The 99,730-nt window shown below is 71.7% G+C and carries 78 protein-coding genes; 25 read left to right on the top strand and 53 right to left on the bottom strand.

The window, feature by feature from the left end:
* Positions 1 to 421 precede the first annotated feature (421 nt).
* From AC0682_RS24915 to thyX, 3 genes are all read right to left on the bottom strand, one after another.
* On the bottom strand, positions 422 to 2,107 hold the full coding sequence (locus AC0682_RS24915; RefSeq protein ID WP_478535178.1) for a ribonuclease J: 1,686 nt from the start codon (positions 2,105 to 2,107) through the stop codon (positions 422 to 424).
* Between the two features lie 139 nt (positions 2,108 to 2,246).
* Positions 2,247 to 3,146, bottom strand: a complete 900-nt coding sequence (dapA, locus tag AC0682_RS24910) for a 4-hydroxy-tetrahydrodipicolinate synthase (RefSeq protein WP_478535177.1) — start codon at positions 3,144 to 3,146, stop codon at positions 2,247 to 2,249.
* A gap of 152 nt (positions 3,147 to 3,298) precedes the next feature.
* Positions 3,299 to 4,036 carry an FAD-dependent thymidylate synthase gene (gene thyX / locus AC0682_RS24905; RefSeq protein WP_127466520.1) on the bottom strand — a complete coding sequence of 246 codons (738 nt, stop codon included), beginning with the start codon at positions 4,034 to 4,036 and terminating at the stop codon, positions 3,299 to 3,301.
* Positions 4,037 to 4,252: 216 nt separating this feature from the next.
* Here thyX and AC0682_RS24900 point away from each other — a divergent pair, with 216 nt between their 5' ends.
* Together AC0682_RS24900 and AC0682_RS24895 are read left to right on the top strand one after the other, a co-directional pair.
* Positions 4,253 to 4,492, top strand: a complete 240-nt coding sequence (locus AC0682_RS24900) for a hypothetical protein (protein WP_254811534.1) — start codon at positions 4,253 to 4,255, stop codon at positions 4,490 to 4,492.
* A gap of 99 nt (positions 4,493 to 4,591) precedes the next feature.
* Positions 4,592 to 5,143: a hypothetical protein gene (locus AC0682_RS24895; RefSeq protein ID WP_478535176.1), complete on the top strand. Its 552-nt coding sequence runs from the start codon at positions 4,592 to 4,594 to the stop codon at positions 5,141 to 5,143.
* Positions 5,144 to 5,227: 84 nt separating this feature from the next.
* Here the strand turns inward: AC0682_RS24895 and AC0682_RS24890 are convergent, their stop codons facing one another.
* From AC0682_RS24890 to eccD, 6 genes are all read right to left on the bottom strand, one after another.
* A complete protein-coding gene (locus AC0682_RS24890; RefSeq protein ID WP_478535175.1) occupies positions 5,228 to 5,743 on the bottom strand; it encodes a hypothetical protein in 516 nt (171 codons plus the stop codon).
* A gap of 9 nt (positions 5,744 to 5,752) precedes the next feature.
* Positions 5,753 to 6,505, bottom strand: coding sequence for a 4-hydroxy-tetrahydrodipicolinate reductase (gene dapB / locus AC0682_RS24885; protein ID WP_478535174.1), 753 nt, complete (start codon positions 6,503 to 6,505; stop codon positions 5,753 to 5,755).
* Between the two features lie 34 nt (positions 6,506 to 6,539).
* On the bottom strand, positions 6,540 to 7,919 hold the full coding sequence (locus AC0682_RS24880; protein ID WP_254811537.1) for a M16 family metallopeptidase: 1,380 nt from the start codon (positions 7,917 to 7,919) through the stop codon (positions 6,540 to 6,542).
* The gene (locus AC0682_RS24875) at positions 7,916 to 10,129 is read right to left on the bottom strand and encodes a polyribonucleotide nucleotidyltransferase (RefSeq protein WP_478535181.1); all 2,214 of its coding nucleotides are present in this window, start codon (positions 10,127 to 10,129) and stop codon (positions 7,916 to 7,918) included. Before AC0682_RS24875 ends, AC0682_RS24880 begins: the two co-directional genes overlap by 4 nt.
* A 299-nt stretch (positions 10,130 to 10,428) precedes the next feature.
* Positions 10,429 to 10,719, bottom strand: a complete 291-nt coding sequence (gene rpsO / locus AC0682_RS24870) for a 30S ribosomal protein S15 (protein WP_014048684.1) — start codon at positions 10,717 to 10,719, stop codon at positions 10,429 to 10,431.
* Between the two features lie 221 nt (positions 10,720 to 10,940).
* Positions 10,941 to 12,443, bottom strand: coding sequence for a type VII secretion integral membrane protein EccD (eccD, locus tag AC0682_RS24865; RefSeq protein WP_254811538.1), 1,503 nt, complete (start codon positions 12,441 to 12,443; stop codon positions 10,941 to 10,943).
* Positions 12,444 to 12,719: 276 nt separating this feature from the next.
* Between eccD and eccCa the strand changes: the two genes are divergently transcribed.
* Entirely contained in the window at positions 12,720 to 16,694 is a 3,975-nt protein-coding gene (eccCa, locus tag AC0682_RS24860; protein WP_478535173.1) for a type VII secretion protein EccCa, read from the top strand.
* A 192-nt stretch (positions 16,695 to 16,886) separates the two neighbouring features.
* On the opposite strand, the gene AC0682_RS24855 is transcribed toward eccCa, so the two are convergent.
* The 7 genes from AC0682_RS24855 to eccB all read right to left on the bottom strand — a co-directional run bounded on the left by AC0682_RS24855 (position 16,887) and on the right by eccB (position 23,907).
* Positions 16,887 to 17,186, bottom strand: coding sequence for a WXG100 family type VII secretion target (locus AC0682_RS24855; protein WP_103421454.1), 300 nt, complete (start codon positions 17,184 to 17,186; stop codon positions 16,887 to 16,889).
* 34 nt (positions 17,187 to 17,220) lie between these two features.
* Positions 17,221 to 17,583 carry a WXG100 family type VII secretion target gene (locus AC0682_RS24850; RefSeq protein WP_018488792.1) on the bottom strand — a complete coding sequence of 121 codons (363 nt, stop codon included), beginning with the start codon at positions 17,581 to 17,583 and terminating at the stop codon, positions 17,221 to 17,223.
* Between the two features lie 75 nt (positions 17,584 to 17,658).
* Positions 17,659 to 18,894: a S8 family serine peptidase gene (locus AC0682_RS24845; RefSeq protein WP_478535172.1), complete on the bottom strand. Its 1,236-nt coding sequence runs from the start codon at positions 18,892 to 18,894 to the stop codon at positions 17,659 to 17,661.
* Between the two features lie 29 nt (positions 18,895 to 18,923).
* Positions 18,924 to 20,543, bottom strand: a complete 1,620-nt coding sequence (locus AC0682_RS24840) for a WXG100 family type VII secretion target (RefSeq protein WP_478535171.1) — start codon at positions 20,541 to 20,543, stop codon at positions 18,924 to 18,926.
* Positions 20,540 to 20,992 (bottom strand): hypothetical protein, encoded by a 453-nt coding sequence (locus AC0682_RS24835; protein ID WP_478535170.1) that lies wholly within the window; start codon positions 20,990 to 20,992, stop codon positions 20,540 to 20,542. Before AC0682_RS24835 ends, AC0682_RS24840 begins: the two co-directional genes overlap by 4 nt.
* A 129-nt stretch (positions 20,993 to 21,121) precedes the next feature.
* Positions 21,122 to 22,351 (bottom strand): type VII secretion-associated serine protease mycosin, encoded by a 1,230-nt coding sequence (gene mycP, locus AC0682_RS24830; protein WP_478535180.1) that lies wholly within the window; start codon positions 22,349 to 22,351, stop codon positions 21,122 to 21,124.
* Positions 22,352 to 22,374: 23 nt separating this feature from the next.
* The gene (gene eccB / locus AC0682_RS24825) at positions 22,375 to 23,907 is read right to left on the bottom strand and encodes a type VII secretion protein EccB (RefSeq protein ID WP_478535169.1); all 1,533 of its coding nucleotides are present in this window, start codon (positions 23,905 to 23,907) and stop codon (positions 22,375 to 22,377) included.
* A 183-nt stretch (positions 23,908 to 24,090) separates the two neighbouring features.
* On the opposite strand from eccB, the gene eccE reads away from it, so the two are divergent.
* From eccE to AC0682_RS24780, 9 genes are all read left to right on the top strand, one after another.
* The gene (gene eccE, locus AC0682_RS24820; RefSeq protein ID WP_478535168.1) at positions 24,091 to 25,440 is read left to right on the top strand and encodes a type VII secretion protein EccE; all 1,350 of its coding nucleotides are present in this window, start codon (positions 24,091 to 24,093) and stop codon (positions 25,438 to 25,440) included.
* Positions 25,441 to 25,499: 59 nt separating this feature from the next.
* Positions 25,500 to 26,210: a hypothetical protein gene (locus tag AC0682_RS24815; protein ID WP_478535167.1), complete on the top strand. Its 711-nt coding sequence runs from the start codon at positions 25,500 to 25,502 to the stop codon at positions 26,208 to 26,210.
* 99 nt (positions 26,211 to 26,309) lie between these two features.
* Positions 26,310 to 26,543: a DUF397 domain-containing protein gene (locus AC0682_RS24810; RefSeq protein WP_478535166.1), complete on the top strand. Its 234-nt coding sequence runs from the start codon at positions 26,310 to 26,312 to the stop codon at positions 26,541 to 26,543.
* Between the two features lie 408 nt (positions 26,544 to 26,951).
* Positions 26,952 to 30,176, top strand: coding sequence for an SCO5717 family growth-regulating ATPase (locus tag AC0682_RS24805; protein WP_478535165.1), 3,225 nt, complete (start codon positions 26,952 to 26,954; stop codon positions 30,174 to 30,176).
* A 196-nt stretch (positions 30,177 to 30,372) separates the two neighbouring features.
* On the top strand, positions 30,373 to 32,250 hold the full coding sequence (locus tag AC0682_RS24800) for an ABC transporter substrate-binding protein (protein ID WP_478535164.1): 1,878 nt from the start codon (positions 30,373 to 30,375) through the stop codon (positions 32,248 to 32,250).
* Between the two features lie 3 nt (positions 32,251 to 32,253).
* A complete protein-coding gene (locus tag AC0682_RS24795; RefSeq protein ID WP_478535163.1) occupies positions 32,254 to 33,345 on the top strand; it encodes an ABC transporter permease in 1,092 nt (363 codons plus the stop codon).
* Entirely contained in the window at positions 33,342 to 34,271 is a 930-nt protein-coding gene (locus AC0682_RS24790; RefSeq protein WP_478535162.1) for an ABC transporter permease, read from the top strand. Before AC0682_RS24795 ends, AC0682_RS24790 begins: the two co-directional genes overlap by 4 nt.
* Positions 34,268 to 35,320 carry an ABC transporter ATP-binding protein gene (locus AC0682_RS24785; protein ID WP_478535161.1) on the top strand — a complete coding sequence of 351 codons (1,053 nt, stop codon included), beginning with the start codon at positions 34,268 to 34,270 and terminating at the stop codon, positions 35,318 to 35,320. The genes AC0682_RS24790 and AC0682_RS24785 overlap by 4 nt, the downstream gene beginning before the upstream one ends.
* Positions 35,317 to 36,306, top strand: coding sequence for an oligopeptide/dipeptide ABC transporter ATP-binding protein (locus AC0682_RS24780; RefSeq protein WP_478535160.1), 990 nt, complete (start codon positions 35,317 to 35,319; stop codon positions 36,304 to 36,306). The genes AC0682_RS24785 and AC0682_RS24780 overlap by 4 nt, the downstream gene beginning before the upstream one ends.
* A gap of 18 nt (positions 36,307 to 36,324) precedes the next feature.
* On the opposite strand, the gene AC0682_RS24775 is transcribed toward AC0682_RS24780, so the two are convergent.
* The 10 genes from AC0682_RS24775 to rimP form a co-directional block, all read right to left on the bottom strand.
* Complete coding sequence (locus tag AC0682_RS24775; protein ID WP_478535159.1) at positions 36,325 to 37,434, bottom strand: XdhC family protein; 1,110 nt, start codon at positions 37,432 to 37,434, stop codon at positions 36,325 to 36,327.
* A gap of 49 nt (positions 37,435 to 37,483) precedes the next feature.
* The gene (locus tag AC0682_RS24770; RefSeq protein WP_478535158.1) at positions 37,484 to 38,440 is read right to left on the bottom strand and encodes a bifunctional riboflavin kinase/FAD synthetase; all 957 of its coding nucleotides are present in this window, start codon (positions 38,438 to 38,440) and stop codon (positions 37,484 to 37,486) included.
* A gap of 46 nt (positions 38,441 to 38,486) precedes the next feature.
* Complete coding sequence (locus AC0682_RS24765; protein ID WP_478535157.1) at positions 38,487 to 42,269, bottom strand: serine protease; 3,783 nt, start codon at positions 42,267 to 42,269, stop codon at positions 38,487 to 38,489.
* Positions 42,270 to 42,511: 242 nt separating this feature from the next.
* A complete protein-coding gene (gene truB, locus AC0682_RS24760) occupies positions 42,512 to 43,411 on the bottom strand; it encodes a tRNA pseudouridine(55) synthase TruB (protein ID WP_254811550.1) in 900 nt (299 codons plus the stop codon).
* Positions 43,408 to 43,881: a 30S ribosome-binding factor RbfA gene (rbfA, locus tag AC0682_RS24755; RefSeq protein WP_019761866.1), complete on the bottom strand. Its 474-nt coding sequence runs from the start codon at positions 43,879 to 43,881 to the stop codon at positions 43,408 to 43,410. The genes truB and rbfA overlap by 4 nt, the downstream gene beginning before the upstream one ends.
* 37 nt (positions 43,882 to 43,918) lie before the next feature.
* Positions 43,919 to 44,212 carry a DUF503 domain-containing protein gene (locus AC0682_RS24750; RefSeq protein WP_015611818.1) on the bottom strand — a complete coding sequence of 98 codons (294 nt, stop codon included), beginning with the start codon at positions 44,210 to 44,212 and terminating at the stop codon, positions 43,919 to 43,921.
* Between the two features lie 177 nt (positions 44,213 to 44,389).
* Positions 44,390 to 47,488, bottom strand: a complete 3,099-nt coding sequence (gene infB / locus AC0682_RS24745) for a translation initiation factor IF-2 (protein WP_254811551.1) — start codon at positions 47,486 to 47,488, stop codon at positions 44,390 to 44,392.
* Between the two features lie 148 nt (positions 47,489 to 47,636).
* On the bottom strand, positions 47,637 to 47,915 hold the full coding sequence (locus tag AC0682_RS24740) for a YlxR family protein (protein ID WP_254811552.1): 279 nt from the start codon (positions 47,913 to 47,915) through the stop codon (positions 47,637 to 47,639).
* A 113-nt stretch (positions 47,916 to 48,028) separates the two neighbouring features.
* Positions 48,029 to 49,069 carry a transcription termination factor NusA gene (gene nusA, locus AC0682_RS24735; RefSeq protein ID WP_254811553.1) on the bottom strand — a complete coding sequence of 347 codons (1,041 nt, stop codon included), beginning with the start codon at positions 49,067 to 49,069 and terminating at the stop codon, positions 48,029 to 48,031.
* Positions 49,070 to 49,071: 2 nt separating this feature from the next.
* The gene (gene rimP, locus AC0682_RS24730; RefSeq protein WP_254811554.1) at positions 49,072 to 49,575 is read right to left on the bottom strand and encodes a ribosome maturation factor RimP; all 504 of its coding nucleotides are present in this window, start codon (positions 49,573 to 49,575) and stop codon (positions 49,072 to 49,074) included.
* A 176-nt stretch (positions 49,576 to 49,751) separates the two neighbouring features.
* Between rimP and AC0682_RS24725 the strand changes: the two genes are divergently transcribed.
* Genes AC0682_RS24725 through AC0682_RS24715 form a run of 3 tightly spaced genes read left to right on the top strand, consistent with a single transcriptional unit; the run spans position 49,752 to position 51,730 of the window.
* Positions 49,752 to 50,267, top strand: coding sequence for a hypothetical protein (locus tag AC0682_RS24725; protein ID WP_478535156.1), 516 nt, complete (start codon positions 49,752 to 49,754; stop codon positions 50,265 to 50,267).
* Positions 50,264 to 50,779: a ferritin-like domain-containing protein gene (locus AC0682_RS24720; RefSeq protein WP_254811556.1), complete on the top strand. Its 516-nt coding sequence runs from the start codon at positions 50,264 to 50,266 to the stop codon at positions 50,777 to 50,779. The genes AC0682_RS24725 and AC0682_RS24720 overlap by 4 nt, the downstream gene beginning before the upstream one ends.
* 30 nt (positions 50,780 to 50,809) lie before the next feature.
* Positions 50,810 to 51,730, top strand: a complete 921-nt coding sequence (locus tag AC0682_RS24715; protein ID WP_478535155.1) for an aminoglycoside phosphotransferase family protein — start codon at positions 50,810 to 50,812, stop codon at positions 51,728 to 51,730.
* A 240-nt stretch (positions 51,731 to 51,970) separates the two neighbouring features.
* On the opposite strand, the gene AC0682_RS24710 is transcribed toward AC0682_RS24715, so the two are convergent.
* The 11 genes from AC0682_RS24710 to AC0682_RS24660 form a co-directional block, all read right to left on the bottom strand.
* On the bottom strand, positions 51,971 to 53,674 hold the full coding sequence (locus AC0682_RS24710; protein ID WP_478535154.1) for a proline--tRNA ligase: 1,704 nt from the start codon (positions 53,672 to 53,674) through the stop codon (positions 51,971 to 51,973).
* A gap of 36 nt (positions 53,675 to 53,710) precedes the next feature.
* The gene (locus AC0682_RS24705; RefSeq protein WP_254811559.1) at positions 53,711 to 54,316 is read right to left on the bottom strand and encodes a GNAT family N-acetyltransferase; all 606 of its coding nucleotides are present in this window, start codon (positions 54,314 to 54,316) and stop codon (positions 53,711 to 53,713) included.
* A gap of 89 nt (positions 54,317 to 54,405) precedes the next feature.
* Positions 54,406 to 55,248 carry a GNAT family N-acetyltransferase gene (locus tag AC0682_RS24700; protein WP_018488764.1) on the bottom strand — a complete coding sequence of 281 codons (843 nt, stop codon included), beginning with the start codon at positions 55,246 to 55,248 and terminating at the stop codon, positions 54,406 to 54,408.
* Between the two features lie 167 nt (positions 55,249 to 55,415).
* Positions 55,416 to 56,573 carry a flavodoxin-dependent (E)-4-hydroxy-3-methylbut-2-enyl-diphosphate synthase gene (ispG, locus tag AC0682_RS24695; RefSeq protein WP_029395236.1) on the bottom strand — a complete coding sequence of 386 codons (1,158 nt, stop codon included), beginning with the start codon at positions 56,571 to 56,573 and terminating at the stop codon, positions 55,416 to 55,418.
* A gap of 225 nt (positions 56,574 to 56,798) precedes the next feature.
* Positions 56,799 to 58,109, bottom strand: a complete 1,311-nt coding sequence (locus AC0682_RS24690; protein ID WP_478535153.1) for a M50 family metallopeptidase — start codon at positions 58,107 to 58,109, stop codon at positions 56,799 to 56,801.
* A complete protein-coding gene (dxr, locus tag AC0682_RS24685) occupies positions 58,106 to 59,359 on the bottom strand; it encodes a 1-deoxy-D-xylulose-5-phosphate reductoisomerase (protein WP_254811561.1) in 1,254 nt (417 codons plus the stop codon). Before dxr ends, AC0682_RS24690 begins: the two co-directional genes overlap by 4 nt.
* Before the next feature lie 191 nt (positions 59,360 to 59,550).
* Entirely contained in the window at positions 59,551 to 61,506 is a 1,956-nt protein-coding gene (locus tag AC0682_RS24680; protein WP_478535152.1) for an acyl-CoA dehydrogenase family protein, read from the bottom strand.
* 384 nt (positions 61,507 to 61,890) lie between these two features.
* Complete coding sequence (locus tag AC0682_RS24675; RefSeq protein WP_478535151.1) at positions 61,891 to 62,958, bottom strand: hypothetical protein; 1,068 nt, start codon at positions 62,956 to 62,958, stop codon at positions 61,891 to 61,893.
* 192 nt (positions 62,959 to 63,150) lie between these two features.
* Positions 63,151 to 64,596, bottom strand: a complete 1,446-nt coding sequence (locus AC0682_RS24670) for an aldehyde dehydrogenase family protein (protein WP_478535150.1) — start codon at positions 64,594 to 64,596, stop codon at positions 63,151 to 63,153.
* A gap of 175 nt (positions 64,597 to 64,771) precedes the next feature.
* The gene (locus AC0682_RS24665; protein WP_478535149.1) at positions 64,772 to 66,346 is read right to left on the bottom strand and encodes a PucR family transcriptional regulator; all 1,575 of its coding nucleotides are present in this window, start codon (positions 66,344 to 66,346) and stop codon (positions 64,772 to 64,774) included.
* 240 nt (positions 66,347 to 66,586) lie between these two features.
* A complete protein-coding gene (locus AC0682_RS24660) occupies positions 66,587 to 69,109 on the bottom strand; it encodes an ATP/GTP-binding protein (protein WP_478535148.1) in 2,523 nt (840 codons plus the stop codon).
* Between the two features lie 281 nt (positions 69,110 to 69,390).
* Between AC0682_RS24660 and gabT the strand changes: the two genes are divergently transcribed.
* Together gabT and AC0682_RS24650 are read left to right on the top strand one after the other, a co-directional pair.
* A complete protein-coding gene (gene gabT / locus AC0682_RS24655; protein WP_478535147.1) occupies positions 69,391 to 70,731 on the top strand; it encodes a 4-aminobutyrate--2-oxoglutarate transaminase in 1,341 nt (446 codons plus the stop codon).
* Between the two features lie 148 nt (positions 70,732 to 70,879).
* Entirely contained in the window at positions 70,880 to 71,686 is an 807-nt protein-coding gene (locus AC0682_RS24650; RefSeq protein ID WP_478535146.1) for a phosphatase PAP2 family protein, read from the top strand.
* 104 nt (positions 71,687 to 71,790) lie between these two features.
* Here the strand turns inward: AC0682_RS24650 and AC0682_RS24645 are convergent, their stop codons facing one another.
* From AC0682_RS24645 to AC0682_RS24610, 8 genes are all read right to left on the bottom strand, one after another.
* Positions 71,791 to 73,608, bottom strand: coding sequence for a chitinase (locus AC0682_RS24645; protein WP_478535145.1), 1,818 nt, complete (start codon positions 73,606 to 73,608; stop codon positions 71,791 to 71,793).
* Between the two features lie 87 nt (positions 73,609 to 73,695).
* On the bottom strand, positions 73,696 to 74,199 hold the full coding sequence (locus AC0682_RS24640) for a hypothetical protein (RefSeq protein WP_478535144.1): 504 nt from the start codon (positions 74,197 to 74,199) through the stop codon (positions 73,696 to 73,698).
* 137 nt (positions 74,200 to 74,336) lie between these two features.
* Positions 74,337 to 75,752 (bottom strand): NAD(P)/FAD-dependent oxidoreductase, encoded by a 1,416-nt coding sequence (locus AC0682_RS24635; RefSeq protein ID WP_478535143.1) that lies wholly within the window; start codon positions 75,750 to 75,752, stop codon positions 74,337 to 74,339.
* Between the two features lie 24 nt (positions 75,753 to 75,776).
* Positions 75,777 to 76,580 (bottom strand): ABC transporter permease, encoded by an 804-nt coding sequence (locus tag AC0682_RS24630; protein ID WP_018488750.1) that lies wholly within the window; start codon positions 76,578 to 76,580, stop codon positions 75,777 to 75,779.
* Positions 76,580 to 77,515, bottom strand: coding sequence for an ABC transporter permease (locus tag AC0682_RS24625; RefSeq protein ID WP_478535142.1), 936 nt, complete (start codon positions 77,513 to 77,515; stop codon positions 76,580 to 76,582). Before AC0682_RS24625 ends, AC0682_RS24630 begins: the two co-directional genes overlap by 1 nt.
* On the bottom strand, positions 77,512 to 78,663 hold the full coding sequence (locus AC0682_RS24620; RefSeq protein ID WP_254811567.1) for an ABC transporter ATP-binding protein: 1,152 nt from the start codon (positions 78,661 to 78,663) through the stop codon (positions 77,512 to 77,514). Before AC0682_RS24620 ends, AC0682_RS24625 begins: the two co-directional genes overlap by 4 nt.
* 96 nt (positions 78,664 to 78,759) lie before the next feature.
* Entirely contained in the window at positions 78,760 to 80,007 is a 1,248-nt protein-coding gene (locus tag AC0682_RS24615) for an ABC transporter substrate-binding protein (RefSeq protein ID WP_254811568.1), read from the bottom strand.
* A 73-nt stretch (positions 80,008 to 80,080) separates the two neighbouring features.
* Positions 80,081 to 81,595, bottom strand: coding sequence for a gamma-aminobutyraldehyde dehydrogenase (locus tag AC0682_RS24610; protein WP_478535141.1), 1,515 nt, complete (start codon positions 81,593 to 81,595; stop codon positions 80,081 to 80,083).
* A 207-nt stretch (positions 81,596 to 81,802) separates the two neighbouring features.
* On the opposite strand from AC0682_RS24610, the gene AC0682_RS24605 reads away from it, so the two are divergent.
* Positions 81,803 to 82,351: an NADAR family protein gene (locus tag AC0682_RS24605; RefSeq protein ID WP_478535140.1), complete on the top strand. Its 549-nt coding sequence runs from the start codon at positions 81,803 to 81,805 to the stop codon at positions 82,349 to 82,351.
* A 291-nt stretch (positions 82,352 to 82,642) separates the two neighbouring features.
* Here the strand turns inward: AC0682_RS24605 and AC0682_RS24600 are convergent, their stop codons facing one another.
* A complete protein-coding gene (locus AC0682_RS24600; protein ID WP_478535139.1) occupies positions 82,643 to 83,335 on the bottom strand; it encodes a DUF4190 domain-containing protein in 693 nt (230 codons plus the stop codon).
* A 134-nt stretch (positions 83,336 to 83,469) separates the two neighbouring features.
* Between AC0682_RS24600 and AC0682_RS24595 the strand changes: the two genes are divergently transcribed.
* Positions 83,470 to 84,504, top strand: coding sequence for an adenosine deaminase (locus tag AC0682_RS24595; RefSeq protein ID WP_254811571.1), 1,035 nt, complete (start codon positions 83,470 to 83,472; stop codon positions 84,502 to 84,504).
* A gap of 22 nt (positions 84,505 to 84,526) precedes the next feature.
* Positions 84,527 to 85,279: a glycerophosphodiester phosphodiesterase gene (locus AC0682_RS24590; RefSeq protein WP_478535138.1), complete on the top strand. Its 753-nt coding sequence runs from the start codon at positions 84,527 to 84,529 to the stop codon at positions 85,277 to 85,279.
* On the opposite strand, the gene AC0682_RS24585 is transcribed toward AC0682_RS24590, so the two are convergent.
* Together AC0682_RS24585 and AC0682_RS24580 are read right to left on the bottom strand one after the other, a co-directional pair.
* Positions 85,245 to 86,408 carry an ABC transporter substrate-binding protein gene (locus tag AC0682_RS24585; protein ID WP_478535137.1) on the bottom strand — a complete coding sequence of 388 codons (1,164 nt, stop codon included), beginning with the start codon at positions 86,406 to 86,408 and terminating at the stop codon, positions 85,245 to 85,247. The two genes, AC0682_RS24590 and AC0682_RS24585, sit on opposite strands and share 35 nt — an antisense overlap.
* 169 nt (positions 86,409 to 86,577) lie before the next feature.
* On the bottom strand, positions 86,578 to 88,017 hold the full coding sequence (locus AC0682_RS24580; RefSeq protein WP_254811574.1) for a gamma-aminobutyraldehyde dehydrogenase: 1,440 nt from the start codon (positions 88,015 to 88,017) through the stop codon (positions 86,578 to 86,580).
* A 175-nt stretch (positions 88,018 to 88,192) separates the two neighbouring features.
* Between AC0682_RS24580 and AC0682_RS24575 the strand changes: the two genes are divergently transcribed.
* From AC0682_RS24575 to AC0682_RS24560, 4 genes are all read left to right on the top strand, one after another.
* Positions 88,193 to 88,684: an Lrp/AsnC family transcriptional regulator gene (locus AC0682_RS24575; protein WP_254811575.1), complete on the top strand. Its 492-nt coding sequence runs from the start codon at positions 88,193 to 88,195 to the stop codon at positions 88,682 to 88,684.
* Positions 88,669 to 90,048 carry an aspartate aminotransferase family protein gene (locus tag AC0682_RS24570; RefSeq protein ID WP_254811576.1) on the top strand — a complete coding sequence of 460 codons (1,380 nt, stop codon included), beginning with the start codon at positions 88,669 to 88,671 and terminating at the stop codon, positions 90,046 to 90,048. The genes AC0682_RS24575 and AC0682_RS24570 overlap by 16 nt, the downstream gene beginning before the upstream one ends.
* A gap of 217 nt (positions 90,049 to 90,265) precedes the next feature.
* Positions 90,266 to 91,003, top strand: coding sequence for an ABC transporter ATP-binding protein (locus tag AC0682_RS24565; RefSeq protein ID WP_254811577.1), 738 nt, complete (start codon positions 90,266 to 90,268; stop codon positions 91,001 to 91,003).
* Positions 90,985 to 92,145, top strand: coding sequence for a hypothetical protein (locus AC0682_RS24560; protein ID WP_478535136.1), 1,161 nt, complete (start codon positions 90,985 to 90,987; stop codon positions 92,143 to 92,145). The genes AC0682_RS24565 and AC0682_RS24560 overlap by 19 nt, the downstream gene beginning before the upstream one ends.
* A gap of 162 nt (positions 92,146 to 92,307) precedes the next feature.
* On the opposite strand, the gene AC0682_RS24555 is transcribed toward AC0682_RS24560, so the two are convergent.
* The 5 genes from AC0682_RS24555 to AC0682_RS24535 form a co-directional block, all read right to left on the bottom strand.
* Positions 92,308 to 93,330 (bottom strand): ABC transporter ATP-binding protein, encoded by a 1,023-nt coding sequence (locus tag AC0682_RS24555; protein ID WP_478535135.1) that lies wholly within the window; start codon positions 93,328 to 93,330, stop codon positions 92,308 to 92,310.
* A gap of 5 nt (positions 93,331 to 93,335) precedes the next feature.
* A complete protein-coding gene (locus AC0682_RS24550) occupies positions 93,336 to 94,949 on the bottom strand; it encodes an ABC transporter permease (RefSeq protein ID WP_478535179.1) in 1,614 nt (537 codons plus the stop codon).
* Between the two features lie 104 nt (positions 94,950 to 95,053).
* Positions 95,054 to 96,157 carry a thiamine ABC transporter substrate-binding protein gene (locus AC0682_RS24545; RefSeq protein WP_478535134.1) on the bottom strand — a complete coding sequence of 368 codons (1,104 nt, stop codon included), beginning with the start codon at positions 96,155 to 96,157 and terminating at the stop codon, positions 95,054 to 95,056.
* A 267-nt stretch (positions 96,158 to 96,424) separates the two neighbouring features.
* Positions 96,425 to 97,531: a dual-specificity RNA methyltransferase RlmN gene (gene rlmN / locus AC0682_RS24540; RefSeq protein ID WP_254811579.1), complete on the bottom strand. Its 1,107-nt coding sequence runs from the start codon at positions 97,529 to 97,531 to the stop codon at positions 96,425 to 96,427.
* Between the two features lie 162 nt (positions 97,532 to 97,693).
* Positions 97,694 to 98,182, bottom strand: coding sequence for an NUDIX hydrolase (locus tag AC0682_RS24535; RefSeq protein WP_478535133.1), 489 nt, complete (start codon positions 98,180 to 98,182; stop codon positions 97,694 to 97,696).
* Between the two features lie 16 nt (positions 98,183 to 98,198).
* Between AC0682_RS24535 and AC0682_RS24530 the strand changes: the two genes are divergently transcribed.
* The gene (locus AC0682_RS24530) at positions 98,199 to 98,978 is read left to right on the top strand and encodes a GntR family transcriptional regulator (protein ID WP_381148662.1); all 780 of its coding nucleotides are present in this window, start codon (positions 98,199 to 98,201) and stop codon (positions 98,976 to 98,978) included.
* Positions 98,979 to 99,730: the final 752 nt, after the last annotated feature.

The following is a 99,730-nucleotide window of genomic DNA, read 5'->3' as shown; positions in this document are numbered from 1 at the left end:
CGGACGCTTCCTTCGGTCCCGTATCACCGGGGCCCTCCGGGCGCTTCCCTTCGTTTTTCTTTCTTGTCTTGCGTTTCCGACTCTATCAGACTCTTCCGTGTCCGATTCCCGGTCGAAGCGGGGTGCTTTCGAGGTTTTTCGCTTTCGCGCTTTTCCCTTTCGGCGGTTCCAACTTTACCAGATTCTTTTTCGTTCCGTTTCCGGTCCGAATTCGATTTCCGGCGGCCAGTGGAGCGGCCTTGCCTTTCGGCGGATCCGACTTTATCAGAGATTCTGAGTCGGAATTTCCGCCCCGTGCGGGGCGCTCCGGGCACACGAGTGCGCGCGGTGCTTCCCGTTCAGGCGGAGACGTCAACGTACTGGAGCGGGGCTCCCCGATGCAAATCGAGGGCCCCGCTCCAGGTCAGGCGGTCGTGAGGGGTCAGACCTCGACGACGACCGGAAGGATCATCGGGCGTCGGCGGTAGGTGTCGGACACCCACTTGCCGACAACCCGGCGGACCATCTGCTGGAGCTGGTGGGGCTCCAGCACGCCGTCCTGGGCGGACTTGTCCAGGGCTTCCTGGATCTTCGGCGTGACGCCGGTGAAGGCGCTGTCGTCGATACCGGAGCCCCGGGCCTGGATGTGGGGGCCGCCCACGATCTTGCCGGTGGTGCTGTCGACCACGATGAAGACCGAGATGATGCCCTCGTCACCGAGGATGCGGCGGTCCTTGAGCGAGGTCTCGGTGACGTCGCCGACGGAGAGGCCGTCGACGTAGACGTAACCGGCCTGGACCTTGCCGACGATCTTGGCCTTGCCGTCGATGAGGTCGACGACCACGCCGTCCTCGGCGATGACGATGTGGTCCTTGGGCACGCCGGTGAGGGCGCCCAGCTCGGCGTTGGCCCGCAGGTGGCGCCATTCGCCGTGGACGGGCATCAGGTTCTTCGGCTTGCAGATGTTGTAGAAGTACAGCAGCTCGCCTGCGGAGGCGTGGCCCGAGACGTGGACCTTGGCGTTGCCCTTGTGGACGACGTTGGCGCCCCAGCGGGTCAGGCCGTTGATCACGCGGTAGACCGCGTTCTCGTTGCCCGGGATCAGGGAGGACGCGAGGATCACGGTGTCGCCGGGGACGATCCGGATCTGGTGGTCGCGGTTGGCCATGCGGGAGAGGGCCGCCATCGGCTCGCCCTGCGATCCCGTGCAGACCAGCACGACCTCGTCGTCCGGGAGGTCGTCGAGGGTCTTCACGTCGACGACCAGGCCCGCGGGGACCCGCAGATAGCCGAGGTCGCGGGCGATGCCCATGTTGCGGACCATCGAGCGGCCGACGAAGGCGACCCGGCGGCCGTACTCGTGGGCGGCGTCCAGGATCTGCTGGATGCGGTGGACGTGGCTGGCGAAGCTCGCCACGATGATGCGCTTCTGGGCGTTGGCGAAGACGGTCCGCAGGACGTTGGAGATGTCCCGCTCCGGCGGCACGAAGCCGGGGACCTCGGCGTTCGTGGAGTCGGAGAGGAGGAGGTCGATGCCCTCCTCGCTGAGGCGCGCGAACGCGTGCAGGTCGGTGAGCCGACCGTCCAGCGGGAGCTGGTCCATCTTGAAGTCACCCGTGGCCACGGCCAGGCCCGCGGGGGTACGGATGGCGACGGCGAGGGCGTCCGGGATGGAGTGGTTGACCGCGATGAACTCGCAGTCGAAGACGCCGAGGCGCTCGCGCTGCCCTTCCTGCACCTCAAGGGTGTAGGGGCGGATGCGGTGCTCCTGGAGCTTCGCCTCGATGAGCGCCAGTGTCAGCTTGGAGCCGATGAGAGGGATGTCCGGCTTCAGGCGCAGCAGGTACGGGACGCCGCCGATGTGGTCCTCGTGGCCGTGCGTGAGGACGATGCCCTCGATGTCGTCCAGGCGGTCCCGGATCGTGGTGAAGTCCGGCAGGATCAGGTCGATGCCGGGCTGCTCGTCCTCGGGGAAGAGGACACCGCAGTCGACGATGAGCAGGCGGCCGCCGTACTCGAAGACCGTCATGTTGCGGCCGATCTCACCGAGGCCGCCGAGGGGGGTGACCCGCAGGGCGCCCTTCGGGAGCTTCGGCGGGGTACCGAGTTCAGGGTGCGGATGGCTCAAAAGACTCTCCTTAACCACGCGCGCCACGTACCGCTGAGGCACGTGGCGCGCGTGTCATTCGTGCACTTGCTGTTGTCTTGGGTCGTGCTCTTCGCGAGGTGCCTCGCTCGTCTTCTTCATTCAGTTGTGAAGTCTGTGGTTACAGCTGTACCCCGCCGGCGGCCAGGTCGATCTTGAGCTGGGCCGTCTCCTGTGCGGTGAGCTCCACCAGGGGCAGGCGCAGCGGTCCGGCCGGGAGGCCCTGGAGCGTCAGCGCGGCCTTGGTGGTGATCACGCCCTGGGTGCGGAACATGCCGGTGAAGACCGGGAGCAGCTTCTGGTGGATCTCGGTGGCCTTCTGGACGTCGCCGCTCAGATGGGCCTCGATCAGCGCCCGCAGGTCCGGGGTGACCACATGGCCGACGACGGAGACGAAACCGACCGCGCCGACCGAGAGGAGCGGCAGGTTCAGCATGTCGTCGCCGGAGTACCAGGCGAGGCCGGACTGGGCGATGGCCCAGCTGGCGCGGCCCAGGTCTCCCTTGGCGTCCTTGTTGGCCACGATCCGGGGGTGGTCGGCGAGCCGGACGAGGGTCTCGGTGTCGATCGGGACGCCGCTGCGGCCGGGGATGTCGTACAGCATGACGGGCAGGCCGGTGGAGTCGGCGATGGCCGTGAAATGGCGCAGGAGGCCTTCCTGCGGCGGCTTGTTGTAGTACGGCGTGACGGCGAGGAGGCCGTGGGCGCCGGAGCGCTCGGCGGTGCGGGCGAGGTCGACGCTGTGCCGGGTGTCGTTGGTGCCGATGCCGGCGACGACGTGCGCCCGGTCTCCTACCGCTTCGAGCACCGCCCGTACGAGCTGGTCCTTCTCCGCGTCACTGGTGGTCGGGGACTCGCCGGTGGTGCCGTTGACGATCAGCCCGTCGTTGCCTGCGTCCACGAGGTGGGCGGCGAGCCGCTGGGCGCCGTCGAGGTCGAGAGCGCCGTCCGCCGTGAAGGGCGTGACCATAGCGGTGAGGACCCGCCCGAAGGGGGTCTGCGGAGTGGAGATCGGAGCCATGGGTAACACGCTACTCGCTGCTCAGCGCGTGGTCCCCTCTAGGGGGACCGGGAAAGAGGAGCCCGGCACTGCCTGCTCGGGGGTTCAAGCAGTGCCGGGTCCGTTTGATCAGCCTAGATGAACTTCTCGAAACGCCGCAATACGGACACCGCCTACGGGGCGACTCGTCCATTTTTGTTGAAGGCCGCATGAGTGAGCGGCATGAGCCGCGCCCAGTGGGCCTCCATCTGCTCGCCGACCATCTCGATCTCGCGCTGCGGGAAGGACGGGACCTTCGCCAGCTCGTGCTGGGTGCGCAGGCCGAGGAAGTGCATCAGGGAGCGCGCGTTGCAGGTGGCGTACATCGAGGAGAAGAGGCCGACGGGCAGGACCGCGCGGGCGACCTCCCGGGCCACACCCTTGGCCAGCATCTCCTGGTAGGCCTCGTAGGAGGCCCGGTAGGACTCCTCCATGGCGCGGGTGGTGACGTCGTACTGCTCCTCGGTGCCCTCGACGAACTCGTACTTGCCGGGGCGGCCCTGCTGGACGAGCTTGCGGGAGGTTCCGGGGACGTAGAAGACCGGCTCCAGCTCCCGGTAGCGGCCCGACTCCTCGTTGTACGACCAGCCCACGCGGTGCCGCATGAACTCGCGGAAGACGAAGATCGGGGCACTGACGAAGAAGGTCATCGAGTTGTGCTCGAACGGGCTGCCGTGCCGGTCCCGCATGAGGAAGTTGATGAGCCCCTTGGAGCGTTCGGGGTCCTTGGTGACCTCTTCGAGCGACTGCTCGCCGGCGGTGGAGACCCGGGCGGCGAACAGCACGTCCGCGTCGCCCGCAGCGCTCTTCACCAGCTCGACGGTGACATCGCTGCGGAAATGGGGCTTTGCGGGTTCGGGGGTGTCGGTCACCGACAGGGGTCCTTCCAGGGGCGGCGCGGGGGCCCGGCGGCGTGGCTCGGGCGGCGACCACTCTACGGGCCGGGTGGAGAGGGCATGCACGCGGCCGTGTCGGGCAGCCGTTCGTGGAGTTCCCCGAACAAGTACGGCGATTCGGGCACCGATCCGGCCGTTCGTACGTCTGACTCATTAGCAGCACCCGCCAGAGAGATCAAGGAGAGCTTCCTCATGTTCCGCCGGCGTGAATCCGTCCCGTTCTCGTTCGTCGCCGAGGCCGACCGGTTCCGCAGTAATGTCACTCCCCCTCCCGCACCCCGCGCCAGCGTTCCCGAGCTGCTGGGGCGCTCACTCGTCGGACTGACCGTCGTCGCCGGGCTCGTCGGGTCCCTGCTGCTGGGGCTCCCGGCGCTCGAATCCGGGCAGCCCGCCTCGCACGGCAAGCAGTCCGAGGCATCCCAGGGCCGTTGACGCGCACTCGTACGGCCCCCTGGGGTGGTCGGGCCGAGGGCGGCCTCGGTAGCCTCACCGGGCACAGCAATCGAGCGTGCTTGTGAGTGAGGATGAGTCGTGCCCCTGCCCTTTCTGACGGCCGACCGCGCATTCGATGCGAGCGCGGACGACGTCGCGCTGCCGTTCGACGACCACGACCGTTGGCGGCGGCCCTATCGCCCCGGCCCGTGGCGGGTCGCGGCGGCGGCCACCCTGTTGTTGCTGGCCTCGTTCGTGCTGCTCGCGGCGATGATCATCGGGTTCGCCGGAGCGCCTTCCGGGGCCACGGTCTGTCTGCTGCTGGCCGGCGCGCTGATCGGTGCGGCGCTGCGGCTGCTCCGGGTCGGGGCGTGGGTCAGCCGGCACGGTGTGCGGCGTGTGGGGTTCTTCCGGACCGTCACGGTGCCGTGGGCCTCGACCGCCTCGGTCCGTACGGTCCAGCAGCCGGTGAAGTGGCTCGGTCTGCCCCGTACGGTGCAGGGCCAGGCGCTGGTGGTGGCCCGGCAGAGCGGTGAGGCCCTGCCGCCGCTGGTCTCCGACCACAACGCGGACTTCCTCGGGCGCGAGGAGGCGTTCGAGCGGGCCACGGACGCGGTGGAGGCCTGGGCGGACGAGTACCGGCTCGGGTGAGCCGGTGGCCGTCGGCCGTACGTGAGTGAGCCCGGGACCCCACAAGGGTCCCGGGCTCACTCACGTACGGGCGGAAAGACGCCGTCAAGCGCCGGACCGGCTGGATGGGGCGGGGGCGTCCGGCCCGCTGGACGGTGCCGGCTGAGCAGGAGAAGGGCGCGCGCTGGATCTGTGCAGGGCAATGGCCCTCTGCATGGCCTTGCGGGCCCTCGGGGTGTCCCTCGCGTCCTGGTACGCCACCGCCAGTCTGAACCACGCGCGCCAGTCGTCCGGTGCGTCCTCCGTCTCCTCGCGGCGTTTGACGAAGGCGGCGTCGGCGGAGTCGCGGTCGATGCGGCCGGACGGGGTGCGCAGCAGGTCGTCGACCGGGAGGCCGCCCTCCGCGTCCAGTTCGGCGGCGAGCACGTTGGCCCGGCGGACGAACTGGGTGTTCTTCCAGAGGAACCAGACGCCGATCGCCGGCAGGACCAGCACGGCGATGCCGAACGTGACCGTGAGCAGGGTGCCGTGCCGGATGAGCATCAGGCCCCGGCTGCCGACCAGGACGAAGTAGAAGACCAGGACGGCGGCCGTGATGAAGTAGGTGATCTTCGCGCGCATGGGGGCCCGTCAGTTCAGGTCGAGGAAGTGTTCCAGGCCGAACGTGAGGCCGGGAGTGGTCACCACGCGGCGGACGCCGAGCAGGATGCCCGGCATGAAGCTGCTGTGGTGGAGGGAGTCGTGGCGGATGGTGAGGGTCTCGCCCTCGCCGCCGAGCAGCACCTCCTGATGGGCCAGCAGGCCGCGCAGCCGGATCGCGTGGACCGGGACGCCGTCGACGTCAGCGCCGCGGGCGCCGTCCAGGGCGGTGGTGGTGGCGTCCGGCTGGGGGGCGCTGCCGGCCTGCGCGCGGGCCGCCGCGATGAGCTGGGCGGTGCGGGTCGCGGTGCCGGAGGGGGCGTCGACCTTGCCCGGGTGGTGGAGTTCGACGACCTCGACGGATTCGAAGTAGCGGGCGGCCTGCTCCGCGAACTTCATGGTCAGGACCGCGCCGATGGAGAAGTTCGGGGCGATGAGGACGCCGGTCTCCGGGGAGTTGTCCAGCCAGCTGTTCAGCTGCGCGAGCCGTTCGTCGGTCCAGCCCGTGGTGCCGACGACGGCGTGGATGCCGTGCCGGAGGCAGAAGTCGAGGTTGCCCATGACCGACGCGGGGGTGGTCAGCTCGACGGCGACCTGGGCGCCCGCCTCGGCGAGGGCCTCCAGTCTGTCGCCCCGGCCCAGGGCCGCCACCAGCTCCAGGTCCTCGGCGGCCTCGACAGCCCGTACGGCCTCGGAGCCGATCCGGCCCTGGGCACCGAGAACGGCTACGCGCAGCTTGCTCATCTTGATTCCTTAGGGGGTGCGAGCGCTTGAGAGGTCAGGAGACCGCTTCGTGGAGGCGGTCCGCCTGCTTGTCCTTGAGCGGGCCGATGACCGAGAGCGAGGGGCGGTGGGTGAGGAGTTCGCCCGCCACCTCCCGTACGTCGTCGGGGGTGACTCCCGCGATACGGGCCAGCATGTCGTCCACCGACATCTGCTCGCCCCAGCACAGCTCGCTCTTGCCGATACGGTTCATCAGCGCGCCGGTGTCCTCCAGGCCGAGGACGGTGGAGCCGGAGAGCTGGCCGATGGCGCGGGCGATCTCGTCGTCGGCCAGGCCGTGGGTGGCGACCCGGTCCAGCTCGTCGCGGCAGAGCTTCAGGACGTCGTGGACCTGGCTGGGCCGGCAGCCCGCGTAGACGCCGAAGAGTCCGCAGTCCGCGAAGCCCGAGGTGTACGAATACACGCTGTAGGCCAGGCCGCGCTTCTCCCGTACCTCCTGGAAGAGGCGGGAGCTCATACCGCCGCCGAGGGCCGTGTTGAGGACCCCGAGGGCCCAGCGGCGGTCGTCGGTGCGGGCGAGGCCGGGCATGCCGAGAACCACGTGGGCCTGCTCGGTCCTGCGGCCGAGCAGCTCGACCTTGCCGGCGGTGCGCAGGGTGCGGGAGCCCTGGCGGGGGGCCAGGGGCACCGCGTCGTGACGGGAGAGGGCGCCGGCCTTCTCGAAGGCGCGGCGGACCTGGCGCACGACCGTGGCGTGGTCGACGTTGCCCGCGGCGGCGACGACCAGGTGCGTGGGGTCGTAGTGCTTCTTGTAGAAGCGGGCGATCTGGCCGCGGTTCAGGGCGTTGATCGTGTCGACGGTGCCGAGGACGGGACGGCCGAGGGGGGTGTCGCCGAGCATGGTGTGCGCGAACAGGTCGTGCACGCAGTCGCCCGGGTCGTCCTCGGTCATCGCGATCTCTTCGAGGATGACGCCGCGCTCGGCGTCGACGTCCTCGGGGGCGATCAGCGAGCCGGTCAGCATGTCGCAGACGACGTCGATGGCGAGCGGCAGGTCGGTGTCGAGGACCCGCGCGTAGTAGCAGGTGTACTCCTTCGCCGTGAAGGCGTTCATCTCGCCGCCGACCGCGTCGATGGCGGAGGAGATGTCGAGGGCGGTGCGCTTGGCGGTGCCCTTGAAGAGGAGGTGTTCGAGGTAGTGGGTCGCGCCGTTGAGGGTGGGCGTCTCGTCGCGGGAGCCGACGTTCGCCCAGATGCCGAAGGTGGCGGACCGGACGGAGGGCAGGGTCTCGGTGACGATCCGCAGACCGCCGGGGAGGACGGTGCGGCGGACCGTTCCGATGCCGTTGCTGCCTTTGAGAAGCGTTTGGGTACGGGCGACGGCCCGCCCCTCGGAGGAGGGGCGGGCCGTCGTCGCGGAACTACGGGACGTCACTTGTCGGTGTCGTCCTTCGTCTCGTCTTCTTCACCCTCGATGACGGGGATGAGGGAGAGCTTGCCGCGGGAGTCGATCTCGGCGATCTCGACCTGGACCTTGGCGCCGACGCCGAGCACGTCCTCGACGTTCTCCACGCGCTTGCCACCGGCGAGCTTGCGGATCTGCGAGATGTGCAGCAGGCCGTCCTTGCCCGGCATGAGCGACACGAACGCACCGAAGGTGGTGGTCTTGACGACCGTGCCCAGGTAGCGCTCGCCGACCTCCGGCATGGTCGGGTTCGCGATGGCGTTGATCGTGGCGCGGGCGGCCTCGGCCTGCGAGCCGACCTGCGCACCGATGTAGATGGTGCCGTCGTCCTCGATCGTGATGTCGGCGCCGGTGTCCTCCTGGATCTGGTTGATCATCTTGCCCTTGGGGCCGATGACCTCACCGATCTTGTCCACCGGGATCTTGACGGTGATGATCCGCGGGGCGTTCGGGGACATCTCGTCCGGGACGTCGATGGCCTCGTTCATGACGTCCAGGATGTGCAGACGGGCGTCACGGGCCTGCTTCAGCGCGGCGGCCAGGACCGAGGCGGGGATGCCGTCGAGCTTGGTGTCGAGCTGGAGCGCGGTCACGAACTGCTTCGTACCGGCGACCTTGAAGTCCATGTCACCGAAGGCGTCCTCCGCACCGAGGATGTCGGTGAGGGCGACGTAGTGGGTCTTGCCGTCGATCTCCTGCGAGATCAGACCCATGGCGATACCGGCGACGGCGGCCTTGAGGGGCACACCGGCGTTCAGCAGGGACATGGTGGAGGCGCAGACCGAGCCCATGGACGTCGAGCCGTTGGAGCCCAGCGCCTCGGAGACCTGGCGGATCGCGTAGGGGAACTCCTCGCGGGTCGGGAGGACCGGCACGATGGCGCGCTCGGCGAGCGCACCGTGGCCGATCTCGCGGCGCTTGGGCGAGCCCACGCGGCCGGTCTCACCGACGGAGTACGGCGGGAAGTTGTAGTTGTGCATGTAGCGCTTGCGGGTCACCGGGGAGAGGGTGTCCAGCTGCTGCTCCATACGGAGCATGTTGAGGGTGGTGACGCCCAGGATCTGGGTCTCGCCCCGCTCGAAGAGCGCCGAGCCGTGCACGCGCGGGATGGCCTCGACCTCGGCGGCGAGCGTACGGATGTCCGTGACGCCACGGCCGTCGATGCGGACCTTGTCCTTGATGACGCGCTCGCGGACCAGCTGCTTGGTCAGCGAGCGGTAGGCGGCGGAGATCTCCTTCTCGCGGCCCTCGAAGGCCGGGAGGAGCTTCTCGGCGGCGATCTCCTTGACGCGGTCCAGCTCGGCCTCGCGCTCCTGCTTGCCGGCGATGGTGAGCGCCTGCTTCAGCTCGGGCGTGACGGCCTTGGCGAGGGCGTCCAGGACGTCGTCCTGGTAGTCCAGGAAGACCGGGAAGTCGCCGACGGGCTTGGCGGCCTTGGACGCCAGGTCGGACTGGGCCTTGCAGAGCGCCTTGATGAAGGGCTTCGCGGCTTCCAGACCGGCGGCGACGATCTCCTCGGTGGGCGCCTCGGCGCCGTCCTTGACGAGCTGGATGGTCTTCTCGGTGGCCTCGGCCTCGACCATCATGATCGCGACGTCGCCGTCGTCCAGGACACGGCCGGCGACGACCATGTCGAAGACGGCGTCCTCCAGCTCGGTGTGGGTCGGGAAGGCGACCCACTGCCCCTTGATCAGGGCGACGCGCGTGGCGCCGATCGGACCGGAGAAGGGCAGGCCCGCGAGCTGGGTGGAGCAGGAGGCGGCGTTGATCGCGACCACGTCGTACAGGTGGTCGGGGTTGAGCGCCATGATCGTCTCGACGATCTGGATCTCGTTGCGCAGGCCCTTCTTGAAGGAGGGGCGCAGCGGGCGGTCGATCAGGCGGCAGGTGAGGATCGCGTCCTCGGAGGGGCGGCCCTCGCGGCGGAAGAAGGAGCCGGGGATCTTGCCCGCGGCGTACTGCCGCTCCTCGACGTCCACCGTGAGGGGGAAGAAGTCCAGGTTGTCCTTGGGCCGCTTGGAGGCGGTGGTGGCCGACAGCACCATGGTGTCGTCGTCCAGGTACGCGACGGCGGAGCCGGCGGCCTGCTTGGCCAGGCGGCCCGTCTCGAAGCGGATGGTGCGGGTGCCGAAGGTGCCGTTGTCGATGACGGCCTCGGCGTAGTGGGTCTCGTTCTCCACTAGTGATTTCTCCATACTCGTCGTCTTTCGTCCTCCCGCCCGTGTGGCGGAGGACGGTGCGGGAGAAGCGCACCGTGTGTGCGGGCCGGTCTTCGATCGAAGCTCCCGGGCATGTTCCCGGGGGCCACTACCGAGGACCGGCGGCGGCGTCGCTGCGCCTCTCCCTGGTACTGCGTGGGTGTTGCGGGGTGTTACAGGTGTTCCGGTGTCCAGGTTACTGAGCTTGACACCGGTCGCGCACGTACGGCAAAGGGAGCGATCCCCTCAGACTCGGGAACCGCTCCCTCTCCACGGCGTACTTACTTGGCGCCGCCGGCCGCACCACGGCGGATGCCGAGGCGGTCGACCAGCGCGCGGAAGCGCTGGATGTCCTTCTTGGCGAGGTACTGCAGGAGGCGGCGACGCTGGCCGACCAGGATCAGCAGACCACGACGGGAGTGGTGGTCGTGCTTGTGCGTCTTGAGGTGCTCGGTCAGGTCCGAGATCCGGCGGGAGAGCATGGCGACCTGGACCTCGGGGGATCCGGTGTCACCCTCCTTCTGGGCGAACTCGGCCATGATCTGCTTCTTCGTAGCGGCGTCGAGCGGCACGCGTACTCCTCTTGATGTTCGAAGCGCCCACGAGTGCCCCTGGTCTTGTTCTCAGGGGAGCTTCCGTGACTCGGAGGCGAAGGTCCGATGAGCGCAGTCCCCAGGATGATCCGGAGAGGCGTACACAAACGGCCACTGGTCAGAGTACCAGCCATTCGGGGCACACCCGGACGGCCCAGTCCGGCGGTCAGCCGGCGAGGGCCGGGCCGGGCGTACGGCGGTCAGCTGGTCAGCGCGCGGATCGAACGGTAGACGTCGAAGACCGCGAGGCAGAGCGGGAGCAGTGTGAGCAGGACGACCGTCTCCGCGATCTCCAGGAAGCGGCCCCAGAACGGGGTGACCCCCTTGCGCGGCACGATCAGCCCGATGGCGGTGATCAGGGCGGCGACGCCCGCGACGGCGGCGGCGAGCCACACCGTACGGATGTCGAGTGCGGCACCGTCCCCGCGCAGCGCGTCGCGCACCAGGGTGAGCGGCGGGTTGAGGGAGAGGCCGAGGCCGAGCAGGACGAGGGAGCCGAGGCCGGCGGCGAGGGCGCAGCCGACCTGGGCGGTGTAGCGGAACAGGTGGGCGCGCATCAGCATGGCGATGCCGGTGGCCAGGGCGAGGAGCTGGCCCCAGACGTTGTCGGAGAAGCCCAGCACCGCGGCCGCCGCCACGGCCACCAGGGCGCAGCCGCCGACCAGGCCGAGCAGCAGTTCGTGGCCGCGGCGGGCCTGGGCGGCGATCCGGGCGGCGTCGACCGCGCCCGGGGGTGTCTGGTCGCCGGTGCCGTAGTCGCCGACGGCGGACCGGGGCGGTTCGAAGCCGATGGGAAGGCGGGCGAAGCGGGTGGAGAGACCGGGCAGGAAGGCCAGGGCGCCGACGGCGAAGGGGGCGCAGACGGCGGCGGCCTCGGTGGGCTTCAGCTCGGCGCTGATCGCGATGAAGGTGACGACGAGGCCGGTGGCGCTCGCGAAGACGGCCGCGACGAACGGGCCGTCGCCGCCGGGTGCGGTGATCATGAGGATGACCGACACCACCAGGACGGCGGCGCAGGCGAGCAGGAACTGCAGCCGCCCCACGCCCTGGCCCGCGGAGAGGGTGAGCAGCCCGGAACCGGCCACGGCCGCGTTCACCACGGCCCCGGTGCCGAGCGCGATGGCCGAGCCCCGGTCGTCGTAGACGCGGGCGCGGACGCAGGCGAGGGCGAGCAGGAGTACGGCGGCGGTGGCGGCCAGGACGCCGGGGAGCCCGTGCATGTCGTGGCGGGGGTCGGCGGTCCACAGCACGAAGCCGAGCAGGCAGAGCAGGACGGCGCCGCCGAAGAGGCCGGCGCCGCGCATGAGGGAGTCGCCCCAGAGGGTGCGGTCCTTGGTGACGGCGGTGGCGACCGCGTCGGAGACGTCGTCGAAGACGGCGGGCGGCAGCGATTCGGAGAAGGGGCGCAGGGCGAGCAGCTCGCCGTCGAGGATGCGGTGGCCGGCCAGCGTACGGGCGCTGTCCAGGACGGTGCCGTCGCGGCGTACGAGGTGGTAGCCGACGGGGGCGCCGGGGGCGGGGCTCTGCCCTGAGAGGCGGAGGATCTCGGGGTAGAGGTCGGCGACGGGCACGTCCTCGGGCAGGGCCACGTCGACCCGGCTGTCGGGGGCGACGACCGTGACCCGGCAGAAGCCGGTGCCGTCGGCGGACGCGGCGCCGTGGCTGGGCCGGCCGCTCGTGGTGGCTGCCGTCCGGTCCGTCATCGTCACCTTGCTGCTCCCCCTGTTGTGCTTCGGCGCTCTGCTGCGTGCTGCTCGGTTTCCGGCGCTTCCGCCGGAAACGCCCTTCAGAACCGCGGATTCAGCCCCGCGTCCCGAATGGCCGCCTTCTTGCGGTAGTTAGCGGATGCGTATACGCATCGCGACACCCTACCGCCATGGGGTCCCCGCTCCGCCAGTAGGATCCAACGCGCGGATGGAGCCCGTCGCCACGGGGGCGCCGATAGGAACACTTCCGTCCGGCAAGGGAATTGGTGAGCTGTGAGCCAGATCGTCGTCAAGCGCCCACCGCGGGCCCTGCCCTCCGAAGTGCCGGTCGAGCAGGTGCAGTTGCAACCTCCGCCGGAGTTGCCCCGCGGTCAGCAGGAGGGCGCGCTGATGCAGCTCCTGCCGATGCTGGGCATGGGCGGCTCGGTCGTCTTCTTCTTCATGACACCGAATCCGATCATGCGGATCATGGGCGTGATCATGATCGCCTCGACGGTCGCCATGGCCATCGCGATGCTGGTGCGCTTCCGGCGGGGTACGCAGGGCCAGCTCGCGGACATGCGGCGGGACTACCTGAAGTATCTGACGCAGACCCGGCGGACGGTGCTGAAGACCGCGCGCAAGCAGCGTGACGCGCAGTTCTACCTGCACCCCTCCCCCGATCAGCTGTGGGCGCTGGTCGCCGAGGGCAGCCGGGTGTGGGAGCGGCGGGTCGGTGACGGGGATTTCGCGCAGGTACGGATCGGGCTCGGCAGCCAGGAGCTGGCGACACCCCTGGTCGCGCCCGAGACGGCGCCGGTCGATGAGCTGGAGCCGCTGACGGCCGGGGCGATGCAGCAGTTCCTGACGACGCACTCCACCCTGGACGGGCTGCCGATGGCGGTGTCGCTGCGGGCGTTCTACCACCTGACGGTGAGCGGCCACGCGGACTCCGCCCGCGCCTCGGCACGGGCGATGGTCGGCGCACTGGCCTCGCTGCACTCCCCCGAGGACCTGGTGATCGGGGTCGCGGCGGGCGCCGAGGCGGCCCCGCACTGGGAGTGGGCCAAGTGGCTCCCCCACGTACAGGACAGGTCCTCGACCGACGGGGCGGGCAGCCGCCGTCTGATCACCGGCGGTGTCCTGGAGCTGGAGCAGCAGCTGGCTGCCCGGCTCGACGGCCGCCCCCGTTTCCAGCCCGGCGGCCCGCCGCTCCTGGAGCAGCCGCACATCGTGGTCGTCCTGGACGGCGACTCGGTGCCCCCGATGTCGGTGCTGGCCTCGGCGGAGGGGCTGCAGGGTGTGACGGTCATCGAGGTGGTGCCGGGCGAGGTGCAGGGGGCGCGCGGCGGCCTCTCCGTCGTGGTGCAGCCGCAGTCGCTCCGGCTGGAGTCGGGGCACGGGCTCGTCTACGACGGGGTGCCCGACCTGCTGAGTCCCGAGGCGGCGGAGGCGCTCGCCCGTCAGCTGGCGCCGCTGCACATGGCGACGGGCGGGGACGACGACGAACCGCTGCTGGCCAACCTGGAGTTCACCGATCTGCTGAACCTGGGGGACGCGGCCTCCGTCGACGTGAGCCGGACCTGGCGGCCGCGCTCCCAGGCGGAGCGGCTGCGGGTGCCGATCGGGGTCGGCGAGGGCGGCGCTCCGGTGATGCTGGACCTCAAGGAGGCGGCGCAGGAGGGGATGGGGCCGCACGGGCTCTGCGTGGGGGCGACGGGTTCCGGCAAGTCGGAGCTGCTGCGCACGCTGGTGCTCGGCCTGGCGGTGACGCACACCTCGGAGACGCTGAACTTCGTCCTCGCGGACTTCAAGGGCGGGGCGACGTTCGCCGGTATGGCGCAGATGCCGCACGTGGCGGCGGTGATCACCAACCTGGCGGACGACCTGACGCTGGTGGACCGCATGGGCGACTCCATCCGCGGTGAGCTGAACCGGCGCCAGGAGATGCTGCGCGACGCGGGCAACTACGCCAACATCCACGACTACGAGAAGGCGCGTTCGGCCGGTGCGCCGCTCCAGCCGATCCCCTCGCTGGTCCTGGTCATCGACGAGTTCAGCGAGCTGCTGACGGCGAAGCCCGACTTCATCGACATGTTCGTGCAGATCGGGCGCATCGGCCGGTCGCTGGGCGTGCATCTGCTGCTGGCGTCGCAGCGGCTGGAGGAGGGTCGGCTGCGCGGGCTGGAGACGTACCTCTCGTACCGCATCGGTCTGCGGACCTTCTCGGCGGCCGAGTCCCGGGCGGCCATCGGTGTACCGGACGCGTACCACCTGCCCAATGTCCCCGGTTCCGGGCTGCTCAAGTTCGGTACGGAGGAGATGGTGCGGTTCAAGGCCGCGTACGTCTCCGGGGTGTACCGGACGGGTGACCGGCAGGCGGCGCTGGCCGGCGGGCCGCTGCCGGTGGACCGGAGGCCGGTCGCGTTCACGGCGGCTCCGGTGCCGGTGCGGTACGTGCAGCCGGACCCGCAGGCCGGGGGCGGGGTGCCGGAGCAGCGGTCGGCGGACGACGACGCGCTGGCGGACACGGTGCTGGACGTGATCGTGCGGCGGCTGGAGGGCCGGGGCGCCTCGGCCCACCAGGTGTGGCTGCCGCCGCTGGACAACCCGCCGACGCTGGACGAGATCCTGCCGGGGCTCTCGGCCGTACCGGGGCGCGGGCTGACGCAGCCCGGGTTCGAGGGGGCGGGGCGTCTCGTCGTACCCCTGGGCGTGATCGACAAGCCGTTCGAGCAGCGGCGCGACACGTTGTACCGGGACTTCTCCGGCGCGGCGGGCCATATGCAGATCACCGGCGGTCCGCAGTCGGGCAAGTCGACCCTGCTGCGGACGCTCATCGCGGGCTTCGCGCTGACCCACACCCCGGAGGAGGTCCAGTTCTACGGGCTCGACTTCGGTGGTGGCGGCCTGTCGTCCATCGCGGGCCTCCCGCACGTCGGCGGGGTCGCCTCGCGCCTGGACCCCGAGCGGGTGCGCCGTACGGTCGCCGAGGTGTACGGGATCCTCTCGCGGCGCGAGGAGTACTTCCGCAGCGCCGGCATCGACTCCATCGCCACTTTCCGGCGGATGCGGGCGCGCGGCGAGATCTCGGTGACGGACCAGCCGTGGGGCGATGTCTTCCTGGTCATCGACGGGTGGGGCAACTTCCGTGCGGACTACGAGGCGCTGGAGAACGCCGCCGTGGACATCGCGGCGCGGGGCCTCGGTTACGGCATCCACCTGATCGTCACGGCATCCCGGTCCCTGGAGGTCCGGGCCAGCCTGAAGGACCACCTGATGAACCGGCTGGAGCTGCGGCTCGGTGACGTCATGGACTCCGAGCTGGACCGCAAGGTCGCGGCCAATGTCCCGGCCGGGGTGCCGGGGCGCGGTCTCATCCCGGAGAAGCTGCACTTCATGGCGGCGGTGCCGCGGATCGACGGCATCAACTCCGACAGCGATCTGTCCGAGGCGACGGCCGCCATGAGCCAGGAGGTCTCCCGCCACTGGACGGCGGCCCCGGCACCGCAGGTCCGTCTCCTCCCGCGCCGGCTCCCGGCCGCCGAGCTCCCGGCGGGCCATGCGGTTCCGGAGCGCGGCATCGCCTTCGGTATCGACGAGAACAACCTGGCGCCGGTCTTCCTCGACTTCGACCACGACCCGTTCTTCCTGATCTTCGGCGAGAGCGAGTCCGGCAAGTCCAACCTGCTGCGGCTGCTGATCAAGCAGCTGACGGAGCGGTACGAGGGCGACGCCTGCAAGTTCTTCGTCGTCGACAACCGGCGCTCGCTGCTGGACGTGACCCCGGCGTCGCATCTGGCGGAGTACATCCCCATGTCCAACAACATGGACCACCACATGGTGGCGCTCCACGACCTGATGAAGCGCCGCACTCCGTCGGCCGACGTCACGGCCCAGGAGCTGCGGGACCGCAGTTGGTGGCGGGGCCCGGCGGTCTACGTGGTCATCGACGACTTCGACCTGGTCTCCACGTCGAGCGGCAACCCGCTGTCGTCCCTCACGGAGCTGCTCCCGTTCGCCCGTGACGTGGGCGTCCGCTTCATCATCGCCCGCAACACGGCGGGGGCGAGCCGGGCTCTGTACGACCCGTTCCTCCAGCGCATGACGGAGCTGGGCGCGCAGGGGGTGCTGCTGTCGGGCGACCCGATGGAGGGGGACATCCTGGGCGGCGTCCGCCCGCGGCCGATGCCGGCGGGGCGGGGGGTCTTCATCACCCGGCGGCGGGGGAACCCGTTGGTGCAGACGGGGTTGGTGGAGGGTCAGTAGGGCGTACCCGTGCAGCACATCAGGGTGGACACCTCCCGCGCGTGTCCACCCTGATGTGTTGTTTGCTGTTCGCTCTTTGCGGTCTGTTTCCCGCCGGATCGGCTGCCAGCTGCTGCCTGATCGGCTGCGGGTCGGGTTGCCGGTCAGCCCCCTGATCGGCTGCTGGATCGACTACCAGTCAGCTCTGATCGGCTACTGGAAGTTCGCCGCGGCCCGCTTGTCACCGCTGCGGTAGGCGGTCTCCGCCTCGCGCACAGCGCGGGAGATCTGCGAGAGGTTCTCCCGGATGCCCGTCGCCTGCGTGTCCCACCGCGTCTGCGCGGAGCGGTAGGCCGACTTGGCCTCGCCCTCCCACAGCTCGGAGACCGAGGCGATCATCGCCTTGATCGCCTTGAGGTCCTGGTCGAGCTGCTTGGCCTGGCGGTCGATGGACGCGGCCGCGAGGTCGAGGCTGGCATAAGTGACGACCGTCGTACCGTCGTTGGCGGCCATGTGGTCCTCCTTCAGTCGAGTTGGGGAATGCCGGTCAGAGGTTGTTCAGGTTCGAGGTCCGGGCCGTGGCCGCGGCGTCGCCCGAGTAGCCGTCGACGACGTCGACGCCCATGAGGGCGGCCTTGATCTCGTCCTCGGTGTTGCCCGAGATCGTACGGGCGGCCTTGATGGCCTCCTGGAAGCGGAGCAGCTCGTTGCCGATGCCGACCATCGCGTTGTTGATCTGGGTCTGCTTCTGGTTGAAGTGACCTGCCCCGATGCCCTTCCAGGCGCCTTCGAGGCTGTCGATCGTCGCGTGCAGCTGTCGGAGCTGGCCCTTCACCGAGTCGAACCTCTCGGTGAGGGCGTTCTCGAGCCTGAGAAGGGCTTCGGCTGAGACCTTCTGATCTGCGGACATGACTTTCCTTTCCTGCCAGTTGATGGTGCGAGGCCGGCATGGCTCGCCAGCCGGTACATGTGAGGAACCCTGCGGTCAGGCCGCGCCGCGTCTGCGGACGAGGGCGAAGACCACTCCCCCGAGGACGGCCACGCCTGCGATCCCGCCGAGGATCAGGCCGAGGGGGGCGCCGTCGTCACCCGGCGCCTGCGCCTTGCTGTCGCCTGCGGCGACGGTTTCGTCGGCCTCGCTGCCCTTGCCGCTCTGGGCGGGCTGGCCTGAGGGGGGCGGTGAGGCCGGGGAGCCGGTGGTGCGCTCGTTGGTGAGCGGGCTGATGTCGGGGTCGCCGGGGTCGCCCTTGCCCTTGAGGATGTTCATCGCGGGGCGGATGAGGCCGTGGCCGAGGTAGGAGCTGCGGTCGCCCTTCTTCCAGTCGCGACTGGCGGTATCGAAGAGCACGTTGAGAACTTGATTCGCGGTCCAGTCGGGGTTGGCAGACCAGACGAGGGCAGCGGAGGCGGAAGCAATAGCGGTTGCGGCGCTGGTTCCGCCGTCTCCGTCGCAGTAACGCTGAAAGGACTTATCACACCAGTGGGGAATTTCTTGCCCGGGAGCAGCAATATTGACCGTATTCCCGTGCTGCGAATATTTCGCCACCTTTCCGTCCCGGTCAGCAGCAGCGACCCCCACCACCTGAGGATACCCAGCCGGATACTCCTCCTGATTGCGCCCTGAACCGTCATTACCAACGGCTGCAAAGAATAGCTTTCCCTTGCTCTCAGCGTACTCGACTGCTTCTCGCTCTTCGGGCGAGGAATACGGGCTACTGACGGACATGCTGATGATCTTTGCATCGCTGTCAGCCGCAGCCCTGATGGCGTCTTCGACGTCACGGGCGTTGACGGAATTCCTGTTCTGAAATTCTGTATCGCTGACGCGCATAGGGATGATCTTCGCTCCGGGGGCAAGTCCCTTCAGACCGCCTCCAGCCCCCGTCCCGGCAATCAGCTCGGCCATATTCGTGCCGTGCCCGTCGTAGTCGTCGTTCTCATCGCCAGCAGCCCCTGTGGCATCAAGCCCTTTGAGGACCTGGCCCTTCAGAGACGGAGTGTTCGGGTTGACGCCGGAGTCGATGACAGCGACTTTGATGCCTTCGCCTGTCGTGATCTTCCACATCTCCTCAGCCTGCAAGGCCTTGAGGTACCACTGCTTGGACTGCACGTCCGCAGCTGCTGCAGGCTGCGCCAAACCGGCGAAGACCACACTCCACGAAGCGACCGCGGCCAGTGCGCCGAGCACACGCCCCTGGGGCCGGCCCATTCCTGCTGTCATTCCGACTTCCGAACCTTCCCTGAGTGCTGCTACTCGACCACCGGTGGCACGGCTCCGCGTCGCCGGGCCGCCCATGTCTCTTCGTCTTCCGTCAGGTAGTCCGGACGCGTCGACCCGGTGTTCTCCTCATCCTTCCGGTCAGTCTTCCGGCGGCTGGCAGGGCCACGGACCAGACCTGTGCCGCCTGCGGTGAAGCCCTTGGCCCCGGAGCCTGACGCCCCTCTGGAGGCATTACCAGTCGCGCCGGGGGCGCCGATCACAGTTCCTCGCGGCACGCCACGTGCTCCGCCACTTCCGGCTGTACCGGAGACAGCCCGCTGCGGAGTGCCGCCCACGATGCCGTTGCCTTGTCCCGTACGGGTGCTTCCGGGCGCAGCCGTACCACCGTGGGCCGCGATGGGACGGCCGCCTGTGATCCCGGGCTGACCAGCCATCGGAAGCTGCGTAGCTCCACCGAAGCGCCCCGTCGCTGATGGCCCGCTGGCCATCGGACTCGGTCGGCCGACGGGCGTGCCAGTGCCACCCCCTGATGTGGGACCGGCGCCGGTGGAAGTGGGCTTACCCGGGCCTACTGCGGACTGGCTCGCGAACCGGGGCGCACCCACCGGTCCCGTAGCCCTCGAGGGGCCTGGCGGCACCGAGTTCCCGAGACTGGGCGCCATAGGCGGCGTTGGTGTACTGCTCGGACCCGGACTGTTGGTGATCGAGGGCGCGGGTGTGGTGCCGATGGCGGTATTCGGCGCGGTAGGCGTTGTGACGCTGTTGATCTCCGTGGACGTGTTCTTGTCCAACACGGGCGCAGGCCCCAGATACTCGGCCGAAGGCCGACTGACGGAGCTGCCTGGACCGTCGGGCCCTCCTGTGCTCGCACGCACCGCAGAGCCCGGTACCGGAGCGTCACCCAAACGCTCCCCGCCCGTAGGCGCGCCACCCTCTGCGGAAGAATTCTTCCGCAGAGTGCGTGGCTTCGGCACGTCGATACCCAGCCGCTGATCGAACCGCGGCGGCTCCTGCGCAGCCAGCACCTCTTCCGACACCGCGTAGTACGACGCCAGCCGGTTGATCTGGTTGATGGCCTCCTGGCGGTTCTTCTCCACCGCCATGGCCTCCGCGTACACCGGGTTGGTCTCGGTCCGGGCCGGGAACAGGATGTCGTCCACGTCCGTCTGGATCATCCGGCGGTCGCGCGGCGGCATGGAGTTGCGTACCGACGCCAGGCCCGTGCCCGCCACCGTGATCTGCGTGCCCGCCGCGTCCGCGAAGTCGCTGAGCTTCGTGGCGTGGCCGACCAGGCCCTTGCCCCACTTGCGGAACGCCTCGCCGGACTCGCCCTGCCAGTCGACCTTGTCGATGTGGTCGCCCAACTCCTTCGCCGCACTCCGGATCGCGTCCCTGGCCTTCCAGAGCGCCTCGCCCGCGCTCTCCAGGTCCGCCGGGTTGGAGTTCTCCACCAGGTCGATGATGGCGTTGAGGTCGTGTCCCTCGAAGGAGGTACGGCCTCCGGTGCCGCCACCGCCGGGGGCGAAGAGGTTCAGGACCTTCCTGCCCAGCTCCGTCGCGTCGGTGACGACCAGTTGGGTCCTGACGCGGCCCTCGTCCTGCTTCTGCTGTTGGGCAGGGGTCAGCTCGGGCTGCTTCTCGTCGCTCACTTCGACTCCCACCCGAGATCGGACTGCCCTCGATCGTTCTCCGTTTCAGGCTTGACAGCGCCCTTGCGCTCCAAGTCGATCCGCGTCTGGATCTCGTGGAACCGCCGCCTCGTGTCGTCGTCCACGTTGTCGAAGCCCACCGCCGCCGCGTGCACGCCCAGGCTCAGGTACTCGATCTGGTCGCCGAGCGACTTGGAGAGCGAGACCAGGGACTGGTGGACGCGGTTGTACTGGGTGTAGAGGCCGTCCGCCTCGGCGAAGCGGGCGTTGGGGCCGCTCAAGGAGGCGCGGGACACCGTCTGTGCCGCCACCTTCGACTTGCCGGCCGCCGAGCCCTCGAGGTCCGCGAGTACGGCGTCCACCCGCTTCTTGAAGGTCTCCAGCGCGCCTACACCACGCCTGAGATCACCGCCTGGACCGGTCACAGTGCCGTCCTCCCCGTTGTGCATCCCCGTTTGCTCGGACCGTTCGGCGTTGCTATCGCATCGACACGGTCGGAGCCCATCTCATCCGGCAACTCTAGTCACTGCGTGGCGCCGGGCCAATCGGGTTGGCTGCCACGTGACTTGTCTCATGCGTCAGCCGCCGCCCGCCACCCGCCTCATCCGGCGGTTCCTGTCCCGTACGGCTACTGCCGCACCGGCGATCGCGGCCACCAGGACGCCGCCGCCCACGACGACGTACGTCGCCAGGCGGGCGTTGCGTTCGTCGGCCGTCTCGCCCAGGTGGAACTCGGCCGGGGTGGGGGCTTCGCCTTTGCTCATGCCCTCGCGGGCGACCGGGCGGTCGATGGGCTTGTCGTCCTCGGTCAGGGCGCGCACCGGGTCGACGACGCCCCAGCCGACGTGGCGGTCGTGGCCCGCCACCGAGCGTTCCGCCGTCTGCTGGATCTGGGCGACGATCTGGCGCTGCGTCCACTCGGGGTGCTTGGCCTTGATGAGGGCGGCGACCCCGGCGACGTACGGGGCGGAGAAGCTGGTGCCGTTGTCGGCGCAGTGGCCGCCGCCGGGGACGGTGGAGATCATGTCCACGCCGGGGGCGGCGATGCCGACGAACCCGCCGCCCTGGGAGAAGTAGGCGCGTTCGTTGTTCCGGTCCGAGGAGGCGACGGCCAGGACGCCTTCGTACGAGGCCGGGTAGGTCGGCTTCACCTTGCCGTCCACCCCGTCGTTGCCCGCCGAGGCGACGACCACGATCTCCTTGGACAGGGCGTGGTCCACCGCCTGCTTCAGGAGCGGGGTCGGCGCCACGGCGTCGGCGGTGTCCTGGGAGATGTTGATGATGTCGGCCTCCGCCTTGTCGGCGGCGTAGCGGATGGCCTCGGCCAGGGTCTCCGCCGTGCCGTTGCCGTCGGCGTCGTTCTGCTGGATCGGGATGATCGTGGCATCGGGGGCGAGACCGGTGAAGCCCGTGCCCTTCGCCTCGCGTGCGGCGATGATGCCGGCGACCTTGGTGCCGTGCCCCACCGTGTCCGTGGTGCCGTCCTCCTTGCCGCGCTCCAGCTCTCTGCCGTCCTTCGTCTTGAGGCCCTTCCGCATCATGTTGCGGCCCGCCTTGACGTCCACGGCGCTCTTCAGCTGAGGGTTCCTCACGTCGACGCCGGTATCGATGACGGCCACCCGTACCCCCTTACCGGTGGACTGCTTCCACAGCTCGTCCATCAGCACGCGCTGCAACGACCAGGGGCGGCCCGCGTACATCTTCGAGGGGAACGTGCACTGCGTCGTGTCGTCCGCCGTGGCGGTGGGGAACGGCAGGGCTACCAGGAGGAGGCCTGTCGCCGTCGCCACCTTGAGGAGGCGGCCCATACCCGGGCCCGGACCCGCCGTACTCATGAGCCCTGCGGCTGGCTCGCCGCGCCCGTCGAGAGCCTGGGGCCCGTCGGCAGGAACGTGGACCAGACGGCCGGTACCGGGGTGGGGTCGACGTCCTTGTAGCCGAGCAGGTTCTGTGCCTGCTGTGCCTCCTGGCGGCGCGCCTGCTGCTCCTTCTCCGAGCCGGAGGCGCCGATGCCGGAGTCGTCCTGGCCGCTGTCGCTGTTGGACTGCATCGCGTAGCGCAGGCCGGTGTCGGTGACCAGGAAGAGGAAGCCCACATCGGTCTTCGAGCCCTTGAACTGGCGGAAGAACTCACCTGATCCGGGCGTCACGTAGGCGCTGGAGGAGCCGGTGGGCAGCGTCGCCGGGAATCCCGTACCGGCCCAGGTCGAGAGGGTGGTGGCGCCGTTGTCGGCGTCGACGTCGCGCAGGACGTTGCACACGGTGTTCCGACTTCCCTTCCCGACGTCCGGTGAGTTGACGGGCTTCGGCTCGTGGGCGGGCCAGTCGAGCTCCGCGCCGAAGGCCTGGCCCGGCGAGAAGTCGGCGGCGCTCACCGGCTTCTCCCGGCCGGCCTGGCCGAGCGTCGACAGGTCCCGGCTGCTGAGCAGGAGCTTGGCGATGAAGTCCGAGACCGGGGCGACCCTGCCGGGCAGGACGACATAGCTCTGGGTCCTGGTTCCGGCGGTGGCGGCCAGGACCATGCCGACCTTGTTGGTGGCGGCGTCCAGGGTGCCCGGGGCGTTCGCCGGGTCGCCCGGCTTGCCGTCCAGGGTGGGGAAGGTGATCCGGTCACCGCGGTGCAGCGTGGCCAGCCAGGCGGCGGAGACGCGCTGGGGCTTGGCGTTCTGGCCGACCAGGGTGCGCAGCAGCAGTTCGTCGTCGGGGAGCGGGTAGGCCTTGCCTACGGCGTCGACGAGATAGCGGGTCCGGTCGGGGGCGGGCCCCTCGACGTACATGACCTCGCCGCCGCGCAGCCGTGAGGCGCCCTCGGTCTTGTTCTTCTCGCGCTCGGCGAGGACGAAGGCCGCCTTCTGGATGGCCTGGCCGCCCTCGCCGGGCCGCTCGCAGACCGCCCACCGCTTGGCGGCCCCGGCGTCCTTGGGGTCGGGCAGCCGGTCGGGGGCGTACGGGATGCCGAGGGTCGCGCCGTGCGGGATCGTGCCGTTGTCCAGCACCGATTCGTCGACGTTGACGACCGTGCCCTTGTCCTGGGCGAGCAGGAGCTTGGCCGAGGACATGTTCAGGACGGGGTGGAGCTGCTTCTTGCCGTTGGTCGTCAACACCACATAACGGGTGGTGGACTTGCTGGCGATGATGACGTTCTCGTGCGGGGTGTCCCAGCCCTTGGGGGCCACCGGCTTGAACATGCCCCAGGCGCCGAAGCCGGCGAGGACGACGACGCCGATGATCGCTCCCGGCAGGACCGCGCGCAGGGGGCGCGGCGCGCCTTCCTCGGAGCCGGTCGGGTTGGGTTGCAGGAACTGTGCGATCAGCCTTCGCTTCGCAAAGGTGTAGGCGTTGAGCTCGTCCCGCCGTGATGCCATGTTCCGCTGCCCCTTCTCCCCGATGGTCGACCAGGGTGCCATACGCACCGTCGGCCCCCGCTGTCGCACCGGGCCCCTACTATGCCCCCAGGGGTTCGGCCCCCACTGCTCAGGTAGGGTGACCAACCGATCAACACCCGTACGGAAAACGGCGAATACGGGACACGAGGGGGCAACGCGGCAATGGGTGCAGCCACGCGCGAGCGTACTGGGCGGTCCGGCCGCCGGGCCTCCGGTCCTTCCCGACGGCAACGCAGCAACGGTGGCGGCGGGTCTGCCGCCACTCCCCCCGCCGCCACGTCGGGCGCCCCCGCGGCCACCACCCTGCGCGCCATGGCACGCACCGACCGGGTGAGGCCCCTGCGCCGGCAGCTGGTGATCATCGAGGCGGCGCTCTCGGTGGCCGTGGTGGGTGTCGTGCTGGGTGGTGCGTGGCTGGTGCCCGCCGGGGTGCTGACCGCACTTCTGGTGCTGCTCGCGGTGGTACGCCGCCGGGGCCGCGCGCTCCAGGACTGGCTGTCGGGCGCCCTCAGGCTGAAGGCGCGGCGGCGGGCGGCCTCGGCGGCGGGCCCCGACGCGGAGCCGATGCTCGCCCCGGTCGCGGAGAACGTCCCCGGCTTCGCTCCCTACATCTATGTCGACCGGGACCACCGCACGGTCGGCATGCTCGGTGACGGCACCTTCCTGACCGCCGCGGTCCGGGTGGAGGCGAGCGGTGAGGCGCTGCGGCCCGCGTTCGGCGCCCGCTCGCTCCCGCTGTCGCTGCTCGGTGACGTCCTCCGGGTCGACGACGTCGTGCTGGAGTCGGCCCAGTTGGTGCAGCAGGTGCGGGCCGCTCCCGCGCCCCATCTGCCGCAGCAGTCGGTGGCCCGCCTCTCCTACGGGCCGCTCCAGGACCGGACCGGGGCGCCCGCGCTCCGGATGACCTGGGTGGCGGTGAAGCTGGACCCGGAGCTGTGCCGGGAGGCCATCGAGGCGCGCGGCGGCGGGATCGAGGGGGCCCAGCGCGCCCTGGTGCGGGCCGCGGACCATGTGGCGAGCCGGATCACGGGGGCCGGGTTCCGGGCGGTGGTGCTGGACCAGGACGAGCTGAACTCGGCCGTCGCCACGTCCGCCTGCGCCAATCCCCTGCTGTCGGGCCGCGCCGGACGTCCGGACTCCGCACCGCAGCGGCGCACGATGGAGACCTCGCGGGTCTGGCGGTGCGACGACCGGTGGCACACCACGTATGCCGTGGACCGCTGGCCCCAGTTGGGCCGGGGGGCGACACCGCTCCCGCAGCTGGTCGCCCTGCTGACGTCGGTCCCCGCGTACGCCACGACCTTCAGCCTGACCGTACGGCGCGGAGCGCGGCAGGGTGAGACGAGCGTCAGCGGCCATGTCCGGGTGACCGGCGGGTCGGACACCGAACTCGTCGGCGTACGCAGGACGTTGGAGCAGGCCGCCCGGCACGCCAAGGTCGGGCTGGCGCGGCTGGACCGCGAACAGCTGCCGGGTGTGCTGGCGACGCTTCCGCTGGGAGGGGCCCGGTGAGGGGCGGATCGAGGGCGGACGGTTCCAGGAGAGGCGGGGCAGCGGCTGTGGGGCGCGGAATGGCGGGGCGGATCGGGGCCAGGCGCGGGCTGCTCGGCCCCCGCCACGCGGGCCACACCGTGCCCACCGACCATCTGGGCGCCCTGTCGCTCCCGGTCGGTGACGACGGCGTGATCATCGGCGACGACGCCGAGGGGCGCCCGCAGTTGATCGGGTTCCACCGCCCGGCCCCGTACGACGTCACGCTCATCGGCGGCCTGTGGACGGCGCAGGTGCTGGCGCTGCGGGCCGCGGGCACCGGCGCCCGGGTGGCGGTCGAGACCGGCCGGGTGCAGGCCTGGACCACGCTGGCCCAGGCAGCGGGCGCCGGGCTGGAGTGCGTCTCCCTGTACGACGTGGGGCGGGTTCCGCCGACGGGCGCCACGGTCGGCAGCCCCGTGGTGGTGATCCGGGACTGCGGCATGCGGCCACCGCGCGGCCGGGTCATCTCCTCCCCCTGGCAGTCCGTGCTGACGCTGCTCCCCTATCTCAGCCCCGTGGCGCCCCGGTTGATGCGCTCGTCGGCGCTCGTGGGCATCCAGCGGGTCTCGCCCGACGAGGCCGAGCAGATCGGCCGCATCCTGGGGCTCGCCCGGGCCGAGAGCGAGGCGCTGCCGACACTGGCGGACGGGGTGACGCTCTGGGTGGCGGGGCGCGAGCACCACTGGGTGATGACGAGCGCGACGGACGCGGAGACAGGTCTGCTGGGTACCGCTCGCCGGATGGACTGATTCCTCTCCCGTTCGCCTCTCATGGACCCCTCCCGCCGGGGAGCATGGACCACGCAGTACCACAGGCAGTTCGACAGTTCGATGGGAAGGAACGCCGACATGGGCACCCAGCAGGAAAAGGACGAGCTCTACGCTCTGGACATCTCGGGCGTGGAGTGGCTGTGCGCTCCCGGCACCGAGCAGGAGGAGGAGCGGGTCGAGATCGCGCATCTGCCCGGTGGCGCGGTCGCCATGCGCTCCTCTCTGGACCCCGACACCGTGCTGCGGTACACGGAGGCGGAGTGGCGGGCGTTCGTCCTGGGTGCGCGCGACGGCGAGTTCGACCTCACGTAGGCGCCGTCGGCGGTACGGGGGTGGGGGGGGGGGGGGGGGGGGGGGGGGGGGGGGGGGGGGGGGGGGGGGGGGGGGGGGGGGGGGTTGTTGGTTGGGGGGGGGGGGGAGGGGGGGGGAGACCAGGGGGGGGCGCTGGGGGGGGGGGGGGGGTGGCGCCCGCCCCCCCCCGCCACCCTTCGCCGTTCTCTGCCGCTCTTGCCGCTCTTGCCGTTCTTCGCCGTTCTTTGCCGGGCGGTACGGCCTGCCGGAGTGCCCCCGATGGCGATTAGGGTGGGTGGGGCGCGGCAGAAGAAACCTGCGAGCGGGTTGTGCGCGTCGCAAGGGGGAGAGCCGGGCGTACCGGGCCCATGAGACCGGTCGCCCCCACCCACCACGGCACAAGGGTGCTCGACCACACCAGGAGGCACAGTGAACAGCGATCGGGACGAGATCCGCGGCGGATGGAACACGCCCGTCGACGAGTCGTCCGACGCGGATCCCGCCGAGATGACGGGTGAGTTCACCATCGACTACACCCCTCCCGCCTGGTACACGCAGAACGCGGCGGGGGATTCGTCGGGCGGCGCGGGCTCCCATCTGGCCCCGCCTCCGCCGCCGCACGGGGCTCCCGTGTCCGTACCGGCACAGCCGTCCCCGGGCGGCTTCGACCCCGACTGGGCGCCTGCTCCCCCGGCCCCGCCGACCTCGTCGGCTCCGGATGTCCCGTCCGTCCCTCCTGCGGCTCCGGCCTCGCCTGTGGTGGACGCGCCCGCCGATCCGGTCGGGCCCGTTGTTCCCGGTGCGCCCACGCCTCCTGCCACCCCGGCCGCACCCGCCGCACCCGCCGCCTCTGCCGAGGGGGCCGGTGACGACCCGGGCACGTTCGGGGGTGGCGACGTGGAGAGCGGTGCCACGATGCGGTTCTCCCCGGCCGCCCTGAAGCGGGAGATCGCTGAGCGCGAGGCGGCGGCGGAGGCTTCCCGTACGGAGGGGGGTGCGGACTCCTCCCGTACGGAGGCGAGTTCCACGGCCGCCGACGGTACGGGCTCCGATCCGGCCCCCGCCGACCACGCGGTGACCGGGGACTCCGACACGGACACCGACGCCGGCACCAAGGTGTCGGCCGAAGCGGACGAGCCGAAGTCGGCGGACGCCACCGACGTGGCCGCATCCGACGACAAGGCGGACGCCACGGCGGACAGCGGCGACGCCCCCGCCGACGCCGTACCGCAGGACGCGGCTCCCGGAAACGCGACTCCCGAAGACGCCGCTCTCGAAGACGCCCCGCCCGCAGAGTCGCCCACCGCACCGTCCGCCGCACCGCCCGCGCCGCAGGCCTCCGCCGCGCCGGTGCCGTGGTCCGCACCCGTCGAGGGGAACGCGCTGCCGCCGCTGCCGCCCGCCTTCCAGCCGGCCGCGCCCCAGCCCACCGCACCGCAGCCCGCGGCCCAGTGGCCCGCGCCCGTGCCGCCCGCCGACGCCCCCGGGGGCTACGGCTTCCCGCAGGCGCCCCAGCAGCAGCCACCCCAGCCGCCCCATCAGCTCCCCGGCCAGGGCCCGCACGGCACACCGGCCGTTCCGGGCGGCGCCCCCCTGCCACCGCAGGCCCACCCCCAGGCACCTCAGGCACCTCAGGCTCCCCAGGGCGCGGGCGGCTACGGCTTCCCGCAGCAACAGCAGCCGCACCAGCTCCCGCCGCAGGGCACCCCAGGCGGTTACGGCTTCCCGCAAGGCACCCCGGGGTCGGGAGGTTACGGCTTCCCGCAGCCCCAGCCGCCCCAGGCCCCGGCCGCCGACACACCCCAGCAACAGCAGCACCAGCAGTCGGCCCCCCTCCCGGCGCAGGCGGCCCCCCACGTGCCCGCGCCCGCCGCCCCCGCCTCCCCGCAGCAGCCGGAGCCGTACCAGCAGCACGGCCAGCAGCAGGGACAGCACCAGGGGCAGCCGCCCGCCGACCCGCGTACCGGTGGCGCCTGGCCCACCCCGGTCACGCACGACCAGCGCGAGCGTTCGGTGCCGGGCGCGCCACTGGGCTACACCGCCGCCGTCGAGCTGTCCTCCGACCGGCTCGTGCGGGGCAAGCAGAAGGCGAAGAGCAGCCGCACCCCCTCCGCCGCCTCCCGGTTCAAGCTGGGCGGCAAGAAGGAGGAGGCCGAGCGGCTGCGCAAGCTGGAGCTGATCCGTACGCCCGTGCTCTCCTGCTACCGCATCGCCGTCATCAGCCTCAAGGGGGGCGTCGGCAAGACCACCACCACGACCGCCCTGGGCTCCACTCTGGCCACCGAGCGGCAGGACAAGATCCTGGCGATCGATGCCAACCCGGACGCGGGCACGCTGGGGCGCCGGGTGCGCCGCGAGACCGGCGCGACCATCCGCGACCTGGTCCAGGCGATCCCGTACCTCAACTCGTACATGGACATCCGGCGGTTCACCTCGCAGGCGCCCTCCGGCCTGGAGATCATCGCCAACGACGTGGACCCGGCCGTCTCCACGACGTTCAACGACGAGGACTACCGGCGCGCGATCGACGTACTCGGCAAGCAGTACCCGATCATCCTCACCGACTCGGGCACCGGCCTCCTCTACAGCGCGATGCGCGGGGTGCTGGACCTGGCCGATCAGCTGATCATCATCTCGACGCCCTCGGTCGACGGTGCCTCCAGCGCCTCCACCACGCTGGACTGGCTCTCCGCGCACGGGTACGCGGAGCTGGTGCAGCGGTCGCTCACCGTCATCTCGGGGGTCCGCGAGACCGGCAAGATGATCAAGGTCGACGACATCGTGCAGCACTTCGAGACGCGCTGCCGGGGTGTCGTGGTCGTTCCGTTCGACGAGCACCTGGCGGCGGGCGCCGAGGTCGACCTCGACATGATGCGGCCGAAGACCCGGGAGGCGTACTTCAACCTCTCGGCCCTCGTCGCGGAGGACTTCGCCCGCGCTCAGCAGCAGCAGGGACTGTGGACCTCGGACGGCCAGAACCCGCCCCCGCAGTACGCCCCGCCGCTGCCGGGCCGGCAGGGCTACCCGGCCCCTGGCCGGCCGATGCCGGGACAGGGACCGGGCGCGCCGATGCCCGGCCAGCAGGGCCACACCCCGCAGCAGCCCTACCCGCCCCAGCAGCAGCCGGGCCCCGGCGGACAGCAGCCGTACGCCCCCCAGCAGCCCGGCCCCGGCCAGCCCTACCACCAGCCTCACCCCGGCCAGCCGGGCCACCCCGGTCAGCCGATGCCCGGGCAGCCCCCGTACCCCGGCCGGCCGCAACCGCCCTACGGGGAGCACCAGGCGGCCGGGCAGCCGGGCGTACCGCAGCCCCCGCAGCAGCCCTACTCCCCGCAGCCCGGACCGCAGAGCGGCTGGCAGCCGCTCCCCCCGCAGACCCAGCCGGGAACACCCCAGCACGCCCAGCAGGCGGCACCGGACCAGCCCGGCGCGCCCCAGCCCGCACCCGGCGCACCGGGCCACCCCGGCGCGTCGGCCCAGGCCCGATCAGGTGACCCGCGGGCCCAATCGGGTGGACCCGCCCCCGTCACCCCGCCGCAGGAGCAGCCGAGCGGCCGGGACAACCCGGAGGGCCGGCCCGATCCGCAGGGTCCGGTGCCGCCCGCGGGCTGGCAGCAGACGCCTCCGCAGCCGCCGCAGGCTCCTCACCAGTGAGGCGTTAGAGGTGTAGACCAATAAGGGCCCGTACCGTGCGCACGGTACGGGCCCTTCGGGTTGTTTCCGCAGCCCACACGCGGTTTGACGGACCGTTGACGAGCCTCCCGACCGCTGATAGACCTTCGCTTCACCAACTGGCGAACCAGAGATCAACCCGCCTGCTCAAGCGAGTGATGACGCGAGGTCACCGTCCATGGTCACAAGAGTCCCCTCCCGCACCCCCCGGCCCGGCAGGCGTCTGCGTACGCTGCTGGCCTCGGGCGCGGCCGCCCTGGCGCTCACCGCCGGGGCCGTCGTCCCGGGAAACCCGCTCGCACCCGCACCCTCCGAGGCCCGCGCCGACGACGGGAAGACGACGCTCACGGTCGCCGTCGCGCAGAGCGTCGACTCGCTGAGCCCGTTCCTCGCCCAGCGGCTGCTGAGCACGAGCATCCACCGGCTCATGTACGACTACCTGACCAACTACGACGCCAAGGACAGCCGGGCGATCCCCGGGCTCGCCACCGCCTGGGAGCCGTCAGCGGACAAGCTGACGTGGACGTACACGATCCGCTCGGACTCGAAGTGGTCCGACGGGCAGCAGGCCACCGCCGAGGACGCGGCCTGGACCTTCAACAAGATGATGACCGACGAGGGGGCGGCCACCTCCAACGGCAGCTTCGTCGGCAACTTCGAGGAGGTGACCGCGCCCGGCAAGGACAAGCTGGTCATCAGGCTCAAGGAGCCGCAGGCCACCATGGCCGCGCTGGACGTGCCGATCGTCCCGAAGCACGTCTGGGAGAAGGTCGAGGACTTCTCCAGGTTCAACAACGACAAGGACTTCCCCGTCGTCGGGAACGGCCCGTTCATCCTGACGGACTACAAGGTCGACAGCTATGTGAAGCTCAAGGCCAACAAGGACTTCTGGCGCGGCGCGCCCAAGTTCGACGAGCTGGTCTTCCGCTACTACAAGGACCAGGACGCGGCCGTCGCCGCCCTGCGCAAGGGTGAGGTGTCCTTCGTCGCGGGCAGCCCCAGCCTGACCCCGGCCCAGGCCGCCTCGCTGGAGAACGCCCCGGACATCAAGGTGAACGACGCCCCGGGCCGCCGCTTCTTCGCACTGGCCGTCAACCCCGGAGCCCGTACCAGGGACGGCCAGAAGTTCGGTGACGGGCATCCGGCGCTCCTGGACCAGAAGGTGCGGCACGCGCTGTTCAAGGCCGTCGACCGGAAGACCATCGTCGACAGGGTCTTCCAGGGCCGCGCCGTGGAGGGCGAGGGGTACATCCCGCCGCGCTTCGCGGACTACTTCTGGAAGCCGTCGGCCGAGCAGAAGCTCAGCTACGACCCCGCGGCGGCCGCCGCCCTGCTGGACGAGGCCGGGTACCGGAAGAACAGCGCGGGCAAGCGCGTCGGCCAGGACGGCAGGCCGCTGGACTTCCGTATCCTCTGCCACGCCACCGACCCCAACGACAAGGCGATCGGCAAGTACCTCCAGGAGTGGTGGGGCGATCTGGGCATCGGGCTGAAGGTCGACTGCCTCGACAACGTCTCCGACCCCTGGTACGCGGGTGAGTACGACCTCGCCTTCGACGGCTGGTCCGTCAACCCCGACCCCGACTTCGTCCTCTCCATCCACACCTGCGCCGCGCTGCCCACCAAGGCGAAGGAGTCGGCGGCGACCGACAACTTCATCTGCGACCGGCAGTACGACGAGCTGTACAAGAAGCAACTGGCCGAGTACGACACCGCCAAGCGGGCGGATCTGGTCCGGCGACTGGAGTCGCGGCTGTACGACACCGGGTACATGAACGTCATGGCGTACCCGAATGCCGTCGAGGCCTACCGCACCGACCACATCGCGTCCATCACCACCATGCCGTCGGACGGGGGCAACATCTACGGCCAGGACGGCTACTGGAGCTGGTGGTCGGCGGTCCCGGCCGCAGGCGCCTCCTCGTCGGCCTCCTCCGACTCCGGTGGCTCCTCCACCGGGGTGCTCGTCGGGGTCGGGATCGCCGTCGTCGTCCTCGTCGGTGGCGGACTGCTGTTCGCCATGCGCCGCCGCTCCACCGCGGAAGACCGTGAGTAGTCCATGAGCTCAGAATCCACCCCCGCGCTGGTCGAAGGCGCGGCGGGCGTGGAGAGCACCGCATCCGGCGGCCCGGCTCCGGCCGGGCCGCCGGCCCGCTCCCCGCGCTCCCGCACCACGGCCGCCTACCTCCGCTACGCGGCGGGGAAGCTGGCCGGGGCGGCCGTCTCCCTCTTCGCCGTCCTCGTCACCAGCTTCTTCCTCTTCCGGCTGATCCCGGGGGACCCGGTCAAGCAGATGACCGGCGGCCGTCAGGTGTCGACCGAACAGATCGCGGCGATGCGCCGTGAGTTCGGGCTCGACCTGCCGCTGTGGCAGCAGTTCACGCAGTACTGCGGCAAGGCCCTGACCGGCGACTTCGGTACGTCGTACCAGTTCCGGGCCCCCGTCATGGACAAGATCACCGAGGCGCTGCCCGCGACCCTGCTGCTCACCGGCACCGCGTTCGTGATCTACACCCTGCTCGGCATCTGGCTCGGCGCCCGCTCGGCCTGGCGCAACGGCTCCGCCGGGGACCGGGCCAACACGGCGTTCGCGCTGACGCTGTACTCGGTGCCCTCGTTCTGGCTCGGCCTCCTCCTCATCATCACGCTGTCGGTCGGCATCGGCCCGGTCCCGGGGCTCTTCCCGACCGGAGGAATGGAGTCCGGCTCGACCACCGGCTTCGACCGCGTCCTCGACATCGCCCACCACATGGTGCTCCCGGTCATCACACTGGTGGCGGTGGAGTACGCGCGGACCCTGCTGGTGATGCGCTCCTCGCTGCTGGACGAGATGGGCGGCGACTACCTGACCACGGCCCGCGCCAAAGGGCTGCGGGACGACCTCGTGCGCCGGAAGCACGCCGTGCCGAACGCGATGCTGCCGACGGTGACGCTGCTCTTCGTGAACCTCGGCACGACGGTGGCGGGGGCGATCCTGGTGGAGACGGTCTTCTCGTGGCCGGGGCTCGGCGGCCTCTTCTACCAGGCACTGAGCGTGCCGGACCTGCCGTTGGTGCAGGCGCTGTTCTTCGTCTTCGCCTCCGCGGTGATCCTGATGAACACGCTGGCCGATGTGATCTATCCGCTGCTCGATCCCCGGGTGGGCCGATGACTCCCTCGACCGACACAGACCAAGCCGTACGGCCGGACAGCCCCCGCGCACTCACCCGGGCCCGGCGCCGCCAGGCCGCACTCCGCTTCTGGCAGCGGTACCGCACCCACCGCGCCGGCCTCGTCGGCCTCGCCGTGCTCGTGGTCATCGCCCTGCTGGCGCTGACCGCCCCGCTCCTGGTGGGGGCCGACTCCAAGAGCGTGACCGGCGCGCCCGGCGCCCCGATGGAGGCGCCGAGCGGTGCCTTCCCGCTCGGGACCGACCAGTTCGGCCGCAGCCTGCTCGCCCTGATGCTCTGGGGAACGCGGGTGTCGCTGACGGTCGGTCTGCTGGCCGCCTTCCTCTCCGTGGCGATCGGGACCCTGATCGGCATCACGGCGGGCCACTTCAAGGGCTGGTACGCCACGGTCGTCATGCGCATCACCGACTGGTTCCTGGTGATGCCGACGCTCGTCCTGGCCATCGCCCTGGCCACGGTCCTCTCCCGGTCGATCTGGACGACGATCCTCGCGATCGGCGTGACGACCTGGCCCACCACCGCCCGACTGGTCCGGGCGCAGACGCTCGCCGTCGAGTCCCGCCCGTACATCGAACGCTCGCGGGCGCTCGGCGGCGGGCACGGGCACATCATGTCCCGCCATGTCCTGCCGAACGTCATGCCGCTGGTGCTCGCCCAGACCACGCTGGTGATCTCCACCGCCATCCTCACCGAGGCGACCCTCGCCTTCCTCGGGCTGAGCGACCCGACGATCGTCTCCTGGGGCGGGCTGCTCCAGGACGCCCGGGAGGCGGGTGCGGTCAGCTCGGGCAACTGGTGGTACCTCGCCCCGCCCGGACTCGCCATCGCCGTGGTCGCGCTCGCCTTCACGCTCTGCGGCCGGGCCATCGAGTCCGTGCTCAACCCGAAGCTGGGGGTGTCCCGTTGACCGCCACGACCACCACGACCGGCCCGGAGCCGTCCGCATCACCCGGCCTCTCGAAGCCCGTCGGTGACCCGCCGCTGCTGGAGGTGCGGGACCTGACCGTCACCTACGGCGGCACCGTCCCCGCCGTGCGCGGCGTCGATCTGCGGGTGGAGTCCGGGCAGAAGCTCGGCATCGCCGGGGAGTCCGGCTGCGGCAAGTCCACGCTGGCTCTGGCCCTGCTCCGCCTCCTGCCCACGACGGCGAAGCTCAGCGGGGAGATCCTGCTCGACGGCGAGGACGTCCTCACCATGAAGTGGGGGCGGCTGCGGGCGGTCCGCTGGGCGGGGGCGTCGATCGTCTTCCAGGGCGCGATGCACTCGCTGAACGCGGTCCACCGGGTCGGCGACCAGATCACGGAGCCGATCCTGCTGCACGGCAAGGCCACCCCGGCCGCCGCCCGCAAGCGCGCCGGGGAGCTGCTGGAGCAGGTGGGGCTGCCCGCTGCCCGGGCCCGGGCGTACCCGCACGAGCTGTCCGGCGGTCAGCGGCAGCGCGTGATGATCGCGATGGCGCTGGCCTGCGACCCGCGCCTGATCGTCGCGGACGAGCCGACGACGGCCCTGGACGTGATGATCCAGGCCCAGATCCTGCGCCTGATCGAGCAGTTGGTGGCCGACCAGGATGTCGGTCTGATCATGATCAGCCACGACCTGGCGGTGCTGGCGGACACCTGCGACCGGCTCTCGGTGATGTACGCGGGCCGGGTCGTCGAGGAGGGCCCGGCCCGGCAGGTGTACGCGCAGGCGCGCCACCCGTACGGCCGGGCGCTCTCCGCCGCCTTCCCGAGGATCGGCGACCTGGCCTCCCGGCGCGCCCCGCGCGGTCTGCCGGGCGACCCGCCGGACCCGGCGGCGCTGCCGGGCGGCTGTACGTTCCACCCGCGCTGCCCGGTGGCGCTGGACTCCTGCGCCACGGAGGACCAGGAGCTGCGGGAGGCCGGGGGCGAGCGGCGGGCGGCGTGCGTGCTGGTGGACACTCCCGCGACCGACGATTCGAGGAACACCGCATGAGCACAGTCCCTCTCCTCAGCGCCGAAGCCCTGAAGGTCTCCTTCCCCGGCCGGCGCGGGGCCGCCACCGCCCGCGCGGTCGACGGCGTCGATCTCGATATCCGGCCCGGCGAGATCGTGGCGCTGGTCGGTGAGTCGGGGTGCGGCAAGACGACGCTCGCCCGCTCGCTGCTCGGCCTGGTCCCGCCCACCGCCGGCCGGGTCACCTTCGCCGGAGCCCCGATGGACTACGCGGGCCGGGCTCTCAAGGCGTACCGGAAGCGCGTGCAGCTGGTGCTCCAGGACCCCAGCGGCTCACTCAACCCCCGGCACACGGTGTACGAGGCGGTGGCGGAGGGGCTGCGCATCCACGGGTACGCGGGCGACGAGCGGGCGGCCGTCTCGGAAGCCCTCTCCCGGGCCGGGCTGCGACCGCCCGAGCGGTTCTTCCTGCGCTACCCGCACGAGCTGTCGGGCGGCCAGCGCCAGCGCGTGGTGATCGCCGGGGCCCTGGTCCTGGAGCCGGAGCTGATCGTGGCCGACGAACCGGTGGCGTCGCTGGACGCGTCGGTACGGGGCGAGATCCTGGCCCTCCTCCTGCGCCTCCGTGACGAACTGGGCCTCTCGGCGCTCGTCGTCACCCATGACCTGGGGCTCGCGTGGAACATCGCTGACCGGGTGGCGGTGATGTACCTCGGCCGGATCGTCGAGACGGGCCCGGTCGAGCAGTTGCTCACGGCCCCTCAACACCCGTACACCCAGGCCCTGTTGTCCGTCCTCCCGGAGGCGGATGGCGAACCGGTCGTCCTGACCGGCGAACCCCCGGACCCCTCGAAGGTGCCCTCCGGCTGCCGCTTCCACGTCCGCTGCCAGGTGCTCGCCTCCGGCGAGGCGGAGCGGGCGGGGGTGGCGGAGGCGTGCCGCACGGTGGAGCTGTCGGTGCTGAACGGCGGGGCGGACACCCAGGTGGCGTGCCACTGGGCGGCGGCGTGCGGCGCCCGGTCCTGACGCTCGTGCGGAGATGCTCTACGCCCTGCCCCCGTGGTGGATCGCCCCCGTCAGTTCACCCAGCGGGCGCCCCGTGCCGCCCCAGCGGTGCTGGATGATCTCGGCGGCGATGGAGACGGCCGTCTCCTCCGGCGTACGGGCTCCGAGGTCGAGGCCCACGGGTGAGGCGAGGCGGGACAGGTGTGCCTCGTCCACGCCGGTCTCGCGGAGCCGGGCGAGGCGGTCGTCGTGGGTGCGGCGGCTGCCCATGACGCCGATGTACGCGGCGGGGGTGCGCAGGGCGGCGACCAGCAGCGGCACGTCGAACTTCGGGTCGTGGGTGAGGACGCAGATCACCGTACGGGCGTCGACCTCGGTCGCCTCCAGGTAGTCGTGCGGCCAGGCGCACACCACCTCGTCGGCGGTCGGGAAGCGTTCTGGGGTGGCGAAGGCGGGGCGGGCGTCGCAGACGGTGACCCGGTAGCCGAGGAAGGAGCCGATGCGGGCGGTGGCCGCCGCGTGGTCGATGGCGCCGAAGACGAGCATGCGGGGCGGCGGGGTGTGGGACCGGACGAAGACCGCGACCTCGGCCATCCGGCGCTGGCCGTGCGCCCCGTACCAGTGGATGCCCGTGAGGCCCTGCTCCAGCAGTCCCCGGGCGTCGTCCGTGACAGCCGCGTCGAGCCCCTCGGATCCCAGCGTGCCGTGCACGGCGTCGGCGCGGACGGTCAGGCGGGCGCCGGTCTCCGCGGCGCCGGAGAGGACCGTGGCCTCCGCGACCGGCACGTCGGCGGCGATCAGGTCAAGGAGGGCGGCGAGATGGGCCAGCTCGGCGTCCGAGGCGTACGCGCGCACCAGCACCTCGATCGTGCCGCCGCACGTCAGCCCGACGCCGAACGCCTCGTCGTCGCTGATCCCGTACGCGACCACGCGCGACGGGGCCCCGGCCAGCACCCCGCGGGCGGCCTCGTACACATCGGCCTCGACGCAGCCCCCGGAGACGCTGCCGAGCACGGTGCCCGCCGCGTCGACGGCCATGACCGCGCCCGGCTCGCGGGGCGCGCTGCCGTGCACGGCGACGACGGTCGCCAGGGCGAGGGGCGTACCGGCGGCGCAGCGGGAGCGGAGGCCGGGCAGGATGTCACGCACCCTGCCAGCATCCGCCGTCCCCGGCCCGGGTGCACGGGGAAGGGGTGCGTCAGTGGGTGCGGTCGTAGGCGGCGACCAGCTCGCTGCACCGCTTCACATCGGCGGACATCGCCACCAGGAGGTCGTCGATCGTGTCGAACTTCAGCATCCCGCGGACGTAGGCGAGGAAGTCGACGGCCACGTGCAGCCCGTACAGGTCGAGGCCGACGCGGTCGATCGCGTACGCCTCCACCGTGCGCTCGGTGCCGTCGAACTGCGGGTTGGTGCCGACCGAGATGGCCGCGGGCATCGACTCGCCGTCGACCTCCAGCCATCCCGCGTAGACGCCGTCGGCGGGGATCGCCGTATGCGGAAGGGTCTCCACGTTGGCCGTGGGGAAGCCCAGCTCACGGCCGCGCTGGGCGCCGCGCACCACGATGCCCTCCACCCGGTGCGGGCGGCCGAGGATCTCGGCGGCGCCCGTGACGTCGCCCTCGGCGACCAGGCTGCGGGTGAGGGTGGAGGAGAACGGCCGGCCGTCACCGGCCGCACCGGTCACGAACAGGTCGATGACCTCGACGGTGTAGTCGTAGGTGGCGCCCAGCTCGGTGAGCAGGGCCACGTTCCCGGCGGCCTTGTGGCCGAAGCGGAAGTTGGGGCCCTCGATGACGGCCTTCGCGTGGAGCTTGTCGACGAGGACCTTCACGATGAAGTCGGCGGGCGCCAGCTTCGAGAACTCCGCGGTGAACGGCAGGATCAGCACCGCGTCCACGCCCAGCTCCGCCATGAGTTCGGCGCGGCGGTGGTGCGGGGCGAGCAGCGGCGGGTGGCTGCCTGGACGGACGACCTCGCTGGGGTGCGGGTCGAAGGTGACCACGACGGACGGGACTCCCAGCTCACGGGCGCGCTCGACGGCCCGGCCGATGATCAGCTGGTGTCCGCGGTGCACGCCGTCGTAGGAGCCGATGGTGACGACGCTGCGCCCCCAGTCCTGGGGGATGTCCTCCAAGCCACGCCAGCGCTGCACTGTGACCGCTCCTCGCCCGAACCTGTGTACGTGTGTAGGTGTGCCGTTACGCAGGTCTAAGACTGCCATGCTCACGCCCCGCCGCCTGCATCGGCATCGGCATCGCCTGACGTGATGTCTCCAACGCCTCCACCGTGCGCCGGGCGCTGGGGCCGACCACCACGGCCCACTCCTGCGGGGCTTCGGTGAGCCAGCGGAGGACGAGGGCGGCGAATCCGGGCACGTCACGGGCGAGTTCGACCAGGCTGCGGTCGAAGCGGGCTGCGCCTTGGGGGGTGCGGACGAGGAGCATGCCGGTGCGGTGGACGAGCGCGCGCGTACGGAACTCGGGGCGGCTGTGGAGCCCGTCGGCGGCGGCCCGGAGGAGGGCGTCCAGTACGTGCGGGTCGCGTCCGGTGGTCTGCTCGAACTCCAGCAGGACCTCCAGCAGCTCGGCCCGCAGCGGCCGGGAGGCGGTGGACCCGGCCCCGGCGAGGACCCGGGCGAGGGCGGCGCGTACGGGGGGCGGGGCGGGGCGGTCCCGGAGCAGGCCGGTGACCAGGGGCAGGAGCAGGGCACGGGCGGCGGGGCCGTGTTCGAGGCGGAGGTCCACGTACTCGGCGGCGTGGGTGCCGTCCTCGGGGTGGGCGTCGACGTATTCGCGTACGAGCCCGGCGACGTGCAGCGCGAGCGCGGGGGTGTCGAGCCCGGCGAGGGCCCGCAGCACCGCCGCCGCGCCCTCGCCCGGATGGGCCAGGCGGGCGCGGAGGGCGGCCAGGACCGGCTCGGGGTGGGCCGGGAAGATCTCCGCGAGCAGCTCCACGGTGAGGCCGGGGGCACCGTGGGCGAAGAGGCGGAGGGCCTGCGGGAGGTGGTGGCCCCGCGACGTCGGGTCCCGGACGAGGAGGGTCAGGGCGGCCGGATGCAGCTCCCGGTCCTCCGGGCGCCCCACCAGGATCTCGGCGGCGGAGCGGAGCAGGGCCCGGTCGCCCTCGGCGGTGATCCGGGGCTGGAGGAGTCCGGCGTACCGGGCGGCGGCGGAGCGTCGGGCCGGGCGGTCCTCGTCCCCGGCCCACCGCTCGACGGCCCGGCAGAGCGCGGTGGGTTCGTCCTCCGCGAGGGCGGCGAGCAGCTCACCGGCCCGGGCGTGCGGAGTGGCGATCAAGGCGTCGACGAGGTCGTCGACGGCCAGGGCCCGGCGGGCGTGGAGCAGGGCCTGCGCGGCGTCGGCCACGGTGGGGCGCAGGCCCCCCTCCTTCGGTGCTCCGGGGCCGCCGCCGGCGAACAGCAGCGGCCGCTCGTCGGTGAACCAGCGGCAGAGCAGCGGCTGCACGGTGGAGGGGTCGTAGCCCAGGCGGCGGGCCACCGCGTCGAGATACCGCTCGTCGCCGTCGGTTCGGGGCACCCCGTCGGCGGGCACCAGGCGGCGGAGGAGGTCGATCCGGTCCTCCTCGGGCAGCCGGAGCCGCCGCCAGAACCAGGGGCCGAACTCGCCGTACGCCCCCGGGACCGCCGGTCCCCCGGCGGCTCCCGCCGTGGCGGCCGAGCAGCGGGTGATGCGGCCGGCGAGGACCCGCAGGACGCCCAGGTACGGGCGTGCGTCGGGCACCCGGAGCAGGCTGCCGCCGAGCAGGTGCGCCGCCCACCAGGCGGCGTCCTCGTCCCGGGGGCCGCGGTGGGCCGGGGGGCCCTCGCCGCGCTGTCCCTCGTACGTCCACAGCCGGTCCAGCGCCTCGATCAGGTCGGCCATCCGGTGCGCGAGGGCGGCGGTGCCCTGGCGGCGGCCGAGAAGCACCATCGCCTGGATCACCGGCCCGATCCGGTGCCGGGGCACGGGGAGGGAGCGGGGCTCCTCGTCGGCCGCGTGGGGCCCGTCGCCGAAGCGGGGCTCCCCGGCCGGGCCGAGCGCCCCGCCGGCACCGGGCCGAGCGACGACACCGGTCTCGCGGACAGCACCGTTCCCCTGGACACCACCGGCACCACCAGCACGCCGCCCGCCCGGCCCATCGGCATCCTGGCGCCCATCAGCGGCACGCCTCCCACCCGCACCACCGGGCCCACGCCCCCCGCTCCCCCGGTGCCAGCGGTGCACCAGGGAGCGCAGGGCCGCGTCCAGGTCCAGGTGAGCGCCCTGGACCCAGTCGCCCAGTTCCTCGTGGGCGAAGCGGTAGCCGGCCCCCGCCGGGACGAGGAGTCCCTCCGTGAGCACGGCCGAGGCCCACCCGGTGCGCCAGGGGAAGATCTCCTCGAACGCCTCCCGGTCCAGCTCCCCCTGTCCCGGGCCCAGACAGCGCCGGGCCGCCTCGTGGACCTGGCCCGCGACCCGGGCGGCCAGCCTGCGTACGGCGGTGCCCCGGGGCTGCTCACCGGCGGCGGCCGCGATCCGGACCGCGATGCGCACGCACATGAGGTCCAGGTGGGCGCCGAAGACGTCCTCCGTGTCGGGGCGGCCCTGGACGCCGGGCGGCAGGGCCTCGCGGACCTCCGCGAACAGCCGCAGGGTGAGCGGGTGCCGGTCGTGGCCCGGGGCGAGGGCGTGCGGCGGGATGTCGAACCGCTCCCTGGCCTGTTCGGCCTGGGCCCGGGTGAGGTCGGCCAGACGCAGGGAGGGCGGGAGGCCGCGGGCGGGGCGGCGGGGGTGGTGCAGGGCGTCCGGCGGGTGGAGGGCCCCGGCGGTCTCCCAGTGCTCGGGGCGGCAGGCGACGACGAGCCGGACGCGGTGCTCGCGCAGCCAGCGCGCGGTCCCCGCCGTCCACTCGGGCAGCCGGTGGGCCAGCAGCGGCGGCATCTCCTCGGGGCCGTCCAGGACCACCAGAAGGGGGTGGCCCGCGTCGGCGGCGAGGCGGGCGACGCGCTCGGCCGTGGCCGTGGCCATGTCACCGAGGGCCCCGGCCGCGGCGACGATCCGGGCCGAGCGGGTCAGCGTACGGTCGGCCGCGTCCGCCACGGAGGTGTCGTCGGCGAGCAGATCGGCGCCGCGCAGCCAGAGGGTGGGGGCGGGCGTCCCCCGGTCGGCCCGGCGGGCGGCGAGGGCGGCCAGCTCGGTGGTACGGCCGGTGCCGGGCCCGCCGACGAGGCCCAGGACCGTGCCCGTACCGGCTTCGAAGGCGGCGAACTCCGCGTGGATGTCCGCGCGCTCGACCGGGGCGGTGCGCGGGTCGGGCCCGTCGGCCGAGCCGACGGAGGTGGCGGTGAGCTGGAGGACCCCGGCGAGGTTGAGGTCGGGGCCGTAGGCGGGGGCGGCGGTGGCGTTGCGCGCGAGGAGGGCGTCGAGGGTGGCGTCGGCGCCGCGCGGGAGGGGCAGGGCGAGCCCGGCGGACTCGTACGGGGTGGTGAGGGCGGTGGACAGCAGGCCTAGGACCGCGCCCGTGGCCGGGTCCGTGACCGGTCCACCGATGGCCGCGCCGCCCGAACGCAGGGCGTCGCGCCCGTCGGTGCCGAGGGCCAGCTCCAGGGCGGCGGGGACCGGATGGGTGCCGTCCGGGGCGGTGTAGGTGGCGGGGGCCGTGCCGAGGACGCGGGCCTCGCGGCGGCCGTGGGCGGCGATCCCGACATAGCTTCCGGGCTCGATCCGCTCCCGTACGGCGATGGGCAGCGGCTCCACGTCGAGCGTGCCGGGGCCGCCCGTACGCAGGAGGGCGAGGCCGAGGGCGGGGAGCGGAGTGATGTCGTCGGGGCCGACGGAGCAGGTGCGGCCGCCGGTGCCGTGCAGGAGGTACGGGCCGGCGGCGGCGGTGGCCTGGTGGGCGGTGACGATCGTGCCGCGGTCGTCCGCGACGAAGCCCGTCCCCCGCGGCCGGCCGGCCTGATCACAGATTCTCACCAGCGTCGACCGGTCCCCACTGCCCATGGATCCGACGGTAGGCCGCCGGTGATCGTACGGAGTAGCGCGCTGGGCGAAAGCGCCCCCCGCGCCCCCGACATTCACTCCGAGCGCCCGTCCAATGGGGTGAATAGCCGTGACCTGGGCGGAGCAGGGATGGTCCGGGGGTGGGGGAGGTGGAGCGGGCACCGGTGGGGGGTGGGTGCCCGCTCCACATGCATCCGGCGATCCGTCCCCGGGGTCCGGGGACCAATCCCGTGGTCCGGGGATCAGGCGAAGACGGCGAGGCTCTTGGCCCTGCCCTTCTCCTCCTCCACCAGCACGAGGAACGCCCCGTCCGGTCCGAAGACCGCGACCGGGCCCGGCGGGTAGGAGGGCATGTCCAGCCGTACGCCGTTGAGGAGCAGCCGGGCGCGCTTCTCGTCGACGTCCCAGCGCGGGAAGGCGGACGCGGCGGCCTCGGCGACCGGCATGACCGTCAGCTCCTCCTGGTGCTGGTCGAGCGTGCGGGCCGTGTCCAGTCCGTACGGGCCGACGCGGGTGCGGCGCAGCGCGGTGAGGTGGCCTCCCACGCCGAGTCCGGCGCCGAGGTCCCGGGCGAGGGCGCGGATGTACGTCCCCGAGGAGCAGACGACGGAGACGACCAGGTCCAGGACGGGGGTGCCGTCCTCGGCGACGGCCTCGCGGACGTCGTACACGCGGAAGGAGGAGATGGTCACCGGGCGGGCCGGGATCTCGAACTCCTCGCCGCCGCGCACCCGCGCGTAGGACCGCTTGCCGTCGATCTTGATGGCGCTGACCTTGGACGGGACCTGCATGATCGCGCCGGTCAGGGCCGCCACCCCGGCGTCGATCCCCTCACGGGTCACGCCGGAGGCGTCGGTGGAGGAGGTGATCTCGCCCTCGGCGTCGTCGGTGACGGTGTCCTGGCCGAGCCGGATCGTGCCCAGGTACTCCTTCTCGGTCAGCGCGAGGTGGCCGAGCAGCTTGGTGGCCCGCTGGACGCCGAGCACCAGGACTCCGGTCGCCATCGGGTCCAGCGTTCCGGCGTGGCCGACGCGGCGGGTGCGGGCGATGCCCCGCATCTTGGCCACGACGTCGTGCGAAGTGAAGCCGGACGGCTTGTCGACGATGACAAGGCCGTCCGGCGTCGGGTTCTGGTCGGTCATGCGGAGGCCGGGCCCTCGTTCTTCTCGGAGGGGCCGTCGGACTCGTCCTCGTCCTCCGGCTTGCGGTACGGGTCGGCGTCACCGGCGTACGTCGCGCCCGTGGACACCTGGCGCACCTCCGCGTCCTTGGCGCGCGCCTTGTCGAGGAGGTCCTCGATGGTGCGGGCGTTGTCCGGGAGGGCGTCGGGGACGAAGGCCAGGGTCGGCGTGAACCGGACTCCGGTCTGCCGGCCGACCTCGGAGCGCAGGACGCCCTTGGCGCTCTCCAGCGCCGCGGCGGAGGCCGCGCGCTCCTCGTCGTCGCCGTAGACCGTGTAGAAGACCGTGGCCTCCCGCAGGTCGCCGGTGACCCGGGCGTCCGTGATCGTCACGAAGCCCAGCCGCGGATCCTTGATTCGCCGGTCCAGGGTCTCCGCGACCACGACCTGGATGCGATCGGCCAGCTTGCGGGCCCGCGCGTTGTCGGTCACCGGTCCGTCACTCTTCCTTCTGGTGTTCGCTTGCGTGTCAGTCTTCGTCACTGTGCAGCCGCCGTCTCACCGACAGCAGCTCCACCTCGGGGCGGGCGGCCACCAGCCGCTCGCACCGGTCCAGCACGTCCGTCAGGTGTCCGGTATCACCGGAGACCACGGCGAGGCCGATCTCGGCCCTGCGGTGGAGATCCTGCCCGCCGGTCTCCGCCGCACTCACCGCGTACTTGCGCTGGAGTTCGGCGACGATCGGACGGACGACGGAGCGTTTCTCCTTCAACGACCGTACGTCGCCGAGGAGCAGATCGAAGGACAGGGTCCCCACATACATGTGTGTCCGGATGTCCCGCCGGTTCGGGTTCGTGCCCCGCCAGAGCTTGGCGGGGACATCAGAACCGTACCGGAACGGCCGGGGCCGATCGACGGAAATTCGACCCGTCGACCGGCCCCGACCGTGGTGGGAGCGGACCGGGGGCGGACCCCCGGAACACTCCTCGATCCCTGCGGATCAGCCTCGCGGCTTCTCGCGCATCTCGTACGTCGCGATGACGTCGTCGATCTTGATGTCGTTGAAGTTCCCGAGGTTGATACCGCCCTCGAAGCCTTCGCGGATCTCGGTGACGTCGTCCTTGAAGCGGCGCAGACCGGAGATGTTGAGGTTCTCCGCGATGACCTTGCCATCGCGCAGCAGGCGCGCCTTGGTGTTGCGCTTGACCTCGCCGGAGCGGACCAGCACACCGGCGATGTTGCCCAGCTTGGACGAGCGGAAGATCTCGCGGATCTCCGCCGTACCGAGCTCGACCTCTTCGTACTCCGGCTTGAGCATGCCCTTGAGGGCCGCTTCGATCTCTTCGATCGCCTGGTAGATGACCGAGTAGTACCGGACGTCCACGCCTTCGCGCTCGGCCATCTGCTGCGCACGCCCGGCGGCGCGCACGTTGAAGCCGATGACGATGGCGTCGGAGCCGGTCGCCAGGTCGATGTCCGACTCGGTGACCGCACCCACACCGCGGTGCAGGACCCGGATGTCGACCTCTTCACCGACGTCGAGCTGGAGCAGCGAGGACTCCAGGGCCTCCACCGAACCGGACGCGTCGCCCTTGATGATGAGGTTGAGTTCCTGGACCAGACCGGCCTTGAGCGCCTCGTCCAGGTTCTCCAGGGAGAACCTGACGCCCTTGCGGGCGAAGTTGGCGTTGCGCTCGCGGGCGGCGCGCTTCTCGGCGATCTGACGGGCCGTACGGTCCTCGTCGACGACCAGGAAGTTGTCGCCGGCGCCCGGGACGTTGGTGAGGCCGAGGACGAGGACCGGGGTCGAGGGACCCGCCTCCTCCACGTTCTGACCGTTGTCGTCGAGCATGGCGCGCACGCGGCCGTAGGCGTCGCCCACGACCATCGTGTCGCCGATGCGCAGCGTTCCGCGCTGGACCAGGACGGTCGAGACGGCACCGCGACCGCGGTCGAGGTGGGACTCGATGGCGATGCCCTGCGCGTCCTGGTCGGGGTTGGCCCGCAGGTCGAGCGAGGCGTCGGCGGTGAGGACGACGGCCTCCAGCAGCGCCTCGATGTTGAGGCCCTGCTTGGCGGAGATGTCGACGAACATGGTGTCGCCGCCGTACTCCTCGGCCACCAGACCGAACTCGGTGAGCTGACCGCGCACCTTGGTCGGGTCGGCGCCCTCGACGTCGATCTTGTTGACCGCGACCACGATCGGCACCTCGGCCGCCTTGGCGTGGTTCAGCGCCTCGATCGTCTGCGGCATCACACCGTCGTTGGCCGCCACCACGAGGATCGCGATGTCGGTCGACTTCGCACCACGGGCACGCATGGCGGTGAACGCCTCGTGACCCGGGGTGTCGATGAAGGTGATCTTGCGGTCCTCGCCGTTGACCTCGGAGGAGACCTGGTAGGCACCGATGTGCTGGGTGATGCCACCGGCCTCGCCCGCGACCACGTTGGTCTTGCGGATCGCGTCCAGGAGTCGGGTCTTACCGTGGTCGACGTGACCCATGACGGTCACCACCGGCGGACGGGAGACCAGGGCCTCTTCGCCGCCCTCGTCCTCGCCGAACTCGATGTCGAAGGACTCGAGCAGCTCGCGGTCCTCCTCCTCCGGGCTGACGATCTCCAGGACGTAGTTCATCTCCTCGGCGAGGAGACGCAGCGTGTCGTCGGAGACGGACTGCGTGGCCGTCACCATCTCGCCGAGGTTCATCATCACGGCGACGAGCGACGCCGGGTTGGCGTTGATCTTCTCCGCGAAGTCGGTGAGCGAGGCACCGCGCGACAGCCGGACGGCCTGTCCGTTGCCGCGGGGCAGCATGACGCCGCCGACCGACGGGGCCTGCATGGCCTCGTACTCCTGGCGCCTCTGCCGCTTCGACTTGCGGCCACGCCGCGCGGGACCGCCGGGACGGCCGAACGCACCCTGCGTGCCACCACGGCCACCGGGACCACCCGGACGACCGCCGAAGCCGGGACGACCGCCGAAGCCGCCGCCACCACCGGGACGACCGGCACCGCCGCCGCCACCACCGGGACCGGCCGGACGGCCGGCGAAGCCGCCGCCGCCACCACCGGGACGACCGGCGAAGCCGCCGCCACCGGGACGACCGCCACCGGCACCGCCGGGACGACCGCCGCCGCCGGGACCACGGCCGCCGCCACCGGGACCGGGGCGCGGGCCGGCAGCGGGACGCTGCGGCATCATGCCCGGGTTGGGGCGGTTACCGGCGGGACCGGCACCGGGACGCGGGGCCTGCGGACGGGGCATGCCGCCCGGAGTGGGACGGGCACCGCCCTGGGCCTGGCCGCCCTGGGGGCGCGGGGCGCCGCCGGGGCCGCCCTGCGGACGCGGGGCGCCGGGGCGCTCCTGGCCGCCGCCGGGGCGCGGGGCGCCGCCGGGACGGGGCGCCGAGGGGCGCGCCATGCCGGTGGAGCCGCCGGAGGTGAAGGGGTTGTTGCCCGGACGGGGACCGGCCGGACGGCCGCCGCCGGGGCGCGGGGCACCCTGGCCCGCGGGACGCGCGGGGCGGTCGCCGCCGCGCTCGCCACCGCGGCCGCCGTCACGCTGGCCGCCGTCGCGCTGACCGCCGGCCGGGGCCGGACGGGCGGGGGCGGGACGCGGGCCCGGGGTGGCGCCCGTGGGCCGCGGGGCGGCCGGACGCTCGGGGGCCGGGGCCGGAGCCGAGAACTCGGCGGCCGGGACCGGGGTCACCGGGGCCGCCTTCGGCGCGGGCTTCGGGCCCGGACGCGGGGCGGGGGACGGCGCGGAGGGCGCCGCCGGAGAGCTGCTGGGGGCCTCGGCGGCGGCCGGCTTGGGAGCCGGTGCGCCGGGCTTGGGGGCAGCGGGACGTGCCGCAGCGGCCGGGGAGGGCGCTGCGGGCTTCGCGGGCGTCGCCTTGCGGGGCGCACCCGGCTTCGCAGCGGACTTGCCGGCGTTGCCGCCGGGCCCCTGCAGTGCGTCGGTCAACTTACGTACAACCGGCGCCTCGATCGTCGAGGACGCCGAACGGACGAATTCACCGAGTTCTTGGAGCTTGGCCATGACGACCTTGCTCTCGACGCCGAACTCCTTGGCGAGTTCGTATACCCGGACCTTAGCCACTTCGCTCCTTTTAGGTCCGGGTTACCGCCGGACCGTCGCTACTTCATGGGCGTACTCATCGCGTACTCATCGAGTGCTCATCGCAATCTCGACCTACTTCCAACTCGCGAGGTACCTGACCGCACGGGGTCCCGTGCCGTTCACTTTCTTACGATGTCGCCCGCTCGACGAACCGCGTGAGTTCCGCGGTGTCGAACGGCCCCTTGGCCTTGAAGGCCCGGGGGAATGCCCGGCGGCGAACCGCCAGGTCGAGACAGACAGAGGTGGGGTGCACGTAAGCACCCCGGCCGGGCAGCGTACCGCGTGGATCGGGGGCGCAGGCGCCCTCGTCCACCACGATCCGCAGCAGCTCGCTCTTGGCCGCTCGCTCCCGGCATCCCACACAGGTCCGCTCGGGGCAAGCGCCGGCTTGCGTCCGGCCAGACACGATTAAGTCTACCTCCCCGCACCGACCTCACCCCGCGGGGGCGAAAATCGAACGGATGTTGTCGTGATCTCAGCGTCGTACGGCCAAGATCTATTCCCTGGAGCGACTCCGGGTCAACGCCTTTCCGAGCGCTCCCGGGCCCGCTCGGCCCGCTCGCGGTCGGCGTTCTCCCGCTCCTCGTCGGTCTCGGTGTCCGGCCGGATGTCGATGCGCCAGCCGGTGAGGCGGGCGGCGAGGCGGGCGTTCTGGCCCTCCTTGCCGATCGCCAGCGACAGCTGGTAGTCCGGCACGGTGACCCGGGCGGAGCGGGCGCCGAGGTCGACGATCTCGACCTTGCTCACCCGGGCGGGCGAGAGCGCGTTGGCGACCATCTCGGCCGGGTCGTCCGACCAGTCCACGATGTCGATCTTCTCGCCGTGCAGCTCGGCCATGACGTTGCGCACCCGGCCGCCCATGGGGCCGATGCAGGCCCCCTTGGCGTTGAGGCCCGAACGGGTGGAGCGAACCGCGATCTTGGTGCGGTGGCCGGCCTCGCGGGCGATCGCGGAGATCTCGACGGAACCGTCGGCGATCTCCGGGACCTCCAGCGCGAAGAGCTTCTTCACCAGGTTGGGGTGGGTGCGCGAGAGCGTCACGGAGGGGCCGCGGACGCCCTTGACGACCCGGACGACGTACGTACGCAGGCGCAGGCCGTGCGTGTACTCCTCGCCCGGCACCTGCTCCTGGACCGGAAGGATGGCTTCCAGCTTGCCGATGTCGACCAGGACGTTCCTGGGGTCCTTGCCCTGCTGGACGACGCCGGTGACGACATCGCCCTCGTGGCCCGCGTACTCCCCGAAGGTCTTGTCGTCCTCGGCGTCGCGCAGCCGCTGCAGGATGACCTGCTTGGCGGTGGACGCGGCGATCCGGCCGAAGCCGGAGGGGGTGTCGTCGAACTCCTTGGGCTCCTGGCCCTCTTCGAGGTCGGCCGGGTCCTCGGTGGCCCAGACCGTCACATGGCCGCGCTCGTCGATCTTCACGCGGGCCCGGCGGTAGCTGCCGTCGGTGCGGTGGTACGCGATGAGGAGGGCCGACTCGATCGCCCCGACGAGCACGTCGAACGGGATCTCCTTGTCCTGCGCCAAGCCCTTCAGAAGCTTCACATCGATGTCCACGGCTACGCCTCCTCTTCCTTCTTGTCCTTGCGGTTGAATTCGATCTCCACGCGCGCCTTGGCGATCTCGTCGAAGGCGAGGCGGCGGGCGGTGGGCTTGCGACCCTTGACACCGGGCACTTCCAGGTCGAGCCCGTCCTCGTCGACGGCGAGGATACGGGCGACCAGCTCACCGGAGCCCTCGGCGGCGAGGTGGAAGCGGGCCAGTCGGCCGGTGGCGCGGACGTAGTGGCGGGGCTCGGAGAGCGGGCGCTCGGCGCCGGGGGAGCTGACTTCGAGGACGTACTCGCCCTCGCCCATCACATCGCTCTCGTCCAGCTTCTGGGAGATCGCGCGGCTCAGCTCCGCGCAGGTGTCCAGCTCCACGCCCTCGTCCGAGTCGACGATGATCCGCAGCACTCCGCGGCGGCCGGCCCGGGACACCTCGATCTCCTCGAGGTCCAGCTGCTGTGCGCTGACGAGCGGTTCCAGCAGCCCGCGCAGCCTCTCGCTCTGGGTGGTGCTCATCCGGGTGACTCCTCGGCCGCGTGTGCTGTTGTGGGGATCGTGCTGTGTCAGGTCAAAGGGTATCCGGTCGCCAGGGGTGTTGCCGTCCGCCTGCCCTGTTGCCGCGGGTACGCTCGCCTGCGGTGATCAGTTCAGGACAGATCCTGTCAGGATCGGTCCCGGCCCGAAGGAGAAACGTGCGGCGCACGGGGACGACCCGCAGGGGGGCGCTCACCGCGACGGGGGCTCTCGCACTGGGTGCGGTGCTGACCGGCTGCGGGGAGGACGACAAGGGCACGGACGCGGGCAGCCCCGTGCTCACCGAGACCGAGGCGGTCCGGGCCGACCGGGCGCTGCGCCGGGGCGCGGCCCGCACCGGCGCCCTGGCGCTCGCCCACTACGACCTGGTCACCGAGGCCCACCCGGGCACCGCGGCAGGCCTGGCGCCCCTGCGGACGGCCGTGCGGCAGCACATCGGGGCCGTGTCGGCGGGGCGCCCGCAGCCGCCCGCCGCCGCACCGGGCCCGGTCTCCACCGACCCCCGTACGGCCCTGAAGGAGCTGGCCGCCGCCGAGCGCCGCCGGGCCGACGCCCACGCCGAGGCGCTGCTCACCGCGGAACCGGAGCTGGCCCGGCTGCTGGCCTCCGTGGCGGCGGGCGCCGCGGCACACGCCTATCTGCTGACGGAGCTGGCCAAGGAGACCGCGTCATGACCCTACCCTCCGAGGACGAGGCCCCCTCCCCCGCGCTCATCGCCGCCCAGGCCGCGCTGGCCGCCGAACACGCGGCGGTCTACGGGTACGGGGTGCTCGGCGGCCGGGTCGAGGCGGAGCGGCGCACCGAGGCGCGCGCGGCGTACGACGGGCACCGCGCACGCCGGGACACGCTCGTGCGCACCGTGCGTGACCTGGGCGGTGCGCCGGTCGCCGCCGACGCCGCGTACGCTCTGCCCTTCGCGGTTGCCGACACCGCGTCGGCCCTGCGTCTCGCCGCCGTCCTGGAGGACCGGGTGGCGGGCGTCTGCGCCGATCTCGTACGGGCCACCGAAGGGCCCGCGCGCGCCGAGGCGGCGGGCGCCCTCCGGGAGGCCGCCGTACGGGCGGCCCGCTGGCGGGGCGGCAACGTAGCCTTTCCGGGGCTCGCCGAGCGGGCTCCGGACACCGATCCGGCGGAGACGGGCCCGGTGGAGGCCGCGGGGGCACAGGCCCCCCGGGGCCGGGGCTGACCGAAGGACCGGAAAGGGAACAAAGGACGTATGGGTTGCGAACCGCCGCAGCGCCTGGTGCGCGCGCTCGGCGAGATGTACGGGGACGCCACGGCCGCCGACTGGCTGGACCGGCTCCCCGCGCTCACCGAACGGGCCGTCGGCGCCGCCGGGCCGGACCTCGCCGTGGAGCGGGTGGCCGCCCCCGGCGGGCGCAGCGGCCTGGTGCTCCTGGTGCGGCGGGCCGACGGGACCCCGGCGGCGCTGAAGATCGCCCCGCCGCCCGCCGAACCGGAGCGGGAGAGGGCGGCACTGGCGCACTGGAACGGCTGGGGCGCGGTGAAGCTGCTGGAGCCGGACGAGGAGCTGTCGAGCTCCGGGGCGCTGCTGCTGGAGCGGCTGCGCCACGAGGTGTCGCTGCGTTCGCTGCCCGAGGCCAAAGCGCTCCTGGAGGCGGCGGGCACGCTCCGGCGGCTCTGGGTGGAGCCGCCGGCCGGCCATCCCTTCGAGACCGTGACCGAGCGGACCGGGCGGCAGACCGAGGGCATGCGGGCGGCGGCCGAGACGGACCCGGCGCTCGCACCCCTGGTGGAAGCGGCCCTCGCGGCCCGTACGGAACTGGTGTCGGCCTCCCCTGAACTCCTCCTCCTGCACGGCAACTTCCGGCAGAGCAAGGTACTCGCGGGCGAGCGCGCCCCCTGGCTGACGGTGGGTCCGGAGCCGCTGGTGGGCGAGCGGGCCTACGACCTGGCGCGGCTGGTACGGGACCGGGCGGAGGACCTGGTCGCCTCCCCGGGCGGCGGGGCGAGCGCCCGGCGCCGGGTGAAGAAGCTGGCGGAGTCCCTGGAGGTGGACCAGGCGCGGTTGCACGGCTGGACGCTGTTCCGGGCGGTCGAGTCGGGCACCCGCGCGCTGGCGGAGGGCCGGCGGCAGATGGGCGAGGTCAACCTGGAGTTCGCGGGCTGGCTGTAGGCGGTGAGGACATAGGTGGGGGCCCCGGGCCGGCGGTGTGCCGGGAGCCCTCGCCGTGCGGGGGGGTCCGGGCGCCCCAGGACGCTGCCGGTGTCCCTGCACGGGGCCCCTCTTGCGCGTTTCCGTACGTTTCCGTACGGCGGGGACTTCCGGCACCCCTCACCCGTCCCCGTACGGCGAAGGCCCCCGCGCGACCGCTTGAACCCAAGCCGTGCGCGGGGGCCTTCGTCCCCGTACGGGTCAGGCCAGGTCGGCCGCCAGGCGGGCGATCGCCTCGTCGACGGTCAGCTCCTCGCGCTCGCCGGTGCGGCGGTCCTTCAGCTCCAGGACACCGTCGGCGGAGCGGCGCCCGGCGACCAGGATCTTGGGCACGCCGATCAGCTCGGAGTCGGTGAACTTCACGCCGGGCGAGACGCCGGGGCGGTCGTCGACCAGGACGCGCAGGCCCGCCGCGCTCAGCTTCTCCGAGACCTCCAGGGCCAGCTCCGTCTGGAGGGCCTTGCCCGCGGCGACGACGTGGACGTCGGCCGGGGCGACCTCGCGGGGCCAGCACAGGCCCTTGTCGTCGGCGGTCTGCTCGGTGAGCGCGGCCACGGCGCGGGAGACGCCGATGCCGTACGAGCCCATCGTGACGCGGACGGGCTTGCCCTGCTGGCCGAGCACGTCGAGCTGGAAGGTGTCGGCGTACTTGCGGCCGAGCTGGAAGATGTGGCCGATCTCGATGGCGCGGTCCAGGGTGAGGCCGGTGCCGCAGTCGGGGCAGGGGTCGCCCTCCTCGACCACGACGACGTCCAGGTACTCGTCGACCTCGAAGTCACGGCCCGCGACGACGTTCTTCGCGTGCTTGCCCTCCTTGTTGGCGCCGGTGATCCAGGCGGTGCCGGGGGCGACGCGGGGGTCGGCCAGGTAGCGGACCTTCTCCAGGCCCTGGGGGCCGACGTAGCCGCGTACGAGGTCGTCACGGCCGACGAAGTCCTCGGCGGTGACCAGCTCGACGACGGCGGGTGCCAGGTGCTCTCCCAGCTTGCCGAGGTCGACCTCGCGGTGGCCGGGGACACCGACGGCCACGATCTCGCCGTCCACCTTGACCAGCAGGTTCTTCAGGGTGGCCGAGGCGGGCACGCCCAGGTGCTCGGCCAGGGTCTCGATGGTCGGGGTGTCGGGGGTGTCCAACTCCTCGACCGCGCCGTGCTCCGAGCCGTCGACCGGGGCGAGCGCGAAGGTCACGGCCTCGGTGTTGGCGGCGTAGTCGCAGTTCGGGCAGTCCGCGAAGGTGTCCTCACCGGCGGCGGCGGGCGCCAGGAACTCCTCGGAGGCCGAGCCGCCCATCGCGCCGGAGACGGCGGAGACGATGCGGTGGTCCAGGCCCAGGCGCTCGAAGATCTTGATGTACGCGGCCCGGTGCAGGGCGTAGGAGTGCGCCAGGCCCTCGTCGGTGGTGTCGAAGCTGTACGAGTCCTTCATCTGGAACTCGCGGCCGCGGAGCACACCGGAGCGGGGGCGGGCCTCGTCGCGGTACTTCGTCTGGATCTGGTAGAGCATCACCGGCAGGTCCTTGTAGGACGTGCACTGGTCCTTGACGGTCTGGGTGAAGATCTCCTCGTGGGTGGGGCCGAGGAGGTAGTCGCCGCCCTTGCGGTCCTTGAGGCGGAAGAGCAGGTCGCCGTACTCGTCCCAGCGGCCGGACGCCTCGTAGGGCTCCTTGGGCAGCAGGGCGGGCAGCAGGACTTCCTGGGCGCCGATGGCGTCCATCTCCTCGCGGACCACGGTGGAGATGTTGTCCAGGACCTTCTTGCCGAGCGGCAGCCAGGTCCAGATGCCGGCCGCGTTGCGGCGGACGTAACCGGCCCGGACCAGCAGCTTGTGGCTGAGCGTCTCGGCGTCCGCCGGGTCGTCGCGCAGTGTCTTGATCATCAATCGGGACATGCGCTGGACCTGGGCCATGGTGAACTCCTGCTCGCGAAAGTGGTGAGCCCGAGGTTAACCGGGCGGTGCGGGCGGGCGGAAATCCATTCGGCCCGGGGGGCGCAGCAGCGGCAGGGGCGCGCCCATGACCGCGTATGGGAGCGGGGCGCTGGGGAAGACCACGCGGCGGGCCAGGTCCCGGTAGCCGAGGGCGTGGTAGAGCACGCGGGCCGGGCTGTCCCTGTCGATCGCGGAGAGGATCGAGCGGGGCTGCGGGACGGCGTCGGTGATGGTGGTGATCAGGGCGCGGCCGAGACCGCGCTGCTGGTGGTCGGGGTGGACGTGCAGCTCCGTGATGACGAAGGAGTCGTCGAGCCAGCCGTCGGAGCCGGTGGCCCGGAGGTAGGGCTCGACGACGGTGGACCACCAGTGGGCCCGGTCGTTGGGCAGCCCGTAGACGAAGCCGACGAGCCGCCCGTCGGGGGTGAGGGCGCCGAGTGCGCGGGCCTGGGGGTGGTCCAGGTGGCGCAGGACGATGTGGCGGCGTACGTCGATCTCGTCCTGGCTCAGCCCGAAGGCGACGGCCTGGACGTGGAGGGCTTCGTCGACGCGTGCGGCCAGGTCGATCGGCCCGACCTCGATGCCGGGGTCCGCGGGGCCCTGCGCGGTGACTGGTGCCATGCGCGAACCCTACTGGCCGGGGCGGGCGGGCCGGTACGCGCTGCGGCCGGGAACGGTGGGCGCGTGACCGGAAGGCGCGGACGCCGGGATCAGAACAGCACGCTCATGAACGTGCCCGTCTCGCGGAAGCCGACGCGGTGGTAGGCCTTGCGGGCGGGGGTGTTGTAGTCGTTCACGTACAGGCTGACGACGGGGGCGACATCGGCCAGGGCGTAGCGCAGGACGGCCGCCATGCCGGTCTCGGAGAGGCCCTTGCCGCGGTGTTCGGGGGCCACCCAGACGCCCTGGATCTGGCAGGCCTGGGGGGTGGCGGCGCCGATCTCCGCCTTGAAGACGACCTTGCCGTCGTCGATCCGGGCGAAGGAGCGTCCGGCGCCGATGAGTTCGGCGACCCGCGCCTGGTAGAGGAGGCCGCCGTCGCCGGCCAGCGGGGAGATGCCGACCTCCTCGGTGAACATCGCGACGCAGGCCGGCATCAGGACCTCCATCTCGTCCTTGCGGATGCGGCGGACGAGCGGGTCGGGGGTGATGTCGGCGGAGGGGCTCTCGGTGACCATGAGGGGCTGGTTGGCGCGGACCTCGCGGGCGGGGCCCCAGCCCGGCTCCAGGAGCCGCCAGAGCAGGGCGGTGGGTTCGGCGGGGCCGACGATGGAGGAGCAGCGGCGGCCGGCCCGGCGGGCCCGGTCGGCGAAGGCGCGTACGGCCTCGGGCCCGGCGCAGATGGGGACCAGGTTGGCACCGGCGTAACAGAGCGAGCGGAGCCTGCCGTCGGCGTACCAGCCCCACATCTCGCCGCCCAGGCGCCAGGGGTCGAGCCCCGCGACCTGGACCCGGGACGTGACGAAGGCGTTGGCCACGGGCTCGCTCTCCAGGATGGCGAGCGCTGCGCCGAGGTCGCTGGGTTCGAGGACCCGGGTGGTGGTCTGCGTCAACACGAGGGGGCCTCACCATGCGGTCTGCTGATTTCCGCACTGTACCCAACAAGCCTCTTGAACGCTGCCCGGGTCCGTATCCGGGGATCTCACGGACGTCCTGGACATGCCGCCGCCCCGCCGGGCACCGGGCCGGGCGGGGCGGTGAAGGGCTGGGCTGCGGCAGGTCAGGCGCCGATGGAGACCTGGGGCTCGCCGGAGGGGATGCCGTCCTTCTCCATCTGCTCAGCGATCTTGAGGGCTTCCTCGATGAGGGTCTCGACGATCTTCGACTCGGGCACGGTCTTGATGACCTCGCCCTTGACGAAGATCTGGCCCTTGCCGTTGCCGGAGGCGACGCCGAGGTCGGCCTCGCGGGCCTCGCCGGGGCCGTTGACGACACAGCCCATGACGGCGACGCGCAGCGGGACCTCCATGCCCTCCAGACCGGCGCTGACCTGGTCGGCGAGCTTGTAGACGTCGACCTGGGCGCGGCCGCAGGAGGGGCAGGAGACGATCTCCAGGCGGCGCTGCTTGAGGTTGAGCGCCTCCAGGATCTGCAAACCGACCTTGACCTCCTCGGCGGGCGGGGCCGAGAGGGAGACGCGGATGGTGTCGCCGATGCCCTCGGAGAGCAGCGCGCCGAACGCCACGGCCGACTTGATGGTCCCCTGGAAGGCCGGTCCGGCCTCGGTGACGCCGAGGTGGAGCGGGTAGTCGCTCTGAGCGGCGAGCTGGCGGTAGGCGTTGACCATGACGACCGGGTCGTTGTGCTTGACCGAGATCTTGATGTCGCCGAAGCCGTGCTCCTCGAAGAGGGACGCCTCCCACAGGGCCGACTCGACGAGGGCCTCGGGGGTGGCCTTGCCGTACTTCTTCAGGAGCCGCGCGTCCAGGGAGCCGGCGTTGACGCCGATCCGGATCGGGGTGCCCGTCTCGCCGGCCGCCTTGGCGATCTCCTTGACCTTGTCGTCGAACTGCTTGATGTTGCCGGGGTTCACGCGGACCGCGGCGCAGCCGGCGTCGATGGCGGCGAAGACGTACTTCGGCTGGAAGTGGATGTCCGCGATCACCGGGATCTGCGACTTCTTCGCGATGGTGGCGAGCGCGTCGGCGTCGTCCTGGGTCGGGCAGGCGACCCGGACGATCTGGCAGCCGGAGGCCGTCAGCTCGGCGATCTGCTGGAGCGTGGCACCGATGTCCGACGTACGCGTCGTCGTCATCGACTGCACGGAAACGGGCGCGTCACCGCCGACCGCGACCGAGCCGACCTGGATCTGTCGGCTGACCCTTCGGTCGGCGAGCTTGGTCGGAACGGCCGGCATTCCGAGAGAAATCGCAGTCATGCGCTGTGCATCCCCAAGGTGTGGATCAAGGTCCCGATGTCGGCGGGCTCCAGGCTTCGAGGTTACGGCACCGGAGCCAGGACGCACGCACCGTCTGGACAAGTCAACCAGATGGTGACCGACCGGACACGACGCGTGTGCCCGGTGGCCACGGGTGGTGCGGAAGGGGCGCCCCCCTCCGCACCGCACGGGGCGACCCCCTGGGCACCCCCATGTGTCGGACCGTCAAGTGATCTTGACCGGATTCACGATGTCGGCCACCAGGACCAGCAGCGTGAAGCAGATGAAGAGCCCCGCGACCACATAGGCGACCGGCATCAGCTTGGCCACGTCGAACGGGCCCGGGTCCGGGCGCCGGAAGACCTTGGCCACGTTGCGCCGCAGCGACTCCCAGAGCGCCCCCGCGATGTGCCCGCCGTCCAGGGGCAGCAGCGGCAGCATGTTGAAGAGGAACAGCGACAGGTTGAACCCCGCTAGCAGGAACAGCATCATCGCGACCTGGTTCTGGGCCGGGATGTCGAGGTTCATCACCTCGCCGCCGATCCGGGCCGCGCCGACCACGCCGACCGGCGAGTCGTCGGCGCGCTGGCCGTCGCTGAAGGCCGCGTTCCACAGGTCGGGGATCTTGGAGGGCAGCGCGATGATCGCGTCGACGCCGTTCTCGATCATGTCGCCCATGCGGACGACGGAGTCGCCGAAGGAGAGCGGCACGATCTCGGTCTGGGCGGCGAAGCCGAGGTAGCCGGCCTTGATGTACTGGTCGGGGATGACCTCGCCCCTGCCGTCCTTCTTCGCGACGGCGTTCTCGCGCAGGACGGCGTTGAGGGTCAGCTCCTGGCCGCCGCGCTCGACGGTGAGGGTGGCGGGGCCGATGGTCTTGCGGATGCGGTCCGAGAGGGTGGTCCAGTCGTCGACCTTCTCCCCGTCGAAGGCGACGATCCTGTCGCCCTCCTTCAGCCCCGCGGCCTTGGCCGGGGAGACCGGGTCGGTGTCCTTGCAGGTGTCGCGCTTCTCGCTCTGCGAGATCACGCACTGCTGGACGCCGGCGACCTCGGTGGTCTGCGTCTGGAAGCCGAAGGTCATCGCGACGCCCATGAAGATCGCGACGGCGAGGACGAGGTTCATGAACGGGCCGGCGAACATCACGATGACGCGCTTCCACGGCTTGCGCGTGTAGAAGAGCCGCTTCTCGTCGCCGGGCTCCAGCTCCTCGTACGCGGCGGTGCGGGCGTCCTCGATCATGCCGCGCCACGGTGAGGTCGAGCGGGCTTCGAGGCGGCCGTCGGCGCCGGGCGGGAACATCCCGATCATGCGGATGTAGCCGCCGGCCGGGATGGCCTTGATCCCGTACTCGGTGTCGCCCTTCTGCTTCGACCAGAGCGTGGGCCCGAATCCGACCATGTACTGCGGGACCCGGATGCCGAACATCTTGGCCGTGGAGAGGTGGCCCAGCTCGTGCCAGGCGATGGAGAACAGCAGGCCCACGACGAAGACGGCGATCCCCAGGACCGTCAGCAGGATCGAGGTCAGACTCATGCGCGCGCCTCCGCTGTCGCTTTCGCCGAGAGTTCCCGGGCCCGTGCGCGGGCCCAGGCTTCCGCTTCCAGGACGTCCGCGAGGCTGAGCGGGGTTCCCGGGGCGGGGGTGCCGTGTTCGGTCACCACAGCGGTGACCGTGTCCATGATTCCGTTGAAGGGCAGCTGTCCGGCGAGGAAGGCGTCGACGCACTCCTCGTTGGCCGCGTTGAAGACCGCGGGGGCGGTGGAGCCGAGCGTGCCGACGTGCCGGGCGAGGCCGACGGACGGGAAGGCCTCGGTGTCCAGCGGGAAGAACTCCCAGGTGGAGGCCTTCGTCCAGTCGAAGGCGGGGGCGGCGTCCGGGACGCGCTCGGGCCAGCCGAGGCCGATGGCGATGGGGCCGCCCATGTCGGGCGGGGTGGCCTGGGCGAGGGTCGAGCCGTCGGTGAACTCGACCATGGAGTGCACGTAGGACTGCGGGTGGACCACGACCTCGATGCGGTCGAAGGGGATGTCGTAGAGGAGGTGCGCCTCGATGACCTCGAGACCCTTGTTGACCAGCGTCGCGGAGTTGACCGTGATGACCGGCCCCATCGCCCAGGTGGGGTGGGTCAGGGCCTGCTCGCGGGTGACGTCGGCCAGCTCCTCACGCGTACGGCCCCGGAAGGGCCCGCCGGAGGCGGTGACGACGAGTTTGCGGACGTCGGCGCGCTTGCCGGCCGCCAGCGCCTGGAAGAGCGCGGCGTGCTCGGAGTCGACCGGGATGATCTGGCCGGGGGCGGCGAGCGCCTTCACCAGCGGGCCGCCGACGATCAGCGACTCCTTGTTGGCGAGGGCGAGCGTGCGGCCCGCCTCCAGCGCGGCCAGTGTCGGGGCGAGCCCGATGGAGCCGGTGATGCCGTTGAGCACGGTGTGGCAGTCGCTCGCGGCGAGCGTGGCCGCGGCGTCGGACCCGGCGAGGATCCCGGGCAGCGGTTCCCCGGCCCCGTACCGCTCGCGCAGCGCCTCGCGCAGGGCGGGGACGGCACCCGGGTCGGCGACGGCGACCGTGTTCACCCGCAGGAGGTGCGCCTGCTCGGCGAGGAGGGCGGTCCGGCCTCCGGCGGCGGAGAGCGCGGTGACCCGGAAGCGGTCGGGGTTGCGCAGGACCAGGTCGATGGCCTGGGTGCCGATGGACCCGGTGGAGCCGAGGATCACCAGATCCCGGCGGCCGTCCGCGGTGTCGAAAAGAAGATGCGGATCGGCGAGGGGGGCGGGGCTGTCGCTCATGCCCCCCATTGTTGCCGCTCCGACTGTGTGCGTGGACAGCGCGTCCCGGTGGGGCGCGGATCGGGTACGGAGGGGGCGTGCACCGGCCTACGGGCACGCCCCCCTCTCACGGTCCCGGGTCGGCCCGGGAGCTGCCGTCGGCTACGGCTCCGGGCTCAGCGCGCGGACTGCCGTGAGGCGCGGCCCCGGGCTCAGCGGACGGGCCGGTGCTGGTTGTCGCGGGCGGAGGGGCCGGGGGCGGCGTCCGCGATCCAGGGGCCCTCGCCGCTGGGGTCGATGACGCCTTCCTCCAGCCAGGCGTACGTTCCGGACAGGACCCCGTCCACCACGCGTCGGTCCAGATCGTCGGTGTTGGACCAGAGCCGGCCGAACAGCTCCTCCACCCGGATGCGGGCCTGCTCGCAGAAGGCGTCCGCGAGCTGGTACGCCTCCCGGCCGTGCTCCCCCGCGCCGCGCAGATGCTCCGCGCGGACGCAGGCGGCGCTCATGGCGAAGAGTTCGGCGCCGATGTCGACGACCCGGCCGAGGAACCCCTGCTTGGTCTCCATCCGCCCCTGCCAGCGGGACATGGCGTAGAAGGTGGACCGGGCGAGCTTGCGCGAGGAGCGCTCGACGTACCGCAGGTGTCCGGAGAGGTCGCGGTGGCCGGGCGGATGGAACTCCCCGTACGTACGCGGCAGCTGCCCGGCCCCGGTCACCAGCTGGGGCAGCCAACGGGCGTAGAACGCGGCGGCGTTGGCACCGGCCTTGGCCTTGTCGGCGAGCGGTTTGTCGGGGTCGATGATGTCACCGGCGACCTTGAGGTGGGCGTCGACGGCCTCGCGGGCGATCAGCAGGTGCATGATCTCGGTGGAGCCCTCGAAGATCCGGTTGATGCGCATGTCGCGGAGCATCTGTTCGGCCGGGACGGCCCGCTCGCCTCGTGCGGCCAGCGACTCGGCGGTCTCGAAGCCGCGCCCGCCGCGGATCTGGACCAGTTCGTCGGCGATGAGCCAGCCCATCTCGGAGCCGTACAGCTTGGCGAGGGCGGCCTCGATACGGATGTCGTTGCGGTCCTCGTCGGCCATCTGCGAGGAGAGGTCGACGATCGCCTCCAGGGCGAAGGTGGTGGCCGCGATGAAGGAGATCTTCGCGCCGACCGCCTCGTGCTTGGCGACGGGCCGCCCCCACTGCTCCCGGACGGCGGACCATTCACGGGCGATCTTCAGAGACCACTTGCCCACGCCCACACACATGGCGGGCAGCGAGAGGCGCCCGGTGTTGAGGGTGGTCAGGGCGATCTTCAGCCCGGCGCCCTCGGGCCCGATCCGATGCGCGGCGGGGACCCTGACCTGGTGGAAGCGGGTGACGCCGTTCTCGATGCCGCGGAGCCCCATGAAGGCGTTGCGGTGCTCCACGGTGACGCCGGGGGCATCGGCGTCGACGACGAAGGCGGTGATGCCGCCGGGGTGCCCCTCGGACGCGGGAACCCGGGCCATGACGACGAGCAGATCGGCAACGACCCCGTTCGTGGTCCAGAGCTTCACCCCGTCCAGGAGGTAGTCGTTCCCGTCGGGTACGGCGGTGGTGGCGAGGCGGGCGGGGTCGGAGCCCACGTCGGGCTCGGTGAGCAGGAACGCGGAGATGTCGGTGGTGGCGAGCCGGGGCAGGAAGGCGTCCCTCTGCTCCTGGGTACCGAAGATCTTGAGTGGCTGCGGTACGCCGATCGACTGATGCGCCGAGAGCAGCGCCCCGACGGCGGGGCTCGCCGAGCCGACCAGGGCGAGCGCCTTGTTGTAGTACACCTGGGTGAGCCCGAGACCGCCGTACCTGGTCTCGATCTTCATCCCGAGGGCGCCGAGCCGCTTGAGCCCGACCACCACCTCGTCGGGGATCTTCGCCTCGCGCTCGATCCGGGCGCCGTCGACATGCGCCTCGCAGAAGGCCCGCAGCCGCGCCAGGAACTCCTCGCCGCGCCGGATGTCGTCGGGCGGCGGCAGGGGGTGCGGGTGGATCAGGTCGAGCCGGAACCGCCCCAGGAACAGCTCCTTGGCGAAACTGGGCTTACGCCAGTCCTGCTCCCGGGCGGCCTCCGCGACCCGGCGCGCCTCACGCTCGGTGACCTTGGGGGCCTTGGGGGCCTTGGGGGTGTTGTGTGGTGCGGACATGGGGCCTCACCTCGCTGGGCGTCACCAGGACGGACGGGCCCTTGGACGCGCGGACTCCGTAGGGGCTGAGCTGCTCTCTGGTCCGTATGTAACCCGTTTACCCGCACTTCGGCACCCGCACCAGCCCTCGCGCAGGCGGTGGGGACGGAGGGGGATCGCATCCTGTTCGCGCCGCACGAGCCCTGGAGGCCGCAGGCCGCCGACACCCTGCCATCGGGCTTCGCGTCCCGGCGGACGGTGCCCGCTTCCCGGTACGCGGCTGAGTTCGCGCCCTGGACGGACACCGGCCGCGTCAGCCGAGGCGACCGGGTGACGGGAGCATCGGAGCCGTCGCCGCTTCGAACCCGCCTCCAGGCCCCCGGCGGCCCCGGACGGCGCGGGGGGTCACCGCCGGGACTCCAGAGCGCCCAGCACGTAGGCCATGTGCCGACGACCGGCCGCGATCAGGACCGGCACCCCGTCGCTCTCGCACTCGAGAACCAGTGTGCCCGCCCCGAGGTGCGAGGCCTCGGGGTCGCTCCAGTACCGCGGGCGCAGCCGTACCGGGACCAGGTCCGGGCACAGTTCCTGGCGCTCCTCCGTGGTGAACTCGTCCTCCGCCGACGCCAGATATCCGGGACCCACCACGAGTGCGGCCGCGTCCGCATGGCCGCGAAGAGCATCGCCCCACACCGAACCGAGGAAGGCCCGCTCCTCTTCGGGTATGCGTGGGGGCAGGGTGAGAGCGCCGTCACCACGCTGACGCCGGGACAGCACCCGAGCGGCCGCCGCGCAGAGCACGGCCACCGAAATCGCCGCGATCCCGGCCAGGCCGAAGACCTCACGAGGTCCCGCGGCGAACAACGTAGCCGACGCGCAGATGAGGCCGAGTGCGGCAAGGCCTCCCACCGGCACGGTGACCTGCCAGGGGAAGGCCCTCCGCGACACCGTGGAGTGCCGACCCCACCAGTAGGTCCGCCACAGGGCGCCCAGAGCCCAACCGGCGGAAAGGGTGCCCAGGACCCAGGGCTCCTCGTAGTCGTCGCGCACATCCGCCGTCGTGTACCGGTGCCCGGGCTCGGCCGGCACGTCGACATACCGGATCTGCCCCCGCCAGTAGGTGGCCTCGATCGTGGTTCCGGCACGTACCGCGTCGGCGTCCGAGGGCCTGCCTTCCAGACGGGTGCGCGTGGTCCTCCCGTCCGCCTCGGAGAGGTGGAGCCAGTAGGTGCGCGTCTTCTTCCAGTCCTTCCGGGGCTCGGTCCGTTCGACGCGTGCCCCCACCGTCCACAGGCAGCCGTCCTCCCGCCCGCTGTGGTGGGCACAGGGGGAAGCCGCTTCGAACGCCTTTCTCCCACTCAGCGCGTCCGGCATCAGAAGCGCCAGCAGCCAGACCGCCAGGAGCGTGTACAGGCACGCGTCGAAAGCGGCCCTGCCCACGGCCTCCCGGTTCATGGCACCACGTCTTCCCACCGTCACTCCTGCTGTCACCCCGGCATTCTCCGTCGTGGCTGGTGACGGCGAGAACCGGGGTCCGTTCGGCCGGTACCCCCTACGCGCGAACGGCCGGAGCCCCCGCACAGTGGGCTCCGGCCGTTCGGTTCGCCGTCCCCGCCCGCTCTCGCTGTCCGGGCGGAAGGGCGGGCGGGGGGCGTCGGTGGGGGGTTAGAGGGCGAGGCCCGTGAGGACCAGGACGCGCTCGTAGGTGTAGTCGTCCATCGCGTAGCGGACGCCCTCGCGGCCGACGCCGGACTGCTTGGCGCCGCCGTACGGCATCTGGTCGGCGCGGTACGAGGGGACGTCTCCGATGATCACGCCGCCGACCTCCAGGGCGCGGTGGGCGCGGAAGGCGGTCTGGAGGTCGTGGGTGAAGACGCCTGCCTGGAGGCCGTACTTGGAGGAGTTGACGGCGGCGAACGCCTCGGCCTCGCCGTCGACCTTCTGGAGGGACATGACCGGGCCGAAGACCTCCTCGCAGGCGAGCTGCACGTCGTCGGAGAGGCCCGCGAGGACCGTGGGGGCGTAGGTGGCGCCGTCGCGCTTGCCGCCGGTGAGGAGTTCGGCGCCGCCCTGGACCGCCTCGTCGACCCAGGACTCGACGCGCTTGGCGGCATCCTCGCTGACCAGCGGGCCCACGTCGGTGGCGGCGTCGGCCGGGTCGCCGGTGACCAGGGCCTCGACGGCGGCGACGATCCTGGGCACCAGGCGGTCGTAGACCGAGGCGTCCGCGATGACCCGCTGCACCGAGATGCAGGACTGGCCGCCCTGGTAGTTGGAGAAGGTGGCGATCCGGGTCGCCGCCCAGTCCAGGTCCTCGTCCGAGGCGTAGTCGCCGAGCACGACCGCCGCGCCGTTGCCGCCCAGCTCCAGGGTGCAGTGCTTGCGCGGCACCGACTCCATGATCGCGTAACCGACCGGGCCCGAGCCGGTGAAGGAGATGACCGGAAGGCGCTCGTCCTGGACCAGGGCGGGCATCTTGTCGTTCGGGACCGTCAGGACGGACCAGGAGCCCGCCGGGAGGTCCGTCTCGGCCAGCAGCTCGCCCAGGATCAGGGAGGAGATCGGGGTCGCCGGGGCCGGCTTCAGGATGATCGGGGCGCCGACGGCGATGGCCGGGGCCACCTTGTGGGCGCTGAGGTTGAGGGGGAAGTTGAAGGGGGCGATGCCGAGGACCGCCCCGCGCGGGAAGCGGCGGACCAGTCCGAGGCGGCCGGTGCCGCCGAGGTCGGTGTCCAGGCGCTGCGCCTCGCCGCCGTTGAAGCGGCGGGCCTCCTCGGCTGCGAACCGGAACACCGAGATCGCCCGGCCGACCTCACCGCGGGCCCACTTGATCGGCTTGCCGTTCTCCGCCGAGATCAGCTGCGCGATCTCCTCGGTGCGCTCCCCCAGCCGCCGTACGACGTGGTCGAGCGCGGCCGCCCGTACGTGGGCCGGGGTCGCCGCGAACTCGTCGCGTACGGCGTGGGCGGCGGCGACGGCCTCCTCCACCTGGGCGTCGGTCGGCACGCTGACGGTGCCGACGAGCCGTCCGTCGTACGGGTTGGTGACGTCGAAGCTGTCGGCACCGGTGGCCTGGCGGCCGGCCACCCAGAAGGCGTGGGGCGAAGTCATGGAGGTTCCGGCCCTTCGGAGGTCGTGAGGAGGTCGGGACAAACGTCGTGGGGTGCCCGGGGAGGCTCCCCCAGTGGTCCCACGGTAGGGCGGGCCGACCCCGATGGCGTTTAGCCGGGGTGGAGTGGGGTGGGTCGCCGCTGCTACGGATTGGCAGGGAGCGCGCCCCCGGGGGCTACTCTTCCGGCGGCGTCGCCGCCTCCGTCGCCTTCAGCGCCAGCCACAGCTCCATCCGCACGTCCGGGTCGTCCAGCGAGCGGCCCAGGATCTCCTCCACCCGGCGCATCCGGTAGCGCAGGGTGTGGCGGTGGACGCCGAGGTCGGCGGCGGCGGCGTCCCACTGGCCGTGCCGGGAGAGCCAGGCGCGCAGGGAGGCCACGAGGTCGCCGCGGCCCTTGGCGTCGTGCTCGTGGAGGGCGCGGAGCATGCCGTCGGCGAAGGCCCGTACGGCGTCGTCCGCCAGGAGCGGGAGCACCGAGCCGGCGGCCAGCTCCTCGTGCTCGACCAGGGCCCTGCCCCGGCGGCGGGCGACCGAGAGGGCCTGCTCGGCCTGCTTGTACGCGGCGGAGACGGCGATCGGTCCGCAGGGAGCGGAGAGGCCCACGATCACGTCGCTGTCCTCGGCGCTCCCCTCGCGCGGCGCGCGGTCGTCCTGGGCCTCGGCGTAGGCCGCGCAGGCGGCGACCGCCGCGCCGCCGTCGGCCGCCAGGACCACCACGCGCTCGCCTTCCGGGACCATGAGCAGCGCCTCGCCGGTGCGGGCGGCGGCCGCCTCCATGGTCTCGGTGAGCAGTTCGTGCGCGGCCGGCGCGGCGGCCTCCGCGATCAGCAGCCGGAAGGGGGCGTCGAGCAGCCCGCCGTACAGGTCTCCGGCGACCGCGCGGGCGTGGTCGGGCTGGCCGGCCAGCAGCATGCGCAGGACGGCGGCGCCCAGGCGCTGTTCGGCGCCCTGGAGGGAGCGGGAGCGGGCGGTGGTGAGGGTGAGCAGGGCGACGGCGGAGTGGACGGCGTACCGCTCGGCGGTGCCGAGCGCCGCTCCCGTACCGACGGCCAGGGCGCCGCGTGCCCGGCGGCCGGTGCCCAGAGACTGGAGTTCGACCCGGTCCTCGCTGTCGGCGACGACGATGCTGGCCGGGGCCGGGCGGTCCCGCAGCCGCTGGACGTCCGGGGTGAGGCGGGCGGCGCGGCGGGACGCCCAGTCGGGGGCGGCGGCGAGGACGGCGCCGGAGGTGTCGTACAGCGCGGCCCACCCGTCGACGTGCGCGGCGAGACGGGCGAGGAGATCGGCGGGGCCGTCCCCGGCGAGCGCGGCCTTCGTCAGCTCGCGCTGGGCCTCGAAACCGGCGGTCACCGCGCGGTACTGGTCGGCGGCGATGGCTGCGGAGACGGCCTTGCTGATGGCGAGGAACGGGGTGCGGCGGGGCACTTCGAGGAGTGGGAGGCCCGCTTCCTCTGCGGCCTCGACGAGTGCGTGCGGGATGTCGTCGTAGTTCACGCCGACCCCGAAGCCGACCCCCGCGACCCCGGCCCCGGCCAGCCGCCGCACGTACCGCCGCATCGACTCGGCGTTCTCGGCGTCCAGGTTGGTGGCGGTCACCAGGAGCAGTTCGCCGCCGTCCATGTACGGGACGGGGTCGGCCAGCTCGCTGGCGTGGGCCCAGCGCACCGGGGTGTCCAACCGGTCCGCCCCGGCCCGCACCGTGAGCTTGAGCGCCGAGTGCTGGACGAGCGAGGCGAGTGTGGGGGGCATGGACCGGGACCCTCGGTGTCGGTGGCGCCCGGCCGGCGAGGGGGTTCGCCGGCCGGGTGTGCGGTGGGCTTGGCGGTGGTGGTTCTGCGTGCGGTCGGTGGTGTGTGCCGGGAGCGGAGATGCCTGACGCAGCCGTCGGGCATTTCGCCGTCCCGTATGAACGGCTGCCACCGATTCTGCCAGGGCGGCAGAGTTCCGGTAACCGCTCTCAGCGGTCCCCGTCGACGCAGGAGGCCCTTGTCAGCCGCCCAGCTCCACCAGCAGCGGTGGCGCGTGCTCGCCCTCCACCGTCGTCAGCCGGATCACCGCGTGCCCGGCGGGGACCGCGTACGCCAGCTCGGAGGCCGACCAGCGCTCCTTCTCCACCTGCCGTACGGTCACCGCGTCCGTGGTCACCGCCTTCCCCGTGACGAGCTTGCGCAGTGCGTGCAGGGCGCGGGTGAAGGGCTGGTCCGCGAAGACGGTGTGCTGAGCGACCTCGCGCGTCTCCACCCACTCCTTGCCCCAGGCCTCCGCGAACCGCTTGCCGTCCCAGGTGGTGATGCCGGAGAAGGCGGCCGTGCAGCCGACCGCGCCGAGCAGCGGGGTGTGCAGGGCCTCGGGGACGTCGTCGACGGTACGGAGGGTGAGGACGGCGCCCGCGTTGACCGAACGCAGTCGGCGGATGCCGCGTACGGTCTCGGCGGTCACCGCGTGGGTCGCGTCGTCCAGCACCAGCCCCGCGAAGAGCGTGGTGTCGGTCCGGGCCGCCGTGATCGCGGTGAACTGGGCGAGGAGCAGCCGGGTGAGGAGGCGGCAGGCCTCCGCGTGGCCGCGCTCGGGCAGGTCGACGCGGACCCGCAGCGGGTATCGGCCGAGCGAGCGCAGTTCGAAGGGGCGGGAGTCGGGGCCGGTGGCGAAGAACCCGGCGAACGCGGGCCGGTCCAGCAGGGCGACCCGGTCCGCGAGCACGGGCGCCGGGTCGCCGGGGCCGCCCGCCTGCCGGGCCCTGGCCTCCAGCTCGCGGAGCATCGCGTGGTGCCCGGCGGCTTCGAGGGTGGCGCGGAGCGCGGCGAGGGCGGCCGGGGTTCCGTCCAGGAGTTCCCGCAGCTCCGGTACGGAGGGGAAGTGGCCGTGGGCCGCCCGGTAGGGGCCGAGCAGCTGGGCGAGGACGGTGGCGGCGCGGCGGCTGTCCAGGCTGCCGACGTCTCCGACGAGCCCTTCCGCGAGCACGGCGGCGGCCTCGTCGGGGTCGGTGGTGCCGCCGTAGAGGTCCAGGTCGTGGGCGGAGGCGGGGTTGCCGACGCGGACGACGACGTCGAAGGCCTCGTCCGGGCCGAGCGGCGCCCCCGCGCCGCCGACGGCGAGGACGGCCGCCTGTCCGGCCAGGGCGCGCAGCCCGAGGGCCTCGACGACGGGGCGCACCAGCCGGTCGGACTTGCCGGAGCCGGGCGGTCCGACGGCCAGCAGCGAGGTGCCGAGCAGGGTGGGGTCCAGGGCGAGGCCGGTGGAGCGGCGGGCGTAGGGGTTGTGCGGGTCCTCGGCGCAGCGCCCGATGCGGACCTGGCCGGTGAGCACGTCGTGGCGGGCGGTACGGCGGGGCAGGTCGCGCCGGCCCGAGGGGTGCAGGGCGGCGGCTCCCCCGGTACGCAGGACGGCCTCGGCCAGGGGGGCGAGCCGGTCGGGGCTGCGGGTGGCCTGCGCCCAGGCGTGGCGGAGGCGGGCCACGTCCACGTCGTTCATCCGGCCGGTGCGGACCTCGGCGGTGAGGGTGTCGGCCGCGTCGGTCCAGCCGGCCGCGCGCAGTTCGGGCCAGCGGTCGGCGGAGGTCGCGGTGGCGGGGGCCGGGTCGTCGGCAGGGGCCGGGGTGCCGGTCCCCCTGCGGGCGGCGATGAGCTCGCGCCAGTGGCCGAGGCGGGCGAAGGGCCAGAGGACGGCGGCGGCGATCAGGCCGTAGATGATGTTGACGACGGTCTGGCTCTGGTAGATCTCGCCGCCCGCGACGGCGGCGACGAGGACCAGGGCCGGGCGGACGACCGGCAGGGTCTCGTTCCAGACGAGCAGCTGGGTGAGGCCCGCCGCCACGGCCGCCGCGAGGGCGAGGAAGGGCTGCCCGCGGTTGACGACATGGCGGCGGAACAGCTCGGAGAAGTTGCCGATCCGGCCGCAGCCGTAGGCGAGGAGCCCGAAGAGGAGGGCCCCGTACACGGTGAGGGCGTCGGAGCCCTCGACGGTGCGGGGGCCGCCGGATGCGCCCGGATACCACCACTCGCCCGGGGTGAAGAGCTTGAGCGGGACGAGCCGGTACGGGAGGTAGCCGTTGCGCCAGAGCGACCAGAGGAGGAGGGCGGAGAGCAGGGCGATGAGGGCGCCCACGACGAGCGACCGGTCGGAGACCTCCTCCCCCTGCTCGGGCGGGCGAGGAGTGAACCCGAACCGCCAGACGCCCGGGGCCTCGCGGGGGCGGGGCGTCCGCAGCCAGACGTCGAGGGCGGGGGCCCCGGCCGTCGGCTGTTCGACGGGGGGAGGCGGGGCGGCCGGTCGGGCGGGGGGCGGTCCGGGCGGGAGCGGAGGGGAGGTCCACGCGGAGGGCTTCGCGGGCCGCGGTGCCGGGGGCCGGCCGGGAGACGGCGCCGGGGGCGGGCCGTCGGGCGTCCGGTCCCACGGCTCCCCGGACGCGGGCCGTCCCGCCCGAGGCTCCCCCGTCGGCGGTGGTGGCACCGCCGGGCGAGGCGCCCTGTCCGCGCCCGTGTCCCGTACGCCCCGCGCGCCCTCGTCGTCCATGAACCACTGCCCCCTTGACCTGCCGGTCCGTCCGCTGCCCCGGTCAATCTAGTGCGCGCGCACGGGGAGTTCAGCAACCCGCCCGAAGAGTGACCGTCCCGAGCCGTCCCGGCCGGCCCCCGCACCCGCATCGCGCCAGGTCGGCGGGGTCCGGGCCGCCGTCCTGTCCGCCGCGGACAACGACACGTGCGCACCACTCCCGATCGGAGCATGCCTGGTCCCCTCCCCCGCCCCTAGCCTGCAGAAAACAAGAGCGTCCGAAACACCCCCAGGAGCCCCTCATGACCGCCATTCCGCAGGAGCGCCGCGTCGTCACTGCCATCCCCGGCCCGAAGTCGGCCGAGCTCCAGGCTCGCCGTGTCGCGGCCGTCGCCGCAGGTGTGGGCTCCACCCTGCCGGTCTTCACCGCCCGCGCGGGCGGCGGGATCATCGAGGACGTGGACGGCAACCGGCTGATCGACTTCGGCTCCGGCATCGCCGTGACCTCGGTCGGCGCCTCCGCCGAGGCCGTCGTACGCCGTGCCTCCGCGCAGCTCGCGGACTTCACCCACACCTGTTTCATGGTCACGCCGTACGAGGGGTACGTCGAGGTCTGCGAGCAGCTGGCCGAGCTGACGCCGGGCGACCACGCGAAGAAGTCGGCGCTGTTCAACTCGGGCGCGGAGGCCGTCGAGAACGCGGTGAAGATCGCCCGCGCCTACACCAAGCGCACCGCCGTCGTCGTCTTCGACCACGGCTACCACGGCCGGACGAACCTCACGATGGCGCTGACGGCGAAGAACATGCCGTACAAGCAGGGCTTCGGTCCGTTCGCCCCCGAGGTCTACCGCGTCCCGGTCGCCTACGGCTACCGCTGGCCGACCGGCGCCGAGAACGCCGGCGCCGAGGCGTCGGCCCAGGCCATCGACGAGATCACCAAGCAGATCGGGGCGGAGAACGTCGCCGCGATCATCATCGAGCCGGTCCTCGGCGAGGGCGGCTTCATCGAGCCGGCCAAGGGCTTCCTCCCGGCGATCGCGCAGTTCGCCAAGGAGAACGGCATCGTCTTCGTCGCGGACGAGATCCAGTCCGGCTTCTGCCGCACCGGCCAGTGGTTCGCCTGCGAGGACGAGGGCATCGTCCCGGACCTGATCACCACCGCCAAGGGCATCGCGGGCGGTCTGCCGCTCTCCGCCGTGACCGGCCGCGCCGAGATCATGGACGCCGCGCACGCGGGCGGTCTGGGCGGTACGTACGGGGGCAACCCGGTCGCCTGCGCCGGTGCGCTCGGCGCCATCGAGACGATGCGCGAGCTGGACCTGAACGGGAAGGCCAAGCGGATCGAGGAGGTCATGAAGGGCCGCCTCGCCGAGATGCGGGCGAAGCTCCCGAACGGCGACATCATCGGCGACATCCGGGGCCGTGGCGCGATGATCGCGATCGAGCTGGTGAAGTCCGGCACGAAGGACCCGAACCCGGAGGCGGCCGGCGCGCTCGCCAAGGCCTGCCACGCCGAGGGCGTCATGGTCCTGACCTGTGGCACCTACGGCAACGTGCTGCGCTTCCTGCCGCCGCTGGTGATCGGCGAGGACCTGCTGGGCGAGGGCCTGGACGTCATCGAGCAGGCGTTCGGCACGCTCTGATTCCTCGAACCCGGGCGCGTACGGCCGCGGCCCCGCGCCGCTGCCGCACGGCGTCCGGGTGAGGGCCTGTGAAGAAGGTGTGCGGGGGCGATGGCGGGTGGCGGCTGCGACTGTCGGCCGCCCCCTCACTGCCGTACGGTTTCCGCAGATGAGAGAAACACATCGCCCGCGGGAGACCGCGGGGGATTCCGGGCCGGAGCTTCCCCGGCACCGTCCCGGGCGTGCCTCTGCGCACGGCACCGGAGCCTCCGGCTCCGGGGTTCCTCACCGATCGGACGGCCGCCCGCCCCACACCCCCCGGGGCGCGCGGCGACCCGGTCCCGCCGGCCATCCCGGAACAACCCCCCCTGTTCCCGGGTGGCCGGCCTTTCTTCTCCTCGCCCCGCTGGTGGCCCTGTTCGGGCTGATCACCTGGCAGGTGGCGGTCGGCGGCCCGCTGGTCCGGCTGGACGAACGCGTCGGCGAGAGCCTGTTCGGGCGGGGGCCCGCCGCCCTGACCCAGCTCTTCTCCGACCTCGGCGGGGTGCCGGTGGCGCTCCCGGTGCTGGTCTGCGCGATCGTGTACGCGCTGTGGCGCGGAGCCCGGCGGCTGCCGGTGTACGCGGCCCTCACCATGGCGGCCGTGCCCGCCCTGGTGGTCCCGCTGAAGGTGGCCACCGCCCGGCAGGGCCCGCTGACCGAGGCCGTCAACTACTACCCCTCGGGCCATACGGCGACGGCGGCGGTGGCGTACGGGGCGTGCGCCCTGCTCCTCCTCGCCCTCCCCCGCCCGGCGTGGCTGCGCGCATGGATGCCGCCCGTCGCCGCGGTGCTGCTGACCGCGGCGACGGGCGTCGGACTGGTGCTGCACGGCTACCACTGGCCCCTGGACGTGCTGGCGAGCTGGTGCCTGGGGCCGGTGCTGCTGGCGCCGCTGTGGTGGGCGGTCCGACGGGCCCGAAGCCGCAGGTCCTGAGCTGGGACATGGGTGATGCCCGGCGCCGCGGTCCTCTTCACCCCGGCGACGGGCATCGGTCTGGTGGGCGTACGGCCGGGTGCGGTCGGCCGTACGCCGGTCGGTCAGCGGCCGAAGTAGGTGTCGAAGTTGCGGGAGAACTCTCCGTTGTTGAACCGGTCCCAGTTGATCGACCAGGCCATCAGGCCGCGCAGGTCCGCCCAGGTGCCGTGGGTCTGGTAGGAGCCGCAGCCGGTCTTCTTGATCAGGCAGTCGAGCGCCTTGTTGACGTCGGCCGGTGAGGTGTGGCCGTTGCCCGCGTGGGTGGAGGCCGGGAGGCCGATGGCGACCTGGTCGGGACGGAGGCCCGGGAAGACGCGGCTGGTGTCGCCCGCCACCGGGAAGCCGGCGAGCAGCATGTCGGTCATCGCGATGTGGAAGTCCGCGCCTCCCATCGAGTGGTACCGGTTGTCCAGCCCCATGATCGGGCCCGAGTTGTAGTCCTGGACGTGCAGCAGGGTCAGGTCGTCACGCAGGGCGTGGATGACCGGGAGGTACGCGCCGGCGCGCGGGTCCTGGCCGCCCCAGGGGCCGGAGCCGTAGAACTGGTAGCCCAGCTGGACGAAGAAGGTCTCGGGCGCCATCGTCAGGATGAAGTCGGAGCCGTACTTCGCCTTGAGGGTCTTCACCGCCGAGATCAGGTTGACGATCACCGGCGAGGTCGGGGCGCGGAAATCGGTGTCCCCGGTGTTCAGGGAGAGCGAGTTGCCCTCGAAGTCGATGTCCAGGCCGTCGAGTCCGTAGGTGTCGATGATCTTCGAGACCGAGGTGACGAAGGCGTCCCGGGCGGCGGTGGAGGCGAGCCGCACCTGGCCGTTCTGGCCGCCGATGGAGATCAGGACCTTCTTGCCCGCGGCCTGCTTGGCCTTGATCGCGGCCTTGAAGTCCGCCTCGGACTCGACGTTCGGGCACTCGGTGACCGGGCAGAGCGAGAAGCGGATGTCGCCGGAGGTGACGGTGGTGGGCTCACCGAACGCGAGGTTGATGACGTCCCAGGAGTCGGGCACGTCCGCCATGCGGGTGTAGCCGGAGCCGTTGGCGAAGCTGGAGTGGAGGTAGCCGACGAGCGCCCGCGCGGGCAGCCTGCCGTCGCCGCCGCCCTCGGTGGTGGTCACGGCGAGAGCGGCCGACTTCGCGGACTCACCGGCCGCGTTGGTGGCGGTGACCTGGAAGGTGTACGCGGTGGAGGGGGTCAGCCCGGTCACGGTGGCGGCGTTCCCGGTGACCGAGGCCGCCCTCGTACCGCCTCGGTAGACGTGGTATCCGGTGGCGCCGGGGACGGCGTTCCAGGAGAGGGCGACCGAGGAGGAGGTGAGCGCGGTGGTCCGCAGGCCCGCGGGGGCGGCCGGGACGACCACGGGGTCGCCGCCGGGGCCGACGAGGGTGAGGTCGTCGACGTAGTGGGCGGGGGTGCCGTACCAGCCGTGGGTGTAGACGCTGACGGAGGTGGTGTTGGGGCCCGTGGTGAAGCTGGTGGTGAGCTGCTTCCAGGCGCCGGAGGACTGGGTCCAGGTGGAGACATCGGTGGTGCCGGTGCCGGTGGCGCCGAGGTAGACGTGGCTGCCCTGCACCCAGGCGCTCAGCGTGTAACGGGAGTTGGGCTTCACCGTGACGCTCTGGGAGCACCGGGCGTTGTCGCTGCCCGCCGGGGTCGCCTTGAGGGCCGCCGTGCCGCTGCGTACGGGGGTGGAGACCGCGGCCCCGCTGGCGGCGGTGCAGCTCCAGCCGTCGAGGCCCGCCTCGAAGCCGCCGTTGCGGACCACGTCCACATCGGCCGCGCTCGCTGCCGGTGCCGTGGCGACCAGGGCACCGGCGGCGAGCACCGCGGCCGTACAGGTGGCCAGAAGTCCGGAGAATCTGACGGTTGGTCCGGTGCGTCCCACAACAGCCTCCGTGCAGGGGGGAATGGGGTGTGGCGTGCGCACAACATGGTCCAGACCAATCAGGTTGTCAAGACCTCTGACAGCCGGTCACTCCTCCTCGCGGTCGCTCCGGGCCGCCGGAGGCCACCCGCCTCCGCGGCCCTGCCGCCCCGCCGCGGCCCCGGCCGCCTCGTGCATCGCCAGCTCCAGCAGCCCGGCGTCCGTGAGGGTCCCCGACCCGTCCGGCGGAATCAGCCAGCGCACTCCCCCTGCCGCCCGGCCCGGGTGCGGGACGACGATCCAGGTGCCGGGGCCCGCGCCCCGGATGCCGGTGCCGAGCCAGCGGGACGCGGTGCCGGGCGGGACGAAGAAGCCCATGCGGGACTCACCGAAGTCGGCGAGGACCGGGCCCGGCCGGTCGACGAGACGGGTGAGCACGTCCAGCGTCGGATATCCCAGCTCCCCCGGCAGGATCAGCACGTCCCAGCGCTTGCCGGCGGGAAGGAGCGCGATCCCCTGCGGATCGCGCCCCCACTCCCACCGGCAGGCGGCCGGATCCGGTGCCACCGATGTGAGCCACTCGACCGCGGCCCTGGTCTCCGAGCCAGTCATGACCTGCCTCCCGTTGACGTGGGCACCGGCAGGGTGCCGCCGGTGCGTTCACGTGCGAGAGAGCGTCGGGCGGCAACTATGACGCGGGTTCGGGCTACTTGTCGGCAGTGAACCGGGTCACACTGTTGGACAGGGTGTCAGCTGTCGAAGCCGAGCCCCAGCTTGTCCATGGTCTTCAGCCACAGGTTGCGCCGCCCCCCGCGGGCGTCGGCGCGGGCGAGCGACCGCCGGGTGATCTCGATCCCCGCCCAGGCGAACGGCTCCGGCGGGAACGGCATCGGCTTCGAGCGGACCATGTCGAGGCGGGTCCGCTCGGTCTCCTCACCGGCGAGCAGATCGAGCATCACATCGGCCCCGAAACGCGTCGATCCGACGCCGAGACCCGTATATCCGGCGGCGTACGCGACCCGCCCCTGATGGGCCGTGCCGAAGAACGCGGTGAAGCGGGAACAGGTGTCGATCGCGCCGCCCCAGGCGTGCGAGAAATTCACCCCGGAAAGCTGCGGAAAACAGTCGAAGAACTGCCCGGCGAGCTTCAGGAACGTCTCCGGACGCTGGTCCAGATCGGCGCTGAGCTTTCCGCCGTACGGATAGATCGCGTCGTAGCCGCCCCACAGGATCCGGTTGTCGGCGGAGAGCCGGAAGTAATGGAACTGATTGGCGCTGTCACCGAGTCCCTGGCGGCCCTTCCAGCCGATGGATTCCAGCTGCTCGGGGGTGAGCGGCTCGGTCATCAGCGCGTAGTCGTAGACCGGCACGGTGTACGGGCGGATCCGCTTGACGAGTGAGGGGAAGATGTTGGTGCCGAGCGCGACCCGGCGGGCGAAGATCCGCCCGTACGGTGTCCGCACCGCCATCCCCTCGCCGGAGCGGACCAGGTCCAGGCCCCGGGTGCCCTCGTAGATCCGTACGCCCAGCTCCCGGCAGGCCCGCTTCAGGCCCCAGGCGAGCTTGGCCGGGTGCAGCATCGCCACCCCGCGCCGGTCCCAGAGGCCGCCGAGGAAGGTGGGCGAGTCGACCTCGGCGCGCAGGGCGTCGCGGTCCAGGAAGTCCACGCCCGTGATGCCGAGCGCGACGATCTCCTGATGCCATTCCCGCAGCTCTTCGAGCTGGTAGGGCTCGGTGGCGACATCGATCTCGCCGGTCCGCTCGAACTCGCAGTCGATGCCGTAGCGGGCGACGGCTCCCTCGATGGCGTCGAGGTTCCGCGCCCCCAGCTCCTCCAGCCTGCCGATCTCGTCAGGCCACCGCTCCACGCCGTTGGCCAGGCCGTGGGTGAGGGAGGCGGCGCAGAAGCCGCCGTTGCGGCCCGAGGCGGCCCAGCCCACCTCGTGCCCCTCGATGAGGACGACGTCCCGCTCCGGCTCGCGCTCCTTGGCGATGAGCGCGGTCCACAGTCCGCTGTAGCCGCCGCCGACGACCAGGAGGTCGGTGTGCTCGTCGCCGGTGAGGGCGGGGAGCGCGGCGGGCTTCTCCGGGTCGTCGAGCCAGTAGGAGACCGGCTTGGCGCCGGAGAGGGATTGTGCAGCGATACGCATGGCAGCTGGGGCCATGGTTTCCAACTCCTTCAGGGATGTTCAGTTCCGTGCACTGCTCTTCCGGCGGCTCGCGATGAGCTGGCCGACGAGCACCACCATGACCGCAATGATGAACATGGCGGTGCCGATGACGTTGATCTGGACGGGCGTGCCGCGCTGTGCCGAGCCCCAGACGAACATGGGGAAGGTGACGGTGGAGCCCGCGTTGAAATTCGTGATGATGAAATCGTCGAAGGAGAGCGCGAAGGCGAGCAGCGCACCCGCCGCGATTCCGGGGGCGGCAATCGGAAGGGTCACCCGGACAAAAGTCTGTACGGGTCCCGCGTACAGGTCGCGGGCGGCTTCCTCCAGCCGCGGGTCCATCGACATCACCCGCGCCTTGACGGCGGTCACCACGAAGCTGAGGCAGAACATGATGTGCGCGATCAGCACGGTCCAGAAGCCCAGCTGGGCGCCCATGTTGAGGAAGAGGGTGAGCAGCGAGGCGGCCATGACGACCTCGGGCATCGCCATCGGCAGGAAGATCAGCGAGCTGATCGCGCCGCGCGCCCGGAAGCGGTAGCGGACCAGCGCGAAGGCGACCGCCGTGCCGAGCGCGGTGGCACCCAGGGTGGCCCAGAAGGCGATCTGGAGGGAGAGCGAGAGCGAGCCGCAGAGGTCCGCGACCCCGCAGGGGTCCTTCCAGGCGTCCAGCGAGAACCGCTGCCACTCGTAGTTGAACCGCCCGTTGGGCTTGTTGAACGAGAACACCATCACGACGATGTTCGGCAGGATCATGTACGCGAGGGTCAGCAGACCCGCGATGACGACCAGGTTCCGGCGTATCCAGCGCAGTACGGGCATCAGACCAGGTCCTCCGTCCCGGAGCGGCGGATGTAGAAGGTGACCATCAGCAGGACGATCGCCATGAGGATGAACGAGAGCGCGGCTGCCGTCGGATAGTCCAGGACCCGCAGGAACTGGCTCTGGATGACGCTGCCGACCATCTTGGTGTCGGTGGAGCCCAGCAGTTCGGCGTTGACGTAGTCGCCGCTGGCCGGGATGAAGGTCAGCAGGGTGCCGGAGACGACGCCGGGCATGGAGAGCGGGAACGTCACCTTCCGGAAGGTGGTGGCGGGGGTGGCGTAGAGGTCGCCCGCCGCCTCGTGCAGCCGGCCGTCGATCCGCTCCAGCGAGGTGTAGAGCGGCAGGATCATGAACGGCAGGAAGTTGTACGTCAGACCGCAGACGACCGCCATGGGCGTGGCGAGGACCCGGCTGGACTCGGTCCAGCCGAGCCAGCTGGTCACGTCCAGGACGTGCAGGGTGTTGAGCACGTCCACGACCGCGCCGCCGTCGGCGAGGATCGTCTTCCAGGCCAGCGTACGGATGAGGAAGCTGGTGAAGAACGGGGCGATGACCAGCACCAGCACCAGGTTGCGCCAGCGGCCCGCCTTGAAGGCGATGAGATAGGCCAGCGGGTAGCCGAGCAGCAGGCAGAGGAGCGTGGCGGTGCCCGCGTACAGCAGGGACCGGATGAACTGCGGGTAGTACTCGCGCAGCGCGTCCACGTACGTCTGGAAGTGCCAGGTCACCTCGAAGCCCTGCTCCAGGGAGCCGGTCTGTACGGAGGTGGAGGCCTGGTAGACCAGTGGCAGGGCGAAGAAGACGAGCAGCCAGAGGATGCCGGGGAGCAGCAGCCAGTAGGGGACGAGCCGTTTGCGGGTGGAGGGCTTGCGGAGCGTCAGCTCCCGGGGTCCCTCAGGGGTCGGCGCGGGCGGCGCCTCGGTGGCGCTCACTCCGCGTCCTCCACACTGGTGGCGCCCGCGTCGATGTCCTGGGCGGCGTCGAGGCCGAAGGTGTGGGCCGGGTTCCAGTGGAGGACGACCTCGGCGCCGGGGACCAGGCGCGTATCGCGCTCGATGTTCTGCTCGTACACCTGAAGCGCCGTTCCGGCCGGGCTCTCGACGACGTACTGCGTGGAGACGCCGATGAAGCTGGAGTCGGTGATGCGGCCGGTGACCCGGTTGCGGCCCGCGGCGACGGTGTCGGCGTCGTCCGCGTGGGCGAGGGATATCTTCTCGGGCCGGATGCCGAGGAGGAGTCGGCCGCCGCTGCTGGTGGGGGCCGAACACCGCTCGCGGGGCAGCGTGAGCTTGCCGCCCCCGGCCGCCACGACCAGGTCGCTTCCGGTGGAGACGATCTCGCCCTCGATGAGGTTGGATGTGCCGAGGAAGTTGGCGACGAAGGTGGTGCGGGGGTTCTCGTAGAGGTCGGCGGGGGCGCCGAGCTGTTCGACCCGGCCGCCGTTCATCACCGCGACGGTGTCGGCCATGGTCATGGCCTCCTCCTGGTCGTGGGTGACGTGGACGAAGGTGATGCCGACCTCGGTCTGGATGCGCTTCAGCTCCAGCTGCATCTGGCGGCGGAGCTTGAGGTCGAGGGCGCCGAGCGGCTCGTCGAGCAGCAGGACCTGGGGGTGGTTGATGAGCGCGCGGGCGACGGCGACGCGCTGCTGCTGGCCGCCGGAGAGCTGGTGCGGTTTGCGGCGGGCGAAGTCCCCGAGCTGGACGAGCTCCAGCATCTCGTCGACCTGCTTCTTCACCGACTTGATGCCGCGCCTGCGGAGCCCGAAGGCCACGTTCTCGGCGATGTCCAGGTGCGGGAAGAGGGCGTAGCTCTGGAAGACGGTGTTGACCGGCCGCTTGTACGGGGGCAGGTCGGTGATGTCCTTCTCCCCGAGGAGCACCGTGCCGGTGGTGGCCTCCTCCAGCCCCGCGATCATCCGCAGGGTGGTGGTCTTGCCGCAGCCGGATGCGCCGAGCAGGGCGAAGAAGGAGCCCTGGGGGACGGTCAGGTCGAGCGGGTGCACGGCGGTGAAGGAGCCGTAGGTCTTGCTGATACCGGCGAGGCGGACATCGCCGCCGGCGGCCTGCTGCTGTGTCATGGGTCGCGGTCCCAGTGTGTTCGGGGGAGGTGAGGAAGGGGGTGACCTGGCGGTAGGGGCACGGCCCGCGGCGGGGCCGGCGGCCGGGGCGCCGGGTCAGGCGCCGATGAGTTTGGCGAACTTCTCCTCGTACGCCGTCTCTTCCTCCGTACTCAGGGAGCGGAAGGCGCGGGACTTCGACGCCATCTCCTTGTCGGGGAGGATCAGGGTGTTGGAGGCCATCGACTCGTCGATCCTGGCGAGTTCCTCGCGTACGCCGTCGACCGGGCAGACGTAGTTGATGTACGCGGCGAGCCGGGCGGCGACCGGAGGCTCGTAGTAGTAGTCGATGAGCTTCTCGGCGTTGGTCTTGTGCCGGGCCTGGGCGGGGACCAGGAGGCTGTCGCTGGAGATGATGTATCCGGCGGCCGGGATGGCGAACTCGATGTCCGGGTTGTCGGCCTGGAGCTGGATGATGTCCCCGGCCCAGCCGACGCAGGCGGCGATGTCGCCCTTGCTGAGGTCGGCGGTGTAGTCGTTGCCGGTGAAGCGGCGGATCTGCTTCTTGTCGACGGCCTTCTGGAGCCGCCCGATCGCCCCGTCGAAGTCGGCGTCGGTGAACTTCCCCGGGTCCTTGCCCTGGTCGAGGAGGGTCATGCCGACGGTGTCGCGCATCTCGGAGAGGAAGGAGACGCGGCCCTTGAGCTTGGGGTCGTCGAGGAGCTGGGTGACGGAGTCGACCTTGCGCCCGCCGGTCGCCTTCTTGTTGTACGCGATGACCGTGGGGATGCCGGTCCAGGGGTAGGAGTAGGCGCGGCCCGGGTCCCAGTCGGGGCTGCGGAACTGGGCGGAGACGTTGGCGAAGGCGTGCGGGAGGTTGGAGGCGTCGAGCTTCTGGGCCCAGCCGAGCCGGATGATCCGGGCGGCCAGCCAGTCGGTGACGCAGATGAGGTCGCGTCCGGTGTCCTGCCCGGCCGCGAGCTGCGGTTTGATCTTCCCGAAGAACTCGACGTTGTCGTTGATGTCCTCGGTGTACTTGACCTTGATCCCGGTCCGCCTGGTGAAGGCCGCGAGGGTGGGGCGGCTCTTCTCGTCGTCGCTGACGTCCATGTACTCGGTCCAGTTGGAGAAGTTCACCACCTTCTCCCGCTCCGAGTGGTCGTCGGCGGCGGCCGCTCCCTCGGCGCGTCCGGCGGGCGGGATGCCGCAGGCGCCGAGGGTGGCTATGCCGCCCAGGGCGAGGGCGCCCATGCCGGAGGCGCGCAGCAGGGAGCGGCGGGTGAGGGCGCCCCTGCCGTTGGTCAAGGACCGCCTCATGGCCGCCAGTTGGACCGGCGTGAGGCGCTCGGGCTCGTAACTCTCCATACGCGTTTGCCCTTTCGGGTGGGAGGCCGCGGGGGCCCGCGGTCGCGGTCGGGCCCCCGGGGTGCGGCAGCTGCTATCGGTCCCCGAAGATCGTGCGGTGCCAGTCCTTGCGGGCGACCGCGGTGTTGTCGTACATGACGTGCTTGACCTGCGTGTACTCCTCGAAGGAGTACGCCGACATGTCCTTGCCGAAGCCGCTGGCCTTGTATCCGCCGTGCGGCATCTCGGAGAGGATCGGGATGTGGTCGTTCACCCACACACAGCCCGCCTGGATCTCGCGGGTGGCGCGGTTCGCGCGGTACAGGTCGCGGGTCCAGGCGGAGGCGGCCAGTCCGTACGGGGTGTCGTTGGCGAGGGCGATGCCCTCGTCGTCGGTGTCGAAGGGGAGGACGACCAGGACCGGGCCGAAGATCTCCGACTGGACGGCCTCGCTGTCCTGGGCGGCGTCCACGATCAGGGTCGGCCGGTAGTACGCGCCGCCCGCCAGCTCGCCGCCGGGGGCCTCGCCGCCGGTGACGACCCGGGCGTAGCCGCGGGCGCGCTCGACGAAGGCGGCGACCCGGTCGCGCTGGGCGTGGCTGATCAGGGGGCCGAGGTCGGTGGTGGGGGCGAAGGGGTCGCCGAGCCGGACGGTCTCCATGAGGGCGGCGACATCGCGGACGAAGGCCTCGTAGAGCGGGCGCTGGACGTAGGCACGGGTGGCGGCGGTGCAGTCCTGGCCGGTGTTGATGAGCGATCCGGCGACCGCGCCGTGGACGGCGGCCTCCAGGTCGGCGTCGTCGAAGACCACGAAGGGGGCTTTGCCGCCCAGCTCCAGGTGGAGGCGTTTGACGGTGGCGGTGGCGATCTGGGCGACCCGCTTGCCGACGGCGGTGGAGCCGGTGAAGGAGGTCATCACGACGTCCGGGTGGCCCACCAGGTGTTCGCCCACGTCCTTGCCGGCACCGGTGACGATGTTGACGACCCCGTCGGGGACACCGGCCTCGGTGGCGGCCTGGGCGAACATCAGCGAGGTGAGCGGGGTCAGCTCGGCGGGCTTGAGCACGACGGTGTTGCCCGCGGCGACGGCCGGGAGGATCTTCCAGGCGGCCATCTGGAGCGGGTAGTTCCAGGGGGCGATGGAGCCGACGACTCCGATCGCCTCACGGCGTACGTACGAGGTGTGGTCGCCGTCGTACTCGGCGGCGGCCTTGCCCTCCAGATGGCGGGCGGCGCCCGCGAAGAAGGCGGCGTTGTCGACGGTGCCGGGGACGTCGAACTCGGTGGAGAGCTTGAGCGGCTTGCCGCACTGGAGGGACTCGGCGTACGCGAAGTCGTCGGCCTGCTCGGCCAGGACGGCGGCGAACCTGTGCATCGCCTCGGAGCGCTCGCCGGGGGTGGCACCCGACCAGCCGGGGAAGGCGGCGCGGGCGGCGGCGACGGCCGCGTCCACGTCGTCGGTGCCCGCCAGCTCGTAGCGGAGCACGCTCGCACCGGTCGCGGGGTCCACGATGTCGTGGTGGCGGCCGGACGTGCCCGGGAGCAGCTTGCCGCCGATGTACTGCGCACCTTCCGCGAAGCGGTCCTGGACTGCGAAGCCGTTGCTCATGACGCTCTCCTCCGCCGATGTACCCGCTGGGCGGGGTCGGCGTAGCCTCTTCGTGAATTGAGTGCCGATCCTGACAGAGGGGGCCGACCCCAACAAGTGATTCCGTTGTTGCCTTTTGGTTACGCGACGGAATCTGTCGACCATGTGTCGTGTCGGTGCGGAAATCCCCGTACGGAGTGTCAGTGGCGGATGCCACACTCACATGTCATGGGACCGATCGATGTGCTTCTGGCCGACGTGGCGCAGGGCAAGCGGGTGAAGTATCTGCCGTTCTGGGGCCACCGCCCGCGCCCGGACGGGCGGCTGGGGGCCAGTTGTCTGAGCCAGTGGTGGCCCTCGCCGTTCACGGTGGACGGGGTCACGTACGCCAGCGCCGAGCACTGGATGATGGCCGGCAAGGCCCGCGTCTTCGGGGACGCGGAGGCCGAGAAGGCGGCGGTGTCCGCGACGAGCCCGGCGGCGGCGAAGAAGGCCGGACGGCTGGTGCGCGGCTTCGACGAGGACGTGTGGATACGGGAGCGGTTCGCCCTGGTCGTCGAAGGCAGCGTCCACAAGTTCGGGCAGGACCCGGAGCTGGCCGGCTATCTGCTGGGGACCGGCGACCGGGTGCTGGTGGAGGCATCCCCGCTGGACCGGATCTGGGGCATCGGGCTGGCCGCGGACGACGAGCGGGTGGAGCGGCCGCGGGAGTGGCGGGGGCTGAATCTGCTGGGCTTCGCGCTGATGGAGGCGCGCAAGCGGCTGCGGACCGGCTGAGGCCTGGGTCGTACGGGGCCTGGTGCGCGGGTCCGTAAGGGCTGTCCCGCAATCCCCGGCGGGGACAGCCCTTAGCCGCCGGTTCGCGACGGAGCGCGAGCCCGGAAGCACCGGCACGCGCTGGTGGCCCGGCGTGCGTCGGCGGGCGGGTCCGTACGCGGCGCCGGGCCGCTCGGTAGGTGTCGGCGCGCGCCCCCACGACAGCGCCGCCCGGCCCGGCGGGGAGGGGTTCCCCGCCGGGCCGGGCGGCGGATGCGCGACGCGGTCCGGGCCGGTGGGCGCGGGCCGGTGCTAGCCGCGGCCCTCGATGACCAGCGACGTGGCGAACGGGTCGTCCTCGTAGCTGTCCTCGAAGTCCTCGCCGGTGGCGACGGCCCAGGCGATGAAGCCGAGGATCACCGCACCGAGCACGATGCCGACCGAGCCCGTGATGATCCCGGCGATCGCCATGCCCCGGTTGGTCGCCTCGCCGCGCTTGGCCCGGCCGAGGCCGATGATGCCGAAGATCAGCGCGAGGATGCCGAGGACGATGTTCAGCCCGTACAGGCAGAAGCCGACCACCGAGATGATGCCGAGCACCAGCGCGGCCGTTCCGAGCCCGTTGGAGGGCTGGGGCCCCCAGGGCTGCTGGCCGCCGTAGGCGTCGTACCCCGGGTAGCCGCCGTACGGCTGCGCCGGGGGTGCGGGATAGCCGTACTGCCCGGCGGTCGGGGGCTGTGCCGCCTGGCCGGGGCCGCCCGGGCCGGTCGGCGGCGGCGGTACGGCCGAGGGCGGCGGGCCGAAGCCACCGCCCGCCGGTATCGGTCCGGTGCCGTCCGGGGCCGGGCCCGCGCTCGGCATCGACGTCACGGTCTGCTGGTCGTGGACGGCGGCCGGTGGCGGGGTGGCGGCGTCCTTCTTGCCCAGCTCCACCCGGCTGTCCGGCGGTGCCCACGGATCGCGCGGCGCGGCCCCGCCCCCGGGCTGCTCTGTGTTGTCTGACATGGGCCTCCCCCATCGTGATCCCGTCATGCTACGGCCCGGTCCCGCGCCACCTCACCCCGCCTACGATGATCGGTGCGGTCGGCCGGAGCCTCCGGGACTCCGCCGCCGTACACGCCGAACCGGGAGAGAGACACATGACCGATCCGCACCCCTTCATCGCCGGGCTGCCCAAGGCCGAGCTGCATGTCCACCACGTGGGGTCCGCCTCGCCCCGGATCGTCGCCGAACTGGCCGCCCGCCACCCGGACTCCAAGGTGCCGACCGACCCCGAGGCACTGGCCGACTACTTCACCTTCACCGACTTCGCGCACTTCATCGAGGTCTACCTCTCGGTGGTGGACCTGATCCGCACCCCCGAGGACGTCCGGCTGCTCACCTTCGAGGTGGCGCGGGACATGGCCCGGCAGAACATCCGGTACGCGGAGCTGACGGTGACCCCGTTCAGCTCGACCCGGCGCGGCATCCCGGAGGTGGCCTTCATGGAGGCCATCGAGGACGCCCGCAAGGCCGCCGAGTCCGAGCTGGGCGTCATCCTGCGCTGGTGCTTCGACATCCCGGGCGAGGCGGGGCTCCAGGCCGCTGAGGAGACCGCCCGGCTGGCGGTGGAGCGGCGGCCCGAGGGGCTGGTCTCCTTCGGTCTCGGCGGGCCGGAGATCGGGGTGGAGCGCCCGCAGTTCAAGCCGTACTTCGACCGGGCCATCGCCGAGGGACTCCACTCGGTGCCGCACGCCGGGGAGACCACCGGACCGCAGACCGTCTGGGACGCCCTCACCGTGCTGCGCGCCGAGCGCATCGGCCACGGCACCAGCTCCGTCCAGGACCCGAAGCTGCTGGAGCACCTGGCCGAGCACCGGATCGCCCTGGAGGTCTGCCCGACGTCGAACATCGCCACCCGCGCGGTCACGGACATCGAGCTGCACCCGATCCGGGAGATGGTGGGGGCGGGCGTGCTGGTCACGGTCAACAGCGACGACCCGCCCATGTTCGGCACGGACCTGAACAACGAGTACGGAGTCGCCGCCCGGCTGCTGGACCTGGACGAGCAGGGGATCGCGGGTCTCGCGAAGAACGCGGTGGAGGCCTCGTTCCTGGACCCGGCCGGCAAGCGGCGGCTGGCCGAGGAGATCGACTCGTACACGGCGAACTGGCTCCGGGGGCCCGCCCGCTGACCGCGGTCGTCACAATGGCCCCATGGCCGACACCACTCCCCGCCTCACCGCCGTGGCGCACCGCGGCGATCCGTACCGGGCCCGCGAGAACACCCTGCCCTCGATCCGCTCCGCCCTCGACCGGGGGGCGGACGCGGTCGAGATCGACGTACGGGTGACCCGCGACGGGGTGCCCGTCCTGCTCCACGACGCCACGCTCAAGCGGCTGTGGGGCCATGACCTGCGCCTGGACCGGCTGGACTTCGCCGAGGTGCGGGAGCTGACCGGCGGCGGGGTGCCGACCCTGCGCGAGGCGCTGGACGCCGCCGGAGAGCACCGGGTGATGCTGGACCTGCCCGGCTCCACGGACACCTCGGTACGGAAGATCGTCGCCACGGTCCTGGAGTGCGGAGCGGGCGAGCGGGTGTACTACTGCTCCGGTACGGACGCGATGCTGCGGGTACGGGCCGCGGACCCGGCCGCCGAGATCGCCCTGACCTGGACGACGCTCGCCCCGCCGCGCCCGGTGCTGCTGGAGGCGGTGAAGCCGCGCTGGCTGAACTACCGCTTCGGGCTGGTCAGCGGGGAACTGGCCGACCGGGTGCACCGGGACGGGCTGCTGGTCTCCGTATGGACGGCCGACACCAGGCGCACGATGCGCCGGCTGATCGAGCGGGGCGTCGACTCGATCACCACCAACCGGATCGACACCCTGCACGAGCTGCGCTCCAACTCCCCATCCGCAAGGGGCCGGGGCGGGCTCACAACCCGACGATGGCGTTCCACTTCTTCGTGAAGCCCGTCCGCTCCTCGGCGGTGATGTCCCGGGCGATGGCCAGCCGTCCGCGCATCGCGTCGTCGGGGAAGATCAGCGGGTCCTCGGCGAGTTCGGCGGACTCCCTGTCCTTGGCGGAGGCGAGGACGTCACGGGCGGCGGGCACCGGGCAGACGTAGTTGACCCAGGTGGCGAGTTCGGCGGCGATCTCGGGGTCGTAGTAGTGGTCGACCAGCCGCTCGGCGTTCCGCTTGTGGCGGGCGAGGTTGGGGATCATCAGGGACTCGGCCCACAGCTCGGCCCCCTCCTCGGGGACGACGAACTCGATGTCCGGGTTGTCCGCCTGGAGTTGGATGACATCGCCGGAGTACGCCTGGCAGGCCAGCACATCGCCGGTGGAGAGGTCCTTGATGTAGTCGTTGCCGGTGAAGCGGCGGATGTGCTGGGAGCGGACGCGCTTCTCGATGTGCTCGCACAGGGTGTGGAAGTCGTCGGCGGTCCACCGGGTGATGTCGACGCCGTCGCCCTGCATCAGCAGCGCGAACGCCTCGTCGAGCCCGGAGAGCAGGGTCACCTTGCCCCGCAGGTCGTCCGCCCACAGGTCGTGGGTGGAGCGGATCTCACGGCCGAGGCGCTTGCGGTTGTACGCGATGCCGGTGATCCCGGACTGCCAGGGGACGCTGTGCAGCCGTCCCGCGTCGAAGGCGGGTGAACGCAGCTGCGGGTCCAGGTACCTGGTGACGTTGGGCTGCTTCGCCCGGTCCATCTCCTGGACCCAGCCGAGGCGGACGAAGCGGGCGGCCATCCAGTCGCTGATGACGATCAGGTCGCGCCCGGTCTGCCGGCGGTTCATCAGGGCCGGGCTGATCTTCCCGAAGAACTCGTCGTTGTCGTTGATCTCCTCGGTGTACGTGACGGAGATCCCGGTCCGCTCGGTGAAGGCTTCCAGGGTGGGCCGCTTCGAGGTGTTCTCGTCGTCCGTGTCGATGTAGAGCGGCCAGTTGGCGAAGTGCAGGGTGCGGTCGGCGTCGGAGCTGTCGCGTCCGGCCCGGTCCCCCGGCTCGACGTAGGCGGCGGGCACCCCGCAGCCGGCCAGGACGGTCCCGGCGGCCCCCGCCCCGAGGGCGCGCAGCAGGGAACGGCGGGACATGGGGTGGTTCTCCGGGATCGCTCGCACCCGCGCAGGATGCCGGGTGATCACCGCGGCGGACAATGGACCAAGCGTCCAGCGGGACGGGGGCGCCCCGCACACGTTGTCCAGAAAAGGGCACGGCCCCGGGCGGGAAGCCCGGGGCCGTGCCGTTGGACGTGCGCGGCGGTCAGTCCTCGATGGACGTCATGACGTGCTTGATCCGGGTGTAGTCCTCGAAGCCGTACGCCGAGAGGTCCTTGCCGTAGCCGGACTTCTTGAACCCGCCGTGCGGCATCTCCGCGACCAGCGGGATGTGGGTGTTGATCCACACGCAGCCGAAGTCGAGGGTCTTGGACATGCGCATGGCGCGGGAGTGGTTCTGCGTCCAGACCGAGGAGGCGAGCGCGTAGTCCACGCCGTTGGCGTACTCCACGGCCTGCTGCTCGTCGGTGAAGGACTGGACGGTGATGACGGGGCCGAAGACCTCGTTCTGGATGATCTCGTCGTCCTGCTTCAGCCCGGAGACGACGGTCGGGGCGTAGAAGTAGCCCTTGTCGCCGACCCGGTGGCCGCCCGCCTCGACCTTGGCATGGGCGGGGAGACGCTCGATGAAGCCGCTGACCTGCTTCAGCTGGTTGGCGTTGTTGAGCGGGCCGTACGCCACGTCCTCGTCGTCCGGCTGCCCGGTCCTGGTGTCGGCGGCGGCCTTGGCGAGCGCGGTCACGAACTCGTCGTGGATGGACTCGTGGACCAGGACGCGGGTCGCGGCCGTACAGTCCTGCCCCGCGTTGAAGAAGCCCGCTTCGGAGACGCCCGCGACGGTCCTGGCGATGTCGGCGTCCTCGAAGACGACGACGGGCGCCTTGCCGCCCAGCTCCAGGTGGACGCGCTTGACGTCCTTGGCCGCGGACTCCGCCACCTGGATGCCGGCCCGCACCGAACCGGTGATGGAGGCCATCGCCGGGGTCGGGTGCTCGACCATCGCGCGGCCGGTGTCCCGGTCGCCGCACAGGACGTTGAAGACGCCCTTGGGCAGGAACTGGCCCATGATCTCGGCCATCAGCACCGTCGACGCCGGAGTGGTGTCGGACGGCTTGAGCACGACGGTGTTGCCCGCGGCGAGCGCCGGGGCGAACTTCCAGACGGCCATCATCATCGGGTAGTTCCACGGCGCGACCTGCGCGCACACGCCGACGGGCTCGCGGCGCACGATGGAGGTCAGGCCCTCCATGTACTCACCGGCGGAGCGGCCCTCCAGCAGCCGGGCGGCGCCCGCGAAGAAGCGGATCTGGTCCACCATCGGCGGGATCTCTTCGCTGCGGGTGAGCCCGAGCGGCTTGCCGGTGTTCTCCGACTCGGCCGCGATCAGGTCCTCGGCCCGCTCCTCGAACGCGTCGGCGATCTTGAGCAGGGCCTTCTGGCGCTCGGCGGGCGTCGTGTCGCGCCAGGCCGGGAACGCCGCCGCGGCGGCCTCCATGGCGGCATCGACATCGGCCTGGCCGGAGAGCGGCGAGGTCGCGTAGACCTCCTCCGTCACCGGGCTGACCACATCGATGGTCCGCCCGTCCGCGGCGTCCCGGAACTCCCCGTTGATGTAGTTGCGCAGACGGCGCACCTCGGTGGTCATGACCACCCCTCCTGTCGGCTGTCCGATGGGTGAGACACCACCCTAATCGTTCCGGTGACGCTTTCGACATAGGCAACCACCACCAGCTTCGGATTCAGTCGCCATCGAGCACCGACTCAACGAATTTCATCGATCTGGGGTTGCGAGACAGACGAGTGCGGTGCAGAGTGGAGGTGTGGCCAGTCGCAGCGCAGACTCCAGGAACGGGAACGGATCACCGCCAGCGGTCGATGCCGTCTCCCTCGCAATCATCGAGCAGCTCCAGGAGGACGGACGCCGTCCGTACGCCGCGATCGGCAAGGCCGTCGGCCTCTCCGAGGCGGCCGTGCGCCAGCGCGTCCAGAAGCTGCTCGACCAGGGCGTGATGCAGATCGTCGCCGTCACCGACCCGCTCACCGTGGGGCTGAGGCGCCAGGCGATGGTCGGCATCAACGTCGAGGGCGACCTCGACCCGGTGGCCGAGGCCCTGTCGGCCATGGCCGAGTGCGAGTACGTGGTGATGACCGCGGGCTCCTTCGACCTGATGGTGGAGATCGTCTGCGAGGACGACGACCACCTGCTGGAGACGATCAACAAACGCATCCGGGCGCTGCCCGGGGTGCGCTCCACCGAGAGCTTCGTCTACCTCAAGCTCAAGAAGCAGACCTATATGTGGGGAACCCGATAGCCGTGAGCAAGGACCTCAGCCGAACCGCGTACGACCACCTGTGGATGCACTTCACCCGCATGTCGGACTACGAGAACGCGCCCGTTCCCACCATCGTGCGTGGCGAGGGAACGTACATCTTCGACGACAAGGGCAAGCGCTACCTGGACGGCCTCTCCGGCCTCTTCGTGGTCAACGCCGGCCACGGTCGTCACGAGCTGGCCGAGACGGCGTACAAGCAGGGCCAGGAGCTCGCCTTCTTCCCGGTGTGGTCCTACGCCCACCCGAAGGCCGTCGAGCTGGCCGAGCGTCTCGCCGACTACGCCCCGGGCGACCTCAACAAGGTCTTCTTCACCACCGGCGGCGGCGAGGCCGTCGAGACCGCCTGGAAGCTGGCCAAGCAGTACTTCAAGCTCAAGGGCCAGCCGACCAAGTACAAGGTCATCTCGCGTGCGGTCGCCTACCACGGCACCCCGCAGGGCGCCCTGTCCATCACCGGCCTGCCGGCCCTGAAGGCCCCCTTCGAGCCGCTGGTCCCCGGCGCGCACAAGGTGCCGAACACCAACATCTACCGCGCCCCGCTCTTCGGTGACGACCCGGAGGCCTTCGGCCGCTGGGCCGCCGACCAGATCGAGCAGGAGATCCTCTTCGAGGGCCCCGAGACCGTCGCGGCCGTCTTCCTGGAGCCCGTGCAGAACGCGGGCGGCTGCTTCCCGCCCCCGCCCGGCTACTTCCAGCGGGTCCGCGAGATCTGCGACCGGTACGACGTGCTGCTCGTCTCCGACGAGGTCATCTGCGCCTTCGGCCGACTCGGCACGATCTTCGCCTGCGACAAGTTCGGCTACGTACCGGACATGATCACCTGCGCGAAGGGCATGACCTCCGGCTACTCCCCGATCGGTGCCTGCATCGTCTCGGACCGGGTCGCGGAGCCCTTCTACCAGGGCGGCAACACCTTCCTGCACGGCTACACCTTCGGCGGCCACCCGGTCTCCGCGGCGGTCGGCCTCGCCAACCTGGACATCTTCGAGCGTGAGAACCTCACGCAGCACGTGCTGGACAACGAGAACGCCTTCCTCACCACGCTGCAGAAGCTGCACGACCTGCCGATCGTCGGCGACGTCCGCGGCAACGGGTACTTCTACGGCATCGAGCTGGTGAAGGACAAGGCCACCAAGGAGACCTTCACCGACGAGGAGACCGAGCGCGTCCTGTACGGCTTCCTCTCCAAGGCGCTGTACGAGAACGGCCTCTACTGCCGGGCCGACGACCGCGGCGACCCGGTCGTCCAGCTCGCCCCGCCGCTGATCTCCGACCAGTCCACGTTCGACGAGATCGAGTCCATCCTGCGCGCGGTGCTGACGGAGGCGTGGACGAAGCTCTGACCACCGCCGTGAACGCCGGATGATCATCATTCAGCGGTCATTTCCTACGGTCCGCCCGGCCCGGATGCGCCCTTTCGAGTGAGAAGGGACGCGTCCGGGCCGCGTGCTGTCCGCCACACCCCGGTCCGACTATCTACGGTGCCCATGACCGATCGGCCGCGTCCTCGTTCCCCCGTACGGGGGAACGGGAAAACTCATCCGAACCGAGGTGTACGCCATGGTGGCCCCGCCGGACAACGACGTGATCTGGGCGCGCTCCCTGCACCACTCCCACAACGGATCGCCCGGTCTCGCCGGGGTCTCCGTCTCCGTGCGCGACGCCGAGATCCTGGCCGTGGCCGGACCGCGCGGCAGCGGCAAGACGACCCTGCTGCACTGTCTGGCGGGCCGGCTGGTGCCCGACCAGGGCGAGGTCTGGTTCAACAGCGTCCCCGTGCACACCATGACCGCGCGCGTGCGCGAGCGGCTGCGGCGGGAACGGTTCGGCTGGATCGCCGCCGACCCGCAGCTCGTCCCCGAGCTGACCGCCTGGGAGAACGCCGCGCTGCCGCTGCTGCTGCGCGGCGTCGCGCACCGGACCGCGAGGAAGGCCGCGACGGAGTGGCTGGAGCGCCTGGACATCGCCGCGCTCGCCCGCAAGCGCCCGCACGCCCTGCTCCAGGTGGAGCGCCAGCGGGTCTCCGTCGCCCGGGCCCTCTGCGCCCGGCCGACGGTGATCTTCGCGGACGAGCCCACCGCGACCCTGCACCGCGCCGAGCGCTCCCAGCTCCTGCGCACCCTGACCGCCGCGGCCCGCTCGCACGACATCACCGTGGTCCTGGCCACCCATGACGCCGAGGTCGCCGCCCTCGCCGACCGGACCGTCTCCCTGCTGGACGGCCGCCGCGTCTCCACCGTCGCCCTGCCCGCCGAACCGGATGCGGAGGGCAGCGCGGCGTGCTCGCTCTCCGTCTGACCCGCGGTACGCATCCCCTCGTCCTGGTCCGCCGGCTCCTGGTCGCCGCCGCCTCCGCCGGAGTGGGCTTCCTCCTCCTCGCCGCCCTCGGCTACGCCTCCGCACACCCCGCCTCCGCCGGTTCGGTGCTGCGGCTGCTGTGGTGCTTCATCCCGCTCGCCGCCACCGTGCAGTTCGCGGTGGCCGTCGCCCGCACGGACCCCAGCACCCGGCCCCGGCCCGGCCTCTCCTCCCTGGGGCTCGGCCCGGTGCGGCTCTCGGTGCTGGCCGCGATCTCGACCGCCGTCTCCACCACGCTCGGCTCGATGGTGGCGCTGCTGGTCTTCCTGCATCTGCGGGGCGATCTGACCGGGCTGCCGTTCGACGGCGGAGCGGCGGAGTTCCTCGGCGCGGGCACCCCGCTGCCGCTGGCCGCCGCGCTGATGCTGCTCGCGCTCGTACCGGTGGCGGCGGCGACCGCGAGTGCGCTGGCCCTGCGCTCCCGGCCGGACCCGGCGCGGGACACCTTCGGCTCCGAGGAACTGCCGGAGCCCGCGCCCGCGCCGACCGGGCTGCCCTGGGGCGTGGCGCTGACGGCCGCCGGGCTCGCGGTGGAGGCGTACGCGTCCCGGGGTGCGGCCGGGCACGCGTTTCCGCTGCCGGGCCGGTTCGACGCCACCCCGGTGGCGGTCCTGGCCGGGTGGACGCTCACCGCGATCGGCCTGGCCATGGCCGGACCGGCGCTGACGTACCTGTGCGGGCGGGCGCTCCAGGCGGTGCGCCCCGGGGCCGTACGGCTGCTGGCGGGCCGGGTCCTGATGGACGAGGCGCGCCGACTGGGGCGCCCGCTCGGGGTGGTCTGCGCGGTGATGGCCGCCGTGGTGGCCGCATCGGCGCTGTACGGGGGCGACGAACGCCCCTGGGGGCCGCTCACCGCGCTGGGTGCGGTGCTGGTCCTGGGCTGTACGGCGGCGACCCTGCTGACCTCGGTCCTGGAGGCGAAGCAGGCCCGCGCCCACACCGCGCAGGCGCTGCTGCGGATGGGCGCGCCCGCCTCCGTACTGCGCAAGGCTGCCGCGCTGCGTGCCGCTGCCCTGCTGGCCCTGTTCGCCCCGCTGACCTGGGTGATCGCGGAGCTGGCGGCGCTGCCGCTGGCACAGTAGGCGACCGCCGGGTCAGGAGGGCGGCCCGAGGGCGTCGGGGAGGACGCGTGCGGCCCCTGGGCCGCGATGCGGGGCTCCTGAGGCCCCTCTCCGCTTGCCCGGCCCGGCCGCTCTGGTTCGTGCCGGTCGGAGCGCCGGGGCGTGCGCCTCGCGAGGGGCCCGTCACTCCCCCGCCAGCACCACCGTCTCCGCCGCGTCGAACCGCACGCCCACCACAGCTCCCTCGTCCGGGGTGTCCCGCAGGGCGCACTCGGCCTCCAGGACCGGCGCGTTCTGGGGGGTCAGCCGTACGGTCACGTGGTTCCCCCGGAAGGTGCGCACGCCCACCGTGCAGCGCAGCCCGTCCTCCGGGGCGCCGATCAGCACCCCGGCCGGGCGGACCAGCAGACCGGCCTCGCCCTGGGGGGAGCCCTCGGGCACCGGGACCTTGCCCCAGGAGGTGTCGGCGGCCCGGCCGGTCACCGTCGCCGGAGTCACGTTGTCGAAGCCGAGGAAGCGGGCGACGAACGCGGAAGCCGGGCGCTGCCAGACGTCCAGCGGGCTGCCCTCCTGGGCGATCCGCCCGTCCCGCATCACGACGACCCGGTCGGCGAGGGCGAACGCCTCGCCCTGATCGTGCGTGACCGCGAGCACCGTCGTACCCAACTCCTGGAACAACGTGCGCAGTTCGATGACCAGCCGCTCGCGCAGGCTGCGGTCGAGCTGGCCCAACGGCTCGTCCAGCATGAGCAGTCGGGGGCGCGGGGCCAGCGCCCGGGCCAGGGCCACGCGCTGCTGCTCGCCGCCGGAGAGCGCGGCGACCGCGCGGCGTTCGGCGCCGGGGAGTCCGACCATGTCGAGCAGTTCGCGGACCCGGTGCTCGGTCTCGGCGCGGCCGACGCCGTGCATCCGCAGCCCGAAGGCGACGTTGGCGCCGACATCGCGGTGCGGGAAGAGCTGGTGGTCCTGGAACATCAGGCCGAGGCCGCGCCGGTGCACCGGGACGCCCGCCTGGTCCTGCCCCGCCAGCAGCACCCGGCCGCCGTCCATGGGCTGGAGTCCGGCGACGGCCCGCAGCAGGGTGGACTTGCCGCTGCCGCTGGGGCCGAGCACACAGACGATGCGGTGGTCGGCCACCTCCAGGTCGACGGCGTCGAGCGCGGCCCGCTTCCCGAACCGTACGGTGGCCGCTTCCAGGCTCAGCATGGTGGTCAGAACTCCCCGGATCGGTCGGTGCGGATACGTTCGAGGAGCAGCAGCGAGACGGCGCACACCAGCATGAGAATCGTGCTGAGGGCCATCGCCTGCCCGTAGTTCAGCTCCCCGGAGCGGCCCAGCAGCCGGGCGACGGCGACCGGCAGGGTCGGGTTGTCGGGCCGGGCGATGAAGACGGTGGCGCCGAACTCCCCGAGCGAGACGGCGAACGCGAACCCGGCCGCTACCAGCACCGCCCGCCGCACCAGCGGGAGATCGACCTCCCGCCAGGCCCGCAGCGGCGAGGCCCCCAGCACGGCGGCGGCCTCGCGCAGCCGCTCGTCCACCGCGCGGAGCACCGGGAGCATGGTCCGTACGACGAAGGGGACGCCCACCAGCGCCTGGGCCAGCGGGACCAGGATCCAGGAGGTGCGCAGGTCCAGCGGCGGCTTGTCGAGGGTGATGAGGAAGCCGAAGCCGACGGTGACGGCGGAGACCCCGAGCGGCAGCATCAGCAGCGCGTCGAAGCCGCGTACGAGCCGTCCCGCCCGGCGGGTCAGGGCGGCCGCGGCGAGACCGCCGACGACCAGCGCGATGAGGGTGGCGACGAACGCGTACCGCAGCGAGTTGCCGACGGCCTCCAGCGGCGGGACGAGGAAGGTCGAGCCGCTGCCCCCGGCGCTCTGGAGGGCCTCGTAGTAGCCGAAGCCGTAACCGCCCGGCCCGTCGAACGACCGCTCCACCAGCACCCCGAGGGGCAGCAGGATCAGCAGCAGCGCGCTGAGCAGCACCCCGCCGAGCAGCACCCACTGTCCGGGGCCGTGCGGCCGACGGGAGGTCTGGGCCGGATCGACGAGCTTCAGCGCCCGCTCCCGGCGCCGTACGGTCACGGCGTGCACCGCGAGGATCGCGCCGACGGCCACGAACTGGACCATGGTCAGCACGGCCGCCGTCGGCAGGTCGAGCAGCTGGGCGGTCTGGCGGTAGACCTCCACCTCCAGCGTGGAGTAGGCGGGGCCGCCGAGGATCTGCACGACACCGAACGAGGTGAACGTGAAGAGGAAGACCATCAGTGCGGCGGCGGCCACCGCCGGGGCGAGCGCAGGGAGCGTCACCCGCCGCCAGGCGGCGAACCGTCCGGCACCGAGCACCCGGGCGGCCTCCTCCTGGCGCGGGTCCAGCTGCGACCAGAGCCCGCCGACGGTCCGGACGACCACCGCGTAGTTGAAGAAGACGTGCGCCAGCAAGATCGCCCACACCCTCGTGTCGAGCCGCAGCCCCCACAGCTCGTCCAGGAGCCCGCCTCGCCCGAGCAGCGCCAGGAACGCGGTGCCGACGACGACCGTGGGCAGGACGAACGGCACGGTGACGACCGCGCGCAGCACCTGCTTGCCCGGGAAGTCGAAACGCGCGAAGACGTACGCGCCGGGCAGGGCGACCAGCAGGGTGAGCGCTGTGGAGGCCAGGGCCTGCCAGGTGGTGAACCAGAGGACGTCGAGGATGTCCGGGCGGGTCAGCACCTCGCCGATCCGCCCGAACTGCCAGGCGCCGTCCGTCTTCAGCCCGCGGCCGACGATCGCGGAGACGGGGTAGGCGAAGAAGACGGCGAAGAACGCCACGGGCACGGCCATCAGGCCGAGCCGCAGGGCCGCTCCGCGCCACCCTCCCCCGCCTCCGGCCCGCGGGCCGCCGGACCGGGGCCCGGCGGCGGCCTCGGCGGCCTCGGTGAGGGCGTCTACTTCACGGCGATCGAGTGCCACGCCTGAACCCACTGCTCACGGTTGGCGGCGATCTTCTCCGGGGCCACCGTGGCCGGCTTGTCGACGGTCTCACCGAACTCGGTGAAGATCTCCGGCAGCTTCGCGTCCGTCACGACCGGGTTGACGAACATGTTCAGCGGCACGTCCTCCTGGAACGTCTTGCTGATCAGGAAGTCGAGCAGCGCCTTGCCGCCCGCCTCGTTCTTCGCTCCCTTCAGCAGCCCGGCGTACTCGGTCTGGCGGAAGCAGGTCCCGGTGGAGACGCCGGTGGGGGCCTCCTTGGGCTGCGGGTCGGCGTAGAGGACCTCCACGGGCGGGCTGGAGGCGTAGCTGACGACCAGCGGCCGGTCCGCCCTGGCCTTCTTGCCGCCCGCGGAGCCGGAGAACTCCTCGTTGTAGGCCTGCTCCCAGCCGTCGACCACCTTGACGCCGTTGGCCTTCAGCTTCTTCCAGTAGTCCTGGTAGCCGTCCTCGCCCTGGGAGGCGATGGTGCCGAGGAGGAAGCCGAGGCCGGGCGAGGAGTTCGCCGCGTTCTCGGTGACCAGGAGGTTCTTGTACTCCGGCTTGATCAGGTCCTCGAAGGTCTGCGGCGGGTCGAGCTTCTTGTCCGCGAAGTACTTCTTGTCATAGTTGACGCAGATGTCACCGGTGTCGACGGGCGTGACCCGGTGCTCCTCGTCCTGCTCGGTGCCCTCCGCGACCCGGTCCAGGCCCTTGGCCTCGTACGCGGTGAAGAGGCCGTGGTCGAGGGCGCGGGAGAGCAGGGTGTTGTCGACACCGAAGAAGACGTCGCCGCGCGGGGAGCCCTTGGTCAGGATCTCCTGGTTGAGGGCGGCACCGGCGTCGCCGCTCTTGAGCAGTTCGACGGTGTAGCCGCTCTCCTCGGAGAACTGCTTCAGCACGTCTTCCGAGGCGTTGAAGGAGTCGTGGGTGACCAGGGTGACGGTCTTGGAACCGCTGCCCTTCGACGCGCCGGACCCGGCAGGGGCATCGTCGTCGGAGCCGCCGCAGCCCGCGAGGACGGTGACGCCGAGCGCCGCGGCGAGCGCGGTGGCGGCGTACTTCTTGGTGGTGTTCATGTGATTCCTCCTGGAGGTGACCAGGAAGAGACGCGGCCCTGCCCGCCCCCGGAGACGTACCGGAAGCGGGCAGGGCGCAACAGCTTGAGTAAGGTCCGAACTTCCTACCCGGAATGACCCGGGCGAGGTTCAGAGGGTCTGCGGCCGACCTGTCCCTGGTGCCGCACTCTCAGCGCTGTGGCGCTCCCCTGTCGGAATATGAAGTTGACTTCGCGCCCAGGCTACACCGGTGATTTTCAGCCGGTACGGGGGAGGTCCGGGGGCCTCTCAGCGCTCCGAGGCCGCCAGCTGCCCGCAGGCCCCGTCGATCTCCTGGCCGCGGGTGTCCCGGACGGTGACGGGCACGCCGTGGGCCGCGATGGCCTCGACGAACGCCTTCTCGTCCTCGGGGCGCGAGGCGGTCCACTGGGAGCCGGGGGTGGGGTTCAGCGGGATCAGGTTGACGTGGACCCGCTTGCCCTTGAGTAGCCGGCCGAGCAGGTCGCCGCGCCAGGCCTGGTCGTTGATGTCCCGGATCAGGGCGTACTCGATGGAGATGCGGCGGCCGGACTTCTCCGCGTACTCCCAGGCCGCGTCGAGCACCTCGCGGACCTTCCACCGGGTGTTGACCGGGACCAGGGTGTCGCGCAGCTCGTCGTCCGGGGCGTGCAGCGAGACGGCGAGGCGGCACTTGAACCCCTCGTCCGCGAAGCGGAGCATCGCCGGGACGAGGCCGACGGTGGAGACGGTGATCCCGCGCTGGGAGAGGCCGAGGCCGTCCGGCTCGGGGTCGGTGAGCCGACGGATGGCACCGACGACCCGCTTGTAGTTGGCGAGCGGCTCGCCCATGCCCATGAAGACGATGTTGGAGAGCCTGGCAGGGCCGCCGGGGACCTCCCCGTCGCGCAGGGCGCGCATGCCGTCGACGATCTGGTGCACGATCTCCGCGGTCGACAGATTGCGGTCGAGCCCGGCCTGCCCGGTGGCGCAGAACGGGCAGTTCATCCCGCAGCCGGCCTGGGAGGAGATGCACATCGTGACGCGCTCGGGGTAGCGCATCAGGACGGACTCGACGAGTGTGCCGTCGTGCAGCTTCCACAGCGTCTTACGGGTGGTGTCGTCGTCGCAGCTGATGTGCCGCACCACCGACATGAGCTCGGGGAACAACGCCTCGGCGAGCTTCTCCCGGGACCCGGCGGGGATGTTGGTCCACTGGGCCGGGTCGTGCGCGTACCGCGCGAAGTAGTGCTGCGAGAGCTGCTGGGCGCGGAACGGCTTCTCGCCGGTCGCGGCGACCGCTTCCTTGCGCTCGGCGGGCGTGAGGTCGGCGAGGTGCCGCGGGGGCTTCTTGGCTCCGCGGGGCGCGACGAAAGTGAGTTCTCCGGGCTTAGGCATGGTTCATCCAGTGTCGCAGACACACCGAGGTGCCCCAGGTCGTCGCCCAGCTCAGCGACGACCCGAGGCGGACGGACCCGGTCGTTGATGGTGGTTGTGGGTCATCATCGGCGGCCCCCCGACGGCCCACAGACGGCCCGGACACATGGCTCCGCGCGCAGGTCAGGCACCCGAAACCGCGTCCTGCCCGGCATCCAACAATCGGCGGCCGTCGTGCGCGCGCACCTGCGTTCCCGCATCGTCTAGGGCGTCCAGCACCCGAACCGCGTACGCCTCCGTCATGAAGGTCGGGACCTCCTCACGGGTGAGCCATCGCACAGCAGTCGACTCCTCGGAGGTCTGCTCGCTCCCACCAGTCATCCGGCAGCGAAACACGAGCGCCACCACCCCGCGCGTCATGTTCTTGTACACACCCGTGAGGCGAACCGGGTTCACCTTGATACCGGTTTCCTCCAGCACTTCTCTGCACGCACCGTCCTCCGGGCGTTCATCCAGCTCCAGAACGCCACCCGGAGCCTCCCAAGCACCGTTGTCAGCCCGTCGGATCGCGAGGACACGGCCGTCCTCGCGGACAACCACGCCTGCCACTGAAACCGAGTGCAGCGACATTGGCGCACCTTCCTGGGTAGCGTTACTCATGTATATGAGCATAGGAGAGCAGAAGGACATGGGCACAGCAGCCTCTAGGGACACCGGTCAGCCCCGGTACCTACAGATCGCCAACGACCTCGCTCAGCAGATCAGGGAAGGGGTGCTGAAGCCTGGCGAGAAGGTCCCCAGCGAGTCAGAACTCATGACCCGCTACTCGGTTTCGCAAGGGACGGCCCGCAAGGCCGTTGCGGAACTCCGGCCGACCGGCCTGATCGATACGCTTCACGGCAAGGGTTCGTTCGTGAAGAGCCAGCCCCCCGTGCGCCGCAAATCTTCCGACCGCTTCAGGCGATCCCACCGCCGGGCCGGAAAGGCTGCGTACCTCGCCGAGACCGAGCAGGCGGGAAAGACGCCGGGCGTCACAGTGCTCTACATCGGCCCCACAGAGGCGTCGGGCGAGGTAGCGGAGCGCCTAGGGGTCCCGGACGGAACCAAGGTCCTTGCACGCCGGCGGCTCTACTTCAGCGATGGGACACCGACCGAGGAAGCCACGTCGTACCTGCCTTGGGACATCGCCAAGGACATCCCGGAGCTGTTCGAGGAGAACCCGGGGGGTGGTGGCATCTACGCGCGCCTGGAAGACAACGGCCACACCCTGAGTCAGTTCGTGGAAACCGTACGCGCCCGCCTGGCGACCAAGGCGGAGACGGGAGCTCTCACCCTCAGCCCAGGCTCACCCGTCATCCACCTGACACGGAGCGCGGAAACCGAAGATGGCCGCGTGGTCGAGGTGTGCGACACGATCATGGCCGCTGACCAGTTCGTTCTCGACTACCGCATCCCGGCTGGGGACTGACCAGCGCCTGCCCTCACAGCCCGTCGTGAAGAAATCCTTCGCGGCGGGTTGACTCATGTACAGGAGTTGGGCACTCTGATGAACGTAACTCCTGCACATGAGTGCAGGAGTACAGGAGCCCTCGGGTTCCGTGCATTGCATGCCCTCAAGCACAACAACTCCACAGCGTGATCCACCGCAGTACGGCGGCCGTGACCGTTCCGGCCGAGGCGAGTGGAGACCAGTCGGCCGAGAAGGGGCCCCCGTCACACCGGGGCCCAACACCCCAGACGGGGGACACGCCACCGACTCAAAAGAACCGCTACGGCACACCTTGAAGCTGCCACCTCAGACGTCTGGGACTTCGCATCTCCCCGGACCGAGCAGCGCCGAGCGAACACGAGAACCGAGCATCCGCCCACCTCCTGAATCACGTCGGAGGCACCCGTGAGCAAGCGAAGTACGAGGGCGTTGCCCGCGCTGGACCGGCGCGAGTGACAACGCCCCTCCGAGTCGGCGGCCGAGCAGTACGGGCCGCCTGTACGGACCGTTTCCCGTGGCTATCGCGGGGCCGGTTGCCTCCTCCGCCCGTCCAGTCCGCTTCGCGCGGTGCTGTACGGGCGGGGCTGAGGGGAGCCGGATGGTTCCAACGGCGAGACCCCCGGAGTAGCAGCTCCGGGGGTCTCTGTGAGCCGTTCCTGTGTGAGAGGAACTGACCCAATGAAGAGCATCGCAGCACTTCAGGTGGCCGTTACGGTCGCCGCCCCGTTCGA

Source organism: Streptomyces sp. NPDC043746, assembly GCF_056436485.1.
The sequence above is the reverse complement of the archived record's forward strand: the minus strand, read 5'-3'. Positions and strand labels throughout refer to the sequence as shown.

Bases quoted from the DNA above. Each gene is read 5' to 3' on its own strand.
- dapA (WP_478535177.1), bottom strand. From the start codon at position 3,146: ATGGCTCCGATCTCCACTCCGCAGACCCCCTTCGGGCGGGTCCTCACC.
- AC0682_RS24900 (WP_254811534.1), top strand. From the start codon at position 4,253: ATGTTCCGCCGGCGTGAATCCGTCCCGTTCTCGTTCGTCGCCGAGGCC.
- AC0682_RS24890 (WP_478535175.1), bottom strand. From the start codon at position 5,743: ATGCGCGCGAAGATCACCTACTTCATCACGGCCGCCGTCCTGGTCTTC.
- dapB (WP_478535174.1), bottom strand. From the start codon at position 6,505: ATGAGCAAGCTGCGCGTAGCCGTTCTCGGTGCCCAGGGCCGGATCGGC.
- eccD (WP_254811538.1), bottom strand. From the start codon at position 12,443: ATGACGGACCGGACGGCAGCCACCACGAGCGGCCGGCCCAGCCACGGC.
- AC0682_RS24855 (WP_103421454.1), bottom strand. From the start codon at position 17,186: ATGGCCGCCAACGACGGTACGACGGTCGTCACTTATGCCAGCCTCGAC.
- AC0682_RS24850 (WP_018488792.1), bottom strand. From the start codon at position 17,583: ATGTCCGCAGATCAGAAGGTCTCAGCCGAAGCCCTTCTCAGGCTCGAG.
- AC0682_RS24845 (WP_478535172.1), bottom strand. From the start codon at position 18,894: ATGACAGCAGGAATGGGCCGGCCCCAGGGGCGTGTGCTCGGCGCACTG.
- AC0682_RS24835 (WP_478535170.1), bottom strand. From the start codon at position 20,992: ATGCACAACGGGGAGGACGGCACTGTGACCGGTCCAGGCGGTGATCTC.
- mycP (WP_478535180.1), bottom strand. From the start codon at position 22,351: ATGGGCCGCCTCCTCAAGGTGGCGACGGCGACAGGCCTCCTCCTGGTA.
- eccB (WP_478535169.1), bottom strand. From the start codon at position 23,907: ATGGCATCACGGCGGGACGAGCTCAACGCCTACACCTTTGCGAAGCGA.
- eccE (WP_478535168.1), top strand. From the start codon at position 24,091: ATGGGTGCAGCCACGCGCGAGCGTACTGGGCGGTCCGGCCGCCGGGCC.
- AC0682_RS24815 (WP_478535167.1), top strand. From the start codon at position 25,500: ATGGCGGGGCGGATCGGGGCCAGGCGCGGGCTGCTCGGCCCCCGCCAC.
- AC0682_RS24810 (WP_478535166.1), top strand. From the start codon at position 26,310: ATGGGCACCCAGCAGGAAAAGGACGAGCTCTACGCTCTGGACATCTCG.
- AC0682_RS24800 (WP_478535164.1), top strand. From the start codon at position 30,373: ATGGTCACAAGAGTCCCCTCCCGCACCCCCCGGCCCGGCAGGCGTCTG.
- AC0682_RS24795 (WP_478535163.1), top strand. From the start codon at position 32,254: ATGAGCTCAGAATCCACCCCCGCGCTGGTCGAAGGCGCGGCGGGCGTG.
- AC0682_RS24790 (WP_478535162.1), top strand. From the start codon at position 33,342: ATGACTCCCTCGACCGACACAGACCAAGCCGTACGGCCGGACAGCCCC.
- AC0682_RS24780 (WP_478535160.1), top strand. From the start codon at position 35,317: ATGAGCACAGTCCCTCTCCTCAGCGCCGAAGCCCTGAAGGTCTCCTTC.
- AC0682_RS24765 (WP_478535157.1), bottom strand. From the start codon at position 42,269: ATGGGCAGTGGGGACCGGTCGACGCTGGTGAGAATCTGTGATCAGGCC.
- truB (WP_254811550.1), bottom strand. From the start codon at position 43,411: ATGACCGACCAGAACCCGACGCCGGACGGCCTTGTCATCGTCGACAAG.
- AC0682_RS24750 (WP_015611818.1), bottom strand. From the start codon at position 44,212: ATGTATGTGGGGACCCTGTCCTTCGATCTGCTCCTCGGCGACGTACGG.
- rimP (WP_254811554.1), bottom strand. From the start codon at position 49,575: ATGAGCACCACCCAGAGCGAGAGGCTGCGCGGGCTGCTGGAACCGCTC.
- AC0682_RS24720 (WP_254811556.1), top strand. From the start codon at position 50,264: ATGACCCTACCCTCCGAGGACGAGGCCCCCTCCCCCGCGCTCATCGCC.
- AC0682_RS24715 (WP_478535155.1), top strand. From the start codon at position 50,810: ATGGGTTGCGAACCGCCGCAGCGCCTGGTGCGCGCGCTCGGCGAGATG.
- AC0682_RS24710 (WP_478535154.1), bottom strand. From the start codon at position 53,674: ATGGCCCAGGTCCAGCGCATGTCCCGATTGATGATCAAGACACTGCGC.
- AC0682_RS24705 (WP_254811559.1), bottom strand. From the start codon at position 54,316: ATGGCACCAGTCACCGCGCAGGGCCCCGCGGACCCCGGCATCGAGGTC.
- ispG (WP_029395236.1), bottom strand. From the start codon at position 56,573: ATGACTGCGATTTCTCTCGGAATGCCGGCCGTTCCGACCAAGCTCGCC.
- AC0682_RS24690 (WP_478535153.1), bottom strand. From the start codon at position 58,109: ATGAGTCTGACCTCGATCCTGCTGACGGTCCTGGGGATCGCCGTCTTC.
- dxr (WP_254811561.1), bottom strand. From the start codon at position 59,359: ATGAGCGACAGCCCCGCCCCCCTCGCCGATCCGCATCTTCTTTTCGAC.
- AC0682_RS24680 (WP_478535152.1), bottom strand. From the start codon at position 61,506: ATGTCCGCACCACACAACACCCCCAAGGCCCCCAAGGCCCCCAAGGTC.
- AC0682_RS24670 (WP_478535150.1), bottom strand. From the start codon at position 64,596: ATGACTTCGCCCCACGCCTTCTGGGTGGCCGGCCGCCAGGCCACCGGT.
- AC0682_RS24665 (WP_478535149.1), bottom strand. From the start codon at position 66,346: ATGCCCCCCACACTCGCCTCGCTCGTCCAGCACTCGGCGCTCAAGCTC.
- AC0682_RS24660 (WP_478535148.1), bottom strand. From the start codon at position 69,109: ATGGACGACGAGGGCGCGCGGGGCGTACGGGACACGGGCGCGGACAGG.
- gabT (WP_478535147.1), top strand. From the start codon at position 69,391: ATGACCGCCATTCCGCAGGAGCGCCGCGTCGTCACTGCCATCCCCGGC.
- AC0682_RS24650 (WP_478535146.1), top strand. From the start codon at position 70,880: ATGAGAGAAACACATCGCCCGCGGGAGACCGCGGGGGATTCCGGGCCG.
- AC0682_RS24640 (WP_478535144.1), bottom strand. From the start codon at position 74,199: ATGACTGGCTCGGAGACCAGGGCCGCGGTCGAGTGGCTCACATCGGTG.
- AC0682_RS24635 (WP_478535143.1), bottom strand. From the start codon at position 75,752: ATGGCCCCAGCTGCCATGCGTATCGCTGCACAATCCCTCTCCGGCGCC.
- AC0682_RS24630 (WP_018488750.1), bottom strand. From the start codon at position 76,580: ATGCCCGTACTGCGCTGGATACGCCGGAACCTGGTCGTCATCGCGGGT.
- AC0682_RS24620 (WP_254811567.1), bottom strand. From the start codon at position 78,663: ATGACACAGCAGCAGGCCGCCGGCGGCGATGTCCGCCTCGCCGGTATC.
- AC0682_RS24615 (WP_254811568.1), bottom strand. From the start codon at position 80,007: ATGGAGAGTTACGAGCCCGAGCGCCTCACGCCGGTCCAACTGGCGGCC.
- AC0682_RS24610 (WP_478535141.1), bottom strand. From the start codon at position 81,595: ATGAGCAACGGCTTCGCAGTCCAGGACCGCTTCGCGGAAGGTGCGCAG.
- AC0682_RS24605 (WP_478535140.1), top strand. From the start codon at position 81,803: ATGGGACCGATCGATGTGCTTCTGGCCGACGTGGCGCAGGGCAAGCGG.
- AC0682_RS24600 (WP_478535139.1), bottom strand. From the start codon at position 83,335: ATGTCAGACAACACAGAGCAGCCCGGGGGCGGGGCCGCGCCGCGCGAT.
- AC0682_RS24595 (WP_254811571.1), top strand. From the start codon at position 83,470: ATGACCGATCCGCACCCCTTCATCGCCGGGCTGCCCAAGGCCGAGCTG.
- AC0682_RS24590 (WP_478535138.1), top strand. From the start codon at position 84,527: ATGGCCGACACCACTCCCCGCCTCACCGCCGTGGCGCACCGCGGCGAT.
- AC0682_RS24585 (WP_478535137.1), bottom strand. From the start codon at position 86,408: ATGTCCCGCCGTTCCCTGCTGCGCGCCCTCGGGGCGGGGGCCGCCGGG.
- AC0682_RS24580 (WP_254811574.1), bottom strand. From the start codon at position 88,017: ATGACCACCGAGGTGCGCCGTCTGCGCAACTACATCAACGGGGAGTTC.
- AC0682_RS24565 (WP_254811577.1), top strand. From the start codon at position 90,266: ATGGTGGCCCCGCCGGACAACGACGTGATCTGGGCGCGCTCCCTGCAC.
- AC0682_RS24555 (WP_478535135.1), bottom strand. From the start codon at position 93,330: ATGCTGAGCCTGGAAGCGGCCACCGTACGGTTCGGGAAGCGGGCCGCG.
- AC0682_RS24550 (WP_478535179.1), bottom strand. From the start codon at position 94,949: ATGGCCGTGCCCGTGGCGTTCTTCGCCGTCTTCTTCGCCTACCCCGTC.
- AC0682_RS24545 (WP_478535134.1), bottom strand. From the start codon at position 96,157: ATGAACACCACCAAGAAGTACGCCGCCACCGCGCTCGCCGCGGCGCTC.
- rlmN (WP_254811579.1), bottom strand. From the start codon at position 97,531: ATGCCTAAGCCCGGAGAACTCACTTTCGTCGCGCCCCGCGGAGCCAAG.
- AC0682_RS24535 (WP_478535133.1), bottom strand. From the start codon at position 98,182: ATGCTCATATACATGAGTAACGCTACCCAGGAAGGTGCGCCAATGTCG.
- AC0682_RS24530 (WP_381148662.1), top strand. From the start codon at position 98,199: ATGGGCACAGCAGCCTCTAGGGACACCGGTCAGCCCCGGTACCTACAG.